Source organism: Tateyamaria omphalii (assembly GCF_014651375.1).
Taxonomy (GTDB): domain Bacteria; phylum Pseudomonadota; class Alphaproteobacteria; order Rhodobacterales; family Rhodobacteraceae; genus Tateyamaria; species Tateyamaria omphalii.
Genome location: NZ_BMWT01000009.1, coordinates 1 through 115343, shown reverse-complemented (window position 1 = coordinate 115343; position 115343 = coordinate 1). Strand labels below are relative to the sequence as shown.

General features: G+C 58.9%; 111 protein-coding genes (1 of these 111 running past the window's edge). 46 read left to right on the top strand and 65 right to left on the bottom strand.

The window, feature by feature from the left end; all coding sequences use genetic code 11:
- The 6 genes from IE087_RS21895 to IE087_RS21870 form a co-directional block, all read right to left on the bottom strand.
- Positions 1–537 carry the 5' portion of an MBL fold metallo-hydrolase gene (locus tag IE087_RS21895; protein ID WP_189371685.1) on the bottom strand. The gene continues 105 nt to the left of window position 1, outside the view, so 537 of the gene's 642 nt are visible here — the first part of the coding sequence; its start codon is at positions 535–537; its stop codon lies beyond the left edge, outside the window.
- Positions 538–1209: 672 nt separating this feature from the next.
- Positions 1210–2169, bottom strand: coding sequence for a hypothetical protein (locus IE087_RS21890; protein WP_189371684.1), 960 nt, complete (start codon positions 2167–2169; stop codon positions 1210–1212).
- Positions 2170–2225: 56 nt separating this feature from the next.
- The gene (locus IE087_RS21885; RefSeq protein WP_189371682.1) at positions 2226–3005 is read right to left on the bottom strand and encodes an inositol oxygenase family protein; all 780 of its coding nucleotides are present in this window, start codon (positions 3003–3005) and stop codon (positions 2226–2228) included.
- On the bottom strand, positions 2989–3909 hold the full coding sequence (locus IE087_RS21880; RefSeq protein WP_189371680.1) for a glycosyltransferase: 921 nt from the start codon (positions 3907–3909) through the stop codon (positions 2989–2991). Before IE087_RS21880 ends, IE087_RS21885 begins: the two co-directional genes overlap by 17 nt.
- Before the next feature lie 339 nt (positions 3910–4248).
- The gene (locus IE087_RS23835) at positions 4249–4587 is read right to left on the bottom strand and encodes an NIPSNAP family protein (protein ID WP_189371678.1); all 339 of its coding nucleotides are present in this window, start codon (positions 4585–4587) and stop codon (positions 4249–4251) included.
- Positions 4588–4666: 79 nt separating this feature from the next.
- Positions 4667–4891, bottom strand: a complete 225-nt coding sequence (locus tag IE087_RS21870; protein WP_189371676.1) for an MbtH family protein — start codon at positions 4889–4891, stop codon at positions 4667–4669.
- Between the two features lie 350 nt (positions 4892–5241).
- On the opposite strand from IE087_RS21870, the gene nuoF reads away from it, so the two are divergent.
- Positions 5242–6525 (top strand): NADH-quinone oxidoreductase subunit NuoF, encoded by a 1284-nt coding sequence (gene nuoF, locus IE087_RS21865; RefSeq protein WP_189371702.1) that lies wholly within the window; start codon positions 5242–5244, stop codon positions 6523–6525.
- A gap of 943 nt (positions 6526–7468) precedes the next feature.
- Here nuoF and IE087_RS21855 read toward each other — a convergent pair.
- From IE087_RS21855 to IE087_RS21840, 4 genes are all read right to left on the bottom strand, one after another.
- Positions 7469–7780 carry a transcriptional regulator gene (locus tag IE087_RS21855; protein WP_189371673.1) on the bottom strand — a complete coding sequence of 104 codons (312 nt, stop codon included), beginning with the start codon at positions 7778–7780 and terminating at the stop codon, positions 7469–7471.
- Entirely contained in the window at positions 7780–8691 is a 912-nt protein-coding gene (locus tag IE087_RS21850) for a hypothetical protein (RefSeq protein ID WP_229801525.1), read from the bottom strand. The genes IE087_RS21855 and IE087_RS21850 overlap by 1 nt, the downstream gene beginning before the upstream one ends.
- A 299-nt stretch (positions 8692–8990) precedes the next feature.
- Positions 8991–9491, bottom strand: a complete 501-nt coding sequence (locus IE087_RS21845; protein WP_229801524.1) for a DinB family protein — start codon at positions 9489–9491, stop codon at positions 8991–8993.
- Positions 9484–10167, bottom strand: a complete 684-nt coding sequence (locus tag IE087_RS21840; RefSeq protein ID WP_189371669.1) for a hypothetical protein — start codon at positions 10165–10167, stop codon at positions 9484–9486. Before IE087_RS21840 ends, IE087_RS21845 begins: the two co-directional genes overlap by 8 nt.
- Before the next feature lie 491 nt (positions 10168–10658).
- Here IE087_RS21840 and IE087_RS21835 point away from each other — a divergent pair, with 491 nt between their 5' ends.
- Together IE087_RS21835 and IE087_RS21830 are read left to right on the top strand one after the other, a co-directional pair.
- Positions 10659–11963, top strand: coding sequence for an AAA family ATPase (locus IE087_RS21835; RefSeq protein WP_189371667.1), 1305 nt, complete (start codon positions 10659–10661; stop codon positions 11961–11963).
- A complete protein-coding gene (locus IE087_RS21830; protein ID WP_189371665.1) occupies positions 11960–13012 on the top strand; it encodes a ParB/RepB/Spo0J family partition protein in 1053 nt (350 codons plus the stop codon). Before IE087_RS21835 ends, IE087_RS21830 begins: the two co-directional genes overlap by 4 nt.
- Before the next feature lie 94 nt (positions 13013–13106).
- Here the strand turns inward: IE087_RS21830 and bchO are convergent, their stop codons facing one another.
- From bchO to crtA, 4 genes are all read right to left on the bottom strand, one after another.
- Entirely contained in the window at positions 13107–13979 is an 873-nt protein-coding gene (gene bchO / locus IE087_RS21825) for an alpha/beta fold hydrolase BchO (protein WP_189371663.1), read from the bottom strand.
- 3 nt (positions 13980–13982) lie between these two features.
- Positions 13983–15626, bottom strand: a complete 1644-nt coding sequence (locus tag IE087_RS21820; protein ID WP_189371661.1) for a magnesium chelatase subunit D — start codon at positions 15624–15626, stop codon at positions 13983–13985.
- Positions 15627–15789: 163 nt separating this feature from the next.
- Positions 15790–16797, bottom strand: a complete 1008-nt coding sequence (gene bchI, locus IE087_RS21815; protein ID WP_189371659.1) for a magnesium chelatase ATPase subunit I — start codon at positions 16795–16797, stop codon at positions 15790–15792.
- Positions 16794–17501, bottom strand: coding sequence for a spheroidene monooxygenase (crtA, locus tag IE087_RS21810; RefSeq protein WP_189371698.1), 708 nt, complete (start codon positions 17499–17501; stop codon positions 16794–16796). The genes bchI and crtA overlap by 4 nt, the downstream gene beginning before the upstream one ends.
- 97 nt (positions 17502–17598) lie before the next feature.
- On the opposite strand from crtA, the gene IE087_RS21805 reads away from it, so the two are divergent.
- From IE087_RS21805 to tspO, 3 genes are read left to right on the top strand one after another with little or no spacing between them, the layout of a single operon-like run.
- Positions 17599–19125, top strand: a complete 1527-nt coding sequence (locus tag IE087_RS21805) for a phytoene desaturase (RefSeq protein WP_189371657.1) — start codon at positions 17599–17601, stop codon at positions 19123–19125.
- A complete protein-coding gene (gene crtB, locus IE087_RS21800; protein ID WP_189371655.1) occupies positions 19122–20156 on the top strand; it encodes a 15-cis-phytoene synthase in 1035 nt (344 codons plus the stop codon). Before IE087_RS21805 ends, crtB begins: the two co-directional genes overlap by 4 nt.
- Positions 20157–20160: 4 nt before the next feature.
- The gene (gene tspO, locus IE087_RS21795) at positions 20161–20643 is read left to right on the top strand and encodes a tryptophan-rich sensory protein TspO (RefSeq protein ID WP_189371653.1); all 483 of its coding nucleotides are present in this window, start codon (positions 20161–20163) and stop codon (positions 20641–20643) included.
- Between the two features lie 359 nt (positions 20644–21002).
- Here tspO and IE087_RS21790 read toward each other — a convergent pair whose 3' ends face one another.
- From IE087_RS21790 to IE087_RS21775, 4 genes are all read right to left on the bottom strand, one after another.
- Positions 21003–21983, bottom strand: a complete 981-nt coding sequence (locus IE087_RS21790; RefSeq protein WP_189371650.1) for a hypothetical protein — start codon at positions 21981–21983, stop codon at positions 21003–21005.
- A 178-nt stretch (positions 21984–22161) separates the two neighbouring features.
- On the bottom strand, positions 22162–22893 hold the full coding sequence (locus IE087_RS21785; protein ID WP_229801523.1) for a hypothetical protein: 732 nt from the start codon (positions 22891–22893) through the stop codon (positions 22162–22164).
- Between the two features lie 229 nt (positions 22894–23122).
- Positions 23123–24214 (bottom strand): MerR family transcriptional regulator, encoded by a 1092-nt coding sequence (locus IE087_RS21780; RefSeq protein ID WP_189371647.1) that lies wholly within the window; start codon positions 24212–24214, stop codon positions 23123–23125.
- Positions 24215–24433: 219 nt separating this feature from the next.
- On the bottom strand, positions 24434–24913 hold the full coding sequence (locus IE087_RS21775; RefSeq protein ID WP_189371645.1) for a DUF1330 domain-containing protein: 480 nt from the start codon (positions 24911–24913) through the stop codon (positions 24434–24436).
- Positions 24914–25032: 119 nt separating this feature from the next.
- Between IE087_RS21775 and IE087_RS21770 the strand changes: the two genes are divergently transcribed.
- On the top strand, positions 25033–25392 hold the full coding sequence (locus tag IE087_RS21770; protein ID WP_229801522.1) for a winged helix-turn-helix transcriptional regulator: 360 nt from the start codon (positions 25033–25035) through the stop codon (positions 25390–25392).
- Positions 25393–25411: 19 nt separating this feature from the next.
- Here IE087_RS21770 and crtC read toward each other — a convergent pair whose 3' ends face one another.
- Positions 25412–26260 carry a carotenoid 1,2-hydratase gene (gene crtC / locus IE087_RS21765; RefSeq protein ID WP_506004847.1) on the bottom strand — a complete coding sequence of 283 codons (849 nt, stop codon included), beginning with the start codon at positions 26258–26260 and terminating at the stop codon, positions 25412–25414.
- Positions 26261–26280: 20 nt separating this feature from the next.
- Positions 26281–27843, bottom strand: a complete 1563-nt coding sequence (gene crtD, locus IE087_RS21760) for a 1-hydroxycarotenoid 3,4-desaturase CrtD (protein WP_189371643.1) — start codon at positions 27841–27843, stop codon at positions 26281–26283.
- Positions 27844–27941: 98 nt separating this feature from the next.
- Here crtD and IE087_RS21755 point away from each other — a divergent pair, with 98 nt between their 5' ends.
- The 13 genes from IE087_RS21755 to dxs all read left to right on the top strand — a co-directional run bounded on the left by IE087_RS21755 (position 27942) and on the right by dxs (position 41341).
- On the top strand, positions 27942–28823 hold the full coding sequence (locus tag IE087_RS21755) for a polyprenyl synthetase family protein (RefSeq protein WP_189371641.1): 882 nt from the start codon (positions 27942–27944) through the stop codon (positions 28821–28823).
- Entirely contained in the window at positions 28820–29935 is a 1116-nt protein-coding gene (locus IE087_RS21750) for a methyltransferase (RefSeq protein WP_229801521.1), read from the top strand. The genes IE087_RS21755 and IE087_RS21750 overlap by 4 nt, the downstream gene beginning before the upstream one ends.
- 132 nt (positions 29936–30067) lie before the next feature.
- Positions 30068–31003: a chlorophyll synthesis pathway protein BchC gene (bchC, locus tag IE087_RS21745; RefSeq protein WP_189371690.1), complete on the top strand. Its 936-nt coding sequence runs from the start codon at positions 30068–30070 to the stop codon at positions 31001–31003.
- A 2-nt stretch (positions 31004–31005) separates the two neighbouring features.
- On the top strand, positions 31006–32007 hold the full coding sequence (locus IE087_RS21740) for a chlorophyllide a reductase iron protein subunit X (RefSeq protein ID WP_189371639.1): 1002 nt from the start codon (positions 31006–31008) through the stop codon (positions 32005–32007).
- Complete coding sequence (gene bchY, locus IE087_RS21735) at positions 32004–33572, top strand: chlorophyllide a reductase subunit Y (protein WP_189371638.1); 1569 nt, start codon at positions 32004–32006, stop codon at positions 33570–33572. Before IE087_RS21740 ends, bchY begins: the two co-directional genes overlap by 4 nt.
- A gap of 208 nt (positions 33573–33780) precedes the next feature.
- Entirely contained in the window at positions 33781–35304 is a 1524-nt protein-coding gene (gene bchZ, locus IE087_RS21730) for a chlorophyllide a reductase subunit Z (RefSeq protein WP_189371636.1), read from the top strand.
- Positions 35301–35531, top strand: coding sequence for a cytochrome PufQ (gene pufQ, locus IE087_RS21725; RefSeq protein ID WP_189371634.1), 231 nt, complete (start codon positions 35301–35303; stop codon positions 35529–35531). Before bchZ ends, pufQ begins: the two co-directional genes overlap by 4 nt.
- 186 nt (positions 35532–35717) lie before the next feature.
- The gene (pufB, locus tag IE087_RS21720; RefSeq protein WP_039688894.1) at positions 35718–35873 is read left to right on the top strand and encodes a light-harvesting antenna LH1, beta subunit; all 156 of its coding nucleotides are present in this window, start codon (positions 35718–35720) and stop codon (positions 35871–35873) included.
- 9 nt (positions 35874–35882) lie between these two features.
- Positions 35883–36041 carry a light-harvesting antenna LH1, alpha subunit gene (pufA, locus tag IE087_RS21715; RefSeq protein ID WP_189371632.1) on the top strand — a complete coding sequence of 53 codons (159 nt, stop codon included), beginning with the start codon at positions 35883–35885 and terminating at the stop codon, positions 36039–36041.
- Positions 36042–36184: 143 nt separating this feature from the next.
- On the top strand, positions 36185–37048 hold the full coding sequence (gene pufL / locus IE087_RS21710) for a photosynthetic reaction center subunit L (protein WP_189371630.1): 864 nt from the start codon (positions 36185–36187) through the stop codon (positions 37046–37048).
- A gap of 4 nt (positions 37049–37052) precedes the next feature.
- Positions 37053–38045 (top strand): photosynthetic reaction center subunit M, encoded by a 993-nt coding sequence (pufM, locus tag IE087_RS21705; protein WP_189371628.1) that lies wholly within the window; start codon positions 37053–37055, stop codon positions 38043–38045.
- A 2-nt stretch (positions 38046–38047) separates the two neighbouring features.
- The gene (gene pufC / locus IE087_RS21700; RefSeq protein ID WP_189371626.1) at positions 38048–39136 is read left to right on the top strand and encodes a photosynthetic reaction center cytochrome PufC; all 1089 of its coding nucleotides are present in this window, start codon (positions 38048–38050) and stop codon (positions 39134–39136) included.
- A gap of 285 nt (positions 39137–39421) precedes the next feature.
- Positions 39422–41341, top strand: coding sequence for a 1-deoxy-D-xylulose-5-phosphate synthase (dxs, locus tag IE087_RS21695; RefSeq protein ID WP_189371624.1), 1920 nt, complete (start codon positions 39422–39424; stop codon positions 41339–41341).
- 79 nt (positions 41342–41420) lie between these two features.
- Here the strand turns inward: dxs and IE087_RS21690 are convergent, their stop codons facing one another.
- From IE087_RS21690 to IE087_RS21675, 4 genes are read right to left on the bottom strand one after another with little or no spacing between them, the layout of a single operon-like run.
- Positions 41421–42773, bottom strand: coding sequence for a tetratricopeptide repeat protein (locus IE087_RS21690; protein ID WP_189371622.1), 1353 nt, complete (start codon positions 42771–42773; stop codon positions 41421–41423).
- A 10-nt stretch (positions 42774–42783) separates the two neighbouring features.
- Complete coding sequence (locus IE087_RS21685; RefSeq protein ID WP_189371620.1) at positions 42784–43575, bottom strand: alpha/beta fold hydrolase; 792 nt, start codon at positions 43573–43575, stop codon at positions 42784–42786.
- Positions 43562–44566, bottom strand: a complete 1005-nt coding sequence (locus IE087_RS21680; protein ID WP_189371618.1) for a P1 family peptidase — start codon at positions 44564–44566, stop codon at positions 43562–43564. Before IE087_RS21680 ends, IE087_RS21685 begins: the two co-directional genes overlap by 14 nt.
- A 59-nt stretch (positions 44567–44625) precedes the next feature.
- Positions 44626–44976, bottom strand: coding sequence for a cupin domain-containing protein (locus tag IE087_RS21675; RefSeq protein WP_189371616.1), 351 nt, complete (start codon positions 44974–44976; stop codon positions 44626–44628).
- A 145-nt stretch (positions 44977–45121) separates the two neighbouring features.
- On the opposite strand from IE087_RS21675, the gene IE087_RS21670 reads away from it, so the two are divergent.
- On the top strand, positions 45122–45538 hold the full coding sequence (locus tag IE087_RS21670; protein WP_189371614.1) for a VOC family protein: 417 nt from the start codon (positions 45122–45124) through the stop codon (positions 45536–45538).
- A gap of 17 nt (positions 45539–45555) precedes the next feature.
- Here IE087_RS21670 and IE087_RS21665 read toward each other — a convergent pair whose 3' ends face one another.
- The 9 genes from IE087_RS21665 to IE087_RS21625 are packed head-to-tail and all read right to left on the bottom strand — an operon-like array spanning position 45556 to position 53759.
- Positions 45556–46296, bottom strand: coding sequence for an SDR family oxidoreductase (locus IE087_RS21665; RefSeq protein ID WP_189371612.1), 741 nt, complete (start codon positions 46294–46296; stop codon positions 45556–45558).
- Positions 46286–47143, bottom strand: a complete 858-nt coding sequence (locus tag IE087_RS21660) for an alpha/beta fold hydrolase (protein ID WP_189371610.1) — start codon at positions 47141–47143, stop codon at positions 46286–46288. Before IE087_RS21660 ends, IE087_RS21665 begins: the two co-directional genes overlap by 11 nt.
- The gene (locus tag IE087_RS21655; protein ID WP_189371608.1) at positions 47143–47859 is read right to left on the bottom strand and encodes an SDR family NAD(P)-dependent oxidoreductase; all 717 of its coding nucleotides are present in this window, start codon (positions 47857–47859) and stop codon (positions 47143–47145) included. Before IE087_RS21655 ends, IE087_RS21660 begins: the two co-directional genes overlap by 1 nt.
- Before the next feature lie 39 nt (positions 47860–47898).
- Positions 47899–49341 carry an aldehyde dehydrogenase family protein gene (locus IE087_RS21650; RefSeq protein WP_189371606.1) on the bottom strand — a complete coding sequence of 481 codons (1443 nt, stop codon included), beginning with the start codon at positions 49339–49341 and terminating at the stop codon, positions 47899–47901.
- Positions 49338–49805, bottom strand: a complete 468-nt coding sequence (locus tag IE087_RS21645) for a GNAT family N-acetyltransferase (RefSeq protein WP_189371604.1) — start codon at positions 49803–49805, stop codon at positions 49338–49340. The genes IE087_RS21650 and IE087_RS21645 overlap by 4 nt, the downstream gene beginning before the upstream one ends.
- Positions 49805–51358 carry an ABC transporter ATP-binding protein gene (locus tag IE087_RS21640; RefSeq protein WP_189371602.1) on the bottom strand — a complete coding sequence of 518 codons (1554 nt, stop codon included), beginning with the start codon at positions 51356–51358 and terminating at the stop codon, positions 49805–49807. Before IE087_RS21640 ends, IE087_RS21645 begins: the two co-directional genes overlap by 1 nt.
- Complete coding sequence (locus IE087_RS21635; RefSeq protein ID WP_189371601.1) at positions 51355–52170, bottom strand: ABC transporter permease; 816 nt, start codon at positions 52168–52170, stop codon at positions 51355–51357. Before IE087_RS21635 ends, IE087_RS21640 begins: the two co-directional genes overlap by 4 nt.
- The gene (locus IE087_RS21630; RefSeq protein ID WP_189371599.1) at positions 52167–53114 is read right to left on the bottom strand and encodes an ABC transporter permease; all 948 of its coding nucleotides are present in this window, start codon (positions 53112–53114) and stop codon (positions 52167–52169) included. Before IE087_RS21630 ends, IE087_RS21635 begins: the two co-directional genes overlap by 4 nt.
- A gap of 12 nt (positions 53115–53126) precedes the next feature.
- Positions 53127–53759 (bottom strand): TetR/AcrR family transcriptional regulator, encoded by a 633-nt coding sequence (locus IE087_RS21625; RefSeq protein ID WP_189371597.1) that lies wholly within the window; start codon positions 53757–53759, stop codon positions 53127–53129.
- Positions 53760–53828: 69 nt separating this feature from the next.
- Between IE087_RS21625 and IE087_RS21620 the strand changes: the two genes are divergently transcribed.
- The gene (locus tag IE087_RS21620; RefSeq protein WP_189371595.1) at positions 53829–54398 is read left to right on the top strand and encodes an NAD(P)H-dependent oxidoreductase; all 570 of its coding nucleotides are present in this window, start codon (positions 53829–53831) and stop codon (positions 54396–54398) included.
- Positions 54399–54437: 39 nt separating this feature from the next.
- Positions 54438–55532 (top strand): acetoin utilization protein AcuC, encoded by a 1095-nt coding sequence (locus tag IE087_RS21615; protein WP_189371593.1) that lies wholly within the window; start codon positions 54438–54440, stop codon positions 55530–55532.
- 62 nt (positions 55533–55594) lie between these two features.
- On the opposite strand, the gene IE087_RS21610 is transcribed toward IE087_RS21615, so the two are convergent.
- Positions 55595–55996: a (R)-mandelonitrile lyase gene (locus tag IE087_RS21610; protein WP_189371591.1), complete on the bottom strand. Its 402-nt coding sequence runs from the start codon at positions 55994–55996 to the stop codon at positions 55595–55597.
- Positions 55993–57447, bottom strand: coding sequence for an ABC transporter substrate-binding protein (locus IE087_RS21605; protein WP_229801528.1), 1455 nt, complete (start codon positions 57445–57447; stop codon positions 55993–55995). Before IE087_RS21605 ends, IE087_RS21610 begins: the two co-directional genes overlap by 4 nt.
- Positions 57448–57656: 209 nt before the next feature.
- On the opposite strand from IE087_RS21605, the gene IE087_RS21600 reads away from it, so the two are divergent.
- The 3 genes from IE087_RS21600 to panC all read left to right on the top strand — a co-directional run bounded on the left by IE087_RS21600 (position 57657) and on the right by panC (position 60181).
- Complete coding sequence (locus tag IE087_RS21600; RefSeq protein ID WP_189371587.1) at positions 57657–58412, top strand: SDR family oxidoreductase; 756 nt, start codon at positions 57657–57659, stop codon at positions 58410–58412.
- Positions 58413–58490: 78 nt separating this feature from the next.
- Positions 58491–59324: a 3-methyl-2-oxobutanoate hydroxymethyltransferase gene (gene panB, locus IE087_RS21595; RefSeq protein WP_189371585.1), complete on the top strand. Its 834-nt coding sequence runs from the start codon at positions 58491–58493 to the stop codon at positions 59322–59324.
- Complete coding sequence (gene panC, locus IE087_RS21590; protein WP_189371583.1) at positions 59321–60181, top strand: pantoate--beta-alanine ligase; 861 nt, start codon at positions 59321–59323, stop codon at positions 60179–60181. The genes panB and panC overlap by 4 nt, the downstream gene beginning before the upstream one ends.
- Here the strand turns inward: panC and IE087_RS23625 are convergent, their stop codons facing one another.
- The 4 genes from IE087_RS23625 to IE087_RS21575 all read right to left on the bottom strand — a co-directional run bounded on the left by IE087_RS23625 (position 60182) and on the right by IE087_RS21575 (position 62137).
- Positions 60182–60550, bottom strand: a complete 369-nt coding sequence (locus IE087_RS23625) for a type II toxin-antitoxin system death-on-curing family toxin (RefSeq protein WP_268244663.1) — start codon at positions 60548–60550, stop codon at positions 60182–60184.
- Positions 60551–60563: 13 nt separating this feature from the next.
- On the bottom strand, positions 60564–60737 hold the full coding sequence (locus IE087_RS23620) for a hypothetical protein (RefSeq protein WP_229801529.1): 174 nt from the start codon (positions 60735–60737) through the stop codon (positions 60564–60566).
- A gap of 129 nt (positions 60738–60866) precedes the next feature.
- Positions 60867–61742, bottom strand: coding sequence for an MBL fold metallo-hydrolase (locus IE087_RS21580; RefSeq protein ID WP_189371579.1), 876 nt, complete (start codon positions 61740–61742; stop codon positions 60867–60869).
- Positions 61739–62137, bottom strand: coding sequence for a rhodanese-like domain-containing protein (locus tag IE087_RS21575; protein ID WP_189371577.1), 399 nt, complete (start codon positions 62135–62137; stop codon positions 61739–61741). Before IE087_RS21575 ends, IE087_RS21580 begins: the two co-directional genes overlap by 4 nt.
- 155 nt (positions 62138–62292) lie before the next feature.
- Here IE087_RS21575 and IE087_RS21570 point away from each other — a divergent pair, with 155 nt between their 5' ends.
- On the top strand, positions 62293–62988 hold the full coding sequence (locus IE087_RS21570; protein ID WP_189371575.1) for a fumarylacetoacetate hydrolase family protein: 696 nt from the start codon (positions 62293–62295) through the stop codon (positions 62986–62988).
- Here the strand turns inward: IE087_RS21570 and IE087_RS21565 are convergent.
- From IE087_RS21565 to IE087_RS21520, 10 genes are all read right to left on the bottom strand, one after another.
- Positions 62985–63596 carry a cysteine hydrolase family protein gene (locus IE087_RS21565; protein WP_189371573.1) on the bottom strand — a complete coding sequence of 204 codons (612 nt, stop codon included), beginning with the start codon at positions 63594–63596 and terminating at the stop codon, positions 62985–62987. The two genes, IE087_RS21570 and IE087_RS21565, sit on opposite strands and share 4 nt — an antisense overlap.
- Positions 63596–65068, bottom strand: coding sequence for a glycerol kinase GlpK (gene glpK, locus IE087_RS21560; RefSeq protein WP_189371571.1), 1473 nt, complete (start codon positions 65066–65068; stop codon positions 63596–63598). The genes IE087_RS21565 and glpK overlap by 1 nt, the downstream gene beginning before the upstream one ends.
- Positions 65065–66600 (bottom strand): glycerol-3-phosphate dehydrogenase, encoded by a 1536-nt coding sequence (gene glpD, locus IE087_RS21555; RefSeq protein WP_229801520.1) that lies wholly within the window; start codon positions 66598–66600, stop codon positions 65065–65067. Before glpD ends, glpK begins: the two co-directional genes overlap by 4 nt.
- A 67-nt stretch (positions 66601–66667) precedes the next feature.
- Positions 66668–67297 (bottom strand): LysE family translocator, encoded by a 630-nt coding sequence (locus IE087_RS21550; RefSeq protein ID WP_189371568.1) that lies wholly within the window; start codon positions 67295–67297, stop codon positions 66668–66670.
- Complete coding sequence (gene idi, locus IE087_RS21545; protein ID WP_189371567.1) at positions 67294–67836, bottom strand: isopentenyl-diphosphate Delta-isomerase; 543 nt, start codon at positions 67834–67836, stop codon at positions 67294–67296. Before idi ends, IE087_RS21550 begins: the two co-directional genes overlap by 4 nt.
- Positions 67833–69011 carry a geranylgeranyl diphosphate reductase gene (locus IE087_RS21540; RefSeq protein ID WP_189371565.1) on the bottom strand — a complete coding sequence of 393 codons (1179 nt, stop codon included), beginning with the start codon at positions 69009–69011 and terminating at the stop codon, positions 67833–67835. The genes idi and IE087_RS21540 overlap by 4 nt, the downstream gene beginning before the upstream one ends.
- A gap of 4 nt (positions 69012–69015) precedes the next feature.
- Positions 69016–70272 carry a PucC family protein gene (locus IE087_RS21535; RefSeq protein ID WP_189371563.1) on the bottom strand — a complete coding sequence of 419 codons (1257 nt, stop codon included), beginning with the start codon at positions 70270–70272 and terminating at the stop codon, positions 69016–69018.
- Positions 70269–71168, bottom strand: a complete 900-nt coding sequence (gene chlG / locus IE087_RS21530; RefSeq protein WP_189371561.1) for a chlorophyll synthase ChlG — start codon at positions 71166–71168, stop codon at positions 70269–70271. The genes IE087_RS21535 and chlG overlap by 4 nt, the downstream gene beginning before the upstream one ends.
- Positions 71169–71216: 48 nt before the next feature.
- Positions 71217–72638 (bottom strand): transcriptional regulator PpsR, encoded by a 1422-nt coding sequence (gene ppsR / locus IE087_RS21525; protein WP_189371559.1) that lies wholly within the window; start codon positions 72636–72638, stop codon positions 71217–71219.
- Positions 72635–73417, bottom strand: coding sequence for a cobalamin B12-binding domain-containing protein (locus IE087_RS21520; protein ID WP_189371557.1), 783 nt, complete (start codon positions 73415–73417; stop codon positions 72635–72637). The genes ppsR and IE087_RS21520 overlap by 4 nt, the downstream gene beginning before the upstream one ends.
- 307 nt (positions 73418–73724) lie before the next feature.
- On the opposite strand from IE087_RS21520, the gene bchF reads away from it, so the two are divergent.
- The 16 genes from bchF (at position 73725) to IE087_RS21440 (ending at position 91956) form a co-directional block, all read left to right on the top strand.
- Positions 73725–74225 carry a 2-vinyl bacteriochlorophyllide hydratase gene (bchF, locus tag IE087_RS21515; protein ID WP_189371555.1) on the top strand — a complete coding sequence of 167 codons (501 nt, stop codon included), beginning with the start codon at positions 73725–73727 and terminating at the stop codon, positions 74223–74225.
- The gene (locus tag IE087_RS21510; RefSeq protein WP_189371553.1) at positions 74222–75508 is read left to right on the top strand and encodes a ferredoxin:protochlorophyllide reductase (ATP-dependent) subunit N; all 1287 of its coding nucleotides are present in this window, start codon (positions 74222–74224) and stop codon (positions 75506–75508) included. The genes bchF and IE087_RS21510 overlap by 4 nt, the downstream gene beginning before the upstream one ends.
- A 61-nt stretch (positions 75509–75569) precedes the next feature.
- Positions 75570–77123, top strand: coding sequence for a ferredoxin:protochlorophyllide reductase (ATP-dependent) subunit B (gene bchB / locus IE087_RS21505; RefSeq protein WP_189371552.1), 1554 nt, complete (start codon positions 75570–75572; stop codon positions 77121–77123).
- On the top strand, positions 77113–80670 hold the full coding sequence (locus IE087_RS21500; RefSeq protein WP_189371550.1) for a magnesium chelatase subunit H: 3558 nt from the start codon (positions 77113–77115) through the stop codon (positions 80668–80670). The genes bchB and IE087_RS21500 overlap by 11 nt, the downstream gene beginning before the upstream one ends.
- A 94-nt stretch (positions 80671–80764) precedes the next feature.
- Complete coding sequence (gene bchL, locus IE087_RS21495) at positions 80765–81664, top strand: ferredoxin:protochlorophyllide reductase (ATP-dependent) iron-sulfur ATP-binding protein (RefSeq protein WP_189371548.1); 900 nt, start codon at positions 80765–80767, stop codon at positions 81662–81664.
- Positions 81664–82344, top strand: coding sequence for a magnesium protoporphyrin IX methyltransferase (bchM, locus tag IE087_RS21490; RefSeq protein WP_189371547.1), 681 nt, complete (start codon positions 81664–81666; stop codon positions 82342–82344). The genes bchL and bchM overlap by 1 nt, the downstream gene beginning before the upstream one ends.
- Positions 82341–83765, top strand: a complete 1425-nt coding sequence (locus IE087_RS21485; protein ID WP_189371545.1) for a PucC family protein — start codon at positions 82341–82343, stop codon at positions 83763–83765. Before bchM ends, IE087_RS21485 begins: the two co-directional genes overlap by 4 nt.
- A gap of 25 nt (positions 83766–83790) precedes the next feature.
- The gene (gene puhA / locus IE087_RS21480; RefSeq protein ID WP_189371543.1) at positions 83791–84561 is read left to right on the top strand and encodes a photosynthetic reaction center subunit H; all 771 of its coding nucleotides are present in this window, start codon (positions 83791–83793) and stop codon (positions 84559–84561) included.
- A 324-nt stretch (positions 84562–84885) separates the two neighbouring features.
- Positions 84886–85518 (top strand): photosynthetic complex putative assembly protein PuhB, encoded by a 633-nt coding sequence (gene puhB / locus IE087_RS21475; RefSeq protein ID WP_189371541.1) that lies wholly within the window; start codon positions 84886–84888, stop codon positions 85516–85518.
- A gap of 5 nt (positions 85519–85523) precedes the next feature.
- The gene (gene puhC, locus IE087_RS21470; RefSeq protein WP_189371540.1) at positions 85524–86027 is read left to right on the top strand and encodes a photosynthetic complex assembly protein PuhC; all 504 of its coding nucleotides are present in this window, start codon (positions 85524–85526) and stop codon (positions 86025–86027) included.
- Entirely contained in the window at positions 86011–86307 is a 297-nt protein-coding gene (locus IE087_RS21465; protein WP_189371538.1) for an O2-dependent cyclase accessory protein, read from the top strand. Before puhC ends, IE087_RS21465 begins: the two co-directional genes overlap by 17 nt.
- The gene (acsF, locus tag IE087_RS21460; RefSeq protein ID WP_189371536.1) at positions 86304–87416 is read left to right on the top strand and encodes a magnesium-protoporphyrin IX monomethyl ester (oxidative) cyclase; all 1113 of its coding nucleotides are present in this window, start codon (positions 86304–86306) and stop codon (positions 87414–87416) included. Before IE087_RS21465 ends, acsF begins: the two co-directional genes overlap by 4 nt.
- Positions 87417–87627: 211 nt before the next feature.
- Positions 87628–88431, top strand: a complete 804-nt coding sequence (gene puhE, locus IE087_RS21455; RefSeq protein ID WP_189371534.1) for a putative photosynthetic complex assembly protein PuhE — start codon at positions 87628–87630, stop codon at positions 88429–88431.
- A complete protein-coding gene (gene hemA / locus IE087_RS21450; protein ID WP_189371532.1) occupies positions 88421–89635 on the top strand; it encodes a 5-aminolevulinate synthase in 1215 nt (404 codons plus the stop codon). Before puhE ends, hemA begins: the two co-directional genes overlap by 11 nt.
- 111 nt (positions 89636–89746) lie before the next feature.
- The gene (locus IE087_RS21445) at positions 89747–90193 is read left to right on the top strand and encodes a c-type cytochrome (RefSeq protein ID WP_189371531.1); all 447 of its coding nucleotides are present in this window, start codon (positions 89747–89749) and stop codon (positions 90191–90193) included.
- A 194-nt stretch (positions 90194–90387) separates the two neighbouring features.
- A complete protein-coding gene (locus tag IE087_RS21440; RefSeq protein WP_229801519.1) occupies positions 90388–91956 on the top strand; it encodes an OpgD/OpgG family glucan biosynthesis protein in 1569 nt (522 codons plus the stop codon).
- 137 nt (positions 91957–92093) lie between these two features.
- Here the strand turns inward: IE087_RS21440 and IE087_RS21435 are convergent, their stop codons facing one another.
- Positions 92094–95183 (bottom strand): non-ribosomal peptide synthetase, encoded by a 3090-nt coding sequence (locus IE087_RS21435; protein ID WP_189371529.1) that lies wholly within the window; start codon positions 95181–95183, stop codon positions 92094–92096.
- A gap of 596 nt (positions 95184–95779) precedes the next feature.
- Here IE087_RS21435 and IE087_RS21430 point away from each other — a divergent pair.
- Positions 95780–96562, top strand: a complete 783-nt coding sequence (locus tag IE087_RS21430; protein WP_189371526.1) for a hypothetical protein — start codon at positions 95780–95782, stop codon at positions 96560–96562.
- Positions 96563–96850: 288 nt separating this feature from the next.
- Positions 96851–97558 (top strand): acetamidase/formamidase family protein, encoded by a 708-nt coding sequence (locus tag IE087_RS21425; RefSeq protein ID WP_189371525.1) that lies wholly within the window; start codon positions 96851–96853, stop codon positions 97556–97558.
- A gap of 54 nt (positions 97559–97612) precedes the next feature.
- Here IE087_RS21425 and asnB read toward each other — a convergent pair whose 3' ends face one another.
- From asnB to IE087_RS21355, 14 genes are all read right to left on the bottom strand, one after another.
- On the bottom strand, positions 97613–99541 hold the full coding sequence (asnB, locus tag IE087_RS21420) for an asparagine synthase (glutamine-hydrolyzing) (RefSeq protein WP_189371523.1): 1929 nt from the start codon (positions 99539–99541) through the stop codon (positions 97613–97615).
- Positions 99542–99554: 13 nt separating this feature from the next.
- The gene (locus IE087_RS21415) at positions 99555–100208 is read right to left on the bottom strand and encodes a pyridoxamine 5'-phosphate oxidase family protein (protein WP_189371521.1); all 654 of its coding nucleotides are present in this window, start codon (positions 100206–100208) and stop codon (positions 99555–99557) included.
- Positions 100177–102036 carry a flavin-containing monooxygenase gene (locus tag IE087_RS21410; protein ID WP_268244661.1) on the bottom strand — a complete coding sequence of 620 codons (1860 nt, stop codon included), beginning with the start codon at positions 102034–102036 and terminating at the stop codon, positions 100177–100179. The genes IE087_RS21415 and IE087_RS21410 overlap by 32 nt, the downstream gene beginning before the upstream one ends.
- 94 nt (positions 102037–102130) lie before the next feature.
- Complete coding sequence (locus IE087_RS21405; protein ID WP_229801518.1) at positions 102131–103978, bottom strand: ABC transporter ATP-binding protein; 1848 nt, start codon at positions 103976–103978, stop codon at positions 102131–102133.
- Positions 103975–104613, bottom strand: a complete 639-nt coding sequence (gene thpR, locus IE087_RS21400) for an RNA 2',3'-cyclic phosphodiesterase (protein WP_189371517.1) — start codon at positions 104611–104613, stop codon at positions 103975–103977. Before thpR ends, IE087_RS21405 begins: the two co-directional genes overlap by 4 nt.
- A 3-nt stretch (positions 104614–104616) precedes the next feature.
- Positions 104617–105372, bottom strand: a complete 756-nt coding sequence (locus IE087_RS21395) for a class I SAM-dependent methyltransferase (protein ID WP_189371515.1) — start codon at positions 105370–105372, stop codon at positions 104617–104619.
- A 4-nt stretch (positions 105373–105376) separates the two neighbouring features.
- A complete protein-coding gene (locus IE087_RS21390; protein WP_189371513.1) occupies positions 105377–105706 on the bottom strand; it encodes a hypothetical protein in 330 nt (109 codons plus the stop codon).
- Between the two features lie 84 nt (positions 105707–105790).
- Positions 105791–106396 carry a class I SAM-dependent DNA methyltransferase gene (locus IE087_RS21385; RefSeq protein ID WP_189371512.1) on the bottom strand — a complete coding sequence of 202 codons (606 nt, stop codon included), beginning with the start codon at positions 106394–106396 and terminating at the stop codon, positions 105791–105793.
- Positions 106397–106461: 65 nt separating this feature from the next.
- Positions 106462–107223, bottom strand: coding sequence for a tyrosine-protein phosphatase (locus IE087_RS21380; RefSeq protein ID WP_189371510.1), 762 nt, complete (start codon positions 107221–107223; stop codon positions 106462–106464).
- A 50-nt stretch (positions 107224–107273) separates the two neighbouring features.
- Positions 107274–108086, bottom strand: a complete 813-nt coding sequence (locus IE087_RS21375; protein WP_189371508.1) for an aminoglycoside 6-adenylyltransferase — start codon at positions 108084–108086, stop codon at positions 107274–107276.
- A 53-nt stretch (positions 108087–108139) separates the two neighbouring features.
- Entirely contained in the window at positions 108140–109984 is a 1845-nt protein-coding gene (locus IE087_RS21370; RefSeq protein WP_189371507.1) for a non-ribosomal peptide synthetase, read from the bottom strand.
- Positions 109985–110077: 93 nt separating this feature from the next.
- Entirely contained in the window at positions 110078–111466 is a 1389-nt protein-coding gene (locus IE087_RS21365; RefSeq protein WP_189371505.1) for an Orn/Lys/Arg family decarboxylase, read from the bottom strand.
- A 322-nt stretch (positions 111467–111788) separates the two neighbouring features.
- A complete protein-coding gene (locus tag IE087_RS21360; protein ID WP_189371503.1) occupies positions 111789–112583 on the bottom strand; it encodes an SDR family NAD(P)-dependent oxidoreductase in 795 nt (264 codons plus the stop codon).
- Entirely contained in the window at positions 112584–113528 is a 945-nt protein-coding gene (locus tag IE087_RS21355; protein WP_189371501.1) for a nitroreductase family protein, read from the bottom strand.
- Positions 113529–113706: 178 nt separating this feature from the next.
- Here IE087_RS21355 and IE087_RS21350 point away from each other — a divergent pair, with 178 nt between their 5' ends.
- Complete coding sequence (locus IE087_RS21350) at positions 113707–113859, top strand: hypothetical protein (protein WP_189371499.1); 153 nt, start codon at positions 113707–113709, stop codon at positions 113857–113859.
- Positions 113860–114005: 146 nt separating this feature from the next.
- On the opposite strand, the gene IE087_RS21345 is transcribed toward IE087_RS21350, so the two are convergent.
- The coding region (locus IE087_RS21345; RefSeq protein WP_189371497.1) for a non-ribosomal peptide synthetase at positions 114006–115343 on the bottom strand (1338 nt) is incomplete at its 5' end.

The window sequence follows — 115343 nt, the reverse complement described above, 5'->3', positions numbered from 1 at the left end:
CGGAACGATGGCATCGAACTCATGTTCCGTGAGCTTTCTCAGGCTTGCAGCCGCATCAAGCGGAGACCCGTTCGCAACATCAACGTCCCAACACCCGTCCTTCATAAAAAGCGTGTCGCCGGTAAACGCGTACTTCGTTTCTCCGTCATCCCATATGAAGCATGAACTTCCCGGGCAGTGCCCAGGTGTGGGGATGGCAAAAAAATCCGAAGTGATCTGGGTGTCTTCGCTGAACGTCACATCTATGCCGAACGTTTCGGGCACCGCCGGAAGCTCATCCTTGTGACAGTAACGAGTTGCTCCAAACTCGTTCCGCACCCAATCGGGATGACGCGTTGTTTCGTGGCGATGGCTGATGGCCTGAATGCTAATGCCACCCTCGTCCTTGATTTGCTCTTTGGTTTTGCGAAAGTTCCCGCCCCCATAGACCAAAATATTTCCGTTCGGACGACACAGGAAAAAGCTGCATATCTTGCCACCACCTTCGAAAAGTTGGAATGGCTCGGATCTGAAAATATTCGGCTCAATTTTTTCCATTACACGCCCTTTCGTATTGCCACTCACCAACTTCTGCAGTCGCCAAACTCCCGCCAGCACTCGGTTCACCGGCGGTCATACTACTCATGGTTAGGTTGCGTTCATTTCCGAAAAAATCAACAGCGAGTGAATAAGTTGGCGAAGAATGGCTTATTCACCTTATTTCACACTCATAGGGAAACGGACTCGCAAAAATAGCCAATAAACCTGAATTGCCCTTCGAGTCTTACACCTAATAACTCGACAGCATGTCTTGTAAACGTTGACAACAATTAAGAAGCGCTTTCTCACAATGGCCTTACGCCCATTGATTCACCGCTTCAGGTCGCCCTACGCTGCGCTAGTGGAAAACACCAAAGCTCAGGCCATAAATAGGAAGATACAGCGTAATTATTTTTTGTCCAGCAGCGCAATACCACCACAGAGCGAATTCCCGCCGATCACGAAATCTGTTTAACAATACCAAACGTATCAATTATTTCAAAAAGCATTGCTGACAGAATTCTCGTTCCGTCCATCATACTTTCGGGAACGGTCAACCGCCCGCTTGGGCGCCAAAGCCCACTCGTCATCAGTTCCATTATCGGCCTGTACGCCGATAGATGAAGCATTTAAATCAGAGCGTTCAGCAGTCCGAACACAGTTAATGAGTAGTCAGATGAGCACTCGTCGTTACGATTGATCGCTCGAACGTCGAAGGACCAAACGCTGACGGCGCAACGGATTGCTACGCACACATGGAACACCTTCCCAGATATAGGAAATTGGCCGCGCGGGGCACTTTTCCAGAAGCACATTCAGGAGTTGAACAAGTGAACCCGAAACCAAACTCCCTCCCGGGCAAATATGCCGACCGAACCCAAACGTCATCCCAGTGTGTCCTGAGCTCTCCGCGTTACACCGACGAATATCCACGCGCAACGTCTTTTCAATTGCTCCTTCTGAATCTTGGATGATCCTATGAATAGACCCAAATGGAGGATAATCTCGCAACAAGACCTCAACTGTCTCTCTAGCGCTAATGTTCTGGTGCATGTCGCACAACCCAACACCCAAGTGATGAACAAGAAGACGAATGCAATGCAGCATGGACGGCCTTGGGTCAGCAAGCAAGTTGATGAGAACATCCTCGTGCAGACCTCTTGAGCGTCCTTCGGCAATAAGGCTGCCGTCTGCAAACGAATAGTCACCAACAAACTGGCGCAACTCCCCAATTGCTGCATTTGGGATCGAAAAATCAAAATCGGCCGAGTAAGTGGAAAAAAAACTCGTCACCTTATCAAGACTGGGAGCGACAGCCTCGTAAACCTCGGGTTCAATGCCCATTACTGTGCATTGCCATATGTTGTTCATAGCAACCAAGTCACTATCATCAATGACTTGCAGCGGATCCAGATAGTCACGAAACAATGCACCCAAACACGGCGTTCCCTCATGTGGCTTTGCCATACACGCCATGATCGCGCGCTTGGTATCTTTGTGCGTTTGCCCCTCGGAATACATCGGCCAACGCCTCAGAAAGGCACCAAATTGGGCCACCTCCGTCGGATCGCCGGTATACTTACGCAAGCTGTAATGGAGTTGATCTGCGGATACGTCACGTCGCTGCAAATACTTCACCGCAGCAGCCACGGACGTTACCTCTTCGCGCTCCAAAGGTTTGCTCGTACTGGAACAACTTCCCATGATCAGAATGCAATTTCTTCCGGAAAGTGTTTGTCGATTAGGTCCTTGTAATTCTCCAGGCGCTTTGATGGCAGCTTGAAGATCGACTTCGTTCCGAGATCATATTTGCGAAAGATCCCGAGGTATTCATCATAGTATCGCTTATCCCGCTCGTCCATCAACTCACGGCTCATGTCAAAACGCAAACTATGGTAGCGCAATAGCCAAGCGACGTGATCAGGCACGTGGTCCTTCATCTTTTCGTATGCGAATTCATCGTGGTTCCAAGTGAAGATGGCATTGTCCAGACCACACCCCGGTTCGTTTTCACCGATCGGTTCGTTCGGCCCGTTGACATATTCCGGCTTCTCCCCGACCAGTTCCGTTATCTTGCCCAGGTCATGTATCAGGGCGGCAATGATCAGATCTTCATCTGTAATCCCATCATCTTCCATTCCGTTTGCAACCTGCAAAGTATGGACCAGCTGATCCACGCAATAGAGCTCCGTGTCGGTTGGGTCGATGCATTCAGCCAGCATACGGAGCGCGTCGTAAACCTTCATCTTGCCAAAGACTGGGACCTTGTATTTCTCTCGCAAAGCCAGCGCCAGCTCCGGCTCCTGCCGGAAATGACCTTTGTGCAACTCCTTGGCGCGGCGCTCATATTCATCGCGCCACATCTGTTGTTCTTCCTGAGTTGGGTACTCACCAGGCTCCTTGCGAAACAAAGGATCAGAAGACCCGAAAGTGTTTTCGGTGAGCGAATTCAGCTGTTGCGTTCGTTGGTCAGTACGCAAATTCATAAGCCTTTACCTTCTCCAGTTCGTGGTTATCGATGAGTCGTCGAGTATCCCTAATCCAGTCATCCATCTGATGATTCACCAGCACTTCAAAATCATCTTGGACTTCGTCATAAAATGATTGCGCCTGCTTCATTATTCTAAAGCACTTGTCGTGAATCCCCTTGCGGGCGTTCAAATCCGTCAGGACAAAGTGCGCATTAAGGCACTCAACCGGATACTCTTCGGACAGTGAGTTGCACGCATCTCGTAGCAGAGGCACGGCTTTCTCGAAGTCGCCCCCTTGAAAGTAAGCGTACCCAAGAAACCACTGGTATCGCCAATTAAGAGGGTCTTGCTGCAAGTACCGCTCAAGCCTCTCAGATCGGCAATCGCGCGACGCCTTTGACCTATCAAGGGAGTGTTGGATCACTACGTTAGGCAGGTGGCCTGTTTTGACCAGCAAGCGGCGCGCCGACCGTTGGGTGTTGCAGTGCACCATACCTTCAAACGCTATCCCCGAGTCCTTTCGGAATGCTACCAACTTGTAATCATCAAAAATGGTTCCGTTTCTTCGATTGCGCCAAGTAAGGAAATGCGCAGCACATTCGCTACTGGCAATTTCCTTCTTGAGCTTCACGATGTCGGTGCGGCTCATTGTTTCATCAGCGTCAAGGATCAGCACCCAATCCGACGTCGCCTTTGAGATGGCAATGTTTCTTGCTTCAGTGATTACGTAAGGGTCACTGCCATTTGGTGGCTTTTCGACGACAGTCGCGTTGAATTTTTCCTTAAGCGTGCTAACCGTTGCATCTGTTGACCCAGTGTCCACGGCGACAAATTCGTCAAAAAGGTCAATTACCCCAGGCATCCATGATTCGAGAAGAGCGCCTTCATTTTTGATCACCATACATAAACTTAGTTTCATGCTACTTCCTGATCCTACTTGGGGCAATTTCGATCAATGGTGTCTGTTCCGGATCCTCGGCAATTTCGTAACCGCGACTTGTATAAATAGATGCTACCATGGCGAGTGGTGTCAACTGTACTGATTTTCGGTAGGAGGATATTCGCCATACGCATACTAAATTACTGTACGGTAATAGAAATATTCCATACGGCAACGAATACGATAATGCAGTTGTAAGATTCTGGACGGCCAAATGCAGCATCTTCGATGGCGTGATCGAGATAGAGCATTCAGCCAAATAAAATTAGGGGATACTCTGTATTGAGCTCCCCAATAGATATTCGGAACGATTGCTTACTATATGTTCAAAGGTTTTCGATTCAGCAATGCGTATTCAGTGTCCAGGGTCTTCAGAATTCGAATATCGATGCGCTCTATGAATGAGTGTGCGGTTACGACATAGTCACACCACTCCTTGCATCCATCCAGAGCCTCCCTGCAGGTGTCGCGGTGGGCATAGCTATTGTAGGCCCACATATGCACAAAGGTCGCGGTCAGACCAATGTCCACAAAAAAGAATCCTATGGGCGCAGGCAGAAAACGAGTCTGTACCGGCAAGCCGACATCTCGATAGTTCTGCCAGAACGCAGCTTTGTTTCGCGGCAATATACTGTATTGCCGTTCCTCTACAATCATACGCGCATCCAGATTTTCGCCGATCAAAGCAAATCAGCGTGCACCATAGACAAATGAAATCCCGACAGTTGGCAGCAGGTCATGCCGATGTAAGGGCTGCCTCATATTCATCTCTAAGGCTCTTCGGGCGCATATCCACCCAGTTCTCTTCAATATACGCCAAGCAATCAGAACGCCCATCCGGTCCAAATACTTTGGACCAACCTCCTGGGATTTCACATTGCATGGGCCATAACGAATACTGTTCTTCCTGGTTGATCAAAACACAGAACTCGCCGGCGTCGTCGTCGAATGGATTGGCCATAAACGTCTCCGCTAGTATTCAAGTACCATGATGCTAAGCACCAATAACTGGCATTCAAGCAGTAATTTTCGAGAAGGCTGGTTTTTGCAAATGCGCTCACCCAATCGGCGAATACTCGCCAAAGTTGCGGCAGCAAACAGTTTCTGAAACGCTGGAATCGCGCACCGCGGAACAGTATAAACTGCGGAAATCATGTCCATATCCGGTTGGGTCGTCGGATTGAGATCGTGACTTGTATTGCACATTCAGAACAAGGCTTGCCGCCTTGATTGGACCAGGGCATTGATCTACTTTCACGGGTATTTTGTATGCCGTTTTGGCCATCTGCTGACCTTGAGAAGGGAACGAAGTTGCTTCAGGATTCCGACAGGATATTCACCAACATTTACGGAATGCATGATCGCTCGCTCAAGGGTGCCGAGCGTCGCGGCCATTGGGATGGCACCGACAAAATTCTCCAGAATGGTCGGGATTGGATTATTGACCAGATGAAGGCGTCCGGCTTGCGTGGCCGTGGCGGCGCCGGCTTTCCAACGGGGATCAAGTGGTCCTTTATGCCCAAAGAAAGCGACGGGCGTCCGGCATTCCTGGTCGTGAACGCGGACGAGTCTGAACCGGGTACGTGTAAAGACCGTGAAATCATGCGTCACGATCCCCACACGCTGATCGAAGGCTGCTTGATTGCATCTTTCGCAATCGGTGCGCACGCCTGTTACATCTATATCCGCGGCGAATACATCCGCGAGAGAGAGGCGCTTCAGAACGCTATTGATGAAGCCTATGAAGCTGGCAAGTTGGGGCCAAATGCCGCTGGAAGTGGCTGGGCCTTCGACCTCTACCTTCACCATGGTGCCGGCGCTTACATCTGCGGCGAAGAAACGGCATTGCTGGAAAGCCTCGAAGGTAGGAAAGGTATGCCCAGAATGCGCCCCCCCTTCCCTGCGGGCACGGGTCTTTATGGCTGTCCGACAACCGTAAACAATGTCGAGTCGATTGCCGTCGTTCCGACCATCTTGCGGCGCGGGCCTGAATGGTTCACCACCTTTGGGCGCCCGAACAATGCAGGGACGAAGATATTCGGAATATCCGGACACGTGAACAATCCATGTGTCGTCGAAGAGTCGATGTCGATTCCCTTTGAAGAGCTGATTGAAAAGCACTGTGGCGGTATCCGCGGGGGGTGGGACAATCTCTTGGCAGTGATCCCCGGCGGGTCGTCAACACCGTGTGTCCGAGGCGAATTCATGCGGGACGCGGTGATGGATTACGATTATCTCAAGACAGAACTCAAATCCGGCTTTGGCACGGCTGCTGTCATCGTGATGGACAAACAGACCGATATCGTGAAAGCAATTTGGCGGCTGTCCAAGTTCTACAAACACGAGAGCTGCGGACAATGCAGCCCATGCCGTGAAGGCACCGGATGGATGATGCGCGTAATGGAACGGCTGGTCACAGGACAGGCTGAGATCGAAGAGATCGACATGCTGCTCGATGTGACAAAGCAGGTCGAAGGCCACACGATTTGCGGCCTGGGCGATGCGGCAGCCTGGCCGATCCAGTCTCTAATCCGCAACTTCCGCGACGAAATCGAGGATCGCATCAAAGGGCGCAAGCGCTACGCGGTATCGTAGGACAAGCCCTTCCTCTTGAACTGAAGCCAGGCACACGACCCAATTGGTTCGGGCTTTGGGGTTGGAAAGCGTCGCCTTCAAGGTTTTGTTCACTACACAAACCGCCCCTATTGACGCTAGGGGCAAACCTTATGGAACTCGGATCGCACTGCGATCCAACCAGGGGGGCGCGTCTGAACTCAGTGCCCATCCGCATCCAGGTGCCGCTACACCTAGCGTGCAATGAAACCGTGCGTACGCGCCACCGAAGTCTCTGCAGCTCACGACACCGACTTCAAAGTTCGGATCAACAAGGTCCAACCACCTGGTCGCAAATGCACAGCGCCCCGACACAAGCGCGCCGTCTGGCCAGCGACCAACCCTTTGGCATCAAATGACAGGCATCGCGGATACCTACTTTTGGCGGGAACCACCTTTTCAGGTTCAAATTTGTCGCGCCGAATTCTGCGCGTGTGTGTTCTCAAGCATCCTTACCTACAGGCCATGCGTCGGACCGGGGATCAATGCATTCGTCGCGGTCAACCCGCCGTGGACCGGAAAGCCACAGTTTCAGGGGTTTCTGCACGTTCAAACGTGACCCACGGCCAGAATTTTGTTAGAGTAAACAAGTCGCCCGAAAGTTTGGGCGAGTCGCCCACCACGCCACAACACTGTCGCGTGACGGCGCTTTCACCCGCAATATAGTGTTCCAAGCGCCCCGCCTTACCGACCCCTTTTATGTCCAATAATGTTGTCTTGTCAGACATGGAACAGTGACTGTTCTGAAGCAAGCGCAGATCAGCAAAAAAGGCCGAGACGTGGGGCTCAAGGCCACGGCAATCTTCAGTCCAATCGCCCTTTTTGCGCAGCTCCAGACATGGAACAAGATTCCGGGCGTCGCCACAATTCCACAGCGCCTAGTCCGGGTCACGGGGACCGCACTGACCACTCATATCCGGTCAAGTCAGGGATCACGAGTCTGAGGCGTCGCAGCCTTGCAGATCGCCGTCATGACATCGATATACTCACGAAACGCTTTCGCTCCGCTGTCCGAGAGGCGATAGACCGTGTGCGGTCGCCCCTCAAGCACCATGCGGCTGTGCAAGTACCCGGCAGCGCCAAGCTTTTTCAGGTGCGCATCCAAGTTCCCATCCGTGATGGAAAGCGACACTTTCAACTGCGAAAAGCTCGGCTCGCCAACGTACAGAAGCAGGCACAGGCGTGTTCTGACAGGTTGATGAAAGATCGCATCGGGGGCGGCTGGAACAGACTGCATCAGAGTGTCCGGCGCGCGAATTGCGCGACGTCCTTGTTCCAGGTCCAAAGGGCATCGGACGATGTGATTTCAACGCCTCCTAGCCAGCCATCTCGCCTCACCAGGTCAAATGCATCTCGCTCTCCGCTCAACACCTGGCGCCCGACATCCGTGAGGCTTACGCGCTGCGCGTCAAATGCAGGTGGCACTTCCGATGTGAACGATGGAAAGCGAAACGGGGATGGTTCGCACATCGCAAGGCCCGCCGCGCACAAGGCATCTATGACCTGGTAAGTTGGCCAATCCCCGATAAAAAGCGCGGTCTCCATGTCCATGTTCTTTAAAAACAGATCCCTCGGGCTGCAAACACGCTCACCAATCAAACTCAACACTTGCATCTCCGTCCGGGTCAATCCGGTTGCAGCGTTCGGGAATTCCTCACAATGCCGCCGGAGTGCGTCCGCCAAGAAAGGCAATTCGCGCAGATCACTGTCCAGAAATGTCAGGAGGTCACGTGGATCGTTCGACCGAAATGCCGCCCAACCCACAGCTGCCAGTGCGAGCATTGTCTCGGTCACCGGTTGCTCCAAGGGGACCAGCGATGCCATCTGATCCGCATCCAGCTGCCCAATTCCCCTGAAGTCCGGCTTTTCCGCATACCGATCGATGCAGATCATGGCCAGCTGCGTGTCCTCCAAAGGCGCCCGCGAACACCAATCGAGGATTTGCAGAATCTGAAGTTGATCAAGCAGGTCATGTTCAAACCACAGCGTCACCTTGTCATAGTTTGCCACGGCTTCCAGATGTCGGTCCCGCAGTTGGAAATCGCGTTTCGCATCCGTTGCATCTGCATCTGGACCGGCAAGGTATTCTGCCCGAAGCGGTCCCAGCTCGCTCAGAGATAGGCCCTTCGGAAACGGTCCATGATGCATGGGATCTCGCCAAGGCAAAACGTCACCGGGCACGGTGCTTTGCTTTATAGTGTTCGCGGCCCCATCGCCATTCGTAATGTTCAAGACTTTCATTGTAACCTCTCACGCTCTACGACTCTGCCATACAGAGTTACTCTGCGATTCAGAGCGATCTGTCAAACAGTTTTGGATAGGTCAGTTCGACAACCACTTGCAGAACCGGCATGACCCAGTTTCTTCTGACCAGAAATACCACGGGGGAGGCGCACCGCGCCGGGGGCAGAGCCCCCCAAACCGTGAGGCGCATCCTGATGCGCCCCCTACCCCAACATCGGTAGATCCGTTGGCTCGGGCTGCGCGCCTGCCGCCGTCAGCATTGCGTGTATCTGTCCCCGGTGATGGGTCTGGTGATTGAACAGATGGGCAAAACACACCGCCGCCGGTTTCTCAACGCGCACGTCCCCTCCCCCGGGATACCACGCAATCACCCCTTCCAAATCGTATGATGCAAGACCGTCGGCCCACGCCGTCACCTCCGCATCCCGCTCGGTTCGCAACCCCTTGAACGCCGCCCAGTCCCTCGGCGCCTCCAAAGAGACGGGCACGCTCAATTCAGGCCGCGTCTCCCCAGCAAAGCGGGCCAGCCACAAGGCATCGTCCCACAGCAAATGATTGAAAGTCGCCGCAATAGAGCCGAAAAACGCGCCACGATCCTGCCACCGCGCCACATCACTCAACATGTCTGCAGCGGCCACAAGCGACCCGTTCTGCCACGCATTGTACCGCGCCATCAGTCGCAAATGCGCAAGAAACTCAGACAACGATCCGCACCTCGCTCACATCGCCATCCACCTCACGACACGCCGCCAGCACCCGTCGTTCCAGATGGGTCTGCACATAGGCCCCGTGAAAGCGCGACGGTGCTCGCAGGGTCAATCGCCCCCCTGCCCGCTCCACCCGCTCCAGCCCGGCGATCCACGACGCGTACACACCGGCATCCTCCGCATGCAACACCGCCTGGGCCAGCGACCACTCCGTCCCCTTCGACACATCCGGGGCCACCACGGCGCCCTTCACCGGCAAAGGCACCACCTTCGGCGCCTCCTCTTCCGAGGCACCCATGCGCAATTCGAAATCCGGCCCCACAGCAGCCCAATACACCTCCGTATCGATTAAGATGCGCTCAAGGTCCAACCCATGCTCAGACACACGGCCCCTTGCCCCCTGCCGCTTCACGACCAACCAGCCTCGCGCCCGCAACAACGCCATCTCGCGCTTCACCGTGCGTTCATCCACAGACCAAAGCCGCGCAATCTCGCGCTGCCCCACCGCCAGCTCATCCCGAGCCCAGTTGTAGCGCGCGGTGATCAGCGTCATCAGCCGCAGAATACGCCGCTGCTCATGCTTGCCCTGCGCCAACGCAAAGGCACCCAAGGCTGTCAGAATATCATATTTGCGCGCAGACGCGCCCCGGCCCACCGGCCTCAGCGTTTGCATCACTGCCCTCATTTTCTTTGAATGGTCCGGGCTGCCCCGAACAACACCTGCCGACGGTGGGTTTCCCCGCGGTTCTGGCCGCTTTTCCGTCTCTGCCTCTGATTTGCGTCCGAAGCCCCGATTCTGTCAAGGGCGGATGTGGATAAGTTGTCAGACCTAAACCTAAATCAAAAGAAAAACAGGTTGATACGGTATTGGGGGACATCCTGTCTGTCCCCTATTTTGAGCCTTCTGTCACCCAATAGGTGGTGGAGCGACAAAAACTGTCCCCCCAAATCTGCCCGGCAAACCGACCGCACGTGCCAGCAACAGAATCACAACGCTTCCCCCTGCCCACATGATCGACAGCGCAATCTGTCCCCGCGGGGACAACACTATTCCCCTTTTGCTTTTTCCGCAAAATCAGCGTAAATCTGGAAATGAGCAGAATTAGCGTCCCCATGGGGCCAAGAAACCACCTGTCCCCGCGGGGACAAACGTACAGGCAGCGCATGTTCACGCACACAGACCTCGCCCAACTTCAGGCGCAATCCCTCAAAATGCAGGGCTTCATTCGCCAGCAGACCTTCTCTCCCGAAAGCGAAAAGACGCTCCGCCGCTTCTCAAGCTGGGAGGTGGCGGAACTCATCTTCAAGGCCAATCAAAGCACCCTTCGTGGTCGCCTTGCTGCCGACCCGTCCCTGCCCCAGGGCATCGTCGAGGAAGACGGCCGCCAACGCTGGTACACGCTCGAAGAAATCAACGAACTCCGCCGCCGCATCAAGGTGAACCGCAAATCGCTGATGCCCTACCGCCCGGCGAACAAGCGCGCCATCCGCGCCGCCATCGCCAACTTCAAGGGCGGCGCGGGCAAGTCCACCACGGCGCTCCATTTCGCACACGCCGCCGCGCTCGACGGCTACCGCGTGCTCTGCGTCGACTTCGACCCGCAGGCCACGCTCAGCCACTCCATGGGCCTTTCGGATGTGGCTGAGGAATACACCGTCTGGGGCATCATGGCCCGCGACTTGGGCCACGAAACGGACCGCATGAACTCGGCGCTGCGCGGCGCGGAATCCGGCACCGCCCTGCCCCAGCGCAAGCTGCCATCCGCGATCACAGACATGGGGCTCGCAGATCTGCGCGCGTCCGACTTCATCAAACCAACGAACTGGCCGACAATCGATATCGTGCCAAGCTGCGCGAATGCGGCCTTTGTGGAATTTGCGTCAGCCCAATACAGGCACATCAACCCCGAATGGTCCTTCTTCTTGGCCGTTTCACGCTTTCTCGACCAGATCGCACCGGACACGTACGATCTCATCCTGTTCGACTGCCCACCGGCCATCGGCTACCAGTCGATGAACGCGGTTTTTGCCGCTGACGTGCTCTATATCCCCTCCGGACCGGGTTATTGGGAATACGATTCCACAACGTCTTTCATTGGTCAGCTCTCGGAAGCGCTCGAAGAATTGTCTGGTTTCAACGGGCTTGTCCCCGCGGGGACAGTGACTTTACCGAAATCCTTTCTGGACCTCCGCTTTCTCCTGACCCGCTACGAGCCGGGAAATGACCTGCACCGCGCTATGCAGGGCGCGTTCCAAAAGGTGTTCGGGGACCGCGTTTGTGAACACCCCATCGAAATGACCCGCGCCGTCGAACAATCCGGCCGGTTCCTTAGCAGTATCTACGAAATAGATTACCGAGAGATGACCCGCGAAACCTGGCGCCGCGCCCGCGCCTCGTTCGACCGGGCCTATGAGGAATTCAAAACGAACCTGGGAACAGCCTGGGACCAATTGGAGGATGAGGCATGAGCAAGCGCCGCGTATTCGACATTGATTTTGAACCCGAAACGGAACCGAAGGACACATCCGAGGCCCCTACCCCGGAAAGCAGGCGCGGCCCTATGGCGGCTGCCATCTCGGAAAACGCGACGGCGCTTAGTGAACGGCAAGCAGCCGAGGCTGAAATCCGGGCCGAGAATGACCGTCTCGCTCATGAATATGTGTCTCTAAAAAGGGATGGAGCCATTGTTGCGCGTGTTCCCCTTGGGGACGTGGCGATGAAGAAGCTGACCCGTGACCGCAGTACAAACCGCGATCCGGACCTTGAAGAGCTCAAGACATCCATCCGCGATCTGGGCCTGTCCAACCCGATCCAGGTTGAAGACACCGGCTCGGGTTACGAACTGATCCAGGGCTTTCGCCGCCTCAGCGCCTATAAATCGCTGTACGAGGAAACGGGCGACGACACATACGCGTCCATCCCCGCCGTCTTGGTGGCCAAGGGTGAAGCGCTCGAAAAACTCTACCGCCGCATGGTCGACGAAAACATGGTGCGGCGCGACATCTCCTTTGCCGAAATGGGTCAGCTTGCCTCCAGCTATGCCCGGCAAATGGACCTTGAATTGAACGATGCCATCGCGGTCCTCTTCGCATCTGCGGGGCGGCAAAAGCGTCACTACATAGGCAGTTTTAGTCTCTTGATGGACAAACTGGGACCCCGCCTGCAGTTCCCAGAGGCGATCCCCCGCGCCCTCGGTCTGAAGCTGATCAAGGCACTGGAAGAACAGCCACGTGCAGTTCAACAACTGAACGTCCTGCTTGAGCACCAAAAGCCCACGGATGCGGTTGCCGAGCTGGCCGTTCTGAACAAGGTTGTGGCCCCCAAGCCCGTCAGCGAACAAACGGCACCTTCGACCTCCTCTAAAACCACAATCAAGCTGAACCGCAAGGCGGGTGCGGTGAAGGTCATCGGGGCCAAGGGCAAGATCGAGTTGCAGATGAACCGCGACTTCGGATCGGTCGATCCGCGCAAGCTTGAAGCCGCAGTACGCGCCCTTCTTGATCAGCTTGATCTGTGATCTGTCCCCGCGGGGACAGGCCCACAAAAGGAACTGCTTTCCCAATGATGCGTACGCCCCGTTAACCCACTTGTCCCCGCGGGGACAGATCGGATCAGCCCAACTCTTTTTCGATGATGACGTTGATCAACCGGGCAAAACCTTCGGGATCTTCTTCGTGGGCCAGATGACCCAATTCGGCAAAGCGATGCAGGGTGGCATTGCGCATCCGCGATGTCACCTTCTTGGACACCTCGGGTGGCACGGTTGCGTCCTTGTCTCCAACGATGAAATGCATAGTGGAAGGGTGGTCTGGCAACCTGGCCAGAAGTGGGTCCAACACCCATTGCGCCATCATCAACAGCGTTCCATCCACGTGGTTCCGGTCGGCAACCAATCGACGATAAAGCTCTAGCCCGTCTGCGTCCAACTGCGACCCCGTTGAACCGATAAGCGCCTTGATCCGGTCCGGTCGATTAGACGCGCCTGAAAACAAGGACGCTGTGAAAGGTACGGCTGCCAGCACCTTTGCCATCATCGGAAAGACAAGCCCCGCAAGCCCGTTGAACTGTGCCAATGCGGCGTTGATCCCGATGACCAAGGGCGCTTGTCCCCGCGGGGACAGATTGCTTTCGGCGAGCCTCAAAGCAACGGCTGCGCCCGCGGAATGGCCAATGATGACATCTGGGATCCAGCCTTCCTGATCGCACAGTTTCGCGATGTCTTCAGCCATCTGGTCAAGACCACTGCGATGCCGTGCACCAAGTTGCGTGAAGCCCTGTCCCGGCAGGTCCAAGGCAGCAATGTGATGGCTCTGTGCGAGTATGGGTATGAGGTCGGCATAGGAGTGGGTCGATCCCCCTGCACCGTGCAGCATCAGCAGTGTTTTGCCCGCACCTGTTTCCTGGATATGCCATCGATGAACCGGACCTTGTCCCCGCCGGGACAGATCAGAATTGGGCCATGTGTGAATTTGTGCCCAGTCCATGTTCTAGCTGTCCAAAGCCGCGTGCACCGCACCGCTCAGCCGCTGCGCGTCAGCGCGTGGGAGGGCAACGTAAGGAGCGTCCAAAGTGCGGCTCAGCTCCTGCAGAGCGGGTTGAGGGCGGTTGGACATGTCGATCACCAGCGCAGCCGTTCCCGAGCTGCGCAAGGCCGTTGCCATCGAGGTCACGTCCTGTGCGGCCTGCGACCGGTTTGCTTGGCCGTCGAGCGCGATGTTTGCCCGCCCATCGGTGATCAGAATGACGGTCGGTGTCAGCCCTTTGGCGCCGCTTTGCTGCGCAAGCAGGAGGGCGTGTTGCAGGCCGGAGGCAAGGGGCGTGCCGCCTCCGCCCGGCAGGGCGGAGAGCTGCCGTTTGGTCTGAACCAGGGAACGGGTTGGAGGCAGGAGAGTTTCGGCCTCGGTGCCCCTGAATGAAATGAGAGCGACATGGTCTCGGCTGGCGTAGGCATCCGCGAGCAGGAGTTCGATGGCGCCCTTGGCCTCGCCCAGTCTGGACACGGCGGCCGAACCGGAGGCGTCGACGGTGAAGATCAGGAGGCGGTCGGATTGTTCGGCGTAGCGCTTGAGACGGATATCGGAGGGTCGGATGAGCAGGCCTGTGCGGTTGGGCTGCTCTTGGCGGCGCAAGGGTTGCCATGGGGCAGCTGCGCGCAGTGTGGCGATCAGGTCGATGCGCGAGGTGCCGTCGAGCCGTCCGGGGCGCGAGGGCAGGGGGCGGCCGCGGCGGTTGCTGGTGCGCTTTTGACCTGCCCCCGCACCGCCGGATTTTCGGGTTGTCCCCGCGGGGACAAGTCCGCTCAACAGGTCAGGGGGGAGCAGGGATTTGACGGCTTCGACCAGCATATCGGTGTTCGGGATTGCATCGTTTTCCTGATTGTCCTCGCGGGGACAATCTTCGTTTGACGGTGGGGGAGGGGGGCTTGCCTGGTCCTCCACGTCCTCTGGAGTCACGGTTGCGCGGTGCGGGTAGACAAGGGTTGTGGCAACCTCGAGGTCATTGTCTATGAGGTGCTGTCGGCCCATGAGGTGCGCATGGGCGCGGGCGGTGCGCAGAGCGAGGGTAGGGGCCCTGAGGGAAGCGATGCCGAAGCGGGTGGCGAGCAGGGTGAGTTGCAGGATTGCGTCTGCTGTTTTTACGGCTGTCCCCGCGGGGACAGATTGGGTTGTCCCCGCGGGGACAGTTGGTTTTCGGCCCTGGGGTAACAGGTAGAAGGCGCAACGATCCGCGAGCGGGTCTGGGGCGCGTTCGTCGGGTTCGATCCCTTCGTCAAGGAGCAAAAACCCCTGTGTTAGAGACTGATCTGCCAGTTGGGAAAGTTTGGCGGCGAGGGCAGGGGGGCAGCGTTCTGCCATTGGGATCTGAGCGACACAACCTTCGCTGAAAAATGATTTATTTTCAATAACTTGCGAAGATGAAAGTGTCGCGCTCAGGTCGATGCCGCCAAAGAGCTGTTCGTCTGAGATGGAGACGGGCAGTTTGCGGATGGGCAGGGTCGGGATGAAGCCTGCCAGAAGTGCATCGCGGTCGGGGCAGGCGCGCATACGGATGACGGCGCCGCCAAGGCCTGCGGGGTCGAGCGCCAGGAGGCGCAGGGCGAGGGCTGCGTTATGCCAGCTTTCGGCTGTCATTGCGTGCTGACTTGGGCGGACGACACGTCCGCCTTACTGAGGCGGCACGATGCACTTGAGCGGTGCGCGCTGTGGGGTGTGTAAGCTGGCGGGGTGAACCCCGCCTTACATGGATAGGTGGCGGGACAGTGTCGTACGGCGGAGGTGTCCTCCGCCCTGCTCGTCATGTCAGCACGGCGTCGACCGTGCGGTTGACGCGCGTTGTGCTGCCTGCCTCGTCCAGCGGGTCGCGGCGCAGGCGGTGAGACAGGGCAATGGGCGCGATGCGTTTTAGGTGATCGCGGGTGAGCACCTTTTTCTTGTCGAAGGCCGCGAGGGCGCGGGCGGCGCGAAGCAGGGTGAGTTCGCCGCGTAACCCGTCGGAGCCGAGCGCGATGCAGAGTTCTGCGCAGTCGTGCAGGATGTCGTCGGGTGTTTCGATCTGCGGCAAGAGCTTGCGCGCGGCGAGGATCTTGCGGCGAATCTTGGCGTCTTCCTTGGTGTAAAGCGCCATGAAGGCGTCGAAGTCTGACTCAAAGGCGTCGCGGCGTTTGATGACTTCGATCCGTTGGGCGACGTCGTTTGGGCTGCGTACTTCGACAGACAGACCGAACCGGTCGAGCAGTTGGGGGCGCAATTCGCCTTCCTCGGGGTTCCCGGAGCCCACAAGCACAAAGCGGGCAGGGTGGCGGATGGAAAGCCCCTCGCGTTCGACCACGTTTTCGCCGGATTGGGCGACGTCGAGCAGGAGGTCAACGATGTGGTCTTCGAGCAGGTTGACCTCGTCAATGTAGAGGTAGCCTCGGTTCGCGCGCGCCAGCAGGCCGGGTTCAAAGGCCTTTTCGCCCCGTGTGAGGGCGCGTTCGATGTCCAAAGCACCGACCACGCGGTCCTCGGTGGCGCCGAGGGGCAGATCGATGACGGGGGTCGGGACCTTGCGGGTCTTTTTCGTCTCTACATTGCCCCAATCGGGGCAGTCTGCGTAGTTTTCGGCGTTGATCGGGCAACCTTGTACGGCCGTGATCGGGGGCAGGAGGGCGGCGAGCGCACGCACAGCGGTGGATTTGCCTGTGCCCCGGTCGCCAAACACCAGAACGCCGCCGATGCCGGGGTCGATCGCTGTCAGGATCATGGCCCGTTTCATATCGTCCTGACCAACAATGGCGGAGAAGGGGAAGGGCGTTTTCGTCATTGCAGCTGCAGTCCTTCCAGCGGGCTGGTGCCGCCCCATGTGCCGCTGTCACCGAGGATGGCGAAGCGGGCATAAAGCTCTTCCCGGAACCATGCGCCGTCGCGGACGGCTTTGATGGCTTGGGCATGGGGGCCATTGGTGCGGGCGAATTGTGCCATTTCATGCTGGCCCGGCCAGATGGAGAAGGTGACCTGGTGCAGCATGGGAACCTCGCCGATCCCGATCTTGAAGACGACGTTTGGATCACTGCCGATCATGGCCGAGATGTCGGGGACGCGGCCCCAGAATTTCGTCAGGATACGGGGTTTGATCGTGGCGCGGGTGAGGGCTGCGAGAGGCCCTGATTTCGGCTCTGACACAGAGGAAAACGGTGTTTTTCCGCTCCAGGCGCCTCGGGCGGAGGTGGGGGCGAGGAAGACGGTCCAATGTTCGGAGGCGCGGGCGCGGTAGCGTTTGAAGATCTTTGTATTTTCCAGTCGCCATCGGGCTGTCGTTTCGTCAGGCCATGTGCACAGGATGGCGTAGACAGCTGTGTTTGGCACCGGTGTGAACCCTTCGCCCGTGCCGGAGCCGCAGAGTTTCCAGAAGCCCAGGTCCGGCACGCGCGCCATGGCCATCCGTGCGCCGCCCATCATAGTCAGCGCCCATGCCCGGTCGCGCCACCGTGGGAAACGGAAGAAGGATATGGAGGTCGTTTGGTTCATCATGTCGCACTGGCAGCGTGCCCTTTGGCACAGGATTCAGCCTATCGGTGGAAAAGAAATTGTCAACTAAACTAGACACTCGTATTGTTTTGGAGAGATGACACGCCTTGATCCCATCGAATCAAAGACCCGAGCGGGCAACCGCGCCATTGTCATTGGTGCCGGTTTGGGGGGGCTTGCTGCCGCTATGCGTCTTGGCGCCAAGGGGTACACCGTCACCGTCATAGACAAGTTGGATGTGCCGGGTGGCCGTGGATCGGCCATTTGGCAGGACGGGCATCGGTTTGATCTGGGGCCGACCATTGTGACCGTGCCGCAGCTTTATCGCGAGCTGTGGGCCGCCTGTGGTCGGCGGTTCGAGGATGATGTGGATCTGCGGTCGCTTGATCCGTTCTATGAAATCCGGTGGCCGGATGGGACCAAGTTTGTGGCCCAGCACGACACCAATGCCATGCGCGAAGAGGTGGCCAAGATCGAGCCGCGCGATGTGGCGGGTTTTGATGCGTTCCTGCGCGACAGTGCCAAGCGGTACTGGTTTGGCTTCGAGGATCTGGGCCGTCGGTCCATGCACCAGCTGTGGGAGTTGGTGAAGGTGCTGCCCACGTTTGGGATGCTGAGGGCTGATCGGTCGGTCTATGCCCATGCGGCGCGCCGGTTCCGCAATGACAAGCTGCGCATGGCGTTTTCGTTCCACCCGCTCTTTATCGGCGGTGACCCGACCCATGTGACCAGCATGTATATCCTGGTGAGCTACCTCGAGAAGGAATTTGGCGTGCATTATGCCATGGGTGGCTTGGCCGGGATGGCCCGGAAGATGGCCGATGTGGTCGAGGATCAGGGCGGTACGCTGCTGATGGACACGCAGGTCGATGAGATTGTCGTCGATGAGGGCCGTGTGCGTGGCGTACGGTTGGAGTCGGGGCTGGAGCTGGGCGCTGATGTGGTCGTGTCCAATGCCGATGCTGGCCACACCTATGATCGGTTGATGCGGGCTGTGCCGAAGAAGCGGTGGACGCCCGCCAAGTTGAAGCGCACGCGTTATTCGATGAGCCTGTTTGTCTGGTATTTCGGGACCAAGGGCACGCGGGGGCAGTGGGGTGATGTGGGGCATCACACCATCCTGAATGGGCCGCGCTACACCGGGTTGCTGAAGGACATCTTCATCAAGGGCAAGCTGGCGGATGACATGAGCCTTTATGTGCATCGTCCGTCCGTTACGGACCCCTCAGTTGCGCCGGAGGGGGATGATACGTTTTACGTTCTCAGCCCTGTGCCGCATCTGGGGCATGGCGGTGTGGACTGGGCGACGGAGGCGGAGGCGTACAAGGCCAAGGTATTGGCCGTGCTCGAAGATCAGCTTTTGCCTGGATTAGGGTCGAAAATCAGCACCGAGCAAGTGTTCACACCCGAGACCTTCCGGGATCGGTACTTGTCGCCGCATGGGGCGGGATTTTCGATTGAGCCGCGAATTCTGCAGTCGGCCTGGTTCCGGCCGCATAACGTGAGTGAAGAGGCTGAGGGGCTGTATCTGGTGGGGGCGGGGACCCATCCCGGCGCGGGCGTGCCGGGGGTGATTTCAACGGCGGAGGTTCTGGCGCAATTGGTGCCGGATGCAGTGACATGATTGATCCGCGTGATCTTGAGGCCTGCACGGAGGCGATCCGCCATGGGTCGCTGTCCTTTCATGCTGCATCCAAGCTGTTACCCAAGCGGGTGCGCGACCCGGCGCTGGCGCTCTATGCGTTTTGCCGCTTGGCCGATGACGAGGTGGACCTGAAAGCCGAGAAGGTGGAGGCCGTGCTGCGCCTGCGGGATCGGTTGGACCTGGTTTATGCAGGGACGCCGAAGGATGCCGCGCCGGATCGGGCCTTTGCTGCTGTTGTGGAACAGTTCGAGATGCCACGTGCTTTGCCGGATGCCCTGCTGGAAGGGCTTGCGTGGGATGCGGAGGCGCGGACCTATGCAACGCTGTCGGGGGTCAAGGATTACTCAGCTCGGGTGGCCTCTGCTGTTGGGGCGATGATGTGTGTTCTGATGGGCGTGCGCGACGGCGATGCGCTGGCGCGGGCCTGTGATCTGGGCGTCGCGATGCAGCTCACGAACATTGCCCGCGATGTGGGTGAGGATGCGTTGGAGCGCCGCCTGTACCTGCCGACGGAGTGGCTGGATGAGGCGGGTATGACGCCGGAAGGTTTCTTTGCGGACCCGCGCCCGACCAAGGCGGTGCGGGCCATGGTCAAGCGGCTCGTGATGGAAGCAAACAGGCTCTATTACCGCTCGGAAGCGGGAATTGCAGCGTTGCCGCGCGGGTGCCGTCCGGGGATTTACGCAGCGCGGTTCATCTATGCGGGCATCGGCGGGCGGTTGACGAGCATGGGGTATGACAGCATCTCGGCCCGGGCGCGGACATCGAAGGCGCAGAAGCTGGGGTGGCTGGCGCAATCGGTGGCGCTGAGCGGGACGAGCATGGTGATGCCGCAATCGGCTGTCCTTTATGCTAAGCCGCTGCCGGAGGTAGAGTTTCTTGTCGATGCCGCGGCCACCGGGGCACGACCCAGCCGCAGCGACAGCCTGTTCGAGGCGTTGGCAGCCCTTGAGGCGAAGCGGCAGGCGGATCGGGCAAGCTTGATTGGGACCCGCGCACGGGTTACGTGATCCCATGTTCTGGCTTTTGTTCTGCATCTTTTTCGCCGCCTGCCTTGGCGCGGGCGTGACCGGTGGGCTGTTCCCGCCGGGCCCATGGTACAGGTCGCTGTCGAAGCCAAGCTGGACCCCGCCCGACTGGGTGTTCCCCGTCACATGGATGGTGCTCTACGTCTGCATGGCAGTGGCTGGCGCGCGGGCGGCGATGGCCGAGGGCAACGGGGTTGCCATGGCGTTCTGGGCCATGCAGATCGCGTTCAACGGCCTGTGGACGCCGGTGTTCTTTGGCCTGCGCAATATCAAGCTGGGCATGGCGATCATTGGCGTTTTGTGGGTGACCGTGTTGAGTGCGATGCTGGCGCTGTGGCAGGTGGATACGCTGGCTGGAGTGCTGTTTGTGCCGTATCTGGTGTGGGTCACGATTGCCGCATCATTGAACTGGGGGGTGTGGCGCTTGAACCCGGAAGAGGCGGCGAAGGGGTCCGTTCAGGCGGGGTGAGGGTTTGTACACGGACAAATCGACCGCCTTTCAGTTTGCTGGGCAGACCGGAACAAGCCGAGGGCGCCGGTCCAACACAAGCCCGTCCCGGCGGGCTGGTGTTTTGGGTGCTGCCTTGAACAGAATTTCTGTGGAATGTGCTTGGCCAGCATAAAGCGCTGCCGAATCTTTGGTGCGACACCAACCCACGGGCTTATGCTGGACCGGCTTGAGGTCGGTTTAACGGGACGGAGCACCATTTCGCTGCAGCTGCGCCAAAGTCGGCTTCGGACGTTTTGACTGTGTCACAAACGGTCGTTTCGATCCAAATTGCGCTTTCAATCCCAAGGCGAGAAGGCCCCGTCTCTCCGGGCCAGCTCTTAACGGCAGGAGATCGAAATATCGTGAGCAAGAAACCTCATCACATTCCCGCTTAAGCTTTTCACTTTGATCCCGTTCGCGGTGACCTCCCATACATGATTGTCGCCAAACCAAAGGTCTTGACGGTTTATGAATGCGTACTCCGTATGACCGAAGTGCTCCTCCTCAGATTGCTCAGGTCCATGCTGCCCTGAGACAACTGAGTGATGCTGACAAACTACTCGATTTGGAAGCTTGGTGCCTTGTGCCGCGCCGTACCCAACGTGAAACTGCCTTGAAGGATCGATTGCGCCGCGCACCCACGTCTGCCAAGTCCGCGCGGGGGCGACGCCAGGTACGTCCGGCGGTACTCTAAAATAGACTTGATTGCTCCTAAGACCACCGCCAGAAGCGACTACACTCAGATCGCGATCGGGAATTCGGGCAATGGATACCACTTCCTCGTCCCCGCGTTTGATTTTGTCGGCAGCCGCACCAACGGTGCCCCCGTCAACAGTCCAGTTCAGCGGAATTTCGCCCACAGAAGACGACGGTGCGCGGTACCCCACAACAATACTAAGCGTCGAAGATGAGGACTGTAGGGGCGCAAGGTAGAGTCCGTTACTCCGAAGCCGGAGGCAGTCCAGAACCGCCGCCCAACTTCCTTCGGATACATAGTTCAGGCTAACCTGCAGTGAGCGATCGATGTTCAAGTCCCACTGGGTCAAGGCGTTCAAGGCGGCGCGCTTCTCCGAAAACTTTTCCCAGTTTCCCTCACCACCAACCATTATTCCCTGAATTGGGAACTGTGCCTTCGTCTTAATACCTTCATCATCTCGTTCGTACTGCTCCGACGAAATCGAATTGATGTATGACATTTGTGCGGACAAGGTGCTGTTAATTGACTTGCTATCATATCGAATAAATTCCTCGCAATTGCCAAGGGCGTGCGAAACGGAAGGGCTCACCATTGTCGCGAGTACGAGCAGAATTTTATACATATCAAAACTCCATTGCATGAAGGTATTCTTAGTTTATCAAGCAAGCGTCGCTTTATCCACTAAAGACAATCATGCTGACCGGCCATCCAGCCTATGCGTGTATCTGACCAAAGCAGCACGGCCACAACGGGTGGTATCGCCGAGGATAAAAACGTACATGTTTTGGCAAAGAATGTGGCTAGCCCGCTGTCAACAGGCAAGGTGACCCGGCGCTCGGTACAGGGACAGAAGGCGGCACTAGAGAGCCTTGAGCGGGTATCTTGGCGGCCAGAACTCTATGACCCACAGGCACGCCTACGTCGTTTGAAAGGGATACTTCGACACGTTCGCGGTACTGGCCCTCATGCTCTTGTGTCAGCGCTCCGCCAAAGGCGATCACTACTATCTTACCCTCATAATCTGCACCCAGCCGGGCATGCAGCTCATTCCCGATCAGTGTTCCTCGCTCCAACGTGAGGTCGCGGTTGATGCCAATGTTCACCTTCGATGTGTGTGATCGAATGATAATTTGCCGAGGTTGAATTTCGATTATGGCGCGAGCGATCTGATCTATTGGTAAGCAATCATGGTCGACCAGGGTAGCTACCCTCCCCTCAAAGTAGATTGGCTGAACGTTGTCATTGAATGCTGCAAGCTCTTCGCCGTTGTCGGTAAGGTTGAACCAAAATCCAGACAAGGTTTGATAGGCGCTTATACCCGCAAGGACAGCGACCATTGAGAAGATCACGATGGCGATTGGCCGGCTGTTCTGCCACCTTTGAACAAGGTGTTCATAGAACGTCTTTTCTTCGGGCATCTCGTCATGCTCCAAACCATTTTGCAGCATTATATCAGCGACCGTACCTCTTGGAAGGCAGTGACAAAAACTCCTTGCCACAACCTGCGCGTCAAAAACGGTCGTTTTCGTCACAGACGTCGCCGTCGCCGGAATCGTTGAGAAATCTTGCGCCACAAACCCTTGGCAAAACCGCCTTTTATTTTGTCACTTTTTTGGTCGCGCCGAGAAAAGCAGACATACATGGTTGGCGCAGCATCGGTCACTCTGGGCTCATTGCGGACTTTACTGCGGTTTATCGAAGCGCTTATGGCGTCGGTTTTGCGATCCATTGGCGTTCTGAGCCACAATTATCCTCTTCACTCTAGGGTGCGGCTTCTCGTGTCGCAGGCCGCATGTAAAGCCCGTCCAGCAGACCGTCTGATGCAGCACTCAGCCCATATTCAATCAAGCCGTTTTCAAACTGTACATCGAACACATCGAAACCTTGATCATCGACACGGCGGAATGTGACCTGTTCTACCGCGCCCAGCCGCTCCAACTCGTCGACAAGCAAAGAGCATTGGTCGCGTACTACCTGCGCCAGCGTTGGCGTCATGGCAGCATAATCGGGCGTTCCAGTCCGATGGTCGGCAATGATGTTATGCAGCTTATTTTGACTATCGGGCGCAGGAGTTGTGCGTGCGGCCCGCGCCTTGAGCGCAGCCTCTGCGTCGGCAAAGCCTGCTTCATCCGTACGCGAGGCTGGCAGCTCCAGCCCGTCTTGATGAATGGTCAGCCCTGCGATCACAGCGTCCTGGCCTCGGTCGAAGACAACCTGAGCGGCAACGGCTTTGAGGAAAAACTTGTCTGGGGCCTCGGCAAACATCTGAACCCGCATCTGGCCTGACATGCGCAGATAAATCTTGCCATCTGTCACTGTGATCTCTGCCACCGCCTCGTCCGCGAGCCTGTAATACCCGACATACTCGGTCAGTTGTTCGGGATCACTTTCAATCTCAACGCGTGGACGCATTTGTTCATAGCGTTTCCATGCGACGTCATTTGTCGGGGTGTCGGTCATCTGCATCTCCTTTGCCAGTGCCACAAGATCGGTGATGGTCAAAATTTCTCCGCGCGCAGTTTTTTCCCGCAACGCCATGACAAGACTGAGACTGCTATCAAGGCGTTTGCGATGATCGGTCAAGCGGGCTTGCTGCAATGCCAACATGCTGTCCGTGGCGCTTTCATGGCCCGACAACAACTCAGTGATCCGCGCAAGGTTGAAGCCCATCGCTTTGAACGTGAGGATTTCGTTCAGGCGACTGATTTCGCGCGCTCCGTAGAGCCGCCAGTTTTTGGCCGAGCGCTGCGGAGACAGCAGCCCATGATCCTCATAGACCCGCAGTGCCCGAACCGTGATCCCGATTTCACGGGCGCATTCGGCGGCGGTCATGAGCGGCGTCGTGTCGTTCATATCTGTTGCTCCGTTCTTCTTGAGTCGAAGCTCTAAGCTATGACGCAGGGTTCGGCTCAAGAGAAAAAATGACCGGTGAGTTCTAGTTTCACCCCAGTGAGTTTCGCCCTCTCCGGCATTCTCTCATCGGGCTCCGCTGGTCGCTTTGGGCTAAACTGGCCTTGGTCCAAAGACAATTGTTACGAACGAGGCCGCCGCACTCGCGACCGGCTTTTGCTCTTATCCCAGACAGAGTGAAACCCTTTGGTCACGGCAGGCAGCCACCCGGTGAATGTACGCTTCACGATACGCATCCATTTCAAAAAGGGAGAGCAACGTGCCTGGGTTTGGGTACGATCCAATTGCAACCAAGTCCCAGTCTTCTGTTGGACCGATGAAGGTGCATGCAAATGGAGCGACCATAAGAAATTTGCCGCCGGCCTGCTCGACGCTGGGTATGCTCACGGCGGCATACCGTTGGAATGCGTCCTGTCCTGAAATTCTATCTTCAACCATTGCCGTTCCTGAGGGGTAAGACGCGCTGTCACGCATCTTGAAGAAGTTCACGAGCGTGACGGGTTGATCCTTTGCGCATTGCGCCAACGCGTCCCAAGTGGCTTCGTCGGGCAACCCGTTGCTGCTCGTTCCCCAATTTGCCAGAATGCTCTCAATGCGGTTTTGAATGCTGCGTGCTGTATTCGTCATAGCCATACTTTCCATGTGTTGGGCCGCCGTGGGTGACGGTTGCGCCCTAGCTATCCGGAAAGTACATTTCTGCAAGTAGGCAACATTTTTTATTGTAGTACACTTTTCTGTACTATTGGAGCAGGAGAAACAGCTTGAGCGAAGATATCCAACCAATACCGTCCACCTCAGTGGGTCTGTGCCAGCTTCCTTGTCCGATGCCGGATATCGTGTCGCTGGTTGGTGGCAAATGGAAACTGATCATCCTGCAGATACTGGTGTTCGATGGGACCCAGAGGTTCGGTGCGTTGAAGCGGCGTTTGGACGGGGTGAGCCAGACTATGCTGACCAACCAGTTGAGGGCGCTTGAAAACGACCGGTTGATCACGCGGAAAGTCTATCCCGAGGTTCCGCCGCGTGTTGAATACAGCGCGACGCCTCTCGCAAAAGACATGGAGGATGTCTTCTATGCCATGCGCGATTGGTGGAAGAGGAACAATGACCCGGTCGAGTGACAGGGCCGTTGCGGATGGATCAGGAGAAGGACCATTTGCTGCGTCTGGGCACCCGGACGGCGAGCATCGGCTTGATCAGGGGTGAGCGGAAGCGGGTGAGATCGAGCGCCTCGTGCACGCCTTTGGTGCGTTCTCCGTTGAGCGTGGTTTCCACGGCTGAGCGGGAGTAGAATGGCGCGTCGAGCATGTTTTGCACTTGCCGTGCCTGCGCCCCTGCGTCGCCACGCGTTTCCCGTTTGACCGCCCAGAGGGAGCGGCGCATGGGCGCTTTGGGAGGCAGGGGGATTTCGGACGCCTTGCCATCCTCACCGAAGTGGAAGGCGGCGGCGAGTTCCGAGCCGTCGAGCCGCGTGGCGTCGTAGAAGCAGGTGGCGCCGTCCCCGGTTGGGTAGCGGCCCCAGGTCCAGTAGCTGAAGTCTTCTTCCAGTGCGCGGGTTCCGAAATTGGCGTCGAAATAGCCTTCGCCCGACCACTGCCAGCCGGGCCGGTCGATGTCGACCTCGATGCGGCTGCGTGGGGCGAAGGGGCGCCAGATGTGGCTGTCGTCGTCCGTGAGGGCGAGTTCAACGTTTGTGAGGGCGGAGGGGATGACCCGGATCTGGCCCTTGATCCGCGAGATGAGGGGCGGGGACGAGATTTCGTCGATGTCGATGATCAGCGTGTCGTCTTCCCACCGCATCATCGACGGGCCAACCTCGAACCGTGACGCTGTTTGCCGGAGTGCGGAGGCGCCCCGGTCTGTCATCGTGAACCGGCCGCCTTTGCCATAAGTGGCGACGTTGATGCAGACGTGGTTTTGCGGGTTCTTGCGGCCGGACCAGCGATACCAGGGCGAGAAGACCGAGCCGATGAAGCCGATCACCGACACCGCGCGGGTGCCGCAATCGCTTAGGCCGTCGACATACCACCACGCGTAGCCGTTGGGGCCGACCTCGATGTTGAAATTTGGTCGCTCAAGATCGCCTCGACCGCGTGCCGGGCGGAGAGGGTGGCCATGGGCACACCGGCCCCCGGGTGCGTCCCCCCGCCCGCGAGATAGAGGTTCGGGATTTGCGTCCCGGCGGTGGGGCGTTGGAGCGCCGCTGTCAGCCCGTGCGGAGTCTGGCCGTAGAGTGCGCCGAGACTTGCCGGGAACATCTGCCCGAACGCTTGGGGCGTCGTTATCGTTGTCGTATCCGGGGTCGGGCTGAAGCTGATCCCGTGCTGCGCCATCTGGTGCGTGATCTGATGAAGCCATGGGGAGAGGTCCTCCGAGGTGTCTTCGGCTGTTGCCGATTCGTTTGTGTCGCCCGTTGCGGGCGCGTTTGTGATGATCTCGAACCGTTCAAGTTGGGGTGGGTCGCCGTCCTGGCCGCGGTCGAGGGCGCAGATGTAGAAAGACGGGTGGGCCGGGACGCGGCCTGCCATGAGGTCGTTGAATTCGGACTGGGCATCTTCGGCGAAGAAGACGTTGTGGTGGGCGAGGTCGGGGCCGTGCGGTTTGGCCGCGAAGCTGAGGACGCGGGCGGAAAAGCTGCGCTTGGCCTTGGCCGTTTGCGGGGCGATATGCGCTGTGTCGGGTCCGAGTGTGCCCGTTGCCAATGCGCGGGGGTCGCCAGCATGCACCAGCACGTCGCAGGGCAGGCGTGTTCCGTTCTGCAGGTTTATGGCTATGGCCCGTCCATCTTGAATGTCGATCCCATCCACATGCGCGTTCAGGACGGTGTCGACGCCGCTTGCGTCCAGCACATGCAAGAGCGCCTGTGTCAGCTTGTGCATCCCGCCCTTGACCACCCAGACGCCATTTGCCTCGGCCTGCCAGATCAGGGACAGGATCGCGGGGGCGTGGGTGGGGCTGCCGCCCACATAGGTCGCGTAACGGCCAAAGAGTTGCCGGAGCCGTGGGTCGCGGAAGCTGCGTTTGAGCAGGCCTTTGAGCGTTGAGAGGGGCGCCATGGCCGGGATGAGGTGCGGTTGTGTCAGCACGTGTTTGGTGAGTGCCGAGAGTTTTGGTTCCGGCGACTGCATCATCGGTGCGTCGAAGGCCGAGAACAGCTGGCGCGTGCGTTTGGTGAATTTGAGGAAGTCCGCCACCGCCTCGTTTCCGCCGAAGGCCCGGAGGGCGCCGATGGTGCGGTCTTCGTCTGCGTATAGGCTGAGTTGGCTGCCGTCCGGCCAGAAGTGGCGGGCCAGTTCATCCTGTTTGATCAGCGTCACGTGGTCTTCGAGCCTTGTGCCCAATTGCTCAAAGAGATCGTCAAAGACATGGCGCATTGTCAGCACGGTGGGCCCTGCATCAATGGGCCCTGCGGGGGAGGGGATGGTGCGGATCTTGCCCCCGACTGTGCTGTGACGTTCCAGCAGTGTTACCGCGAACCCGGCGGCCCGCAGCCGCACAGCGCAGGCAAGGCCGGCGATGCCCGCGCCGATGATCACGGCGCGTTGCGGGGCGGGGGCAGTGACGTGGGTCATGGGGTGGAATGTTGACTCGTGACAGGCAATGTGTCCAGTATGATTTACACTTTGGTGTACGCCTGAAGTGACATTTGTACCGAAAGGGAGCGACGCGCATGGGCCTGAGCACGCGGATCGAGACGGCGATAGCTGAGGCTGTGGCGGTCGGGCAGGGGGCCGGTCGTGCCACGCCGCCCAAACTGGCGAGCGCCTTGCACTATGCCACGGCCCCCGGTGGTGCCCGCATTCGTCCGACGATCCTCATGTCCGTGGCCATGGCCTGCGGCGATGATCGCCCTGCCGTTTCAGACGCGGCGGCGTCAGCGCTGGAGATGATTCACTGCGCGTCTCTCGTTCACGATGATCTGCCGTGCTTTGACGATGCGGATATGCGACGTGGGAAACCTTCGGTGCACAAGGCCTATTCCGAACCGCTTGCCGTGCTGGCGGGCGACAGCCTGATCGTGCTGGCCTTTGAGACATTGGCGCGGCAGTCAGGGCACGCGCCTGAGCGGGTGGCGCAGTTGATCATGACCCTGGCCCAGCGGACCGGGATGCCCGGCGGTATCTGTGCAGGTCAGGGATGGGAGAGCGAGGATCAGGTCGATCTGAAGGCTTACCATCAGGCCAAGACCGGCGCGCTGTTCATCGCTGCCACGCAGATGGGAGCCATTGCGGCGGGGCAAGAGGCCGAGCCGTGGTTTGAGTTGGGTGACCGGATTGGCGAGGCGTTCCAGGTGGCCGACGATTTGCGCGATGCGCTGTATGACGAGGCGACGCTGGGCAAGCCTGCGGGTCAGGACGATCTGCATGGGCGGCCCAATGCGGTGGCGCAGTTGGGCGTGCAGGGGGCGATCAGCCGCCTCAAGGATATTCTGGGTGGGGCCATCGCCTCGATCCCGTCATGCCCCGGTGAGGCGCAGCTGGCCGAGATGGTGCGCATGTATGCGGAGCGGCTGACGCCTGTGGTGTCACCCACCACCGTTCCAGGCGAATGACAAGCGAGGCCCAAGACCTGCCTGCGTGGCGTGGCGGCTGGCTGAACCGGTTGGTTGCGCGCCCCGGGTTTCAAAGCTGGGCCAGTAAGTTTCCCCTCACCCGATCCCGGGCGCGCGCCGATGGCGCGGCGCTGTTCGATGTGGTGCAGGGCTTTGTTCAAAGTCAGGTGCTGATGGCGCTGGTCGAACTGGACCTGTTCCGGAGGTTGCGCGCTGGCGCTCAGAGTGCCGAGGTGCTGGGGCGTGCGTGCGACGTGCCTGCGGAGCGGATGCAAGTGTTGCTCCAAGCCGGGGCGGCGCTTGGGCTCCTCAAGCGGAAGCGTGGACGGTTTGCGCTTGCGCGGAAGGGGGCGGCGTTGATGGGCGTGCCCGGGTTAGAAGCGATGATCCGGCATCACAAGGCGTTCTATGACGATCTGCGTGATCCGGTGGCGTTGTTGCGCGGGCCGGACGAAACCAAGCTGAGCCAGTTCTGGCCTTATGTCTTTGGCGGTGACGTGGCGGCGGGGGACGCGGCGATCTATTCTGACCTGATGGCGCAGTCTCAGCGGCTGGTGGCCGAGGACACGTTGCGCAGCGTGTCGCTGAAGGGTGTGCAGCACGTGTTGGACATCGGGGGCGGCACGGGCGCTTTTCTGGAAGCGGCGGGCCATGCGAACCGTGAAATGAACATGACCCTGTTCGATCTGCCGCCCGTGGTGCCCGATGCGCAGGCACGGTTTGATGCGGCCGGGATGACGGAACGGGTCCGCATAGTGCCGGGGTCGTTCCGTGAGGATGCTTTGCCGGGCGGTGCGGATGCGATTTCACTGATCCGCGTTCTCTATGATCATGCTGACGACACGGTGCGCGCCCTGCTGGCATCGGTGCATGATGTCCTGCCCCCCGGCGGGCGGTTGATCGTGTCCGAACCGATGGGCGGCGGTGCGCGGCCCGAGAGGGCAGGGGATGTGTATTTCGCATTTTACACGATGGCGATGCAGACGGGCCGTGCCCGGTCGGCAGAGGAGATCGGGGCGCTTTTGAGCGAGGCGGGCTTTGATCAAGTGCGCTGTCCGACGCCTGCGCGCCCCTATGTCACCCGCGTTGTGACGGCGGTGCGTCCAGTCTGATTCACAAGAAAGTGTCCAATCTAATTGACACAATGATATGTCCAACTAGAATGACACATAACGACAAAGCGTCGCCCTGAGTCTCTTTCAAAGGAAACCGGGCAATTGCGACGCCCGAACATGGAGATGACCTTGGACACTTCTGCCGTCCTACTGAAAGGTCCCAAAGACCTTGATGTCGACACGCTGGCGCTGACGGCGCCTGGGGCAGGTGATCTGGTTGTCGAAGTCACACACTCTGGCATTTCGACGGGCACGGAAAAGCTGTTCTGGTCGGGCGATATGCCCCCGTTTCCCGGCATGGGCTATCCACTGGTGCCGGGCTACGAGGCTGTTGGTGAAGTGGTAGAGGCCGGTGTGCTGACCGGGTTCAAGGCCGGCGACCGTGTGTTCGTGCCGGGGTCGAATTGTTTCGAAGGTGCCTTTGGCCTGTTTGGTGGGGCGGCGAAAACGCTGGTCACCGACAGCGAGCGTGTGACTCGTATTGATCCCAAGTTGGGGGCGGAGGGCGCATTGCTGGCCTTGGCCGCCACCGCCCGTCACGCAATGGCTGGCATGAACAAGGCCGTGCCGGACCTGATCGTGGGCCATGGTGTGCTTGGCCGGTTGCTGGCCCGGTTGACCATCGCCTCGGGCGCGCCTGCGCCGATGGTGTGGGAGATTGACCCTGCCCGTCGGGACGGTGCGCAGGGGTACGAGGTGCTGCATCCCGATGATGACAAGCGCCGCGACTATCGGTCGATCTATGATGCGTCGGGGCAGGGTGACCTGTTGAACGATCTGGTGGGTCGCATCGCCAAGGGTGGTGAGATCGTGCTGGCCGGGTTCTATTCCGCACCTTTGTCTTTCGCCTTTCCACCCGCTTTCATGAAAGAGGCGCGGTTCCGCGTGGCCGCCGAATGGACCCGCGAAGATTTGGCCGCGACCCGTGCGCTGGTCGAGTGCGGCGCGCTGCGGCTGAATGGGCTGATCACACATACCAAGCCTGCAGCAGATGCGCGCGGCGCTTACGAGCAGGCGTTTACCGACCCGTCCTGCCTGAAGATGATTTTGGATTGGGAGCACTGATCGTGAAAGACGAAGTACCGAACCTCAAGGATTTCGACCAACGTCTGCGCGATGAAGCTCACGAAGACCTGGCCGATATCGTCGCAGAAGAGCCCACATCCAAGACGCAGATCATCGCGATCTACGGAAAGGGCGGGATTGGCAAATCCTTCACCCTCGCCAACCTGAGCCACATGATGGCGGAGCAGGGCAAGCGCGTGTTGCTGATTGGCTGCGATCCGAAGTCGGACACCACCAGCCTGCTGTTTGGCGGCAAGGCGTGCCCGACCATCATCGAAACCTCGACCCGCAAGAAACTGGCGGGTGAAGAGGTGAAGATAGGTGACGTGTGTTTCAAGCGTGGCGGTGTCTTTGCCATGGAGCTGGGCGGCCCTGAAGTCGGGCGCGGCTGTGGTGGGCGGGGCATCATCCATGGGTTTGAGCTGCTCGAGAAGCTGGGATTTCACGATTGGGACTTTGACTATGTCCTGCTCGATTTCCTGGGTGACGTGGTCTGTGGCGGCTTTGGTCTGCCCATCGCGCGGGACATGGCGCAGAAAGTGATCCTGGTCGCGTCGAACGATCTGCAGTCGCTTTATGTGGCCAACAACGTCTGTTCGGCGGTGGAGTATTTCCGCAAGCTGGGCGGCAATGTGGGCGTGGCCGGGCTGGTCATCAACAAGGATGACGGGTCGGGTGAGGCGCAGGCCTTTGCCGAAGCCGTGGACATTCCGGTGTTGGCGTCCATTCCGCAGGATGATGATCTGCGCAAGAAATCCGCGAATTATCAGATTGTCGGCACGGACACGTCCCAATGGGGTGCCCTGTTTGCCGCATTGGGAGAGAACGTGGCCGTCGCACCGCCGGTGCGTCCTGCGCCCTTGTCGCAGGATGGGCTGCTTGATCTCTTTGACGGGTCCGAGACGGGGGCGGGCATTGAATTGATCCCGGCCACGGACATGGACATGCGCGGCAAGAATGCAGCACCGAAAGAGTCCCTTGAAGTGGTGTATGACGACGCATGAGCACCAAGGTCACATATGACACCGCTGACGCAGTGGAGGTGACCAAGGGCCACCCGCGGGAGGCAGAGATGCCTGTGGTGGAGGCGCCTGTGGATGGTCTGGGCTGTCATTCAGGGTCCGAGATGGAAAAGGCCGCGCGGATGACGGGCAACTCCGAGATGTTGGACAAGTTTGCCGCTGACTATCCGCAAGGGCCCCATGACAAACCGCAAAGCATGTGCCCGGCATTCGGGTCGTTGCGTGTGGGTCTGCGGATGCGCCGCGTGGCGACTGTTTTGTCCGGCTCGGCCTGCTGTGTTTATGGCCTGACCTTTGTGTCCCATTTCTACGGGGCGCGGCGGTCTGTTGGTTATGTGCCTTTCAATTCCGAAACGCTGGTGACCGGTAAACTGTTCGAGGACATTCGCGAGTCTGTCCACGATCTGGCCGACCCCGATAAATACGACGCGATTGTCGTGACGAACCTGTGTGTCCCGACTGCATCTGGCGTGCCGTTGCGGCTGTTGCCGGACGAGATCAATGGGGTTCGGATCGTCGGGATCGACGTGCCCGGATTTGGCATTCCGACCCATGCAGAGGCCAAGGATGTTCTGGCTGGGGCGATGTTGAAATACGCCCGCGCCGAAGTGGAGGCCGGGCCGGTGGCTGCGCCCGTGGGTGGGAAATCTGATCGCCCGACCGTGGCGCTGCTGGGAGAGATGTTCCCGGCCGATCCCATGATGATCGGGCAAATGCTGGCGCCTTTGGGGCTGGCTGCAGGGCCGGTGGTGCCGTGCCGTGAGTGGCGGGAGCTTTATGCTGCGCTCGACAGTGCGGTCGTGGCGGCGGTGCATCCGTTTTACACGGCTGCTGTGCGCGAGTTTCAGGCGGCTGGCCGGCCGGTTGTTGGCTCGGCCCCCGTGGGGCGTGATGGCACCGCCGCCTGGTTGAAGAATATCGGTGCTGCCTATGGCTGTAGCTCTGACCAAGTGGCCGAGGCGCAGAACGCTGTCCTTCCGGCGATTTCTGGTGCCTTGGCTGCGACGCCGATCAAGGGAACCATCACGTTGTCGGGCTATGAAGGTTCCGAGTTGCTGGTCGCCCGTCTGCTGATCGAGAGCGGGGCGGAGGTGCCTTATGTGGGCACGGCCTGTCCGCGGACGCCTTGGAATGCTGAAGATCAGACGTGGCTGGAAGCCAAGGGCGTGAAGGTCAAATTCCGCGCGTCGCTGGAAGATGATTGTGCCGCTATGGAAGCGGTGCAGCCGGACCTCGCCATTGGCACGACGCCTGTTGTGCAGAAGGCCAAGGAGCAGGGAATCCCCGGGCTCTACTTCACCAACCTGATTTCGGCGCGGCCCCTGATGGGTGTGGCCGGGGCTGGATCGCTGGCTGAAGTCATCAATGCTGCCATCGCCAACAAGGGGCGCATGGATCACATGAAGGCCTTCTTTGAAGGTGTGGGCAAGGGCGATACGGCTGGTGTCTGGGAAGGTGCGCCGAATACGCGGCCTGATTTCCGGGCGCAGAATCTGAAGAAGCTGGAACGTCAAGCCAAGGCCGCTAAGGCGGCGGAGATGATTTGATGGATATGGGCACTCATATCCACATGAGCGCGAAGGGACGCGCCCGAGCCTGGGTGGGTGCTTGCCACGCTTCAGTGATGCAATACGCCGGATGCGCGCAGGTCACGGGTTCGGAGCGAGACGTCACCAATGCGCCCTCCCGGGGGGAGGGTCGGGCGCGGCCCGGCCTGAAGTCGGGCATGACAGTTCAGCTGTCTGGAGGTGCCCCATGCTGATCATGGATCACGACAGGGCCGGTGGATATTGGGGTGCGGTTTACGCGTTCTGCGCCGTGAAAGGCCTGCAATGTGTGATTGACGGCCCTGTAGGTTGCGAGAACCTGCCGGTGACGTCCGTCCTGCACTACACCGACGCGCTGCCACCGCATGAATTGCCCATCGTGACCACTGGTCTGGGCGAGGAAGAGCTGGGCCGCGACGGCACCGAGGGTGCCATGAAGCGGGCCTGGGGCACGTTGGACCCTGCACTGCCTGCCGTCGTTGTGACCGGTTCCATTGCCGAGATGATCGGCGGGGGTGTCACCCCCCAAGGCACGAATATTCAGAGATTCCTGCCGCGCACCATTGATGAGGATCAGTGGGAAGCGGCGGATCGGGCGATGACCTGGATCTTTACCGAATTCGGTATGACCAAGGGTCGGATGCCGCCCGAGAAGAAACGCGAGGAATGTGCGCGTCCTCGCGTCAACATCCTCGGCCCGATGTATGGCACGTTCAACATGCCATCCGATCTGGCCGAGATCCGCAGGCTGGTCGAAGGGATCGGCTGCGAGGTCAACATGGTGATGCCCCTGGGCGCCCATGTGGCCGACATGCGAAATCTGGTGAATGCGGATGTGAACATTTGCATGTACCGCGAGTTCGGGCGCGGGTTGAGCGAGCTTCTTGCCAAGCCGTATCTACAAGCCCCGATAGGGGTCGAGAGTACCACCAAGTTCCTGCGCGCACTGGGGAACCTGGTGGGCCTCGACCCCGAACCTTTTATCGAGCGCGAAAAGCATTCGACGCTCAAGCCAGTGTGGGACCTGTGGCGGTCTGTCACGCAGGATTTTTTTGCCACCGCATCTTTTGCGGTCGTGGCGAACGAGACCTATGCAAGAGGCCTGCGTCTGTTCCTTGAGGACGACATGGGGCTGCCGTGTGCTTTCGCGACGGCGCGCGTTGCGGGCAAGAAAACCAACAACGAGGAAGTGCGCGCATGGATGGGCCAGAAGCGCCCGCTCGTTGTCTTTGGGTCCATCAATGAAAAGATGTATCTGGCGGAGCTGAAGGGCGGACATGGCCCAAGCCCCGCATTCATTCCGGCCAGTTTCCCCGGTGCCGCGATCCGGCGCGCCACGGGGACACCCTTTATGGGGTATGCCGGGGCCACGTATGTCATTCAGGAGGTCTGTAATGGCCTCTTTGACGCTCTTTTCCATATCCTGCCACTGGGGACAGATATGGATGCGGCGGAAGCGACCCCAACCACGCTGCGCCGCGATTTTCCCTGGGACGAAGATGCCCAGGCCATGCTGGACCGGATCGTGGCCCAGCACCCCATCCTGACCCGGATTTCCGCGGCAAAGACCCTGCGCGATGCGGCTGAGCAAGCAGCCCTCGCCAGCGGAGCGGACCGGGTTGTGATCGAAACTGTGCGCGCTCTCGATCCCGCTTTGGCGGGGTCGTCCGACATGAAAGATCCGGCCTTGGCCGGGTCGTCAGACAACGTTTCCGAGGGAGGAACAGCATGACTGACATGACATCGAACATGGCGACCGAGGCCCCCGCCAGAAAGCGCAACAGCGAGAAGACCGAGTTCATGGTCTATTTCGCGATCATCTTTGTGGCGACATTGCCGCTGGCCTGCCTGACCTGGGCGCTGGCCGCGATCAAGTCGCGCAGCTTTACCGACAAGGGCCCGATGGCCCGGGCCTGGACCCAGGCGCGGATCATCACGCCGATGATCTTTAACGCGTGAGCTGCGTCACAAACATAACTTCGGGTCTGCGTTTGCGTGGACCATTTAATGTCCTCGGCCTGTGTGCGCCTGCCGAGACACGAGACTGGACGCCTGCCTGCAGGTGGACAGAGCCCGGAGGGGGTGACCCCAAAGGACCCGGCCGCGGGGTGCGCGGCGTCAGCATTGATTTCCGGAGGAATGACTATGGCTGAAAACCTGTCTTTTACAGGTCTTACAGACGAGCAGGCGCAAGAATTGCACGCTGTCTACATGAGCGGGCTCTGGCTTTTCACAGCCGTGGCCGTTGTCGCTCACTTGGCAACGTACATCTGGCGTCCCTGGTTCGCGAACGGTTGGTAAGGACAAGACATGGCAAAGTTCTACAAGATCTGGCTCATTTTTGATCCTCGCCGCGTGTTCGTTGCGCAAGGCGTCTTTCTGTTCCTGCTGGCAGCGATGATTCACCTCGTCCTGCTGAGCACGGAGCACTTCAACTGGTTCGAGCTGGCTGCCCAAGGCGCCCAGTAAGAGCTGGTCCGAAGGGATCATCAAGATCGCTGCGGGCGGGGCTTTCAGTGCGCCCCCGCCTGCCCGCAGCAAACCCATTCTGACACTACCAAGACGGCTGACGACCCGACCCGGGCCGCGCCGCCAAACGCGGAGATAGAGAGATGGCCTTGCTGTCCTTCGAACGAAAGTATCGCGTCCGCGGAGGGACGCTGATCGGCGGCGATCTGTTCGACTTCTGGGTCGGTCCATTCTACGTGGGCTTTTTCGGGGTCACGACCGCCTTTTTCGCCCTTCTGGGCACTATCCTGATTTTCTGGGGCGCATCCCAACAGGGTACCTTCAATCCATGGCTGATCAACATCGCGCCGCCGGACCTAAGCTATGGTCTGGGCATGGCGCCCCTGCTGGAAGGCGGGCTGTGGCAGATCATCACGATCTGTGCCACGGGCGCGTTCATCAGCTGGGCCCTGCGCGAGGTTGAGATCTGCCGCAAGCTGGGCATGGGGTATCATGTGCCTATCGGCTTCAGCTTTGCCATCCTGGCCTATGTCACGCTGGTGATCTTCCGCCCCTTCCTGATGGGTGCGTGGGGGCATGGCTTCCCATACGGGATCTTCAGCCACCTCGATTGGGTGAGCAATACCGGCTACGCGTATCTGCACTTCCACTACAACCCGGCACATATGCTGGCCGTCACGTTGTTCTTCACGACCACGCTGGCGCTGGCGCTGCACGGGGCGCTGATCCTGTCCGCCGCCAACCCCGAAGAGGGGGAACTGGCCAAGACGCCGGATCACGAGGATACGTTCTTCCGTGACTTCATCGGTTATTCGATCGGCACGCTTGGCATTCACCGTCTGGGCTGGCTGCTGGCCATCAATGCGGTGTTCTTCTCCGCCGTGTGCATTATCATCTCTGGTCCCGTCTGGACGTCCGGCTGGCCCGAGTGGTGGAACTGGTGGCTGAACCTGCCGATCTGGGGCGCTGATCCGCTGCCAGTCTATCAATCCGGCTTTGGGGGATAGCGCCATGTTCAATATCGAATATCAAAACATATTCACCCAGGTCCAAGTTCAGGGCAAACCCGAATGGGGCATGGACGACAGCGGTGAGATGATGGCCGAGCGGGGCGGCAAGCCTTGGTTCTCGACCCTCGCAGGTTGGATCGGCAATGCGCAGATCGGACCCATTTACCTCGGCTGGACTGGCATGTTGTCGCTGGCGACGGGCCTGATCTGGTTCGTGATGGTTGGCATCAACATGCTGAGCCAGGTTGGGTTCTCGATCCCTGAGTTCATCCGCCAACTGTTCTGGCTGGCGCTTGAGCCGCCATCGCCGGAATACGGGCTGTCCATGCCGCCGCTGGATGAGGGCGGCTGGTACATCATCGCCAGCTTCTTTCTGTTGGTTTCGGTGATGACATGGCTGCTGCGGAGCTACCTGCTGGCGAAAGAGCACAAGATGGGCAAGCACGTGTTCTGGGCCTTTGCGTCCGCCGTGTGGTTGTTCCTGGTGCTGGGTCTGTTTCGTCCCGTCCTGATGGGATCGTGGAGCGAGGCCGTACCTTACGGTATCTTCCCGCACCTCGACTGGACCACGGCGTTTTCGATCCGCTACGGCAACCTCTACTACAACCCGTTCCACTGTCTTTCGATTGTGTTCCTCTATGGCTCTGTCCTGCTGTTCTGCATGCATGGCGGCACCATTCTGGCCGTGACCCGCTATGGCGGCGACCGCGAGTTGGAGCAGATCTATGACCGTGGCACGGCGACCGAGCGGGCGGCCCTGTTCTGGCGCTGGACCATGGGGTTCAACGCCACGATGGAGGGCATTCACCGCTGGGCCTGGTGGTTTGCGGTGCTGACCCCGATCACGGGTGGTATCGGCATCCTGCTGACCGGCACGGTGGTCGACAACTGGTTCATCTGGGCGCAGGAGCACAACTTTGCCCCCGCCTATGACGGTGCATATGGCTACGAGGACTACGGGTCGTACGAAGCCTTCATCGGGAAGGAGAACTGATCATGCTGCCCAAGTGGTTCAATGAATGGAACAAGGCCAATCCGACCAATGTTTTCGGGCCGGCCATCGCCATCGGCATTGTCGGGAGCGCTGTCTTTGTCGCCGCCTTGTTGGTGACATGGGGCAACCCGGTCCAGACCGAGAGCATGCAGACGGGTCCACGTGGCACGGGCATGTCGGTGCCGGAATACAACGTGGCCCGCAAGGCCGAGGATCCGACGGTGGCGGGCTACAGCTCGGCTCCGCCGGTTGTCCCCGGGGCTGGTGCTGCGCGTGCCGGTGATGTGATCGACAATGCCGAGCCGTTGCTGGCGGACCTGACGCCGGAAAACTACGAGCGTGTCGTGAATGCGATGCGCACGTGGACCGGTATCAGTGTGCTGTTCGATGGCGAGGAGAACTACCAGACGGTCGTCGCGCGGCGCATGATCCAAATGACCCAGAACCTGAACGAGAACTGGGCGGGCCATGTCAACGTGAACGGGGATGCGGGCGTGAACTGCTATACCTGTCACCGCGGTGAGGCCGTGCCCAGCGACATCTGGTTCAATGTCACGCCGGTCAATGAAAACGTCGGCGGCTGGGCTGCGGATCAGAACCGTGCCACGTCGATGAGCTCGTCAACCTCGCTGCCGTCTACGGCGCTCGAAGTCTATCTGACCGACTATGATAGTCTCGTGAACGTGCATGATCTGGAAAGTCGTGTGGCAGGTGTGCCGGGCCTCGACGAAGAGGTTCACACGATCCAGAAGACCGAGATGACCTATTCGCTGATGAACTATTTCGCGAACTCTCTGGGGGTCAATTGCGTGTTCTGCCATAACAGCCGGGCGTTCTATGACACGGCGCAGGTGACGCCGCAGTGGTCCACCGCCCAGCAGGGTCGCCAGATGGTGATCGAGCTGAACCAGGAGTACCTGATCCCGCTCAAGGACACCTATCCGGCCGAACGTCTTGGTCCGATCTATGCCGATGCACCGAAGGCGGGCTGCCGGACGTGTCACAAGGGCTATCAGAAGCCTCTGCAAGGCATGAACATGGTGGCCGATTGGCCTGAACTCGCGTCGACCGAGGCACCTGTTTACGAGTGACGGTCCCGGGCGGGCGATACGCCCGCCTTACCGCGCTCTCGTAAGGCGGAGGTGTCCTCCGCCCACGTGGCGCAAAGAGATGTGGCGGGGGTGGCACGCACCTTCCCCGTGACGCCAGGCGCGGGTCTATGGCTTCCTTGACCCACGCACGGGATCGATGATCCCGGTTCCCTTCCTGTTGGCTACAGGAACCTGGCGTCGTGCTTGAACCCTCAGGCACGACGCCTTTTTGCCCCAGGGATCTGCTTGGCAAGGCAGGTGGGGCGAGTTGAAAGGACGTGCGCAATGACTAAGACACCTCTTCTGGATACCGTGGCTGGCCCCGCTGATTTGAAGCGGTTGAGCGATGCTGAACTGTCCCGATTGGCGGATGAGTTGCGCGGCGACGTGATTGACGCCGTCAGCCGGACGGGTGGACATTTGGGGTCGTCCCTAGGTGTTGTCGAATTGACCGTTGGCATTCACGCTGTCTTTGACACTCCGCGCGACAAGCTGATCTGGGATGTGGGTCACCAGTGTTATCCGCACAAAATCCTGACGGGCCGTCGCCACCGTATGCCGGGTCTGCGCCAAAAGGACGGGATCAGCGGGTTTACAAAGCGGGCGGAGAGCGATTTCGATCCTTTTGGGGCGGCGCATTCCTCCACCTCGATCTCTGCTGCCTTGGGCTTCACCGTGGGCCGCGACATGGGCATGCCGACGGGCGACGCGATTGCCGTGATTGGCGATGGGTCCATCAGCGCAGGCATGGCTTACGAGGCGCTCAACAATGCGGGCCATGAGGGGCGGCGGTTGTTCGTGATCCTGAACGACAACGAGATGTCCATCGCCCCGCCCACCGGCGCCATGAGCACCTATCTGTCGAACCTGTCCCGCAATTCCCCCTTCGCGCCGCTCCATGCCATTGCCGAGGGGATGGAGGCCGCCTTGCCCAAACCCATGCGTGATGGAGCCCGCCGGGCGCGAGAGATGGTGACGGGGGTTGAGAGCCGGGGCACCTTCTTTGAGGAACTGGGATTTGACTATATCGGCCCGATTGATGGGCATGACATGGGGCAGGTGCTTTCGGTGCTGCGGGCTGCGCGGACGCGGGCCACGGGGCCGGTGCTGATCCATGCCTGTACGGTTAAGGGCAAGGGCTATGCTCCCGCCGAGGGGTCGGCGGACAAGTATCACGGTGTGTCCAAGTTCGACGTGGAGACGGGCGAACAGTCGAAGGGCAAGAGCAACGCGCCGTCCTACACGTCTGTCTTTGGAGAGACATTGGCCGATCTGGCGGCGAAGGATCCGACGATTGTGGCCGTGACCGCCGCCATGCCCTCGGGCACCGGGGTCAACAAGATGGCCGACCGCTTTCCGGGGCGCGTTTTTGACGTCGGCATTGCGGAGCAGCATGGCGTGACCTTTGCCGCCGGGATGGCGGCGAGCGGGTTGAAGCCGTTTTGCGCGATCTATTCGACCTTCTTGCAGCGCGGCTATGATCAGGTTGTGCATGACGTGGTGTTGCAGGGTCTGCCTGTGCGCTTTGCCATCGACCGTGCGGGTTTGGTGGGGGCTGATGGGGCCACCCATGCGGGGTCTTTTGACATTGGGTACCTGGCGTCCTTGCCGGGGATCGTGGTGATGGCGGCTGCCGATGAGGCGGAGTTGGTGCATATGGTCACCACCGCCGCCGCCCATGACAGCGGACCGATTGCTTTCCGTTATCCGCGCGGCAATGGGCGTGGGGTCGAGATGCCGGAACAGGGCGAGGTGCTGGAGATCGGCAAGGGTCGGGTGATCCAGGAAGGTTCGGACGTGGCGCTGTTGTCGCTGGGCACGCATCTGGATGCCTGCGAGCGGGCCGCCGCGCGGCTGGAGACGGAGGGGCTGTCGGTGTCCATTGCAGATGCGCGCTTTGCCAAGCCCTTGGACATGGGGATGATCCGCGACCTTGCCGCGCGCCATGAGCTGCTGGTGACGGTGGAGCAGGGGGCGATGGGTGGTTTTGGGGCCATGGTGTTGCAGACCATGGCTGCCGAAGGGCTGCTGGATCAGGGCCTCAAGGTGCGCACGATGCATTTGCCCGACCGGTTCATTGATCAGGCCAGCCCGGATGAAATGTACGAGGATGCCGGTCTGACTGCGGCGGATATTGTGAACACCGTGCGCGATGCCGTGGGGCGGACCGAAAGCAATGTGGTCGACCTGATCGCTGGAGAATGACGCGCTGACGCGCGGCATGATTTTATTCAGGAGGGCCTTTTCAGACCCTCCTGAGACTATGCCTCCGGCAGTGGTATTTTCAGTCAGAAGAAACACGCGCCCGTGCTGCGGCCGCCTGATCAGGCAGGCCGGATTTGTCGTAGATCCCTGCCAGCATGGTGTTGAGCGGAATGCCGTCCGGGTCGAAAGTGCGTCTCATTTCAAGGACTTGTTGCGCCTGTGAGGTGCGGCCAGCACGGATCAGCGCGTCTAGGTGGATTTGTTCGAAGAGGTCGCGTTGCGCGTGGCTGCCGCCGCACTCGGCCAGCCGGGGCAGGGCTTTGCCCAGGAAACGAATGCAGTCGTCGTAGTCTTCGGCGGCATGCGCGGCGATGCCGTGGGCGGCCCAGAGGGCGACGTCGCGCCAGACATGCCAGTCGTGTTTCGTCTCATCCTCCGCACGGGCTTCGATGGCTTTGAGGAGTGTTTCGCCTTCCTCGCGGTGGGTGCGTCCAAGCGCGTAGAGGTATTGCAGGGTGAGGAAAGGGCTGACCGTATCTGCGCCGCGTTTGGCGATGTGATCGGCCACGTCCCGCCAGCGGTTGCCGACATTGATCCCGGCAAATTCGATCCGGGCGAGCAGTGAGACGGCACCAACCTGATCCTGCGAGTAGTCTTTGTTCTGACCCCACACATGGGTGTCGTAGGCGGCCAGCACGTCGTCTGTGCGTCCGGCCGATATATAGAACAGGGCCAGGTGCCACCAGTTGTGGGTGTGCATGAAGCTGTTGAGGTGAGCCCAATGGTGGGCGACAGATTCAAGGAACGCGGTGCCCTCGGCCACCTGTCCGCGGGTGAGGTAGATATGCGCTAGTGCGTGGTGCGCCCACGGTTCGCTTTCGTCCAGCGTCAGGGCGTGGCGTGCGGCGGCTTCGGCGTCATCCAGCAGGTGGCATTCTTCGAATCCGAAGGCGCGCATGCCGTGGGCATAGGCGATATCGGCTGCACCGGGTTGGGCTTTTTCCGCGACGCGCAGCATGGCGGGGAAGTCACCGATGTTGAACGTGTGGTATTGCCCCAGTTTCAGCATCACCATGTCGCGGGGATAGGCGCTGACTGTGGCTTCGCACAGTTCGATGAGTTTGGGGATGTCACCGGCCACGAACAGGCAGGCGGCCTCCACTGCAGCCTCTTCACGTGCGGTGAGGCCTTTGGCGGCCAGCGCGTTGTCGAGAAATGGTTGCGCAAGGCCAGGTGCAGCTGGCGCCTCGAGTAGCATGTAGAGGATCGCGGCATAGGCGTTGGAAAGGCCGTTCTCGGAGTCGGCTTTGGCGGCTTTCAACACATTCACCGCCTTGGTTTGAAAGCTGATGAACCCGTGTACGAAATCGTCGATGCCCTGGCGGGTTGTGTCGTTGTTGCAGGTGATGGGCAGGCCATAGAGGTCTTGCATGGTGCCTCCTTCAGATCGGGTGTTTGGCGGCGTAGGCGCGCAGCAGTTCTGCCACCTGATCGGGCGCGTCCCAGTGGATCGAATGCCCGGCCCCTTCGAGGATGTGGTGCGGCAGGTGGCTGAGTACCGCGAGGATGTGGTCGGGTGGTACGATCAGGTCAAGTGCACCGATCAGGACTTGCGTGGGGCATTGGGGGCTGGCGAGTGCCGTCCTGTCGAACCCGCGCAGGGCGGTGAGCTGGTGTTCCATGGCGTCTGCGGATTGGGCGTGCGGGTAGGCCAGACTGTCGGCCACCGCCTGATCCACTGCCGCCGGGTCGTTGTAGACACGAGGATTGAAGAGCCATGGGAACAAGGCGCGCAGCCATGTGTCCTCGGGTGCGTTGCTGCGCCGGATCGCGATGAGGTTGGCGAACAGGGCTGTGTTGCGCGGCAGGCGCACCGGGGCGGACGCAGCGATGTGGGTCGAGGCCATCCGGTCGGGCACTTCCTGTGCCATGTGCAGGGCGATGATCCCACCCATGGAGTGGCCAATCGTGTGATACCGGTCAAAGCTGAGGTGGGTCATCAGCGCCACTGCGTCCTTGCACATCAGGTCGATGCTGACCGGCGCATTCCATGGGGTGGTTTGCCCCGTTGTGCGGTTGTCAGGAGTGATGCAAGTGAAGTGGTTTTGAAGCAGCGGGATCAGGGGCGTCCAACTGGCATGGTCCGACATGAAGCCCGCAAGCATCAACAGCGGTGGTCCGTTGCCCTTCATCTCGTAGTGCAGGGTGATGTCGTCACGCTCAAATGTCGGCATTGAGCTCTCTCCATGTTGGCAGCAGGTCGCCCGGGGCGGGGGTTGCGGCATAGACACCGCGCGCGATGGCACGGCTAAGGCAAACGGCGGCGGCGTGGCCGATCAATGTCAGGTCCAACGGGGTTGTCATGCGTTTGGCGCTGGTCGAGAGGCTGAATACGAGGTCTCCATCGCCCGGGCTGTGGGCAGGGACGCAGGCGCGCGCGATGCCATCATGGGCGGCAATGGCGACGCGCTGGCATTGCGCCTTGTCGAGTGTTGCGTCGGTCGCAACGATGGCGATCGTGGTGTTGGCCCGTTCCAGCATGGCTGTCAGTTTGCGGCTGTCATGGGTGCGTCCGAGCCCCGATTGTACGTCGGGGCCAAGGCCGCCGAACTCGCCTTCGATCTCGAACGGGGCCGCCCAGAAATGTTTGTCCCCTGGTGTTGTCACGCTGCCCATGGGGTTCGCCGCGACAAGCGCGCCCACGGCGATCCCGCTGTCGAGGGTCAGCGACGCAGTGCCGAGGCCGCCTTTCATCATGGCGGTCATGGCGCCGGTGCCTGCGCCGATAGTGCCGATAGGTGTGCTGTCTGTTGCGGCCTCAAACGCGGCCCGTCCGAGCGCGGGGTAGGGCGTTTCGGTCCAAGTCTGATCGCCCCCGGACAACAGGTCGAAGATGATCGCCCCCGGGACAAGCGGGATGATCGCGTTGCCCACCCGGTAGCCGCGTCCCTTGGCCCGCAGTCCTTCGACCACGCCGGAACATGCGTCGAGGCCAAATGCGCTGCCACCTGACAGCACCAAAGCGTCCACTTGGGCCACCGATTTATCTGGGGCCAGAAGGTCCGTTTCCCGGGTGCCCGGCGCGCCGCCCTGGACCGAGACCGACGCGGTGAAAGCTGTGTCCGCGGTCAGCACAGTGACGCCGGATTTGAGCCTGTCATCTTGCGCGTGGCCGACCTTGAGCCCCTCGATATCGGTAATCGCGTTTTGTGGCCCTGGGGTCATTTTGAATTCGTGCCTCCGGCGGGGATTTTTTGAAACAGGGAAGGAGTGACCCGTTCGCCTTAGATACGAGGTTTCGGTGCGGCTGTGGCTGGATCGCCGGTGTTGGGCACACCCTTGGGTTCGATCAGAAGGACCTTGCATTCGTGCTCCGCGCGGGGGCGGTGGGTGACGCCTTTGGGCACGATAAACAACTCGCCCGCGGCGACCGGATGACTTTGGTCCTCGATGTCCATGACCATTTCACCTTCGAGCACGAGGAAGAAATCGTCGGTGTCGTCGTGGAGGTGAAAGGGAAATTCACCCTGGAATTTCACAACCATGACGTCGTTGTTGTTGTAATCCGCAACAACGTGCGGATCCCAATGGGTGTTGAACCGGGTCAGTTTGGCAGCGAGATTGATTGGATGCATGTGTGGCTCCTGTCTTAGGCCCATCATGCCCGAACCGGGGCTGTCCACAAGGGGGGTACTAAGGGTGTTTGTACGGGTCTGTTCGCCGCTCAGAAAGGTGATAAACCTGTGATGGTATCAGACCCTTTGAAAAGGAACGTACAGAATGATCGCCTATGTCACCATCGGAGTTGACGACATCGCTGGCGCGGAACGTTTCTATTCCGCTTTCTTGCCCGCTCTGGGCTACGGGTTGGAATACTATCATGGGGACCTGAGCTATACTCTGCCAAGGGCGCCGGGACAGTCCTTCGCGCCGCCGGATTTCTATGTCAAATCGCCGTTCGATGGCTCTCCGGCCTCGACCGGGAACGGGACCATGATTGCCTTTGAAGCAGAGGGGCAGCAGCAGGTGCGTGATCTTCATGCCGCCGCCCTGGCGGCAGGTGGTCATGACGAGGGCCAACCGGGGTTCCGTGCCGCCTATGGGCCGCGATTTTACGTGGGCTATCTTCGGGATCCGCAGGGCAACAAGATCGCCCTGTTCTCAAGCAATCCGGATGAACCGGGACGCGACGACTAGTTCCGGTGTCGCTGGGGTCAGATGCAGCGGCCCCCGTCGACTTCCATCGCGACGCCGGTGATCATCGCGGCGGCATCAGAGCAGAGGAACGTGGCAGCGGCCCCCATATCCTGCGGGGTTGAAAACCGGCCCAATGGTATCGTGGACAGGAACTTGGCGCGGGTTTCGGGTGTGTCCACGCCCATGAATGATTTGAGCAGGGGTGTTTCGCCCGCCACGGGGTTGATCGCGTTCACGCGCACGCCGTGAGGCGCAAGCTCGACTGCCATTGCCTTGGTTGCCGTGATCATCCAGCCCTTGGAGGCGTTGTACCAGTTCAACCGGGGCCGGGGGCTGACGCCCGCGGTGGAGGCCACGTTGAGGATCGCGCCGGTCTGCCGTTCCTTGAAATGAGGCACGAGGCTACGAGCGGTGAGGTAGACGGACTTGGCGTTGACGGCCAGCACGCGGTCGAAATCCTCTTCGGTCACATCCTCAAGCGCTTGCGGCAGGTGGGTTATACCTGCGTTGTTCACGAGGATATCGAGCTGGTCGAACGTCTTGAGTGCTTGGTCGGCAAGGGCTTGCACGGATGCGCCATTGGATACATCGACTTCGAAAGCGGTCCCGCCAATGTCTCGCGCAATAGTTTTGGCCCCGTCGCCGTCGATATCGGCGACCATGACCTGCGCTCCTGCGGAGGCAAAAGCGCGTGCAATCCCTTCGCCAAAGCCGCTGGCCCCGCCTGTGACGATGGCCGTTTTGCCCTCAAGCTGCATCTGAAACCTCCGCAATGAAATCTCGCATGAGGGTATAGAACGCCTCTGCCGCGTCAAAGTCGACCGTGTGGCCCGCGTTGTCCAGCAAGTGGTAGCGGGCATTCGGCAGGTGCCGGGCGACTTCAGCGCCGAAAGGGTGGGGCATGATGGGGTCCCGGTCGCCGGAGATGACGAGGGCAGGGCAGGTCACATTGGCAAGCTCGGGGCGGAAGTCGAACCGCCCATGCTCGTTTTTTGGTCCGTTGAAGTGCATGGCGACGGGGTTCTTGACGATCATGCGCGCAACCATGTCCTGATCCAGACCCTTGACGGAATAGAGCGGAAAGCAGGTGTCGAAATAGGCTTGTCTGCGCTCTGGTGTGGGGTCTGACCAGTAGGTGCGCGCGACCTCGCCAGCCTTGGGGCCGCCGATGCGTGTGAACGCGTCGAACACCGCTTCGAAATCCACGTGGGCTGCCGTCACCGACAGAACGAGCCCAGACAGCCGGTCAGGGTGCCGCGTCGCGAAGGATTGCGCGACATAGCCGCCAAAGGACGCGCCATAGATGATGGGTTTGTCGATCCCCAGCACATCGCACAGCCCGGCAACATCATCGCCCCATTGCGCGAGGGTCCATGTTTCGGGATCGCCATCGTCCGACCGCCCGTTTCCGCGATGATCGACATAGACGATCTGGCACAGGTCGTCGAGTTGGCCCAGATGCGGTTTGTAAATCGAATGATCCGCCCCCGGCCCGCCATGCAGGGCGATGAGTGTTGGTTTGTCGCGCATCTTTGTCCCTTCGGGGACAAGGCCTGCGCCCTCGATGTCAACATAAAGCTGGACGCCGTTCACCTCGATCCGCATTACGCCGTTGCCCTCCCTCCGGATTGGTCGAAACAGAACCCGGTGGTGAAGCTGGCCTCGTCCGAGGCGAGCCAGCAGGCCATGGATGCAATCTCGTCCACTGTGCCGAAGCGGCCCATTGGAATTTTGGACTGCATGAAGTCGATATGCTCTTGCGTCATCTGGTCGAAGATGGCCGTACGCACCGCTGCCGGGGCGATGGCGTTGCAGGTCACGCCGCTGGTTGCCAGTTCCTTGCCCAGTGATTTGGTCAGGCCGATGACGCCCGCCTTTGAGGCCGAGTAGGCAGGGGCGTTCGGGTTCCCTTCCTTTCCCGCGATCGAGGCGATGTTGATGATCCTGCCCCATCCCTTGGTCCGCATGATCGGGGCAGCAGCGCGGTTGCAGTAGAAGACAGCGTTCAGGTTCAGGTCATGGACCTTCAGCCAGTCGTCGACGGGGTAGTCCCACGTGGTGGTGTTGGGCCCAGTGATCCCAGCAGAGCAGACGAGGATGTCCGGAGCCGCCTCTTGCATAGCAAGTGCGACGGCGTCGGGATCCGTTACGTCAATTTGGCGACTGTCCATGTCCAACGCCGCAAGGGCATCGGCATTGATGTCCCAGATCTCGACCGTGCCGCCTTCGGCTTTAATCCGGCTTGCAATGCCGTGGCCCAGCCCGGCAGCCCCGCCGGTGATGACAGCTTTGCGGCCCTGAAAGCGGTTTTCGAAGATCATGACATGTCCTTTCCGATTGCCTGGCGGTGCGCGCCGGTTTCAGCCGTGGTGTGCTGCCACGGTTTTCAGGGTTGAGAAGCCATAGAGCGCCTCGAACCCCTTTTCCCGCCCGTGGCCGGATTTGCCGATGCCACCGAATGGCAGTTCAACGCCGCCCCCAGCGCCGTAATTGTTGATGAAAATCTGACCGGAGCGCAGCGCCTTGGCCAGCCGCATCTGACGGGCGCCGTCGCGTGTCCAGACACTGGCGACAAGGCCGTAATCTGTGCTGTTGGCGATGCGCAGAGCGTCTTCTTCGGTGTCGAAGGGGATCAGCACTTGGACCGGGCCAAAGATTTCATCGCGGGCAAGCCTGTGATCTGGGGGCACGTTGTCAAAAAGGGTGGGGAGGACATATGCGCCGCTCTCGGGTGCGTTTTGCAGGCGTCCTTGGGCCGCTATGGTGAGGTTGGCACCTTGCGCGAGGAACCCTTCGACAATCTGTTTCTGACGAGCCGAGATTAGAGGGCCGATGCGGAGGTCATCGAGCGCGGGGCCAACGCTGAGGGTGGCGTAGGCAGAAGACATACGGCTGCGTACCTCCTCGTAAACTCCGCGCTGCACAAGGATGCGGGACGAGGCGGAACAGGTCTGTCCTGCGTTCTGGACTCCCGCATTCACGAGGAAGGGTAAAGCGGCATCCAGATCGGCATCGTCGAACACCAGTTGCGGAGATTTGCCGCCCAGTTCCAGCGTGACCGGCACCACGTTTGCCCCTGCAGCCTGCTGGACCAATGCGCCGGTGCGGACCGAGCCGGTGAAGCTGATATGCTGCACGCCCGGATGAGACGCCAGCGCTGCGCCCGCCTCGGCCCCCAAACCCGGCACCACGTTCAGTGCGCCCTCGGGCAGGCCAGCCTCGGCCGCGATATGCGCAAAGGCGAGGGCGGTCAGGCACGCCTCTTCCGCCGGCTTGAGGACACAAGCGTTGCCCATGGCAAGGGCGGCCCCCACGCTGCGCCCGATGATCTGCATCGGGTAGTTCCACGGCACGATATGCCCGGTCACCCCGTGCGGTTCGCGCAGGGTATAGACGGTGTAGCCTTCCAGATAGGGAATGGTGTCGCCCATCACCTTGTCGGCGGCCCCACCGTAGAATTCCATGTAACGGGCCAGAGCGACGGCATCGGCTCGCGCCTGTGTCAGCGGTTTGCCCACATCCAGCGCTTCGAGCGTCGCGAGGTCGTCGACCCGCTCCAGCACTTTGCGCCCGATATCAGTCAGGATACGCCCCCGTTCGGTGGCCGTCATGCGGCCCCAATCGCCGTCGCGCGCGGCGTGAGCGTCCGTGACAGCTGCATCGATATCCGAGGCTTGCCCACGTGCGATCCGAGCCAGATCGCTGCCGTCCGACGGGTTGATCAGGGGCAGGGTGTCACTGGCAGCGCTCCATGTGCCGCCGATCAGCATGAGGGATGGATCGAACCAAAGCGCGTCTGTCATTGTATGTCCCGGTAGGTGAAGGTGTAGCTATGGCATTGATAAGGCGTCAGCGCCGGTCCCTTTTCAAGGCCATTGATCCCGGGTGCGGTTGTCAGCACCCGGTCCCAGAACCTTGCCGTACCCGTCAAGGTAGCGGCCACTCCGATGCGCCACGGACCAGAGTGCAAAGCGAGGCACAAGACTGCCGCCTGCGCCCCAATTCCACGACTACGGGCGTTTGGCAGCACACAGAACTCGGAAATTTCATGATGGTCGTCGTCACATTTGCGGATCAGGGCAAATCCAGCCCTGCTCTGGTCAGCCTCAATTGCATACACGGCCCGATCCGCATCGTTCCACCAGATGTCAAAACGATCATGTTCAAGCGGACCAAAACCCGGCACCAATTCAGCAAAATAGGGTGCTACGACGGCGTGTAACCACGGCGTATCCGCGCGCGACAAACGGGTGAGCACAACACTCATCACGCTGCCCCGGGCAGAGTTGGAGCGGCATCGATCAGTTGTCGTGTGTAGGAATGTTGCGGATTGGCAAAAACAGCCTCGGTCACACCTTGTTCAACGATCTTTCCCTTCTGCATGACCATCACCCGGTCGGTGATCGTCCGCACGACGCTCAGGTCGTGGCTGATGAACAGGTACGTCAGATCGTACTGGCGGCAGAGGTCCGCAATCAGGTCGAGGATCTGGGCGCGGACGGAGACATCGAGGGCGCTGACCGCCTCGTCAAAGATCACCAGTTCGGGTCGGATGATCAGGGCGCGCGCAATGGCAAGGCGTTGCCGCTGTCCGCCCGAGAATTGATGGGGGTACTTCTGCGCATCATCTGGGGACAGGCCGACATCCGTCAGGGCTGAGGCGATGCGGTCATCGTGATCCCTTGGTGGGCTGTCCAACAGGTGAAAGGGCTCGGTGATCAAACGGGCGACGCGATGGCGGGGGTTAAAGCTGCCGTAAGGGTCCTGAAACACCACCTGCATCTTGCGCCTGACGGACGGGTCGGTGACAGGCGTGCCGTCAAGCGTGATCGACCCGCCCTGCACCGGCTCAAGCCCAAGAATGGCGCGCGTGAGGGTGGACTTGCCGCAGCCGCTTTCCCCCACCAGCCCGATCCTTTCGCCACGCTTGATATCAAAGTTCACCTGGTCCACTGCACGATGTGTCCCCGCGGGGACAAACAGTTGCGTGCGGGGCAGGGTGTAGTCGCGCACGACGTCCTGGACACGTAACAGCGGAGCTTGCTCCGCCCCGGCCGGCAGATTGACGCGGTGGTTGGAGGCAGCCAGCAGGGCTTGGGTATAGGGGTGCTGCGGGTCGGCCAGTAAGGCGGGCGTGTCGCCCGCCTCGACCACTTCACCATGGCGCATGACGACGATCCGGTCCGCCATCTCGGCCACGACAGCAAGGTCGTGGGTGATCATCAGCAGACCCATCCCATCCTCTGCCGCAAGGCGTTTGAGCAAGGTCAGGATCTGCGCCTGCGTGGTGACATCAAGCGCCGTGGTGGGTTCGTCTGCAATCAACAGCTTGGGTCCGCAGGCGATGGCAGTCGCGATGACAACGCGCTGGCGCTGCCCGCCGGACAGCTCGTGCGGGTAGCGCGTGAGCGCAATTGTGTCGAGGCCGACGCGGTCCAACACCTCGCGGGCGCGCGTCGTCGGGTTGAGGTCGGGACGGTGGAGGCGCACGGTTTCTGAGACCTGCGCGCCGATGGTCTGCACCGGGTTCAGCGCGGTCATCGGCTCTTGAAACACCATACCCGCGAGGTCGCCACGAAGGGTGCAAAGCGTGGTTTCGTCCAACTCCAGCATCTCGTGACCGTTGAGAGTGATGGCCCCCGTGGCCTCGGATCGCGCGGGCAGCAATTGCATCACGGCCAGGGCCGTCATCGACTTGCCGGACCCGCTTTCTCCTGTGACGGCGACAACCTCTCCGGGTGCCAATGACAGAGACACATCATGCAGGATCGGTGTGCCCGAAATGGACAAGGAGAGGCCATTGATGGACAGAAGGCTCATACCCGTGCCACCCGCAGTTTCGGATCAAGCGCATCTCGCAATCCGTCCCCCAAAAGGTTCAGGCCAAGCACAGTCAGGATGATCGCCATACCCGGCACCAGTGCCATATGGGGCGCGATACTGACCAGCGTTTGCGCATCCGCGAGCATCCGGCCCCAGCTGGGGGTTGGGGGTTGCGCGCCCAGACCGACATAGGACAGTGCGGCCTCGGCCAATATACCAAGGCTGAACTGGATCGTGGCCTGCACGATAAGCAGGTTCGCGATGTTGGGCAGGATGTGTTCGACGCTGATCCGCGCCGCGCCTTTGCCCGCGACGCGGGCCGCGAGAATGAATTCGCGCGCCCATAGGGGCAAGGCGCCGCCACGCGTGACACGGGCGAAGACGGGGATATTGAAGATACCGATGGCGATGATGGCGTTAATGGCACCTGCCCCGAAGACGGCCGTGATCAGAATGGCGATGACCAGCGACGGAAAGGCAAAGATCAGGTCGTTGCCACGCATGATCACCTCGTCCACCCAACCGCCTTGCCGCGCCGCAGCCCACAGGCCCAGCGGCACGCCCAGCCCGATGCCGATGCCCACTGCGACGCAGGCCACGGCAATGGACGTGCGGGCGCCCACCATGATCATCGAAAACAAATCGCGCCCGAAATGATCGGTGCCAAACCAGTGGATCCCGTTTGGCGTCTGCAGTTTTTCGGGAATGTTCATCGCGCCATGATCGAAGGGCGTCCAGACAAAGGACAGCAGGGCCGCGATCACCATGAGCGCCGACAGTACCCCGCCAAGGATCAATGACCGGTTCATGTGCGGGCCCTCAGCCGTGGATCGACAGCGGCGTAGGCCAGATCGACGACGAAGTTCACAACAATCACCGCAAAGACAAGCAGCATTGTCACGCTCTCCACCACGATCAGGTCGCGGGCCGAGATGCTTTGGAAGATAAGCCGCCCGAGGCCCGGCAAGTAAAACACTTGTTCGATAATGATCCCGCCCGCAAGCAGGAACGAGAATTGCAGGCCGAGGATCGTCAGCACCGGGATCATTGCGTTGCGCAAGCCGTGGCGGCGCAGGGCGGCCCCACGGCTCAGCCCCTTGGCGCGGGCCGTGCGCATGAAGTCTTCGTCCAGCACATCCAGCAGGGATGAGCGCATGACGCGGGCGAGGATGGCGGCCTGCGGCAAAGCAAGGGCGATGGCGGGCAAGGTCAGGGATTTCATGGCTGCGAATACGCCCTTGTCCCAACCTGCAAACCCGCCGGCGCTGAACCAGCGCAGGTTGATGGCAAAGATCAGGACCAGCATCATCGCAAACCAGAAATTCGGGATGGCGATGCCCACCTGGGTTGCGCCCATGACACCCACATCACCCGCTTTGCCCCGGCGGGACGCGGCGTAGATGCCTGCCGGGAAGGCGATGATCGTGGACAAGGTCAGGGCATAGAGCGCAAGCGGCAAGGATACCCAAAGCCGGTCAGCAATCATCTCGGACACTGGCGTGCGGTACTGGTAGGACGTCCCGAAATCGCCCTGCACCATGCCCCCGACCCAGGACAGGTATCGCTGCCATTTCGGTTGATCGAGGCCCAGCTCGGCCCGCAGGGCGGCGAGCGTGTCCTCCTGTGCATTGATGCCCAGCATGAAGGATGCCGGATCGCCGGGCGCCACTTCGATCACTGCAAAGATCAGCAGCGACGCAATGGCGAGGCTGATGAATAGGGATAGAAGCCGTTTGAGAGTGTAGCGCAGCATATGGCTGCGACGTTAGGCGGGCGGATCAGTGCAGGCAAGCACGTCGGTGAGCGCACCGAGATCGCGGGCAAGCGTGGCCATGGCCATCCCCCGGATCGTGGCAACGTAGCAGTCCTGTGACCAGCCACATGTTTGGGTTAGGTTCTCCCAATTCCGGACGGACAAGAGCGTCCATAGCAGGTCGGTGGCCTGCTCCATATCCGTGCCCGGAGGCAGGGTGCCATCTTCGGCCAGCGCCTTGATGGCGGCGGAGCACCCTTCACGCATGTCCTGCATACGGGTGTTCCAGGCCGCGGCCGCTTCGGCATCCGTGTCTGTGACGGCCATGATGGCACGGGCCACGCCATAGATCTTGGGGATGTAGTTGCCCCACGCGGTGACAAAGGCATCCAGCCGTTCAGCGCCAGACCGTGCGCCCCGGCTGGGGGCAAGGCCGGTGTCGATGTTGTTCAGCCGGTCCTGATAACGCGTTGCGGCCACCAGCAGGTCAGTCCGGCTGGGAAAGTGCAGATAGACCGCCTGTCGGCTGATCCCCGTTGCCCGTGCAATGTCGGACATCGTTGGCAGTTTTGCATCGGGCGCTTCCAGCAGCTTGAGAGTGGCCTGCAGGATTTTTGTCGGGGTATCGATCGGGTCACTTGACATGCTGTCAAGAAGCACATAGTTGACACGATGTCAATTTACACAGTGTCAAGCAAACTATGGAGAGTTCACATGACCAAAAAGATTTTCATCTGGGTGGCGCATCCCAAACCCGGATCGCTGAACGCCGCTCTGGCGGAACGCTATGCAACAGGCGCGCGGGCCAACGGTGCGGAGGTTCGGATCATGCATCTGTCGGATATGTCGATCGAAGCCGGCTATGACGCAGATGCGCCGCTGTCGCCTGACGTACAGGCATGGCAGGACAATATCCGCTGGGCAGATCATGTGATGATCGTGCACCCTTATTGGTGGGGCGCGATGCCTGCACAGGCCAAGGCGGTGATGGATGCGGGGCTGCAATCAGGATTTGCCTACAAATATCACGGGCGCGGTCTGGGCTGGGACAAGCTGCTTGAGGGGCGGACGGGTGATGCGATCATCACCGCCGACACCCCACCATGGGTCGACACATTGCTTTACCGCAGTCCGGGCCGCCGCGTGATGCGCAATCAAGTCATGAAGTTCGTCGGTGTGAAGCCCCGCAACGTTGTATTGTTGGGGTCAGTGAAGCTGGCCAAACCTGAAAAGATCGCAAACTGGCTGAATCGGGCAGAAGCAATGGGCGCAGCGGCGGCCTGACCCCCTCGTATTGAATGGCGCGGCGCCTATGTAAGAGCGATGTTACCTCGCCCGGTCTTTATCGGATCAGAAATTTATCGCGGATCATCCTATGGTCCGTGGCACCCGCTGAGGGTGCCGCGGGTCTCGACCGTGATCGACCTGAGCCGGGCCATGGGCTGGCTGCCAAGAGATGCCTATGTTCCAAGCCCGCGCGCCAAGCCGGACACTCTGAAAATCTGGCACACGCCCGACTACATTGCAGCACTTCATGCGGCAGAGAGGGCACAGGCCGTCACCCCGGATGTGCGATTGCGCCATCAGCTTGGCACCTCAAACAATCCGGTTTTTCCCGAGATGTACCGCCGTCCAGCTACGGCCGCGGGTGGGTCCTTATTGGCCGGAGAGTTGCTTGCAGGCGGCGGCGTTGTCTATCACCCGGCGGGCGGAACACATCACGCAATGCCGGATCGGGCGGGCGGATTCTGCTACCTTAACGACCCGGTGCTGGCGATCCTGTCCCTGCGCCGCAATGGTGCGCAACGCATTGCGTATGTCGATATCGATGCGCATCACCCCGACGGGGTCGAGGTGGCCTTCGGCGACAACCCTGACGTGTTGATGATATCGGTCCACGAAGATGGGCTATGGCCGCGCACCGGAACACTGGGGGCAACCGATACCGTGGTGAACCTGCCCGTGCCGCGCAATCTCAACGATGACGAAATGGCACTGATCCGGGATCAGATCATCCTGCCGCGTGTGCAGGCCTTCCGACCAGATGCAATCGTCATTCAATGCGGTGCCGATGGGGTTGAGGAAGACCCGCAAGCGCATCTGTCGTTGTCCAACAACGCGCATTGGGCAATTGTACGCAGCCTTATGGGCCTGGCCCCGCGCCTGCTGGTGCTAGGCGGCGGTGGTTACAACCCATGGTCCGTCGGGCGTCTGTGGACCGGCGTTTGGGCCACGTTGAACGGATATGACATACCCGACCGCGTCACATCCGATGCGGAAGACGTGCTGCGCGCATTGCGCTTTGACGGAAACCGGCGCGGCAAGAACCCGCCAGAGCATTGGTTTATGTCGCTGCAAGATGCTCCACGACATGGACCCATCCGTGACGAGATACGCTCGCGCCTCACTGTGCTCTGATCCATCCTTCATTTCGCCAGACAAACCGCGGGGGAGGCCGCAGGCCGGGGGGCTGGCCCCCATCAGCCCTCTCCGTCGTAATCCGCGTCGCTGACCTGCTCCAGCCATGTGGCTGCTGATCCGTCCTGCATCTCCTGCATGGCGATGTGGGTCATGGCAGTATCCGGCGCGGCACCATGCCAATGCTCGGCATCTGCCGGAATCCAGACGGTGTCACCGGCGCGGATCGGTTGCGGCGCTGCGCCCCGCATACAGATCAACCCGGCCCCTTGGGTCACGTGAAGCGTCTGGCCCAGCGGATGCGTGTGCCATGCAGTTCGGGCACCGGGCGCGAAGTGTACGGACAAAGCGTGCAACCGTGCCGGCGCTTCGGCCGAGATGATCGGATCCTGCCACACGTCGCCGGTGAAATAGTTCGGGTTCGCGCGCTGGCTTGGGCGGCTGCCCGCCCTGTGCAGGATCATTCCGCCCAACTCACGCCCGTGAGGTCTGTGGCCTGCGTGGGCAGGTTTGCCCAAAGACCCCGCACCTCGGCCTTGGCAACCGACAGCTGTGCCAGCTGGAACAGGTAGCCATTGACCGCATCATTCGCGATCATCTCTTGCGCCTTGGCCATCAGGTTCGTGCGCTTGTCTGGGTCCGTGGTGCTGTTCAGCGTGCCAATCAGTTCCTGGAATGCCGGGTTGTCGTATTGGAAGTAGTAGTCGGGATTGGCGTAAATCCCGATGTCCATCGGCTCGGTATGGCTGACGATGGTCAGGCCGAAATTCTTGCCCCGAAACACGGTTTCCAGCCATTGCGCCCATTCAACATTGATGATCTCGGCCTTGATGCCAACATCGGCCAGTTGCGCGGCGATGATCTCGCCCCCACGACGGGCGTAAGATGGGGGCGGCAGGTGCAACGTGGTTTCAAACCCGCCTTCCATCCCGGCCTCGGCCAGAAGGGCGCGGGCCTTTTCAGGATCAAAGGCAGACCCACCTGTCAGATCGACGTAAGCGGGGTTGTGCGGCGCAAAGTGCGTCCCGATCGGGGTGCCATAGCCGAACATGGCCCCGTCGATGATGGCTTGACGGTCGATGGCGTGGGCTAAGGCCTGCCGCACACGCAGATCGTCAAAGGGGGGCTGCGCGTTGTTGGTCGAAAGGATCGTCTCGCCTTCGGTTGACCCGACCAGCACCTGAAAGCGTGGATCGGCTTCGAATTGCGGCAGGTTCTCGGGCGCGGGGAAGCCGGTGAATACGTCCACATCCTCTGCCATCACGGCAGCAAAGGCGGCCGTTGGGTCCGAGATGAATTTGAACGTGGCTTCGGTCAGCGCGGGCGCATCACCCCAATACCCGTCATATTGGCTGATGCGGATGCTGTCGCCTTGCGTCCAGCTTTCGAACTTGAACGGGCCAGTGCCCACGGGTTGCTGCTTGATATTCTCGATGCTTTCCGGGGCCACGATCACCGCATCGCCCCACGCAAGGTTGAAAAGCAGGTTGCCATTGGGCTCGCTCAGCGTCATGCGCACGGTTTGTGGGTCGACCACCTCGACCGAGGCAATGGCCGCATAAAGCGCCTTTTGTGCATTGGCGCTGTCTTCTGCAAGGATGCGGTCGAAGGTGAATTTCACATCTTCGGCGTCCATAGCGGTGCCGTCATGGAAGGTAACGTCGTCGCGCAGGGTAAACGTATAGGTCAGCCCGTCATCCGAGATTTCCCAGCTTGCCGCCAGGCCCGGCACAACCGACCCATCGCCCATAAAGCGCGTCAGACCCTCGAACACGTTGGAATACAACACTTGATCAATCGCACCCGCTGCGGCCGAGGTGGGGTCAAGGTGCGGGGGTTCCAATTGCATGGCCACGGTGATGTCTGTTTTTGCCCAGGCCCCCGTCGCGGCAAAGGCGATGGCAGCAGTGGTCATCATCAGTCGGTTGAACATGGCGGTCTCCCCATCGGTGCGGTTTCCCCCAGCTTTCCCGCAAACCGGGCACCGTGCAAGCCTTCTGTGCCTTTGACCCGTTTCTTGCGGGATGTGCCGCCGCGCCGACGCCTGCGCAGGAAACGGGTCGGCGCATCATCACGAGGTGCGTAGAGCGGGCGCATGAACACAGATCTGCGAAAGGCAAAAACATGCGACTGAAGGACAAGACGTTCATTGTAACCGGTGCAAGCAGCGGGATCGGCGCGGCGGCAGCCCGGCTGTTTGCGCAGGAAGGCGCAAACGTGGTTCTGGGTGCCCGACGGGCCGATACGTTGCGGCAGATTGCAGGCGAAATCGAAGCCTCTGGCGGGCGCGCTGCCTATGTTGCCGGAGATGTGGGTGATCCATCTGTTGCCAGTGCACTTGTCGATACGGCCATGGCGCAATTTGGCGGGCTGGATGGTGCGTTCAACAATGCAGGCATGGTGGGGGACATGGGTCCGGTCACGGACATGACGGATCAGACATGGTCCGATGTCATCCAGACCAATCTGACAAGCGCATTCCTGTCGGCCCGCGCCCAAATCCCCGCGCTGGTCAAGCGGGGTGGCGGCGCTTTGGTGTTCACGGGCTCATTTGTCGGGGTCAGCAACGGTGGTATGCCCGGCATGGCGGCCTATGCCGCGTCCAAGGCCGGGTTGATGGGTCTTGTCCAATCGCTGGCCATCGACTGGGCCGGGCAGGGCATCAGGGTGAATGCGGTTTTGCCCGGTGGCACACGCACGGCGATGGCGGGTGACGACCCTAACACCATCGACTTCGTGGCGGGATTGCACCCGATGAAACGGCTGGCGGACCCGGAGGAAATTGCGCGCGCCGCCCTTTTCCTGCTGTCTGATGAGGCGTCCTTTGTCACCGGTGCGCCGTTGATCGCAGATGGTGGCATCTCCGTGCGTATGCTGTGACGTCACGGCCCGGGGTGGTGACATTGCGGCCCCGGGCCTGCTATGGGCGCGCAACGACATTATGCGAAGGACATGGACATGAGCGCCACAGCCCGCAAAACAGCCCCTTTGCCCGACGATATCCGGGCCATGAAAGGGGGCACGCCGATTGTCAGCCTGACGGCTTATACCACCCCCATGGCACAGATGATGGACGCGCATTGCGACTTTGTCCTCGTGGGCGACAGCGTGGGCATGGTGCTGCACGGGCTGCCTTCGACCCTTGGCGTAACGATGGACATGATGGTGATGCACGGCAAGGCAGTCGCGCGCGGTCTGACATCCGCCATGATGGTGATCGATATGCCCTTTGGCAGCTACGAAGAAGGGCCGGAACAGGCATTTCGCAACGCCGCGCGACTTATGGCCGAGACAGCGGCAGGCGCTGTGAAGCTGGAAGGCGGCGTGGCGATGGCCGACACCATCGCGTTTCTTGTTGCGCGCGGTATTCCAGTCATGGCGCATATCGGTCTGACACCGCAGTCGATCAACACGCTGGGTGGCTACAAGGTACAGGGCCGGGGCGACGCGGCTGCTACTCTGATGGCGGATGCCAAGGCGGTGGCGGAGGCTGGTGCCTTTGCCGCCGTGCTTGAGAAGGTGCCGGAAAATCTTGCCAACGACATCACGGGCGCGGTTGATATCCCAACCATCGGGATTGGTGCGTCGGCCGGATGCGATGGGCAAATCCTTGTTGTCGACGACATGCTGGGCCTCTTCACCGCCTTCAAGGCCAAGTTCGTGAAACGTTATGCGGAATTGGGAGTGGATGGCGAAGCCGCCATCGCGGCCTATGCCGAGGATGTGCGCGCGCGACGCTTTCCCGGGCCGGAACACGTGTTTGCCGACGCAGTGCCCGGAGCCAAGACATGACAGCACCAATCGTGTGCACCTTGGCCGAGCTGCGCGAGATGACCCGCGGGTGGCAGAGGGCCGAAGAAACAATTGGCGTTGTCCCCACCATGGGCGCGCTGCATGATGGCCATCTGAGCCTTGTGGCGCGGGCCAAGGAGATGTCGGACCGGGTGATCGTCACGATCTTTGTGAACCCCAAGCAGTTCAACAATCCGGAAGATCTTGAGAACTATCCGCGCACAGAACACGAGGATGCGCGCAAGCTGGAACGCTTTGCTGTCGATGCGATCTATGTCCCTGATGGACCGCAAATGTACCCGGACGGGTTTGCGACAAACATCAGCGTCGATGGCCTGACCAACGTGCTGTGCGGCGCGCATCGACCCGGGCACTTTGACGGGGTGGCAACGGTGGTGACCAAGCTGTTCACCCAGACCTCGGCCGATTTGGCGTTCTTTGGCGAGAAAGACTTTCAGCAATTGCAGGTGGTGCGGCGACTGGCCCGCGATCTGGATCTGGGGGTTGAGGTGGTGGGCTGCCCGACCATCCGCGAGATCGACGGGCTGGCGATGTCATCCCGCAACCTGCTTTTGTCCGATCAGGCCCGCAGCCGGGCTGCTGCGTTGAACGATGTGATGGAGACCATGGTCGAAGCACTGGGGCAGGGCGCAACGATCACCGACCTGCTGCCGGATGCACAGGCGCGGCTTGCGGCAGCCGGATTTGGCGACATCGACTACCTGGAAATGCGGACAAATGACACGCTGACACTGATTGAACAGGCCACTGAACCCGCCCGCCTTTTTGCGGCAGCCTACATGGCCGGGGTGCGATTGATCGACAATATAGATGTGCCGATGATCGCCAAGCGGTGACTAGTCTTCGAGTTTCGACAGCCGCGCGCGAAACCAGGCTTCGAGCGCGGATTGCGACATGACCCCAGTCACCACGTCGACCACCACGTCATCGATCCGATCCCCGGCATGGATGGCTAGATCGTAGCCACTGTTCAGGCACAGCACTTCGGTCGTCAGCCAGGCAGTGCGCTTGTTCGCGTCGTTGAACCCATGAGAGGTCGCCAAACCGTGCAACAAGGCTGCGGCCTTCTTGTGGATGGGCAGGTGATAGCCGTGATAGGGACGGCCAATCGCGCCAAGGACGCTGTCGAGATTGCAGATACCCGGCAGTCCGCCAAACGCCTCAAGCGATTGCTCGTGCGCTTCGAGAACGTCACCAAGCTTGATACGATAGTGCCGCTTACCGATTGGCCAGCCGCTGCAGGGCGTCCCTGTTCTTGCTGATCGAACTGCGCACGACTTTGGGAGTCTTCTTGCCCGAGGCGTGCTCGGACGTGTCCCCGCCTTCCTTACGGATGGTGAACCTTCCGGTGCGTGCACTGCGGGCAACGGTTGCGCTGTTTGTCTTGGCCATATCTACGGTGTCCTTCTGCACCAGAAAATGCACATGCCCTGCCAACATATCAAGGGATCAAAATCCACACAGTTCCCATGTGGTTTGGATGACGTTTGAAAATACCGGGCATTCAAGGGTTGAGAAATGTCAAAGCTTACCCAATGGAACCTTGAGCGCCATGTCCCCTTCGTCATCACGCGGGATTTCACCGGCGCGCATGTTCACCTGCAGCGCAGGGATGATCAGGCTGGGCATGGCAAGCTGTTTGTCACGCTCCGTTCGAAACTTGATAAAGTCCTCGCGCGTCTTGCCGCCGCCCACGTGAATGTTCTTGTCCCGCTCTTCCGCAACCGTCGTTTCCCACGCGATGGAGCGCCCACCGGGGCCGTAATCGTGGCAGATAAACAGGCGCATCGCATCGGGCAGGGCCAGAACCCGCATGATGCTGTCGTAAAGCTGACCAGCGTCCCCGCCCGGGAAATCCGCCCGGGCCGACCCGCCATCCGGCATGAACAACGTGTCACCGACAAAAGCGGCGTCGCCCATCACATGCACCATGCAGGCCGGGGTATGGCCGGGCGTGTGCATGGCAAAGCAGGTCATTGCACCAACATCGTAGCTGTCGCCGTTTTCGAACAAGGCGTCAAATTGTGAGCCATCGCGCTGGAACTCGGTGCCTTCATTGAACACCTTGCCAAAGGTGTCCTGCACATCCGTGATCTTGGCGCCAATGCCGATCTTGCCGCCCAAAGCCTGCTGGATGTAGGGCGCCCCCGACAGGTGATCGGCGTGCACATGGGTTTCGATGATCCAGTCGAGCTGAAGGTCATTAGAGCGGATATGGGCGATGATCTTGTCGGCGCCATCGAAGTTCAAAGCGCCGGCGGCATAGTCAATGTCCATGACTGCATCGATTACCGCGCAAGCCCGCCCGTTTGGTTCCTGCACCACATATGAAATCGTATTCGATCGCTCGTCAAAGAACGGGGTGACTGTCGGGTGACAACTCATATCCGGGGTCATGCCGTGTCCTCCTTTTCGACGGGGCCGCCTTGCGCTTCCCAGGTCGAAAACCCTTCGCGCAGGTGTGCTGCCTCAAATCCCATGTCCTGTAATGTGGCAACGGTCAGTGCCGATCGCCAGCCCGAGGCGCAATGAAACAGGTATGTTTTGTCGGCCTGACCAAACACGTCCTTGAAATAGAGGCTGTCGGGATCGACCCAGAACTCGATCATGCCGCGCGGCGCATGGACCGATCCGGGGATGTATCCGCTGCGCTGACGTTCGCGGATGTCCCGGATATCGACGATAACAACCTCAGGATCATCCACTGACTTGATGGCGTCCACCGTTTCAACTTCTTTGATGCGCGCGCGCGCATCGGCAACCATTTGGGCGGCAGTTGTCTTCAGGGCCATTGGCACCTCCGTTTGAGTGTGAGAAGTGTGCCAGCAGGATTTTGTCACAGCAAGGCCGCAGGTATATCCTGTAATCTTGATTATGTGATTTTTTGACCTTCTAGGATGCTCAATTCCTGTTCTGGTCGCCTGAAGTACAGAGAAAAGGATCCACCATGGGCTTTGTCATACCGCTTCCACAGCAGGCTTCTGTCGCCGTTGCGGGGTCAGACGACCGCTTCCCGATCCGCCGCATCTTTTGCGTGGGTCGGAACTATGCCGCCCATGCGCGCGAGATGGGCAAGGATCCCGACCGTGAGCCACCGTTCTTCTTTACCAAACCAGCGGACGCCGTTGTCGACAGTCCGTGCATCATTCCATATCCGCCACTGACGGTCGATCTGCATCACGAGATCGAACTGGTCATCGCCATCGGTGCCGGAGGTGCAAACATCCCAACCGATGCCGTCATGGATCACATCTGGGGCGCCGGTGTGGGCATCGACATGACCCGCCGTGATCTACAGGCCGAAGCCAAGAAAATGGGCCGCCCATGGGACTGGGCAAAGGCATTCGATTTTTCGGCGCCCATGTCGCCGCTTGTGCCGTTGGCGGATGTACCGAGCGTGAGTGCGGGACGTATCTGGCTCGCCGTGAACGGAGAAGTAAGGCAAGACGCAGACATTTCGGACCTGATCTGGCCTGTCCGGGATCACGTGGCTTACCTGTCGCAAGCGGTGACCTTGGCTCCGGGAGACTTGATCATGACCGGCACACCAGCTGGCGTTGGTGCTGTCAAAACTGGCGAAGTGATGACCGGCGGTGTCGACGGGATCGCGGAGATCGAGGTGACCGTCGGGCCGCAAGGCTAAAGCGCGGCCAACACTTCTTCTAAACTGCGGCGTGCGCCGGTTTGAAGATACTCCATGGCGCGCAAGGACGCTTCATGCGCCTCCAGACTTGATCCGGCAACACAGTCTTCGATCACGCGACAGAAGTAGTCGTGCTGGTGTCCGTCGACGAATGTGTAATGCACACAGACATCCGTCAGCCCACCGACCAACAGCAAAGTGTCGACCTTGAGCCCTTTGAGCAGGATCTCGAAATCCGTTCCGAAAAAGGCTGAATAGCGCCGTTTCCGGATCACGTAGTCATCCGACCGAACATCCATTTCCTTCACCGCAAGGGCTGTGGCCGGGTTGTCTTCGAGGCAATGTACGTCTTCGTCCCCATCCAACTCCCGACCAAAATCAACCATCGAGGGGTGGTGAACTTCCTGGATGAAGATGACCGGCACTCCGGCAGCACGGGCCGCATCAATGGCCGTGCGGGCCGCCAGCATCCGGTCCTTATAGCCAGGCATGTTATCGATCGACCGGACTTCAATGTCGTCAATGAAGGTACTCGTCTGAATGTCGATAACGATCAAAGCCGCACGCCCTTCGATCAAGGCCCGCCGCGTCTTGCTCGTATTTGCCATCAAACAGCCTGTGTCGCGTCGATGGCACGTTTCCAGCGCGCATATCCCGCTTCGCGGTCACCTTCAGACATCGCAGGATCAAAACGGGCTTCGCGTGCCCAAGTCGCAGCGAAACCTTCGGTATCAGGGTAAATCCCGGCCCGCATTCCAGCCAACCACGCAGCGCCTAAAGCGGTTGTTTCAACCCCAGCCGGGCGATCCACGGGCGCCCCCAGCATATCCGACAGGAACTGCATTGCCCAATCATTGGCGCTCAGCCCACCGTCAACGCGCAGGACGGCATCGCCGGCATCCGGCCAGTCCGCACGCATCGCTTCCCAAAGATCGCGGGTCTGGAAGCCGATGCTCTCCAATGCCGCGCGCGCCATGTCGGCAGGCCCCGTATCCCGGGTCAGGCCAAAGGTGGCCCCGCGGCAATCCGGGTTCCAATACGGGGCACCCAGACCGGTGAAGGCCGGCACCAGCGTTACGTTCCCGCTGCCCTTCTCGGCCAGCGCCTGAGTTTCGGCTGCACTGGCAATGATGCCCAACCCGTCACGCAGCCACTGCACCACGGCGCCGGCGATAAAGATCGATCCTTCCAGCGCGTAGGTCGGCTTGCCACCCAGCTGATAGGCCACGGTGGTTAGCAAACGGTTGTTCGATGTCACCGGCGCATCGCCCGTGTTCAGCAGCGCAAAGCAGCCCGTGCCATAGGTCGATTTCAGCATCCCCGGCTCGAAACAGGCCTGTCCGATTGTCGCCGCCTGCTGGTCGCCCGCCACGCCATAAATCGGCGTCTCGCCACCCAGCAAATCCGTCACGCCAAAGTTAGATGCGCAATCGCGCACCTCGGGCAGCATCTCCATCGGAATGTCGAGCATGGCGCACATCTCGGGGCTCCAGGCGCCCTTGTGGATGTCATAGAGCATCGTGCGCGCGGCATTGGTCGCGTCCGTGACATGGGCGGTGCGGCCCGTCATGTGCCAGATCAGGAAGCTGTCGACCGTGCCAAACAGCAGCTTGCCCGCCTTGGCCCGATCCCGTGATCCTTCATGCTGATCAAGGATCCACTTCACCTTGGTGGCCGAGAAATATGGGTCAAGAAGCAGGCCCGTGATCGCAGTCACCTGATCGCCATGCCCGTCGGCCCGCAATCCTTCGCACATCTGTGCCGTGCGGCGGTCCTGCCAGACAATGGCGTTGTGCAAAGGCTCACCTGTTTCGGCATCCCAGATCACGGTTGTTTCGCGCTGGTTGGTGATGCCGATGGCAGCTATGTCCCCTGCCCCAAGACCCGCCTTGTCCATGGCCGCCTTGCACGTCGATTGCACAGTGGCCCACAGATCAGCGGGTTCGTGTTCCACCCACCCACTGTTCGGGAAATGCTGCGTGAACTCTTCCTGCGCCGAGGCAACAGGCTGCATGCCCCCGTCAAACACAATCGCACGCGAGGACGTCGTTCCCTGATCAATGGCAAGAATATGGGTCATGCAGCGTTTTCCTTCATCCAATCGTCTACGGCAGCGCGCTCTTCCGCGCTCAGGCGCAAACCAAGTTTGGTCCGCCGCCACAATGCATCATCACCCGCCACCGCGTATTCGCGGGTCATCATCCATTTGAGTTCGGCACCGGTCAACGTGGCACCGAAAGAGGGCCCAAGATCCTCTGCCGATTTGCCGTCGCCCAGCACGTCCCACGATTCGGTGCCGTATGCCCGGATCAAACGCGCCGCCCATTTCTGGTCGAGGAACGGGTAGTCGGCCATCAGCTTCGATGTCAGTGACCCAACTTCGGCAACCTTGAAATCCCCGCCCGGCAAAGCCACACCAGCGGTCCATGCCTCGCCCAATCCCATCTTGGCCAGCGCCTTCTCTGCCAGCTTGCGATAGGTGGTGATCTTGCCGCCAAACACGCTCAGCACGGGTGGGCCGTTGTCATCCAGTGCCAGCACGTAATCCCGCGTCGCCGCCGTGGCCGAGGATGCGCCATCGTCATAGAGAGGGCGCACACCGGAATAGGTCCAGACAACATCTTCGGGCGTCACCGGCTTTTCGAAATACTCGGTGGCGAAGGCGCACAGGTAGTCGCGTTCTTCATCGGTGATCGTGGGTTTTGTGTCCGCATCCGTATGTTCGGCATCAGTGGTGCCAATCAGGGTGAAGTCCTGCTCATAGGGAATGGCAAAGATGATCCGCCCATCAGTGCCTTGGAAGAAATACGCCTTGTCATGGTCATAGAGCCGTTTGGTCACGATGTGCGAACCGCGCACCAGCCGGATGTTATGCTGCGAGTTTTGCCGCATCACACCGGTCAGAATGTCGGCCACCCAAGGGCCACCCGCATTGACCAGGGCCTTGGCGCGGTAGGTTTCCTTCTCGGTTTCGATCCGCCACGTGTCGCCGTCCCGTGTGGCCTGTTTGACCGCACAGCGGGTCAGGATCGTGGCACCCCGCGCTTCGGCATCGCGGGCATTCAGCATGACCAGTCGTGAATCCTCGACCCAGCAATCACTATATTCATAGGCCATCTTGAACCGTGACTTCAGGTCCTTGCCCTCGGGCGCGGTGGTCAGGTCCAGCGTCTTGGTGCCCGGCAGGATCTCCCGACCGCCCAGATTGTCATAGAGAAACAGGCCCAAGCGGACGAGCCATGCGGGCCGCCGCCCCTTCTCGATCCAAGGCATGGTCATACGCAGCAAACGCGAGGTTGGCGTGTCGCTGTCGAACCGCATGTCGGGGGCGTAGGGCAGGACAAAACGCATGGGCCAGCTGATATGCGGCATCGCCTTGAGCAGCACCTCGCGCTCTTTCAAGGCTGACTTCACCAGCCCGAACTCGAAGAATTCGAGATAACGCAGACCACCATGAAACAGCTTGGTTGACGCGGACGAGGTTGCACCCCCCAGATCGCCAGCCTCGGCCAAGGCAACACTCAGGCCACGGCCCGACGCGTCACGGGCAATCCCGGCGCCATTGATGCCGCCACCAATCACAAACAGATCATAGATTTTGTCGTCCGACACGCCCGCGTCCTCCGGATAGGTACGGAGTCCTCTTAAAACCATAGTAGGCAGTGATCAATCGTTAGCGTTAACGTTGTGGCGTGATGTCCTTGAGACCCAACAGAACGGCCGCCCCGATCATGAGGCCGCCGCACACCCGGTTGATGGCCGTCATGGATCGCTGTGCAAAACGGGCGGCCACCCGGTCCCCGGCCCAGCCCCACAAGAGCAGGGTGGCCCCGTCCACGATCAGATAGGTGGCGCCAAGGATGACCAGCTGCGGCAGGATCGACGCTTCAACGGTAATGAACTGAGGGAACAGGGCGGCAAAGAAAACAACGGCAAACGGGTTTGTCATCGAGGTTATGAACCCAAGACGAAAAAGTCGCATAGGATGGGCAGCGGCATCCGCACGCCCCCGCGCACCCTCGCCACGGGACATCATCATACGCAGCCCGATCCAGACCAGATATGCCACCCCCAACCACTTGACGACGGTAAAGGCCGCGGCTGACGTGGCGATGACAGCAGCAAGACCAAACGCGGCGGCCGTCATCTGGATCACATTGGCGCTCAGATCACCGGCAATCACCCAGATCGAGCGGGGCAGCCCGTGCTTCATCGCATTTGCAATGATAAGAAGCTGGCTTGTGTCCGGCGGAGTTGCAAAGAACACCGCAACAGCCGCGAGGTACAAAAGGTAAATCTCGGCACTCACACTCGAGCGGCCTGTACCAGATCGGCGCCAAAGATCGTATCAGCGTGCTCAGCCAGATAAATCCGCAGCCATGGGGTGAAACGATCTGGATGACGGGCCACCATTGCCATCAGGTCATGATAGTCGACCCATTCATACGCCATGACTTCATCCGGGTTCGGCGCAACGCGTAGATCGCCCCGGGCGTGACCCAGATAGACCTCGACCACTTCATGCTCAATCAACCCATCGCCCACATCGGCACGGTATTCCAGATGGTGGCGATGCTCGAGCGGCACGCCAGTCACGCCCAACTCTTCGTTCAGGCGGCGGGCTGCGCATACAGAAGGCGCTTCGTCCCATTCGGGATGCGTGCAACAGGTGTTCGCCCATAGGCCCGGCGTGTGATACTTGCCCATCGCGCGTTGCTGCAACAGCACCTCAGTGCCCCGGACAACAAAGACCGACACGGCCTTGTGCTTCAGCCCGCGCTGATGCGCCTCCAGTTTTTCCACCGGGGTCAACGCGCCGTCGACCCAGGCAGGGATCATGATCGTCATACGTGGTTCGCCTTCACCAGACCGGTCAAATGAGCAAGGTTTTTGACCCCAATCTTCAGGTGCGCCATCGGGTGTGCCTTGACCAGCTTCTTGTTCATATACGCTTCGAACGTCAGACGCTGCACATCTATGTCGTGACAAAGTGACACAAAGCGTTCGCGCCGATCATCACTGCGATAATAGGCGTTCTGCATCGACGCCAGAACCCGGAACACGGTCTTGTGCTCGCGCATGAACAACTTGCGCGCCAGTTTCAGGTCCTTGGCCCGGCCCGACGCAAGCGTCGCCGCACAAGCCGTCGCAGCAACCCGGCCCCCGACCATCGCATAATAGATGCCCTCGCCCGAGGATGGGGCAACGACACCAGCCGCGTCTCCGGCCAGCACAACATCCTTGCCATTGTCCCACCGATCCATCGGCTTCAGCGGAATGGGCGCGCCTTCCTTGCGCAATGTCTCGCACCCGTCCAGACCGGATGCCACGCGCAGTGCCGCCGTGGCTTCCTTGAGGTTCACGGATGACTGTTCCGACCCCATTCCGACGCTTGTTGTACCGCCATGAGGAAACACCCAGCCATAGAAATCAGGCGATATGGATCCGTCATAGATCACGTCACAGCGCATCGGATCATAGGTATCCGTCGCCTCTGGGGCCTTGATGATCTCGTGATAGGCAAAGACAAGCGGCACCTTGTCTGCGCCCTCAACCTCGGCCTGCCCCACGCGGGACTTGGCCCCATCGGCCCCGATCACCAGTTTGCAGGGCAGTTCGCGATGCTCCTGCGTTTCCTTGTCGCGGTAGATCACCACGGGGCTTCCATCGGGTCGGTCGATACGGACAAAGGTACCGGTAAAATACGCGGCTCCCGCATCAACGGCGCGCTGGCGCAGGAATGGATCGAAATCCTTGCGATCCACCATGCCGACAAAGCCGTTCTCAATCGGAATATCGACGCGGCGACCCGTCGGGGAAATCATGCGGGCTGTCGTGACCTTGGTCAGCAATTGCTCTTCCCCGATATGAAAGTCCTGCATCAGCCGGGGCGGAATCGCCCCGCCACAGGGTTTGATCCGCCCCTCGCGGTCCAGCAGGGCAACGGAATGGCCCGACCGCACCAGATCCTCGGCTGCGGTGGCCCCGGACGGTCCCCCGCCCACAACAACGACGTCATACATTGTATTACTCCCCCGGAACCAAGGTTGCATCAGTGGTCTCTGTCGCCCGCATCACGCGGGACGCGACCAGGGCGGCGCACAGGAACAGGGCCGCCTCGAATGTGAAAACCGTGCCGTAAGCCGCGGCATCGAGCAGGATCAGGCGGGTCAGGTCCAGCATGCCTGTCGCCACCAAACCCGCCAGTCCGGCGGCGATGGCCTGAGCTGCGCCAAAGACCCCCATGCGGGTGCCCGTGTTGCGCGCATGCGCTGCGGCCAACTGCATCATCGATCCAACAGCCCCAACGACAAACAGCCCATTGCCCAGACCCAGAACAACCGTGGACGGGACCAGCGGCAGACCGGTGCCCAGACCCAACAGACCAAACGCCGACAGCACACAGCCGGTCACCGCCCAGAACCGCAAACTGCCAATCCGCAGATGCGACAGGACCCCCGCCGCGATCATCCCCATCAGGGCAGCCCCATCCTTGCCCCCCGACAGCTTGATGCTGTCCTCGGGGCTCAGCCCGTGGACATGCCCGGCAAAGGGCTCAAAAATCAGCTCGGACAGATAGAACGCCAGTATTGATAGGAACACGAATCCCGTGAAACGGCGCGCCACCGGATCGGCCCAGGTGCGTTTCAACGCCACAACAAGGGGCGTGTCATCCGGCGTATGTTCAAACTCGGCATGGCTTTCCACACCGATCGTCGCAAGGACACACAGCAAAAACGCCACGGCGCACACCGCCGCCACCACCCAAACCAACCGATCCGGGCTGTAAGGCTCCAACGCAATGCCGGTCCCGACAGAGGCAAAGATGGCGCCCGCGATCAGCAAGAGCCATGCGAGCGTCGCCCCTGCCCCTTTTCGTGGCCCGGTCACGCAGGCCAGCAAGGCAAGGAAAGATGTGCCTGCCGCTCCGATCCCAAGGCCAATCGCGGCATAGGACAAAAGCCAAACCGCCAGCGCCAAGGGTACCGAGGTCTCGGCAATCAATATGCCCCACGCCGCACCGGTCACGCCCAAGGCAACAACTGCAATTCCGCCAAGGATGAAGGGAGTCCGACCGCCTTTCACATCTGACCGATGACCCCAGACAGGTCGGGTCAGTTGCACACCGTAATGCAGGGCAACCAGCAGACCGGGCAGCAGCGCGGGCAAGGCCAGCTCCACCGTCATCAACCGATTGAACAGGTTCACAGGCAGCGCGGCCAGCCCACCGATGGCGGCATTGACCAGGCACAGACGCACCAACATGCCCCAACCGGCGATCATGCCAGCCCCCGCAATGCAAAGGCGGCAACCATCATACCGGACACATACAACAGCACACCGGTGCCGTTGTACCAGGGCGCCTTCGCCTTGGGGTCGCGGAACATGATGCGCATGGCCCAAAACTGTAGCACCAGCACCAGTGCAACCCCAGCCGCGTGGGCGGGCCGGTCCCAAAGGGCCAACAGCGCAATCACAACAGCCTGGGGTGCGGCCATCACGGCGCAGGCCACCTGTGCCGCGCGCCTCGGACCCAAGGTGACAGGCAGGGAATTGACCCCCATCTGCCGGTCGCCTTCCAGTGCCTTGAAATCATTCAGGGTCATAATGCCATGCGCGCCCACCCCGTAGAGGAGCGCCACCAGCAACACCTCGCCGCGCGGTGCACCCGCACTCAGCACGGCAGCACCGGTGATCCACGGCAATGTTTCATAGCTCAGACCAACAAGGCCCGGACCCCACCAGCCCGACCGCTTCAGGCGGACGGGTTCAGCCGAATAGGCCCACGCAGCCACCACGCCAGCTATGGTCGCGGCAAAGCCCCAGGGTCCCAATTGCCAGCCGACAAACAAGGACAGCGCCGACATGGCCAAGGCGATCCAAAGCCCCCACCGCCCCGGGATACGGCCCGACGGGATCGGGCGACCAGGTTCGTTAATGGCGTCCACGTGACGGTCGCACCAGTCATTCGCGGCTTGGCTCATCCCACATACGATCGGGCCCGCCAGAAGCACGCCCAGCAAAACCAGATACCACTGCCCCACCGGCGATGCGCCGGACGAGATGACCCCACACAGATAGGCCCACATCGGCGGAAACCACGTGATCGGTTTGATCAGACGCAGGGCCGCCGCAGGCTCGGGAAATCGGCGCGCAGGTAAAGAGTGGCTGACATCCATGTGTCAACTATGGCTGACACTTTGAGTCGGTGCAAGGGTTGCAGCAGGCTAGCCGTTCTTGCTCAGCAGCCCATATTTGCGCAGCTTGACGTAGAGCGACTGCCGGGACAGCCCCAACATCTCGGCCGCGGCAACACGGTTGTTACGCGTCAGGTTGACGGCCGTTTCAATGCACATCTTCTCGACCACATCGGTGGTCTCAGCCACGATTTCTTTCAGCGACGCCGAGCCGATCAGGTCCATCACGTTGCGCCCAGGCTCCGGCATGCTCGGCCCGCCGCTGCTTTCGACCTTGCGCACACCTTCCAGACGGCTGACATCACGCATGATCAGCGCCACGGCAGGGTTCTCGGCATCCTCAAGCGCGGTGGCGGACACCTCGACGGGTACACGGGCACCCAGATCATTTACAAGGCGGGTGGCATAGACACGCATCTGCCCTGTGCGGGCCGCATTCTCCAGCAGAACACCCAGATCAATCTGACCGCGGGCCAGATACTCGGCCAGTGACTGCCCCACAACATCCGACAGATGGGTCGCGCCAACCAGATCCAAAAAGGCATCGTTGACCGATAATGTTGTGCCGCGCGGATCCATAAAGACGATGGCGTCGGTTGTACCTCGGAACAGCGAAACCGCATGATTGGAGGCAGAATCCGTGTTTGACGCAACCGCCTCGCTTCCGGCAAGCCGACACATCAAAACGCGCTGCCCGGCGGCGCGGAACAGGGTCGGATACAAATCAATGGTTTGATGTGTCCGCGACGTGCGCACCGAAACTGGGGCGCCATCGTCGGTCAGAGTGGCATTCATCAGGCTTTCGGTCAGCTCAGCTCCGGACCGATCCTTGAACAGGCTGGCAAGGGCAGCCCCCACAAGCGCATCGGACTTCAAACCCAATAGCGCAGCAGCGCGGCCATTCGCATCCTCGATCCGCCCGGTCTGCACCGACACGAAGACAACGGCATCATCAACACTCGACATGACCACGCGATAGCGTGCATCAAACTCGCGGCTGGCCTCGTACCCCTGCTCAAGCGCAATCTGGGCCTGCACCAACTGCTGCTGTGTCTCGGCAATGGGGCGCAGGTCACGACCCAACAACAAGACCGCATTCTCTTGTCCAAAACGGTGGAATGTATAGCGCACAGGATATTGCCACACGGCATTGTCGCTGTGGTTCAGCTCAAGCGGCTTTTTCGGCGGCTGCCCCGACATATACGCGTCATGCGCATGTTGGAACTTTTTAATACTCTCTTCGGTCAGGAATTCGACAACAGGACGACCTTCCCAATGGTTTAGGTTGCCAAAGCTGTCATCCAGGTCATTCAACAGTACTGACAGGATGGTACCTTCGGCGGACACAACCAAAGCGATGTCAGAAGCGGCCGCAATAATACTGCTCAGAAACTCAGGTTCAATGAGCGGGACAGCGCCGCTTGTCCAAAAACTGCTTCCATCCGTTGTCATCTACGGGCCAATGCCTTTTTGCGCTTCGTCGTGAAGCCAACAACATCTTTTGCCGTATTTGTCACAAGATCGACGCCTGTTTGTTCTGCTTTATGTTCAGTGATCCCGGAATAAGCGCCACCTATGGCCAACACGGGACTCATATCACTTGTTTCTCTTATCTTTTTAACCGTTCTACATGCGGTTTCAAGGCCCGCCGCCCGCGCACATGAGAACAGAATCATGTCGAGCCGATCATATTCAACCCTGGCAAGAATTTGGTCGGTTGCCTCGTTGATCGACAGGCTGACATCACAGCCCAACCGGCGTAGCTGGGCCGCAACAACGCTGGCTCCCAGGAAATGCTGCTCGCCTTCTGGAACGATGACCAATGCGTGCAGAACGTTGTTATGGTCCACCGGCTCGCGGGTCAGTCCATGCGCCGCAACGCCCAGCAGTGCCTGCAAGCGCAACGACCCGACCGTGACCGTGGCGAAGTCCAGGTCTGATGTCATCCATTGCGCGCCCAAGTATTCTGCGGCCTTAGGAATATACAGATCAATCAACGCATCATGGGTCAGGCGATAGGTAGTCAACTCCTCCAGCACCAGCGCTGCATCAAAATTGCCCTCAGACAGAACGGAGCGCACCAGGTAGTCGACGGCAATCTGCCGTGCCCCCGAGGGCCCAACGATCTGACGATCTTTGAGGATAGAGATGACCTCACTGGCCAACGACTCGTGGTCGTAGTTGCGCCCGTACGTGAGACGGGGTGTGCCAAATGGGTCGTCATGCGTCATGGATTACCTCGATCCGTGTGAACGCAATGAACGGTTCTGGCGCGTCAGAGCCGTGAAAACAAGAAAAGTGTCTGCCTGAACACACACAATGTCAACTCAATTTGACATCAAGACCATGTCACATCCATGCGCACACCGCGGAGCAGCGGTACTTATGCCGGAAAAATGGGGTTTTTTCACAGCCATACATGTTGCGGCCATCAAATCCTATACGTGAGGATGACAGATTGAGTGTAAGTTATAATTGACACTTTTCCCTCCCACCCGATACGCTGAACCCGTGACGCAAAGGGAGAGGCGCTACACAATGTCCACCCGGACACCCCCAAATGCAGCACCGATCGGGCTCTATACGGCCGAGGAACGCGCGCGCCGGGATGCCACCATCTGGACCCCGGTTCAGGGCATCCTCGCACCGCTGCAATTCGTGGTGTTTCTGGTCTCTCTGGCGCTGGTCATTCGTTACCTGTCCACGGGCGAAGGATACACCGCCGCCACATGGTCCATCGTCATCAAAACGGGCGTGCTCTACCTGATCATGGTCACAGGGGCGATCTGGGAAAAAGTCGTTTTCGGCCAGTACCTTCTGGCGCCCGCCTTTTTCTGGGAAGACGTGTTTTCATTCCTGGTGATCGCGCTGCACACAGCCTATCTCTGGGCGCTGTTCTCAGGCGCTATGGACCCCGTGCCGCTCATGTGGCTGGCCCTCGCCGCCTACGGCGCCTACGTCATCAACGCAGCCCAATTCGTGCTCAAGTTGCGCGCCGCCCGTTTGCAGGCCTCAGCACCGCAGGAGGCCCCGGCATGACCGAGCTTCCGCGCCTCCCAACGGCAGGTGGCTGCCGCGAGACACCGATTCTCAAACAGCGCGGCCAACGCGAGGTGTTTTGCGGCCTCACCGGCATTATCTGGCTGCACCGCAAGATGCAGGACGCGTTCTTTCTGGTGATCGGCAGCCGCACCTGCGCCCATCTGCTGCAATCGGCGGCCGGCGTCATGATCTTCGCCGAACCGCGCTTCGGCACCGCGATCCTCGAAGAGACCGACCTAGCCGGGTTAGCCGACGCACAGGACGAGCTGGACAAGGTGGTGGACGAGCTGCTGGCCCGGCGCCCCGACATCAAACAACTGTTCCTTGTCGGCTCCTGCCCGTCCGAGGTGATCAAGCTGGACCTCGCCAAAGCAGCCGAGCGCATGACACAACGCCATGCCCCTTCGGTCCGGGTGCTGAACTTCTCAGGCTCCGGTATCGAAACGACTTTCACGCAAGGCGAAGACGCCTGCCTCGCCTCCATGGTTCCTGTGCTTCCGAAAACAGACGACCGGCAACTCCTGCTGGTCGGCGCTCTGCCTGACGTGGTTGAAGAACAAGCCATCGGCCTATTGGAAGCCATGGGCATTGGCCCGATCAAGGTCCTGCCAGCCCCGCGTGCCGACAGCGACCTCGCCGTCGGGCCCAACACGGTCTATGCGCTCACCCAGCCCTTCCTGGGCGACACCCACGATGCCCTCACACGCCGCGGCGCCCGGCACCTGCCCGCCCCCTTCCCTTTCGGTGAAGAAGGGACAACACAGTGGCTTGCCGCCATTGCCGCCGAATTCGGTGTCTCTCCCGATCTGTTCGACCAGGTGACAGCGGCCCCTAGTGCCCGCGCCCGCAAGGCCATCGCCCAAGCTGCCGAAGCGCTGAACGGCAAGAGCATCTTCTTCTTCCCCGACAGCCAGCTCGAAATCCCCCTGGCCCGCTTCCTCACCCGCGAATGCGGCATGGACGCGATCGAAGTAGGAGCCCCCTTCATCCACAAGGGCATCGTAGGCCCCGATCTAGACCTTCTGGCCGAAGGGCCCACCATCTCCGAAGGCCAGGACGTCGACCTGCAACTCGACCGCGCCAAAACAGCCAAACCAGATCTCACGGTTTGCGGCCTCGGCCTCGCCAACCCGCTTGAGGCCGAAGGGCTCGCCACCAAATGGGCCATCGAATTGGTCTTCACACCGGTCCACTTCTATGAACAGGCGGGCGACCTCGCAGGCCTGTTCTCTCGCCCGATCCGCCGCGCAGACCTCCTGAAACTGGAGGCTACAGAATGAAGATCCTCTTCATCTTGCCAAGTAAACTCCGGGGTCTGGGGCAGCGCCCCAGCAGTCAGCCATGAAGCTCACCGTCTGGACATATGAGGGCCCACCCCATGTCGGCGCCATGCGCGTCGCCACAGGCATGCGCGACCTGCACTACGTGCTGCACGCGCCGCAGGGCGACACCTATGCTGACCTGCTGTTCACGATGATCGAGCGGCGCGACCACCGCCCACCGGTCACCTACACTACCTTCCAGGCCCGCGATCTTGGCGCCGACACAGCCAACCTGTTCAAGACGGCGGCGCAAGGCGCCTATGACCGGTTCCAGCCCCAAGCGATCATCGTCGGCGCCTCCTGCACTGCCGAACTGATCCAGGACGACCCCGGCGGCATGGCCGAAACCATGGGCCTCCCCATCCCCACAATCCCGCTGGAACTGCCGAGCTACCAGCGCAAGGAAAATTTTGGCGCGGACGAGACTTTCTTCCAGATCGTCAAGACACTGGCCCGTCCGATGGAACGGACCAAACAAATCACAGCCAACCTGATCGGCCCAACCGCCCTTGGATTTCGTCATCGCGACGACATCCAGGAAGTGACCGCGCTGCTCTCCGATATGGGCATCAGCGTCAATGTCGTGGCCCCCATGACCTCGTCTCCCCAAGACATCAGCAAAATGGGGGCCGCGCATTTTAACGTCCTGATGTATCCCGAAACCGCAGAATCCGCCGCGCGCTGGATGGAGCAGGAGCTGGACCAACCCTACACCAAGACCGTTCCAATCGGTGTCGGCGCCACCCGCGACTTTATCAACGAAGTCGCCAAGATCACCGGCAAGGACGCCTATCTCGACACCTCCCGCCTGCGTCTACCCTGGTACTCCAAGTCGGTCGACAGCACCTACCTGACCGGCAAGCGCGTTTTCCTCTTTGGCGATGGCACCCATGTGTTGGCCGCGGCTCGCATCGCGCAGGACGAGATGGGGTTCGAAGTGGTTGGCATGGGCTGCTACAACCGCGAAATGGCCCGGCCTGTCCGCGCCAAGGCCCGCGAAATGGGCATCGAAGCCACGATCACCGACGACTACCTGGAAGTCGAGCGCGTGATCGAAGCGCTACAACCCGAAATGATCCTCGGCACCCAGATGGAACGCCACATCGGCAAGCGGCTTGGCATCCCTTGCGCCGTCATCTCTGCCCCCGTCCACGTGCAGGACTTTCCCGCCCGCTACTCCCCTCAGATGGGGATCGAAGGCGCGAACGTGATCTTCGACACCTGGGTGCATCCGCTGGTCATGGGGCTGGAGGAGCACCTCCTGCACATGTTCCGCGAAGATTTTGAATTTCACGATGCCGCCGGTCCCTCACATCATGGTGGCCATGCGCCCAAACCCGAGGACGGAGGGGGGCCAGCCCCCCAGCCTGCGGCTTCCCCCCGGAGTTTGTCTGGCAAGATGAATGAAGGATCAGTCATCTGGTTGGCCGACGCCGAGAAAGAATTGAAGAAGATTCCCTTCTTTGTTCGGGGCAAGGCACGCCGCAACACCGAAGTCTTTGCCAGCGAACGCGGTGTGGCCGAGATTTCCGTCGACACATTGTATGAGGCCAAGGCCCATTATGCGCGATGACACGCACATAAACGGGCGCTTGCCCGGCTACCGCGTGGTGATCATCACGTTGGACAGCCACGCCGCTGGCCCCGCCCGGCGCGCGATGGACGACCTATCCACAGACTACCCGGGCCTCGATCTGCAAATCCACGCCGCCGCGGAATGGGGCGAGTCTCCGGACGCCTTCGCGGCAGCGGAAGAGGCGGTGATGAATGGCGACATCATCATCTCGAACCTTCTGTTCCTAGAAGAGCATGTGGCGCGCATCCTGCCCGCACTGAAAGCGCGCCGCGATCACTGCGACGCAATGGTCGGGGTCATTGCCGATGCCGAGGTGGTCAAGCTGACCCGCATGGGCACTCTGGATATGCAGGCCCCGCCCTCGACCATGGGCAAGCTGATGAAGCGGTTGCGCGGGTCCTCAAAGCCCAAGACCGAGGACGGCGCCAAGAAGATGCAGATGCTGCGCCGTCTGCCCAAGATCCTGAAATTCATCCCCGGCAAGGCGCAGGACCTGCGCGCCTGGTTCCTGGTCATGCAGTACTGGCTGGGTGGATCCGACGACAACGTGCGGGCGATGATCCAGTTCCTGCTGAACCGCTACGCCACCTCCGCCGACTGGGCGGAACGGCCCGAAGCGGCCTTGCCCATCGGCTACCCCGATACCGGCCTCTACCACCCCGATCTCCCTGCGCGCATCACCACGGATGCCGCTGACATTCCCGGTCCCAAAGATGCCGAGATGACTGTCGGGATCGTCATGCTGCGCTCTTACGTGCTGGCGGGCGATACGGCGCACTACGATGGTGTCATTCGCGCGTTTGAGGCCCGTGGCATGCGTGTTCTGCCTGCCTTTGCTGGCGGGCTGGATGCCCGCCCTGCCATTGACGCCTATTTTAAGGGGCAGGTCGACGCGCTGGTCTCGCTCACCGGGTTCAGCCTTGTCGGCGGCCCGGCCTATAACGACAACGAAGCGGCCATTGATGTGCTGGCTGACCTTGATGCCCCCTACCTCGCCGCGCACGCGCTGGAATTCCAGACGCTGGGTCAATGGGCGGCCAGCACCGGCGGCCTTGGGCCAATAGAGACCACCATGCTCGTGGCCTTGCCCGAGCTTGATGGCGCCACGTGCCCCACTGTCTTTGGCGGGCGGCTTGGGCCCGAAGGATGTAGTGGCTGCGCCCATAACTGTGTGGCGGGTGAACCAAAGGCGATGGTCCCTTGTCCGGAACGCATCGAAAGCCTTAGCGAAAAGACCCTGCGCCTGGGCCGTCTGCGCCGGAAAGAGAATGCCGAGAAGAAGGTCGCCGTCGTCCTTTTCGGTTTCCCACCCAATGCAGGCGCAGTGGGCACTGCGGCCTATCTTTCCGTTTTCGAGAGCCTTTTCAATACGTTGAAAGCGATGAAGGCGCGTGGCTACACCGTTGATCTGCCGGGTAGCGTCGACGCCCTGCGCGCCCAGGTCCTGCAAGGCAATGCCGCCCAATATGGGCAAGAGGCGAACGTCGCCGCACATGTGGATGCCGACACCATCGTACGCACAACGCCCCCACTGCACGCCATCGAAGCCGTCTGGGGGCCCGCGCCGGGCCGCATCCAGTCCGACGGGCGCGGCGTGTTTGTGCTGGGCAAGGAACTCGGCAACGTCTTTGTCGGCGTCCAGCCCGCTTTCGGGTACGAGGGCGACCCGATGCGCCTTCTGTTCGAAAAAGGCTTCGCGCCGACCCACGCCTTCACCACGTTCTATCTTTGGCTGCGCAACACCTATCAGGCCGATGCCGTGATCCATTTCGGCATGCATGGCGCGCTGGAATTCATGCCGGGCAAGCAGGCGGGCCTCGGCGCGCAAGACTGGCCGGATCGCCTGATCGGCGAGATGCCCAACATCTATCTTTATGCCGCAAACAACCCGTCCGAGGCGTCGCTGGCCAAGCGCCGTTCGAACGCTGTGACGATCACGCACCTTACACCACCGCTGGCGACATCCGGTCTCTATAAAGGGCTGGCGGAGTTGAAGGACTCTCTGACCCGTTGGCGCGAGATGAATGCGAGTGATAGCGCACGGGCAGAACTCGAAGACCTGATCGCCGAACAGGCCGAAGCCGTCGACATGGGCGGCACCCCCGCCGATGCGCTCTGGCTCAAGCTGCTGGAAACCGAGGATGCGTTGATCCCTGACGGGCTGCACGTGGTTGGCCAACCGCTCAGCGATGCGGCGCGCGAAGAATACCTGAACCTGATGCCGCACGCCGATGATGACGCGCGAGCACAGGTCGATGCGCTATTGCAAACCGAAACGGAACTGACCGCCCTGATGACTGCGCTGGATGCGCGCTACATCAAACCTGTGCCCGGTGGCGACCTCATCCGCTCGACCGAGATTCTGCCCACGGGCCGCAACATCCACGCTTTCGATCCGTTCCGCATGCCGACGGCCTTTGCCTGCCGTGACGGGATGAAACAGGCGCAACTGCTCCTGGACACGCACCCGACCATGCCCCGCTCGATCGCGCTGGTGCTGTGGGGGTCGGACAATATCAAATCCGATGGCGGGCCGATTGCGCAGGCGTTAGCCCTCATGGGCTGCACCCCGCGCTTCGACAGCTTTGGTCGCCTCGCCGGGGCGGACCTGATCCCCCTTGCCGAACTCGGGCGCCCGCGCATCGACGTGATCATGACGCTCTCGGGCATCTTCCGTGACCTGCTGCCCCTGCAAACCCGCATGCTGGCCGAGGCCGCCCTGAAATGCGCCGAAGCCGACGAGCCGCTCGATCAGAACTATATCCGCGCCCACGCGCTGGCCTATAGCGAGGCGCAAGGCGTCGACCTCGCCACCGCTGCCCTGCGCGTGTTCTCAAATGCCGAAGGGGCCTATGGCTCCAACGTGAACCAACTGGTCGACAGCTCGGCTTTCGGGGACGAGGACGAGTTGGCCGACGCCTATGAGACGCGCAAGAGCTTTGCCTATGGCGTCGATGGCAAATCCGCTGCCAACCCGGCTCTGCTGCAAAAGGCGCTGGCGGATGTCGAAGTGGCCTATCAGAATCTTGAATCCGTCGAACTGGGCGTCACCACCGTGGACCACTATTTCGACACGCTGGGCGGCATTGCACGCGCGGTGAAACGCGCCCGCGGGTCCGAGGCGTCGGTCTATATCGGCGATCAGACGCGCGGCAACTCCAAGGTTCGTACCCTCAAGGATCAGGTGGCGCTGGAAACCCGCAGCCGCGCGCTGAACCCCAAGTTTTTCGAGGGGCTGCTCAAGCACGGCGCCGAAGGGGTCCGCCAGATCGAGGCACACATCACCAACACTGTCGGCTGGTCCGCCACCACGGGCCAGGTCGATGATTGGGTGTACCAACGGATCTCGGAAACCTTCGTCCTGGATGAAGAAATGCGTCAGCGCATGGCCGACCTGAACCCAACCGCCTCAAGCCGCATGGCCAACCGTCTGCTGGAGGCGTCGGATCGTGAGTATTGGGCACCCGACGCCGAAACGCTCGCTGCCCTGCAAGACGCAGCCGATGCGCTTGAGGACAAGCTCGAAGGGATCGCAGCCGAATGATCCGTTTCGAGGGCACATACCGCGGGAGCCTCCGGCGGGAGTTTATTTGGCAAGATGAAGCAGGGGATCTTTCCCCGTTCGAAAGGAGGGGCGCATGAGCCCACTCGACAGAAATCCCCCCGTTCTGCGCGGGCAAGACGGCGAAGGATCGGTGCAGGTCCATCAGGATGCTGATGCCAAGATCGAAGGGGCCAAGGTCTTTTCCGTCTACGGCAAGGGCGGGATCGGCAAGTCCACCACCTCGTCCAACCTGTCAGCCGCCTTTTCCAACCTGGGCAAGCGCGTGCTGCAGATCGGGTGTGACCCGAAACATGACAGCACCTTCACCCTGACCGGGCACCTGCAGCCGACGGTGATCGACATTCTCAAGGAGGTGGATTTCCACCCCGAAGAGCTGCGGCCGGAAGACTTCGTGACCGAGGGCTACAATGGCGTCATGTGCGTCGAGGCCGGTGGCCCGCCGGCGGGCACAGGCTGCGGTGGCTATGTGGTTGGCCAGACCGTGAAACTGCTGAAACAGCACCACTTGCTGGAAGAAACCGATGTGGTGATCTTTGACGTGTTGGGCGACGTGGTTTGCGGTGGCTTTGCGGCCCCTCTGCAACATGCTGATCGCGCCCTGATCGTTACCGCCAACGATTTCGACAGCATCTATGCCATGAACCGCATCATCGCGGCTGTGCAGGCCAAGTCGAACAATTACAAGGTGCGGCTCGCCGGGTGCGTCGCCAACCGCTCACGCGAGACCAACGAGGTCGACCGCTACTGCGACACCGTCGGCTTCAACCGCATCGCCCACATGCCCGACGTGGATGCCATCCGCCGCTCACGCCTGAAGAAAAAGACCCTGTTCGAGATGGACGACGAGGAAGACATCTTGCGCTGCCGCGCCGAGTACATACGCCTTGCCGAAACCCTCTGGAACGGAACCGAGGGGCTGGCCCCCGCCCCAATGGAAGACCGCGATATCTTTGAACTGCTGGGATTCGATTAATGGACTACGGCTCCACCCGCGCCCGCGTCGAAGACTACTTCGACCGCACGGCGACCAAGACATGGGAGCGTCTGACATCGGACGCGCCCGTGTCGCGCATTCGGGAAACCGTGCGCGCGGGGCGGGAGCGGATGCGCGACCTGATGCTGAGCCGCCTGCCGGACGACCTGCGCGGCGCACGGGTACTAGATGCGGGCTGCGGGCCGGGTGTCGCGACCATCGAGCTGGCAAAACGGGGGGCCACAGTGGTCGCCGCCGACATCTCGCCGCAACTGATCGACATTGCGCAACTGCGTCTGCCGCACGACCTGAAAAGCCACGTGACCTTCCATGCGGGCGATATGCTGGACCCAAAGCTCGGCGGGTTCGACGCCGTCATCGCGATGGACAGCCTGATCTACTACACCGCCTCTGATATCGGCGACGCGCTTGCCGCGCTCGAACCCCGCGTCAGCGGCCCCGTTGTGTTCACCGTCGCCCCGCGCACCCCTGCGCTGATGGCGATGTGGTATGCGGGCAAGGCTTTCCCCCGCTCTGACCGTTCCCCGGTCATGATCCCTCACGCGCACCCAAAACTCGCCAAGGCCGCCAAGGCCGCAGGCGTGCGCCGCATGTTGCGTCCAGTCGACCGGATCACCTCCGGTTTCTACATCTCCGAAGCGATGGAGCTGCGGCCATGAGTGCGCTCAAGCATCTCTCGCTCAAGGCACTGCCTTTTGCCGATGCGGCGTCAGATGACCTGCCGATGGGCCAGCTTCTGCGCCTGTCGCTATTCCAGGTGTCTGTCGGCATGGCCTCGGTCATGCTGCTCGGTACGCTCAACCGCGTGATGATCGTGGAATTGTCAGTGCCCGCCATGATCGTGGCAGTGATGATTGCGCTGCCGGTCTTGTCGGCCCCGTTCCGGGCGCTGCTGGGCTTCCGCTCCGACACGTACCGCTCTGCCATCGGATGGAAACGCATCCCCTATATCTGGTTCGGCGCTCTTTGGCAGTTTGGCGGCCTTGCCATCATGCCCTTTGCCCTGCTTGTCCTGTCTGGCGACACCGTGCACGACATCCCCTTTGCCGGAGAAGTGCTGGCAGGCCTCGCCTTCCTGATGACGGGCCTTGGCATTCACATGACGCAGACCGCCGGGCTGGCGCTGGCCAGTGACCGCGCGACGGACGAAACGCGCCCCCGCGTGGTGGCGATGCTCTATGTCATGTTCCTTGTGGGCATGGGCATCTCAGCTCTGATCATCGGTGGTTTACTGAACAATTACAGCAGCTTGACCCTGATCCGCGTGGTGCAAGGCTCTGCCGTCGTTGGCGCTGTTCTCACTTTCATCGCGCTCTGGAAACAGGAAAGCGTGACGCCGATGAGCCGTGAGCAGCGCGAGGCCCCGCGCCCGCTCTTCCGCGACGCGTGGAACGATTACGCCGCCGGGGGCAAGGCCGGGCGCCTGCTCGCCTGCGTCTTCATCGGCACCATGGCCTTCAACATGCAGGACGTGCTTCTGGAACCCTATGGCGGCGAAATCCTCGGGCTTTCGGTGTCGGCCACCACGATCCTGACCGCCCTCTGGGCGGCGGGCGCGCTGACCGGCTTCATCTGGGCCGGACGGCGGCTTGCCAAAGGGTCGAATTCCTACCGGCTGGCGGGCGCTGGTGTGCTGGCCGGCATCTGGGCCTTCTCCCTCGTGATCTTTGCAGCGCCGATGCAGGCCAACCTGCTGTTCTACGCGGGCGCCACGCTGATCGGCTTTGGCGGCGGGCTCTTTGCCGTGTCAACTCTTACGGCAGCCATGGCGATGCCGGCAAAAGGCGTTGCAGGGCGCGGTCTTGCCCTTGGGGCGTGGGGCGCTGCGCAGGCCACGGCCGCAGGCGTCGCCATCGCCCTGGGCGGCACGCTGCGCGACTGGATTGGTGCTGTCGCCATGTCTGGGGCATGGGGCGAAGGCCTTGCCACCCCGACCACCGGATATTCCTTCGTTTACCATACCGAGATTGGCTTGCTCTTCGTCACTCTCGTCATCCTGGGACCGCTTGTGCGCACTTCGGGTCCCCTCACCGAACGGAAGGACGCGGGCCGCCTGGGCCTCGCGGATTTCCCCACATGACCTTCTCCAGGAAAGGACATCTGTCATGACCGCAACATTCTTTGGCGAATTCGACCTCGCGTCACTGGCGCTCTGGTTGTTCTACATCTTCTTTGCCGGGCTCATCATCTGGATCCAGCGCGAAAACATGCGCGAGGGCTATCCGCTGGAAGATGACGAGGGCAACGCCTCGTCCAATTCCGGCCTGTTCCCCCTGCCCGAGGACAAGAGCTTTGAACTCCCCCACGGGCGTGGCACCGTAACCGTTCCGTCAGGCCAAACGCCCGAACGGTCCGATATCCCGATGAAACGCTCAGGTCCGGGCAACGGCTACCCGCTGGAGCCGACGGGCGATCCGATGCTGGACGGCGTTGGCCCGGCCAGCTGGGCGCCCCGCCGCGACGTGCCTGAACTCGATGGCCACGGCCACCCCAAGATTATCCCGATGTCGGGCAATGACGCTTTCCGCTTTGCCAAGGGTCGTGATCCACGCGGCCTGCCGCTGGTTTCCGGCGACGGGGAAGTTGTGGGCAAGGTCGTCGATATGTGGATCGACGAGCCTGAACAGCTCGTGCGCTACCTTGAATACACACTGGACGCCAAATGGGGCACCGGCAACCGTCTGGTGCCGCTGACCCTTGCCCGGATCAAATCCGACCGGGTTGTCGTACGCACGCTTTATGGCAAGCACTTTGCCACCGTGCCGCAGCACGCCAGTGCCACGCAGGTGACAATGCTCGAAGAGGAAAAGATCAGCGGCTACTACGGCGGCGGTGTCCTCTATGCCGACAGCAGCCGGCAAGAGCCCAAGCTCTGATGCAACACGCGCGCGCCATATCCTGGCAAGGCCCCGGGGCACACCGGCGGCTGGCGCGTGCGTCTTCGCCACTTTGCAAAAAGGGCGGCGCCCGACCCTGGGTGGGCGCTCCCAACCTCAATTCGAACCGCCACGCTGTTGGTCTGCAAAACGACCGTGCAGCGCGTGACATCACCAATGCGCCCTCCCGTCACGCCGGGGGCGTGCCGGAAATCAACCATGCGCCTTTGGCGCAATGGGAGGGTCGGGCGCGGCCCGGGGGTGAACCCCGGACATATCAGCACCAATGCAGGTCCCCCGAAACCGTGAAGGGGAACGTGCGCCATGTCCCATGATGATTTCGCAGTCGAACCAATCGAAGGGCTCCCCGAACGCCCGCCCGAGGGCGAACAGATCCTCTGGCAAGGCAGGCCAGACACCCTCGCACTCGCCCGCGAGGCACTGAACCTCAACTGGATCATCGGCTATTTCGGGTTGCTGGCCGCTTGGCGGTTCATTTCGGTGATGGACCTCATGCCGATCGGGCAAGCGATCGGAGCCACGGTGCCCTTCCTCATTCTGGGGGCCATCGTCTGCGCCCTGCTCTACGGCGTCGCACTCATTCAGGCCCGGGCGACGATGTACACCATCACCACGTCCCGCATCGCCATGCGGATCGGGGCGGCCCTCACGCTGACGATCAACCTGCCCTACCGCGAACTGGGCAAAGCAGCGCTTGATCTGCGCAAGAACGGCACGGGCACCATCGCGCTCGACACCACCGGCAAGACGAAGATCAGCTACCTCGTGCTCTGGCCGCACGCGCGGCCCTGGCGGTTCGGCAGCACGCAGCCCGCCCTGCGCTGCATTCCCGACGCCGAAAACGTCGCGCGCATCCTCGCCGACGCGGCCGAGGCGCGGATAAGCACACCCCAGGTCACACGCGTTGCCCCCGGTGGCGCGGTCGCGGCGGAGTAAGCGCCATGTCTGACGCCACCACTCCCCGCATACACGCCAAGGAAGACGAACTTGTCCCGCGCATCCTGATCCGCGCGGTCCTCGCCCTGCTGCTCATTGTCCTTTCACTGGTCACCATTGCCACCCTCACGGACCGCCCCCTTGAAAGCACCCCACCCCAGACGGAAATCATCGCGGAACGCGCGATCTTCCTGTCCGGCGACGCGTCGGGTGCGGCGCGCGTGCTGGACGCACATGGCACGGTTCTGGCGGACTTCGCATCGGACAAGGGCGGCTTTGTGGCCGGCATCGAACGGGTGATCGCCCGCGAACGGGGCAAGATCGGCGCAGACGCCACCGCCCCGGTGCTGCTGCGCCTGCGCGCTGGCAACCGTCTTTCACTCTACGACCCCAAGACCAACTGGAGCGCCGAGCTGATGGGTTTTGGCGCCGACAATCTCCGCACCTTCGCCAGGTTGCTGGAGCCAACCCAGACCCAAGGAGGAAGCCACCATGGGACTACTGACTAAGGACGTCGAACGTGCGCCCTGCACGGTCGAAATAAGCCACAAGTTCGAAAGCCTGCACGCGCATGTTCGGTTCAACAACGGCACGACCGTCTATCCGGGCGACGAGGTGCAGGTGCAAGGGCCGGAAATCATGGCCCCCTTCGGTGAGATCGTGCGCGAGGATCGCGAGGCGATCATCACCCGCGCATCCGGCCTTGAACGGCTCTGGACCCGCCTCACCGGCGATTTCGAAGTCATGGAACTCTGCGAATTCTCCTTCTCTGAAGAGGTGACGCTATGAATATCCAGAACACAGAAAAGCATACGGCAGATGCAACTTCGGTCGAAGAGGGCCTCGCCATTGCCCAGGCACAGGACGAAAAATTCACGTCTGAGTTTGCCACCGAAACGGCCATGCAGAACACGCTGCTGACCCCACGCTTCTACACCACCGATTTTGACGAACTTGACGCCATTGACGTCTCCTCGGTCCGCGAGGACTGGGACCAACTGATCGACCAGATGGAAAGCGACCCAAACAAGGGGCATTTCAAGAAAAACGAAGACTGGGATCACGTCGATTGGGACGGGATGGAGCCGCAACTGAAAAAGGAATTCATCGACTTCCTGATCTCCTCCTGCACAGCCGAGTTTTCGGGCTGCGTACTCTACAAGGAAATGAAGCGGCGCGGGGCCAACAAGGACATCACGCAACTGTTCCAGCTGATGGCGCGGGACGAGGCACGCCACGCGGGCTTCATCAACGACGCCCTGCGCGAAGCGGGCCTGCGTGTGAACCTCGGCTTCCTGACGCAGAAGAAGAAATACACTTATTTCCGGCCCAAGTTCATATACTACGCGACCTACCTGTCGGAAAAGATCGGCTATGCCCGCTACATCACCATTTTCCGGCACCTTCAGGCCAACCCGGAACACCGGTTCCACCCGATCTTCAAATGGTTCGAAGAGTGGTGCAATGACGAATTTTCGCATGGCGAGGCATTTGCACTGCTGATGAAGACCGACCCGAAGCTGACCAGCGGGATGAATGTTTACTGGATCAAGTTCTTCCTAACGGCGGTCTACGCCACCATGTATGTGCGCGACCACCAGCGCCCCGCCTTCCACGAAGCGCTCGGCGTGGACCCGGATTGGTACGCACACGAGGTGTTCACCAAAACCTCGAAACTGTCGGAACAGATCTTCCCCATCACGCTCGACATCGACCACCCGCGTTGGCAGCGCCAGCTTGAGAAGCTGCAAAAGGCCAATGTGGACATGGCCGAGGCGACGGGCCTGAGAAAACTCGGCGCACAGCTGCGGGCAGCAGCGGCCTTCGTGGCGCTCTACACGATCCCGGCCAAGAAACACGTGGTGCCCGAAAGCACCCGGTTGGAGCCTGCGTATTGATCCAAGCCGTTTGGCATAACTGGGCGGCACATCAGCCAACCCTCGCGTCCGGCGGCACCGCCGGGCAGCGCCCGACCTCCCCCCGGAGGGCGCTATTGGCGATGTCGCTCGCAGCACACACGACATCCACGCTTTGGGGCACACGCGCAGATCAAATGGAGCAAAGCGCCCCCCAGGTCGAGCGCTGCCCTCTGCACTTTGGGGGCAGCCTATGACCCCCTGGATCGCCGCCCTCATCGCCCTGTTCATCTGGTGGTTCTCCACAGGCACCATCCTGATGGCGGTCAAATACGCCGACCGTTCAGGCGAAAAGGCGCGGCGCACCACGACAATCGCCGCCCTACCCCTCATGGCCTTGGGCGCTTACGGCACTTACTGGTCCATGACACAGACCGACATCCTCGGCACCTATGTCGCTTTCCTCTCGGCGCTCGCCCTCTGGGGCTGGATCGAACTGGCCTTCCTCACGGGCGTCATCACCGGCCCCAACCGCAGGCCCCTGCCCCCGCACAAGGCGGAATGGGAGCGGTTCATCCGCGCCTGGGGCACCATCGCCTATCACGAGATGCTCCTGACAGCGACGTTGATCGGACTGGCCCTCGCACTCTGGCATGCCCCCAACCCATTTGCCTTCTACACCTTCGCGGTCCTCTTCTTCGCCCGCATCTCGGCCAAGCTGAACCTCTTCTTCGGCGTCCCCCGCATCCACGTGGATTTTCTGCCCGAAGCACTCGCACACCTGCCCAGCCACTTCCGCACGGCGGGCATGAACTGGCTCTTCCCCATTTCGGTCACGGCACTCAACTTCGCCGCAGCCTGCTGGCTCGAACGGCTCTATGCCGCCGAAACCACCGGTGCGGTCACAGGCTTTGCCCTGCTCACCGCCCTTACGGCCCTTGCGGCCCTCGAACACTGGGTGATGGTCCTGCCCATCCCCGACGAACGGCTCTGGCGCTGGATGCTGCCAGAAGCAAAACCAACCAAAAACACCACAGGGGGACATCATGGACTTTGATGCTTTGTTCCAAACCCAACTCGATGCGCTGAAAGAAGAGGGGAACTACCGCATATTCGCAGAGTTGGAGCGCCAGTCCGGCGCCTTCCCCCGCGCAAGGTGCCACAACGAAGATGCCCCGGACCAGGTGACCGTCTGGTGCTCGAACGACTATCTCGGCATGGGGCAGCATCCGTCGGTGACCAAGGCGATGAAGGACGCGATTGACGAATGCGGCGCGGGCGCAGGCGGCACGCGCAACATCTCGGGCACGAACCACGCCCACAAGCTGCTTGAGGAAGAACTGGCCGACCTCCACGGCAAGGAAAGCGCGCTGCTCTTCACGTCCGGCTACGTCTCGAACTGGGCGGCCCTCTCGACGCTCGGGTCACGGCTCCCCGACGCGGTGATCCTCTCGGACGAGCTCAACCACGCCTCCATGATCGAAGGCATCCGCCACTCACGGGCCAACAAGGTGATCTGGAAACACAACGACCCAGAAGACCTCGACCGCAAACTGGCCGCCCTTCCCGCCAACGCCCCGAAAATCGTGGCGTTTGAATCGGTCTACTCTATGGATGGTGACATCGCGCCGATCGCAGAAATCCTCGACGTGTGCGAAAAACATGGCGCAATGAGCTATATCGACGAAGTGCATGCCGTCGGCATGTACGGACCCCGCGGCGGCGGCGTCGCAGAAGAGTTGGGCCTGATGGACCGCATCACCCTGATCGAAGGAACGCTCGGCAAAGCCTATGGCGTGGTGGGGGGCTACGTGACCGGCTCGGAAGCGCTCTGCGACTTCATCCGCAGCTTCGCCTCCGGCTTCATCTTCACCACCGCCCTGCCCCCCGCGGTCGCGTCAGCGGCGCGCACCTCCATCCGCCACCTCAAGCAATCGGACCAGGAACGCATCGAACAACGCAAGCGCGTGGCCTACCTGCGCAAACGGCTGGACCAAGAGGGGATCCCCCACATGGACAACCCCAGCCACATCATCCCGGTGATGATCAAGGACCCGGTCAAATGCCGGATGTTGTCGGATTACCTGATGCAGCAATACGGGATCTACGTGCAGCCCATCAATTACCCGACAGTCCCCAAAGGCACCGAACGGTTGCGGTTCACGCCCTCGCCCCTGCACAGCACCGAGGACATCGAACATCTGGTCATGGCACTGAAAGACCTATGGAAACAGTGCGCTATTGCCCACGCCGTAGCCTGACAGAAAAAGAGCCGCGGCATTTCCGCCGATCACGGGGATCAAGTCAAAGTTACTGTTGACTTGATCACGAAGCCGCTACGTTCTTGCGAAGAACTTTGGAAGGAGATTCACATGTTCCGCACACTTGCCATCGCAGCGACAACTGCCACGCTGGCCGTGCCCGCATTTGCAGACGGCCACGCAGCCTCCGGCGACGCCGCCGCAGGGGAAAAGGCATTCCGCCAATGCATCTCGTGCCACGTCGTCCAGAACGAAGCAGGCGACACGCTGGCAGGCCGCAACGCCAAAACGGGCCCCAACCTTTATGGAATCGCCGGTGGCCAGTTCGGCATGGTCGAAGACTTCCGCTATTCCGACATCAACCAGCTGGCGGCAGAAATGCCCGACCTCACCGTGAACGAAGAGGTGTTCGTTGCCTATGTTCAGGACCCAACAGGCTACCTGCGTGAAGTGACGGGCGACAAAGGCCGCTCCAAGATGACCTTCAAGGTCCGCAAGGAAGAGGACGCCGTGAACCTCTACGCCTATCTTGTGTCGCTGCAGGACGGCGGCAGCTAAGCTGAAGCCTTATGCACTTCACAAAGGCCGTCGGACCCCCGGCGGCCTTTTGCATACGTGGCGCATTTCCGCCAATGCACCGGGAAATGGCGGTGATGTGAATGGCCCCCGGTGAAAAGTGACGACAAGGGACTGGACGCCACCGCACGGGCCTTGCATCTGTCACAGCGTGATCACGTCGCCAAAGGATAGAAATGGCCCTCACAGCGCATATGACCCGCCGCAGCGCCCTTGCCACACTTTTGGCCGGTGTGGCCCTGCCACGGACCGTATTGGGGGACATCACGGGCACAGCCTTTTCCTACGAGTGGCTCAAGGACCAGATGCAAGCGCGGGCACAAACGCCTGACGCACCGCCGCCACCGCTCGACAACTTCCTCCAGAACCTGACCTATGACGACTACCGCAACATCTACTTCCGGCCCGAGGCCGCACGGTGGTCCGACACTCCCCTGCCCTTCCACGTGTCGTCCTTCCACCCGGGCTGGCTGTTCAAGGAACCGGTGAAGATCCACGAAGTCACGGATGGCGCCGCCCGCCCGCTGACCTTCTCAACCGACGATTTCGAATACCGCAACGATGTGGGCACGCGCGTGCCAGACCACGCGGAACTGGCAGGGATTGCAGGGCTGAAGCTGACCCACCCCCTGAACACGCCCGACAAGTTTGACGAGGTGGTCACCTTCCTCGGCGCCAGCTATTTCCGCGCCCTGGGCCGCGGCAACAGCTATGGCCTCTCGGCCCGTGGACTCGCCATCAACACATGGCTGAACGGACCCGAGGAATTCCCCCGCTTCTCCGAATTCTGGCTGGAAAGGCCCAAAGCAACAGACGCGTCACTCACAGTCTACGCCGCCCTCGACAGCGCCTCGGTCACCGGGGCCTACAAATTCACGATCACACCGGGCGACGACACCACTATGGACGTCGAAGCAACGTTGTTCTTCCGCGAAACAGTCCCGCAACTGGGGCTTGGCCCGCTCACATCCATGTTCTATTTCGCCGAACATACTGAACGGGATTTCGACGATTTCCGCAGGCAGGTCCACGACAGCGAAGCGCTCAAGATCATCCGAAAGAACGGCAACGTCATCCTGCGCCCACTCAACAACCCGCCCCGCGTCTCAAGCTCCTATTTCGACGAACCGCAGATGGCCCAGTTCGGCCTGGTCCAGCGCGACCGCACCTATGAAGACTACCAGGACGCAGGCGCGCGCTACCACGACCGCCCCTCCGTGATGATCGAGCCCCTGAACGATTGGGGACCGGGCATCGTGCGTTTGGTGGAAATCCCGGCTGATCTGGAAATCGACGACAACATCGTTGCCTTCTGGGTGCCCAAAAGCGCACCACAGGTGGGCGAAAGCCGCACCTACAGCTACCGCATGCATTGGGGCGACCTGCCCCAATCAGGCGACCTTGCCTGGGTGCAAGGCACGCTCGCAGGCATCGGCGGCCCCTCGGGCGTGCCTCTTGAAAACCCCAACCTGCGCAAGTTCGTCATCGACTTCGAAGGCGGCGCGCTTGGGACCATGCCCGAAGACGCCAAAGTCACGCCAATCGTCACCCACTCCGCCGGGGACATCGAAGGCATGGTCCTGCACAAGGTTTCGGACGCCGCCGTGCCCACATGGCGCTTGTTCATCGACATCGACGGGCAGGATCACGACCTGATCGAACTCACCGCACACGTCGCCGATGACACACAACGGCTCTCGGAAACATGGGTCTTCCAATGGCTGCGGGACGACGTACCCAGCTAACCCTGATACACAAGCGTCAGCCAAAAATCATGTTTGCCACTACAGGTGAAATCTACCGTGCGGGCGCGCCAGAGGCGATCAACGCAATGCTCGACATGATTGTGGAGCGGTATTGGGAAAAACCCAAGTCACACAGTTTACACAACGTTGGACGGTTCACGATTGAACGTTGCTTCTGGATTTTTGAGAGCACGCAGCAATTTTTGTGCGTATTCATCCGAAAGCTGCTTTGCGTCTTCCGCGGTGAACAGTCGCGAGGAAAACTCCCATAACACTCGGGCATGTTTTTCCGGTCGTGTTTTACTTGGAGGGATCACAATGACGTTGATGTCAAACTTCGCAGTCTGGTTTTGCTCTTCATGCAGGCGCCCCTGCGCAGCGCCAAAATTAAAGTCGGGAGTCGCGGAATCGTGAAAACCGAAACAGTACTGAAAGACAGGATTGCGTCCTTGAGTCTTTTCGACTCCCAGCTTTTTGACAATCATCGCCAATGGCACATCCTGATATCGCATGGCATTCATCTGCGCGGCATGAAGACTGGGGACCAGTTGTGCCAGACTATCGCCTGCGGTCAAATCAGCCCTCACAGGGACTGTGTTCACAATCATCCCGATCAGCGGTTCCGTTTCGCGGTCGATTCTTGCGCTTGCTGCTGCCCCAACACAGAAATCGTCTTGTCCGGCATGCTTGCCAAGAAATGCCGCAAAGACCGTAAACAGGACTGCGTAGTCTGAAACACGCATTTCTCGGGCGCGCTTTCGTACCAGTGCCACAGTTTCCTCGGACAGAACCTGCCGGATATTGTGGCCACCAAGTTCTGCGTTTTCGATATGACGCCGCGAAACCTTCACATCAAGCGCGGCACCGTCCAAAGACGCTGCAATATTGTTCAGCGCATCCTGGCCAAAACGTCCTTCGAGACGGTCCCTCTGCCACGCAACAAAATTCTGATACTGTGCCGGGAGATGCGGTAAATCTGGTTCCCGGCCTGCTGCGTCAGCGACGTAGCATTCTTGAATCTCGCTCCACAATCGACCGATGGACCAGCCGTCATGCACAACGTGGTGTTCAATCTGGATCAAGGACCATTCCGTATCGGACCGCTTAACTGCGACCACCTTCAACATCGGAAGAACGTCGACTTCGAAAACAGTGTCGAGCGTTTCTTCTAACATGTTGTTAAAAATGGTGTCTTGTTCCCGTCGCGGCAAATCTGAGACATCGTAACAAGGAATTTCAAGCGGATAAGGTGGATGGATCGTTGAACAATAGCCTTTGTCTGTCAGGTGGATAGTCGTGCGCAGCATTTCATGCCGTTCAATCACTTTCGAAATCGCCCGCTCCAGCCTGGAGATGTCCAGATCACCGGTAAACTCCAACGTTGCCTGAAAGTTGTAAGCACGGCTTGAGCGAAAGTAAGACGTAAGAAAGCAGACCTGTTCCTGATTGTAGGACGCCCGCGCGCTGGGAGCATATTCAGACAGTTTGCGCGTAGGATGCTCCTGCGGCGTTCCGGAAGCCACCAGTCTTCGCACCTGTGCCACGGATGGATTCGCGAACAGTTCACCAAGTCCGACCTCTACACCGAATTCCTCTCTGATCCGGGCAATCATCTGGACGAGCACAAGTGACTGCGCCCCGAAGTCGAAGAAATTGCTGTCTTCTTCGAGAAACTCTTGATGCAGACAGGACATCACCAAAGCCATCAGTGGATCAGATGCGTCATTGTTTGACAGCTGCACACTGCGGAGATGCAGCGCACTGCGATCCACCTTGCCGTTGGCTGTCAAAGGCAAGGTATCTCTCGTCTCGATGCGCGCCGGCATCATGTAAGCGGGCAGGCGTTCTCTCAAAAACTGACGAAGGTGATCCAGTGCAAATCCTTCGGGTTCTGCAACAACGAATGCAGCAAGAAACTTGTCTTCTGAATTCGCATCAGAGACGATGATCTTGGCAACTGCTTTGATCACGCCATCGTATTCGAGTAGTGCCGCTTCGACGTCGCTCAGTTCGATGCGGTGTCCACCAACCTTGACCTGGGTGTCCCTACGGCCAAGGAATTCGACTTCTCCATTTGGCATTGTGCGACCAATGTCGCCGGTCCGGTAAATACGCCCAAGATGATCGGTTTGAACGAAACTTGCCTTTGTTTTGTCCGGATCTCCCCAATACTCGCGCGCGAGCCCCTTACCGCCAAAGCAAATCTCGCCTTCCTCGCCCTGTGCACAGGGCAGCAAGTCTTCGTCCAGAATATGTACGGATTGGTTTTTAAGAGCCCGCCCGTAAGGAACGCTCGTCCAATCAGACGAAACAGCGGTGATTTCGTGGTAGATTGACCAGATCGACACCTCTGTCGCGCCACCCATCGACACGATGACTTCCGGCAAAAAAACCTTAGCGATGCGGTCCGGCAAGTTCACGGGAACCCAATCTCCGCTCAACATCACAAGCCTGATGTCCGTTGATGACGCCTGTTCGACCTTTGTCCCCAGATACTCGACCATCATTCCCATGAGTGCCGGAACGGAGTTCCAAATGGTGACACGGTGTTCAATGACCAGACGCAACCAATCGGCTGGCTCTCTCGCTTTTTTTGGTTCCGGAACGACAAGCGCTCCACCAGCAGCCAACACTCCAAAAATATCGTAGACCGACAAATCAAAGGTCAGAGCGGAGAGCGCCAACGCGCGATCGGTCGACGTAACGGACCATCTCGCGTTGATGTCCTCGATCGTGTTCCACGCAGCGCCATGTGAAATAGCCACCCCTTTCGGCACACCGGTCGTGCCGGATGTGAAAATGATGTAGGCCAGCGCGGCGTCACTCCTGCGCTCAGGATTGAAGGTCTCGCAATCGGGCAGTTGATTTGTCGTAATGCGTGTACTTTCTGGGGCCCAATCTGTTGCAACATCTCGATTTATGATGACAGCGGCAGGGTCGCACTGTGCGGCAATTTTGGATAGCCGAAGCGCGGGTTGGCACGGGTCGATAGGCACATAGACAGCGCCCGTAAGCAAAACACCTATGACAGAGGCGATCTGATCGGGGCTTCGTTCAACACCGACAAGCACGCGATCATCAGGGCGGACATCAGCCGCGACAAGAGCAGCTGCGAACTGTCGTGCTCGCGCAACCAGCTCGCCGTAGCTGACCACTTCATTCTGAAAGAAAATTGCGGGTGCATCCGGGCTTTCGACAGCCCGTTCAAGTAAAGCGCTGTGGATCAAGGCCTTCCTCCGTGAACGGTACAACAGGCCAAAATTCAACCTGTGATATGAATTACTGGTCGAAATTCCACATTAACGATAATATACAGCGTTGGAAGAACCGGACGAATCTTCGGTGGAAAAGCGCCGTTAGAAGAATCTGACACCCCACTTTTTCGCGTATTCTCTGAAGACCGACCGGCTGACGGCGAACCGCTATTGCCAAAATTCAGAACCGGAACATAGGGTGTTTAAGACCCCGGAACGCAATGCGTTCCGCAGCGTTGCGAGGAATACCCATGACACCATTTGGATCTTTTTTGAACGCTTTCGCGTTGAACGATATTGTCGCAAAACACATTGAAATTGCGCCTATTGCGCACGAAGCTTCGGCAAAAGACTGGGTTCTGACGCTGGACTGGTCCGCCGAACCCAAACAGCGGACACGTCAAGCAGATCTCGTTTCATACGTTTTTGATGGTTTCTGGCGGCATGGGCGGACCATCGATGGGACACGCACGTTGATCCAAATCACAGAGGCCGGACAGGCCCTGTCAGAGTCAGCACCGGAAGACATTCTTACATCGGCGAACATACGCCTGTCTGAAGCCATCACCGTGTCTGCCGCAATGCTCAGTTTCTTGCACGATGGCTACGCCAAGGCGTTGCAGCGGACATTTCTGGCTGGCTACGTGATGGGCTCTTTGGGGTATGGCGCATTTTATGGCACTGGGCGGACGTCGGACATCGATCTTTTCCTTGTGGCGAAAGATGATGCACCGATTGAGCTCCTATCGCTCTACGGCGACCAGCCATTGGGAAAAGAGACGGACAACCCAGACCGGCTTGCATATTTTTCAGAGCAAAAGTCTCGATCTGAAGGCGGCGTACTCAATTACAAAATTCGCCTCACCGATATCCCTTTTGAACTGTCCCTCAACATCGTCACTGCGTCCGCTCTGAAGCATATCTGCACGCTGGACGCCGGGAACAGCAGTGTACTTTACTGGCACGACGCTTTTGACGGTGCGCCTTTGCTCGCCCGGGACTTCGCGGGACGCGATCATTTTCTCTCTTACCAAGAGGAATCGTCCAGGTTCGGCAATCGGTTGGCTGTTCCAAACTTTACACAAACACCTGAACCAGATCTCGGCGTGATTTGCCCATTTGCAACCATGCCCATGCCGTGTTTCGACGCACTATTTTCTGACATCAATTTGGACAACGATTTGCGAGCATTCTTGTTGTCCCTTGAAAAGCTAAAAGTCAGCTTTGCTACCCGTGGCCTTACACCCGAGTACGGGAACCTACACATTCGCAAAAAGCGTTTTTCGCCTCTGCTCAGCAAAAAAATGGACGAGATTTTTCCATTTCTTCTGCCCCCTCTGGCTGAATTATAGGCGCAACCTCTCTCATCAAATACTCGCTTGGCGGGAATCTGCGCAAAAACGTAATGCCTTTATCTGGGCCTGAGAACTGTTGCCCCTTCATGGCAAAGTATCGGGATATTCACCTACGTCATGGAGCGCCCAGAAATGAACATCATAGAGAGCTTTCAGGTTTGCACGAGCTATAGCGCGGACAACAAGCCGCTTTTCAAGGCAAAGCTGGGAGAGCAGTTCGGTGTGGAAACCCAAGACAGGATTTCACATCTGGAACGCCCTGTTCCGATGGAAGTCTTGTCGACCATGACCGGCCCGATTGAAATCGAAGGCGTTAAGGCCGGAGACGCCATCAAGGTTGAAATATTGGATATGCAACTGCCTTCTTCCGATGGGTGGTTGGTCGTGACCGGACGCGGACCTTTGCAAGACAGGGTCAGCAAATTCTTGCGACAGCACGTAAAAATCACCGCAGGCGGCGTGAACTTCAATGATGACATCATCCTACCCATAAAACCAATGATCAGCAGGATAGGTGTCGCTCCTCTAACCGGATCGGTCCAAAGCAATCACAATGGCACGTTCGGTGGTGCGATGGGCAACCCAATGGTGACAAAGGGGGCCAGCATTTTCCTTCCCACCTTCCATGACGGGGCGTTGTTAACTTTAGCTGATGGTCATGCGTTGCATGGTTCGGGTGAGGTGGCTTGTTCTGCCATTGAATGCGCCGTCAACGTGGTCCTTCGCGTGACAAAGGAAGAAGATATCAAAGTTCAGCAACCGCTTGTGATGAACGACGAGTTTGTTTGTTGTATGGGCTTTGGTGATACAATGGAAATCGCCGTTGAAATGGCCGTCAAAGGCACAAGTGATCTGCTCATGCAGACTCGTGATGTCACAGCAGATGAGACTGCGATGCTGATCAGCTGCATGGGGTCGGTAAAATTTGGTCTGGCCGGTCACGAACCATATTCAGCAATGGTCGAAGTTCCGAGATCGCTTCTGGAGATGTAAATGGATTTTGTAGTGCTAGCTGGCACTTCTCATCCAAGGGCTTGGAGAGACCCGCTATGGCATCGCTATGTGGGTTTTCCACCGTTGCATCCACTGCGAATAGATAAGCACTGGCCACAATTGCCAGTGCCTGTCCACGGTCCCCGAGATGTGCTGATCCCACAATTTGCGAACCTTCCCCGCGTTAATGTAGGGCAGTTGTTTAAGCCTGCTGTGCGAGAGAAGGTCCTCAGCCCAATCGCGCAGTTCTGCTCTCAGCCAGCTGTCGACGGGAAACCCGAACCCCATTTTGGGGCTGTCTAGAAGTGCTTTGGGTATGTATCTGTAGGCAAGTTGTTTTTCTAAACTGCGCAAACCGGATTTTGAATGTCTGCTTCTCATGGGCAGTGAAAATGCAAAGTCGACCATCCGTTCATTCAAAAAGGGTATCCGCACCTCCAGTCCGACACTCATGCTCGCACGATCAACTTTGGTCAAAATGCCATCACCCATATAGTGACGGATATCGGCGATCTGCATGGAATCAAGCCGCTCAAGCCCGGCGCCTTCTATCCAATAGGGAACGGTTGATGCCAGGGACTCAGTTGCTGTTCCTTCATGCAAACAACTCGGATGATTGCGCATAATCGTCTTGTAGTAGTCATCAAATGTGGCGGGAGCGGCCCCGTTCAGTGCAAATTCCGGCAAGCGCCTAACTGTTTCGCTCACATGGGGTGGCAAGGCTGATCTGACCGACCTCATGAACCGGCTGCTGCACAATGCGTTCAAACCCTTGTAAACGGGTCCTGGCAACGCGCGATGCAACGCCCAAATCCGTTGGCTCCAGTCATATCGGTCATACCCGGCAAACAGCTCATCACCACCGTCGCCCGAAAGGCAAACGGTGACTTCGTTTCTTGCAAGGCGGCTTACTGCAAGTGTTGGCAGCTGCGAAAAATCCGCAAAGGGGACATCGTAGTAGTCCGGGATTGCTTCAACCAGGTCCTGCGCCATCCGGGCTGTCAAAATCAACTCTTCATGCTTGGTTCCGATGTAGCTTGCGATTTTTCGTGCTCGTCCGCTTTCGTCCCAAGACGCCTCTGAGAAGCCAATTGAAAACGTACGCAACGGCGATTGCAGCTTCCTCGAAGCAATCGCCGAAATAAGTGATGAGTCTATTCCGCCCGACAGAAAACAACCCGTTGGGACATCGCAATCAAGGTATTCTTCGATCACCTGATTCAGGAGCGTGTCACATTCATCCAAAAGTTCGGCATCTGATCGCTCGGCAAGCAACCCCGTTCGGTTTTTGCGCTCTGTTTCCAATGACCAGTATGGAGAAACAGTCGGCGGTTCTCCGCGTTTCATAATCAGAAGTTCACCAGGCGCCAGCTGCTGGATGCCTTGGAACACGCTGTCGGGCGACGGCACATAGTCAAAATCCAGCAAATGCGCGATCGCTGCCGGGTTCAGCGGCAGCGGATTTTCGGCACAGGCAAAGAGAGCCTTCATCTCAGACCCAAAGGAAAAAACACCGCTGTCAAAACGCCAGTAACATGGCTTGATTCCAAAACGGTCGCGGCACAGATAAAACACCTTTGCCACATCGTCCCAAACCGCGAAGGCGAACATGCCCTGAATTCTGTCCAGGGTGCGTCTGACACCCCAGTTGGCAAATGCTTCGATCAGTACTTCGGTGTCTGATTGGGTAGACATCGCGTACCCTGCCCCGGACAACTCTTTGCGCAAGGTGCGAAAGTTATAGACCTCGCCATTGAAGCTGATCACATACCGACCCGAGGCGTCTTTCATCGGTTGGCTTGCGCGATCATCAAGATCTACCACCGACAATCGGCGATGGCCCAAACTGACTGTGCCATCGTCGGACGACCACACACCCGCACCGTCCGGCCCCCGGTGGCCCAAAGTTGCAGTCATGCGCCGTACTGTCCCTGCCAAATCATCTTGCGGAGCCGAGGTTACTACACCAGCTATGCCACACATCTAGAAACCCAATTCATGTGTCGCTGCCCGGCGTTGGTTTGGCGGGCTGCAAGGCCTCAAAATGTGGATCACTTTCGGGTAGTGTGGGCGCAACCTCGGCCAGCGTTTTCCACTTGGGCACAGTTCGAACATCGTTGGCCGGATCATAGGTTTCCCGGTCCGATCCATCAAAGCGAGGGCGATATCGGCTGCAGTTGGGGAAACTCACTACTCGAACACGGACAACCGCACAGGCCCCTTGATGCGCATGAAGTCTCTTGCCTCCGTAAAACACCTGCGCCTGACCTCTAAGACGAAGCCGGTTGCCCCCGTTTTCGAGGTCAACAAACAGCAACCCGCAATTCGGGTTCCTTTCGAGATTCCCCAAGGTTCGGTACATGGAGTTACCGTTGTATTCTGGGTACTCAATGATGTTGGGCGCCATCACGCGCACAAACCCATCTTTGCCGCACTTCATGCTGCAATCGACGTGACTGTCCCAGCTTGTTGCAACAAAGAAGGCGCGTGACCCGGCAATGATGGCGATTTGTTCCTCTGTCAGGGTGGTCGTGACAAAGTGCTTGTGAATGGCATCCGCCGTGTCACGCCCGCCAAACCGATCCTGCACAACCCGCATGCCGCTATGATAAAATGGGTCACGCATCGTCATCGCAATGTTCCGCAACATTCAAGCGAGAACCTGGTTGTTGAGTGCTCCGGCGAAATATCAGGCCGTCGAAATCTCCTTCATTTCGCCAACGCTCTGTGTACTGAAAGTACTTTGCCGGGCCATCAGGATAACCGATGTTCCAATCAACGGCTGGATCGCTGAGATCGCCATCATTATTAAAGATGCCGGGTGTGCAATCGGCCAACGCAAGGCGTCTTGTACCTCCTTGCAAATAGGCAAGCCAATGTGCCTGCATGTCACTGCAAACTTCAGTCTCGTCCGCATTTGTTTTCAAGCCGTGGCTGACAACTGCAGCAATCGTATGTGCAGCATCCACGGAGTTATGGGTGATGTTGGACAAAAAGTTTGCGCCTTGCGCCGGCTGCATCACAAAGAAGTTGGGAAAACCGTGCACAAAGACGCCTTGAAAGCTTTGAATGCCGCCAGCCCATGCGTCACGCAACGTGGTGTCCCGTCCATGTATAGTCAGGCTGTCTTGCACGGGCCCACCGACCGTGTTCCAAAAACCGGTCGCAAAAATCACGCAATCCAGCTCAAAATGTTGACCCGCCGCAACAACACCGTTGCTTGTCATGGCTGACACACCTTTGCCTTCCGTATCAATCAGATGCGTATTCGGTTGGTTGAATGCTTCAAGGTAGCCATCATGAAAGCATGGGCGTTTGCAGAATTGCGGATACCATGCCTGCAACGCCTGCGCGGTCTCAGGATCATGCACAACGCGTGCCACACGCGCGCGCAATTCAGCCATGTTTTCAATGTCCGCCAAGTCCTGAACTTCATCAATCACCTCTTGGGTTCTGAGTTCGGGCGGCACTTGATCCAGCCGCTTGCGGATACGGGCGGCAATCTGCGTCCAATTATCGTCTACACTGTCCTGAACGTCATTTAACGGGTTGCGAAACTGGATGTAGTTGGCCATCAACTCCCGTTGCCAACCCGGATTTTGGGCTTGGTCACACCAATGGGACGGTGTCGTTTGATTTCCTCGTGCGTCAACAGATGAAGGCGTGCGTTGGAACACAAATACATCCCGCGCTGCCTTGGAAAGGTGCGGGATACTTTGAATGGCACTGGGCCCACTTCCAACTACGCCGACGCGTTTGTCGACAAGGCGAACCATGCATGCACCATCAGGACCACCGCCTGTGTAGTCATAATCCCATGACGATGTGTGGAAAATGTGCCCTTGATAAGCATCGATTCCTGGAAGGTTCGGGATCTTAGGTGTCTGAAATTGACCCAAACCCAGGGTCACATACCGTGACAGAAATTTATCACCTCGATTGGTTTCAACCTGCCACCTTGAAGCCTTGGGCAGCCAGGTCAGGCAGGTGACTTCTGTTTCCAGCAAAGCTCCCTCATCCAACTTGAAGTGCCTTGCAACACTCTGGCAATACGACCGGATTTCCGCTCCGGAAGCGTATTTGTGTCTGGGAAGGTACCCCAGTTCCTCAAGTAGAGGCATGTATACGATTGCGGCGGTATCACATTCTGCACCCGGGTAAATGTTGCTGTACCAAACACCACCGAAATCCGGAGCTTTCTCGACAATCCTGATTGTACCGCATTCCGCTTCACGCAGTTTTGCGCCGGCCACCAATCCGGAAAGACCACCTCCGATCACCGTCACCGTTACATCGTCTACAAGAGGGGTGCGGGGATCGGGCAATCTCGTTTTTTTTGCAACCCGGCGTGGAAGACTGATGTACTGTTCGCCATCAGCCGGGCGTTGTCGTTTGAGCCGTTCAACACGGTAGCGTTCCCGTATTTCTTCAACTTCTTCTTCTGCGGTCAGAGCGCGTACGCTATTGTTCCGGATCATCGCAGGCTCACCTTCTGGTTTTCTTGCGCATCTTCAAAGTGGCACCGCGCTTTTCGGAGCATCGTTTTCGCGTGAACATGTTGACCATCAAGTCTCATACTGACCGCTCCTGCATCATATTTGCCGGATCCATCTGTTCGCGTTGACGGGCCCAGAACCGCGCGTAAAGGCCGCCCTTGAACAGCAATTGAGAATGGGTCCCCTGCTCTACGATCCGGCCGGCGTCCAGAACGATGATGCGGTCCATTTGCATGACGGTTGAAAGTCGATGCGCAACAACCAGCACTGTGCGGTCCAACAGTTTCCCGTTGATGGCGTTTTGCACCGTCGCGTCGGTTTCAGAGTCCAGCGCACTGGTTGCTTCGTCCAGCAGCACAATCGGGGCATCCGTCAGCAAGGCGCGGGCAATGGAAATGCGCTGCCTTTGCCCCCCTGAAAGCGTCGCACCACGTTCGCCGAGCAAAGCGTCATACCCTTCCCTGCCAAACCCGTCTTCCAGCTGCATGATGAAGTCATGTGCGTCTGCGCCACGGGCTGCATAAATGATGTCCTCGTCTGTTGCATCCAGCTGACCATAAAGGATATTTTCGCGTACTGATCGGCTGAAGATCGCTGTTTCCTGAAGGACACCACAGATGTTTCGGCGCAGGCTTTCTTGCTCCATGTCGCGAACATCCATATCGCCAACAAGAACGCGACCTTTGACTGGATCAATCATACGCAAAATTAAGGCAAGCAAGGTCGACTTGCCCGCACCAGATGGCCCCACGATGCCGACTTTTTCACCCGGTTGTATGGTCAGGTTAATGTCTTGAACGCCCTGATCAGAACTCCCTGAATACGAAAAGCTAACGTTCTCAAAACGAATAACTGGATGCGGGTCGCGAAGTGGAGCAGCGCTTTCTGCGTCTGGCAACGCATGTGGTCGGGTCAGCAAGGCAATGCCGTCTTCGATCTCACCAAGAGACGCGTGCAGACCCATTAACGTATGGCTGATGTATCCGGTCATCTGCGCTACACGGATCGCGATTGCGCCTGCCGCAGCGATATCACCTTCGCTGGCCAGCCCATCCGCCCAAAGAAGCACACTGCTTCCAATCAAAAGGACCGGTAAGCTGCCTGCCAATACTGTCAGTAGAAATCTGAACCACGCCGCAGTGGTCCCCCACACAATCGCACTTGCACGATATGATGTCGCCACCGATCCCGCACGTTCAACTTCGTGTTGTCCCCTTGCAAAAAGGGTGACCGTTTTCATGTTGGAAAGTGTATCGACAATCGAACCCGTCAGGACAGAATACGCATTTGCCCTGTGGGCAGATCGCTCGCGTAGCTTCGGCATGTACCAGGCAATCAGGGCAAGATAGACAACCAACCAACCCGCCAGAAGCAATGCAATGCTCCAGCTTACCGAAACCAGCAGAAACGCCGCTCCTAAGAAGGACACCAATGCGTAAAAGACGAGGTAAATCGTTTCAGACGCAAAACTGGCCAGCGCGCGGGACGTCTGAAGCTGCTTCTGAGCTATGCGACCGGTCAACTCACTATCGAAAAATCCGGATGTTTGCCCCAACGTCCACCGATGCAGGCGCATCAAAACCATCAGCACGATGTTGGGCGCGATCAGGACAAAATTGATCACCGAGGACGCACCCAAAACCAAAGGTCGCAACACCATAAAGAAAGCGAAGACACCAATGGAGAACCACAGATGCGTGTCAAAGAAACGGTCCGGCCCGGTGCTGATGGCCTTATCGATCAGATGACCAAGGATCACGGCATTCGCGACTTCAAGAAAACCGGCCAGCGTCCACACGGCAGCGGACAAACTCAAGGCGGGGAATGCACCTTTAAGCGACCAACCAAAGAAACTGAACAAACTGCGCGGTGGCGGCCTGTCTGGCGCCTTGAGAGGGTCAATGAAGTCGGCGATGCTCTTCAAGATGTGTCCCCGGCCTGTTTTACCGGCTCAACATCTGATTGAAGGGTGCCCTCTTTAGATAGATGAAGTTCAGGCACATCATTCCTTGCTTCAAGCGATAGCGGAAACCACGCAATCCGCTCATATCCGCCCGTTTCAGGCAGCTTCCGAGAAGAAAACAAACCAAACCCGGTCACATTTTCACTCGGCAGATCAAGCGTCTTGTGCTGTTGTTTCCACGTTGTGACACTGGCATGAGGTCGCGCACGAAACCCAACGGAGATATGGGGCTTCCATGGACGGCTCGGTCTTTGCGACCCCATATCCAGAGCAATATTGTCGAGCGCTTCGTGCAAATCACACATGGCACGCACCGGTTTCACTCCAGCCCAAAGAGCGACCGCGCCGTCCAAAAGGTCGAAATGACCAACCCCCGCAACCTTCATCTTGAAGGTCGCCCTTGTTACAGAATTCAGCCTTTCTATCAACTCGTCCTGGCGCTCAATTACCCTCAGGTAACGCATGGTGACATGCAAAGCTGCGCGTGGAACCCAATGCGCATCAGACACACCGGACTGAAGACCAAGCAGATTTCTGGCGGCCGAATTTTCAACTTCGAGGGCGATGAACAGCGCCGATGATGCCGGAACACTCATGTTTCAAACAGCACGCAGCACCGCAAATTGATGTACGCGATCGCGAATGATTTCATCATCCGGGTTTGGAATGTCTCGTAGCTTGGCAAGAGCAGGTTCAATGATGTCGCGTCGTTGATCTTCAGAAGCTTTCACGAGGGTAGACATGCCGTTTCGCTCGATATGCAAGAGAACCTCGGTTACGGATGTCTTGTAGCTGTGAGACAGATTCACAACTGTCTCGAACTCAAATCCCGCCTCGCCGCAAAGTTTTTCCAGCTCTTCTGGCGCATCGCGTGACAGCTGCGGCCCTGAGAGCTGTAGCTGCATTTCAGCGACAATCTGACCAGCCGGATCCTTAGGAGGAGATACACCCGCGTTGGCCGCCGAGCAGTTGATGAAACATCCACCGTCGTCCAAGGTTCGCCTTACCTCTTTCAAGGCCTTGGTAATGTCGTCTGCGAGGTGCAGCGCCCAGACGGAATACACGCAGCCAAAGAAACCGTCTAGAAACGGTAATTTGTTCATGTCCGACCAAACGAGCGCAGTAACGCGATCAACAGCGCGCCTTAGCATCTCACTCGAAACATCGATACCTATGATATCATATCCTTTATTTTGCAGCGCCCCGGCCACAACACCGGTCCCGACACCCATTTCAAGAACACGTCTATTTTTGTCGATAAGTGGTTCAATTGCTTCGGAAAACTGTAGGCCACGCCTTTCACCTCCACGGTTTTCATCATACTGAAAGGCGATTTTATCGAAAATTGCATTCATCTTGTCACTCCGTGTGTTCGATTTCAGGCCGAATAGAAGCCAAGCCAATTGGATAATCATCCAACGGCCTTTGGCTTGGCGAAATTGGCCAATATTCACAGGTGCACTTTGCCAGTTTTACGGGTTTTTCAGATATTTCAACCTGGCCCTCACATTGGGTAGCAAAAATTCGCCCAAATGAGCATTGAATCCGCGGCTTTCCGAAGAAAACCACCAGGCGTAATTTTTCAATTGACACAACAGCATGTTGCCAGGGTGAACATAAATTTTCGTTCAGTGCAGATACGTCATAAACCAATAAAAAAGTTCTAAAATGAAGAAATAGGTTTTTCATTTTAGCACACTAAAGACACCGCCTGAGGCAGTGACACACCTAAATTGTTTACCTCACAATTTGAATTGCGTGATATTCTCCAAGTTACTTTGGTTGTGGCTTGAACCCTAAGAACATAACCCACCTCATGACATCTTCGTCTAGACCTGTTCCAGTCCCAGTGTTTGTGAAAACCAATTCAAATCCAGTAGATTGCAAATGCCGTTCCAATTCTTCGACTTCGTAATAGTTGTAAAATCGACCCAACCCATCGCGGTGTTCACCTGATCCGCATTTCATACTGATGTAGAGGACACCGTTTGGGTTGAGAGCATTGAAGATGTCTTTCAGATATTCGGGGAGTTTCTGCCTTGGCGCATGCAGCAAACTGAAATGGGCCCAAACTCCATCAAGATTCTGAAAACTTCCAAGGTCATCGAAAGTGGCCAATCGCGCAGCTATACCGTGTACTTCCTGGGCGCAATCAACCATACCTTGGGACGCATCGACTGCGTCGACCCGAAGCCCATGTTGAACCATGATTGCAGCTTCGGCGCCAACACCGCAACCAAGGTCAAGAACCAGCCCGTTTTGCGGAATGCGCGAGATGAAAAAGTCCAGCACCGGATGCGCCTTGTGTTGGCTCTTCAAGTCAAGATAGGCAGACCTGTTCGCGGCATCGTCATAAGCAGCGATCGTCGGTTTATCCATCAAGATTGATCCTCTGGCCTTCTGAAGTTGCTCAGGTTTGTCCGCTGTTTGATTTGGATTTCCATTCAGCTCAGCAATCGGGTTTCGATCCTCGATTTCAGCCCGCTGTCGACACCCAGAACCTTTGACAGATATTCGTCAGTGGAACCAAATTCCTCTTCCAACTGGCAAAACATCAGGTCCATGTGTTCGGGATGTACGCTCAGCGCGAATTCCAATGCCTCATCATCCACAACGTGCCCCGACGTTTTTTGCAACCAGGCCCTTAACCGCGGTTTTGCTCTGGCAATGCGCTTGGGGTCATTTGTTTTGACAAACTCGGCGACAATATCATCGCGGTGGACGCCAACTGTATGCAGAACCAGTGCGCACAACATGCCGGTTCTGTCCTTGCCAGCAGAGCAATGTGTTAGGATCGGCGCGTCGGAATGTGCCAGCAGCTGGAAAAATCGGCTGAAAAGATCCACATACCGCTCTATCTTCGCTCCGTTGATGTAAAACTCTCTTGCTTCGCGATCGAACCAAGCAAGGTCCACGTGATCAACGTCCTTTAGTGCGACAGCCCAATCCAGACGCTCTTCGGGAATATCAGAAGTAATGACATCATAGGTGACACCCTCGGGACGGCGCGATTGCGCGCGTTCCCGTTCCAACGGTCGTCTCAAATCGACGATCGTCCCGATGTTCAACTGTTTGAGCCTATCAAGGTCTTGGTCGGTCGCGTGTGAGTGATCACTTGAGCGATACACTACATCTGAACGCACGATTTGCCCTTCTCTTCCCATAGCTCCACCAAGATCACGAAAATTCTCAATGTTTTCAAACATGGGCATCTCCTCGACTGTCAGTGTTGAACTTGGAACATCATGCGGGAGCGTCATGCCATGACAGCCACATCAGGTTCGGAGACACCAAGCGTTGCGCGAAGGTGGGACCAAGTCGCCGCTTCGAGTTCGTGCGGCCAAGTCACGTTGTATTGCTGGGCAAGTCTTTTCGCTCTTGGCAGATATGCCTTGGCGTATTCGAGGTGACCACGGATGATAGCGTCCCGCTCTGGCATAAGAGGCGGAAGATCTTTCAATAATTGGTTCTGATCTGGGGAAATCAGGCGATTCAAGTGCAAAGCACCACCGCGATTTGGGGCATCTGTTTCGAGTATCAGCAGTTCAATTAGCATTCGCCGCAAATGCACCAGGCCAGTTACCGCATTGACCAATTCGTTCCGGCCAATCGCCACGGGTAGCAGGCCCATGATGCGCACGAACTCCTGAAAATCGTGGGACAGGCGTGCCGGGCTGACCTGCGGACCAGGGATCGGATTCGGCAGTTGATCCGCAATCTTGTCCTTGTCAAAAATGACTTTCAGCTGACTGCGCGCATGGCCGTTTGCATGCTCCACGCCAAGCGCAACAACATCGATGCGAAGCCAACTCTGCGTGATTGCATTGATCAACATGCCTTTGACTTGTCGGTCCCACCACAAGACAATTGGACCCGCCTGCTCAACCGCTTCACGCCAAATCGCGCTAAACGCATCAAGGTTGTCTGAATCGACGATCGCCAGAAAATCCAGATCGCTGTATTCATCTTGCAAACCGGAGCCATAGCTGCCGCTCATGAACAGCGCGCGGATCAAGTCAGATTTTTCTGCAACGTCGGAAATTCGGCTGATTGCGTCTTGTGGGGTCATGTTACCTCCTGTTGGTGAGAAGTCTTGGCGGTGATAAAGACAGAAACACCATTCTATGGACTGGCTAGAGGGGCCGTCACCCGGCCACCCAACGCAGGGCGTTTGCTGTCCGCAGCGTGCTCCAGATAGGTGTCGATCGCTGCGATTTTTGGATTTTCGAAAACGGCACGAACGTCAATTTCCTTGTTTGTGGCCGCCCGAATTTTCCCAACAAGCCGCGTCGCCAAAAGGGAGTCGCCACCAAGATCAAAGAAATCTTCATTAAGGCCAACGCTTTCAATGCCCAACACGTCCACAAAAATATTAGTTAGTAGTTCTTGCTGTGGGGACAGCGCCATTGGCGCATCCGGTGCTTCTGGCTGTGCCTCATACGTCGGTGCCGGCAATGCTTTGCGATCAACCTTTCCGTTTGGCGTAAGAGGCATTGCATCAATTGCAACAATGGCAGCAGGCACCATGTAGTCTGGCAAGTTTTCGGCCAGCTGCTTTTTCATTTCCTGCTGGTCGGGTTCTTTGGCGTCCGTTGCAACAACGTAAGCCACCAGATGCTTGACGCCAGGCCTGTCCTCCCTGGATACAACTATGCAATGCTCAATATCTTTGCGTCCAAGCAGCACCGTTTCCACCTCGGCCGGCTCAATCCGAAATCCACGTATTTTCACCTGCTCGTCGGCACGACCAGCAAACTCGATCACGCCATCGGATCGCTTTCGGCCCAGATCGCCTGTGCGATACATGCGAGCCCCTGAACCATGAGGACAGGCGACAAAACGTTCGGCTGTCATAGCTTGCGCACACAGATACCCGCGGGCCAGTCCGGAACCTGCGATGTAAAGCTCTCCGACGTCTCCTGTTGCAACCTCCCTCAGTTTTTCATCCAGTAAGTATACCGATGTATTATCCATCGCGGACCCAATGGGAATTGGGTCAGTTCCCCATTTGGGGATATCGTAAGCCGCTGAAAATGTGGTGCATTCTGTGGGTCCGTACCCGTTGCCCAGCTTGATTTCAGGTGCCGCGGCCTGGACCCGACCGACAGCATGGGGCGATACGGTATCGCCACCAACCATCACATCACCTACCGAGCGAAATGCTTCCGGACAGGTTTCTGCAAAGACACCGAACAGACCCGCCGTGAGCCATAGATGATCTACCCGATACTCCTCTACCACATCCTGCATATCTTCGGGTGTCGATAGACTCTTTTCCGGGATAATGATCGTTCCGCCACCAAGAAGGGTGCTCCAAATCTCATGTGTGGACGCATCGAACGATTGCGGGGCATTTAATAGAACGCGGCGGCCCTTTGGCCATCTGTGGTCGAGGCCAAGCTTTTTGACGTTTCCGTGTGTCACCGCCACAGCTTTCGGAGCCCCGGTCGAGCCAGAGGTAAACATCACATAGGCCAAGGATTGATAATCTGCGCGAACATGTTCTTTACGCTGATCGATATTGCCATGCGTGACGCGCTTTGGATCAAAGACAGTGCACCCAGCTGGCGCAATCGCTGTCGCACGTTCAACCTCTTCAGCAATGACAGCGACCGGATCCACCATCCGCAGCATATCAGCAAGGCGCCGATCTGGGCTGTCGTTGTGTAGAGGAACATAGAACCCGCCCGTTTTGATAACGGCGACGATCGCAACGACCAACTCAGGGGTACGTGGCAACAAAAGTGCGACACCCTTTTCAGGTCCAGCACCCTTGTCACGCAGCAGGCTGGCAAAATCTGTTGACCGTTGGTCCAATTCGTCAAAAGTCATCTCGACCGAGCCAAAGACCAATGCGACAGCGTCAGGAGATTTAGCAACCTGCGCTTCAAACACATCCGCAAGCGATCCTCGCGGAAGACCGACATTCCCGGCATTCTGTTGATCAATCTCTTCAGGTCGATGCATAGTGTTCTCCCTTTGCTGACCCTGACCAACGAGAAAGCATGGGCTTGCACTCACGATGCCTAGGGTGGGGTGTATGGTTTTCGGGGTCGCAACTCATGATGATTCATCCGTCACCGTAAAACCGAACTCGTTCAGTGCTCCCTTCACACCGATCAATCGTGCGCCTTCCGCTTCGATCGCGATCAGGTAGTCGACAATTTCCTTTGAGAACCGCTCCCCTGGATGAATGAGAGGACGCCCTGGTGGGTATGCCGATATCGGGAATGCTGCCACGCATCCTACTGCATGCGTTGGCAGAACCTGCCGGGTTGGCGTCATGATCGCGTCATGCATCCCACGCCAGTCATCGGCAATTGGTGACGGCGCAACGACTTCACGCGGCCCGGTTTCCGGCTCCAGATTGGTCAATGCGTCCTGAAGTGCGCGCACAATGTTGGGCCAGGTACTGATATGCGCGGGGCCAAACAGGAACAGTATCTTTTCGGCGATGACCATTTCGATGTCCATGGCGTGTCGCCGTGCAAGGTAATCCGCAACCTGTCTTCCACTTCGCTTTGTATCGCTGATATCGATCAGCACATGGCTTGGATCATCGGCCACCCCCTTGCCCAGATCACTTGCGGCGACGACCTGCACCCCATCGATTTCGGCAAGGCGCATCCTGAAATTGCGGCTTTCTCTGGCAAGGCGATCTGCGCAGGCATGACCCATCGGAGATATCCAAAAGTCAGTACAATGCTCCAAAACCAGGTAATTGATGAAGTTTGGCGAGGTGGACACAAACCCCAAGTCGCAAAACTTCTCGTATGCTGCGCAAAGCGCTGCGTCATTGAATGTAACGAAACTTGCCCCAGACAGGCCAACGCCTTTCTTGTGAGCTGAAAAAACACTGGCAGATGCAAACGGTGCGGTCGAATTTGGAAACTCTGTGTTCGAGAACAGACCTCCGTAAACGCCCCATGCAGAGTCGACAATCAGACGTGTGTCTGACGCTCGGAACACTTCGGCAATCGCGGCGGGATCATCACTTGAAAACCCCTCGTAAGTCGGCGAGGTGACAAAAACAGCGTGCAAGTCGTTGTGCGCCTCTAGCAGCGCGCGAAAGTGCTTTGCGGTCAGAGGCATCGGAACGTCACAAACGGGCGAAACATCGCGCTCGATCCAGACTATTTCCGCGTTTATCAATGCCAACCCGGCGACAAGGCTCTTGTGACAACTGCGATCAACGGCAAGTTTCAACCTTTTCCGGGTCAGGGAATTCAGTGCCAGCACAAGGGCCACATTGGCCAAACTTGTCCCATGTGGCGCGTACCTGACGCTGGAAGAGCCAAACACGTCTGCCAGCTTCCGCGCCAGATTACCAAGCGGCCCGGTACCACGCCCAAGAGCATCATCCAGCGCTGTGTTAGAAACAGACTGATCCAGACGGTTCAGTAAACCGGACAGCGCTTTCAGGTCTAAGTCAAAGCCACCGTTTTCCATCGATGGCGATTGTTGCAAGCCTGTCAAATGGTGTGGGTCGTTACCTACCTCGGCGAACCTGCTTCTTTGGGGTCCAGCATAAGCCCTTGGTCCCTCGCTAAACTCAGGCGGCATATCAAGCGGTGTACAGCACCCTGTTCGTGACAACCCATCGCGTAAAACCTGCTCAACTGTCTTTTGAACGGTCTGTTCGACACGATTGCATTCGACGTCGCTGCCGCCATCGGAATCGACATCTATAGCTGGATTTTCATAAATTCGAGCCATTGCAATCCTTGCTCTACGCAGCCAAATTTCCAAGATGGTCGACAAGCGACCAGGGTTAGTTCACGGCACGACCTCCATCTACGTTGAGTATTGCACCGGTGATCCAGCTGGCCTTGGATGAGGCTAGAAATTCGACTGCCGCCGCAACATCGGACGGTGTACCCAACCGGCCCAACGGGTGCAGTGGCAGCATGCTGTCCAACCATGTTTCGAAAGAGTCATCGTTCGCAGTGACACCAGCCGATTTCTGCAGGTTTGTGGGAACCACACTGGGGTTGACGCTGTTTACTCGTATCCCAAAAACCGCCAGATCCTTCGCCATCGATCTGGTTGCCATGTCCAACGCGGCCTTGGACACAGAATATGAAAACGATGTGCAGGGATGTTGTGAGCAGATCGACGAGATATTGATGATAGAGGAACGACCGGATTTCTTCAGCAACTCCAGAAAATCCCGGCTCGAATTCACGGCGGCCGACAGATTGTGTTCCATGACTCTCTGCCACTCGGCTTCGGATTCCTGCGCAAACCCATCACCGGAAATCGTGCCGCAGCTATTGACCAGCAGGTCGATGGCATCTGTTCTCTTCGAGACGGCTTGAACCAGCGCTTCGCGGTCCTCTCGCACTGTCAGATCACACTGGATGAAATGCGCGTTTTCAAAGCCCGCCAAGGTCTCACGGGCGCGTATCAAGCCCGTATCAGTGCGACCAACACAGTGAACGTCATGGCCCGCAGCCAGAAAAACGCGCGCGCACTCCAGCCCCAGACCCGACGTGCCACCGCAGACAACAATGTGCCCGGATCCGATGCCGCATGCGTCGCTTTCTGTAAAACCGTCGCTCTGCATCTAGTCAAAATCTTTCGCTGTGCCGGAGGTCTCACCGTGAGCAAACGCAATCTTGCCCCTGTCCGTTCGGAATTTCTGTGAACTGTCGACGCCCAGTGCGGCGAGGTACAAAACCGGTTCGTCGCCAGACAAACCCATCATGTCGCGGAGGCGGTCTTCGGAGTACCCACCGACGGCGCAAATCCCCAATTTCTCCTTGGCTGCCAGCAGATATGCCTGCTGCGCAACATATCCGGCATTCAGAATTGCACGCCTGAACTCGTCTGGGGCTTCGAAGAAATCCGTCTTGCGTCCGGGCACAAACATGGCAAGTGCGGCACTTGCGTTACCCAGAAACCTCTGCCCCATGCAGGTTCGAACAATGTCCCATTCCCGGTTTTTACCGATCGGCAAAAGAACCGGATCCTTTGTCTGAACTTCAAACAGGTCGGCTGTATAATCCGGATTACGCAGCGCGATCCTGAACGCAAAACCCTTAAAGCCGTTGAGTGTAGAGAGACCGCGCACAAGTGATACAACTTGCGCTTGGTCAATGGTCTGTTCCGAAAAAAGCTCTGCAGATCTGCGTTGGAAAATGTCTTCAAAATCAACAGACAACCGGGATGTAGGATAGGCATCAATGGCGTTGCCCGAAAAGATGTTCTGCGACACCCATGCTGGTGAGCCAAACTCATCTTTCTTCGCGATCCTGCTTACCGCGCTCGCTGGTGCTTCGGGCTGCGTCGGTAAGTTCGTCCAAGGAAACAGCTCGTCGGTGGCCAAGCCCACAATAGGCAGATGCCCCATCGGCATGTCTGGTATCAGGTTTTTGACAACATGGCTTGAGATGTCTTCAAGCACCAAAGATGTGTCAGTCTCCGCGTTCAGGAGCAGGTACAAATTGCAAAATGCATGTGCGGTATCCAGCGACGAATACAGGATGCCTCGCTGCCCATATTTGCGCATTGATCGTTCAATATCTGCGGCAAAAAGAAAAACAGACCGGATTTCCTCGGTCAGACCTAGTTGTTTAAGAAAAACGTGACGAGGAATGTCAACTGACGTCCGTGTGATCTGTCCCGTGGCAGCCACATATTTGTACAGGGAAAACTGGTCTGCACTGCCCCTTAGCTCGAAGAAATAGATGACGGTTGGATACAAGGCGCCCGCCGAAGGAGAGGCCCTGCCGACTTCGGCCTTCGCTCCGAATTTTGAAACGATCCCGCAGGACGTGTTCAGGCACATTTCCACCGTTTTCTCAGAGTTTTCAGAGAATGCCTGCTCTGCGATCCTTTGATGGGACCCCACAAGTTGGAGGGTTGACCAGAACTGTCGCAGCTTTGCATCAACTTTGCTTTGCCCATCCGCAGAAACGGTTTGGTCCGGGTCCGTAGGGCATCGCCCCCGATTTTGTCGCTTCGCTTCAATCGTCATGGCGCCACCTCAATTTTTAACCAACTGCGGCCGCGAGACCGGCTTTGCGGATTTCAATTCGCCGGCAAGTGCAGACACGGTAGGAGACATAAAGAACTGCCGGACAGTAATGTTTCGCCCCATCTTCTGTTTGATCCTGTTGATCGCTTTGATTGCCAAAAGCGAATGGCCGCCCAGCTGGAAAAAACTCTCATCCAACCCGACGTGATCGACTCCCAGAATGTCGCAGAAAACACCTGCAAGTTTGCGCTCTTCGTCGCTGATCGGTCCACTCTTCCTCTGTTGTGTCACATCGGGAACCGGGAGCTTTTCCAAAAGGAGCTTGCCATTTGGTGACAACGGCACAGCATCGATTTCGACGAACTGACTGGGCAACATGAAGGTCGGTAGACGCTTGCGCGCGAATGTTCGCAGCACTTCCTGATCGATCCCGGCGTCTTCGTCCGGCACATAATAGGCAACCAAGACTTTGTTTGCGTTCTTGCCTTCCCGCATGGCCACAACGATGCGTCGGACACTTGGGTGATCCTGCAGGGCGGCTTCAATCTCACCCAGTTCCACCCTTGCGCCGTTGATCTTGATCTGACGGTCAGCACGGCCAAGAACCACGAGTTGCCCCTTTCTGTCGAAGTATCCCGTGTCTCCTGTTCGGTAGAGCCGACCGCCCGTCGTATCTGCAGGATTGGCTATGAACCTTTCGGCGGTCTGTACCGGTCGGCCAAGGTATCCACGCGCCGTTCCGGCACCGGCTGCGTAGATTTCTCCGATCGTGCCCGGCGGTACCGGGTTCAGAGTGCCATCCAGGACGTAAATCTGAACATTCTGGATCGGGCGTCCTGCCGGAACCAGCGGACCATCGGAAAGATCAGCGACCTTTGCAGTAAATGAGGTCGAGTTGTGCGTTTCACACGCACCATAATGATTATGGATACGCTCGACCTTGCCTATTTCCAGCATGTCGCGCACTGATTTTGTTAGTTTCAAGGGTTCTCCGCCTTGAAAAATATCAGTGATCGCAATGTCATCGGCATCTACATCCTGGATGCTTTCTGACAGCAAATTCATCAGCGACGTCGGCATGAATATGTTACCGACAGCTTTCTCTGACAGCCATTTCGAAGTCTGGATCGTTCCGATTTGAGTGTCTTCTGGCGGTATCGCAAGAGGGGCACGACACGTCAGTGCAAACAGTATCTCCTGAATGGAAACATCAAAGCTGATGTTTGTCATCTGCCCGACGCGGCTTGCGTGCTTTGAATATTCGTTTGCCTGCCAGTCCGCCAGGTTCACGAGGCATGAGTTTGTGCCGAGGACGCCCTTTGGAGTTCCGGTGGATCCGGATGTGTA

Coding starts and splice junctions, on each gene's coding strand:
- IE087_RS21885 (WP_189371682.1), bottom strand. CDS start 3,005: ATGAATTTGCGTACTGACCAACGAACGCAACAGCTGAATTCGCTCACC.
- IE087_RS21880 (WP_189371680.1), bottom strand. CDS start 3,909: ATGAAACTAAGTTTATGTATGGTGATCAAAAATGAAGGCGCTCTTCTC.
- IE087_RS23835 (WP_189371678.1), bottom strand. CDS start 4,587: ATGATTGTAGAGGAACGGCAATACAGTATATTGCCGCGAAACAAAGCT.
- IE087_RS21870 (WP_189371676.1), bottom strand. CDS start 4,891: ATGGCCAATCCATTCGACGACGACGCCGGCGAGTTCTGTGTTTTGATC.
- IE087_RS21855 (WP_189371673.1), bottom strand. CDS start 7,780: ATGCAGTCTGTTCCAGCCGCCCCCGATGCGATCTTTCATCAACCTGTC.
- IE087_RS21850 (WP_229801525.1), bottom strand. CDS start 8,691: ATGCATCATGGACCGTTTCCGAAGGGCCTATCTCTGAGCGAGCTGGGA.
- IE087_RS21840 (WP_189371669.1), bottom strand. CDS start 10,167: ATGCAAACGCTGAGGCCGGTGGGCCGGGGCGCGTCTGCGCGCAAATAT.
- IE087_RS21835 (WP_189371667.1), top strand. CDS start 10,659: ATGTTCACGCACACAGACCTCGCCCAACTTCAGGCGCAATCCCTCAAA.
- IE087_RS21830 (WP_189371665.1), top strand. CDS start 11,960: ATGAGCAAGCGCCGCGTATTCGACATTGATTTTGAACCCGAAACGGAA.
- bchO (WP_189371663.1), bottom strand. CDS start 13,979: ATGGACTGGGCACAAATTCACACATGGCCCAATTCTGATCTGTCCCGG.
- IE087_RS21820 (WP_189371661.1), bottom strand. CDS start 15,626: ATGACAGCCGAAAGCTGGCATAACGCAGCCCTCGCCCTGCGCCTCCTG.
- bchI (WP_189371659.1), bottom strand. CDS start 16,797: ATGACGAAAACGCCCTTCCCCTTCTCCGCCATTGTTGGTCAGGACGAT.
- crtA (WP_189371698.1), bottom strand. CDS start 17,501: ATGAACCAAACGACCTCCATATCCTTCTTCCGTTTCCCACGGTGGCGC.
- IE087_RS21805 (WP_189371657.1), top strand. CDS start 17,599: ATGACACGCCTTGATCCCATCGAATCAAAGACCCGAGCGGGCAACCGC.
- crtB (WP_189371655.1), top strand. CDS start 19,122: ATGATTGATCCGCGTGATCTTGAGGCCTGCACGGAGGCGATCCGCCAT.
- tspO (WP_189371653.1), top strand. CDS start 20,161: ATGTTCTGGCTTTTGTTCTGCATCTTTTTCGCCGCCTGCCTTGGCGCG.
- IE087_RS21790 (WP_189371650.1), bottom strand. CDS start 21,983: ATGTATAAAATTCTGCTCGTACTCGCGACAATGGTGAGCCCTTCCGTT.
- IE087_RS21780 (WP_189371647.1), bottom strand. CDS start 24,214: ATGAACGACACGACGCCGCTCATGACCGCCGCCGAATGCGCCCGTGAA.
- IE087_RS21775 (WP_189371645.1), bottom strand. CDS start 24,913: ATGGAAAGTATGGCTATGACGAATACAGCACGCAGCATTCAAAACCGC.
- crtD (WP_189371643.1), bottom strand. CDS start 27,843: ATGACCCACGTCACTGCCCCCGCCCCGCAACGCGCCGTGATCATCGGC.
- IE087_RS21755 (WP_189371641.1), top strand. CDS start 27,942: ATGGGCCTGAGCACGCGGATCGAGACGGCGATAGCTGAGGCTGTGGCG.
- IE087_RS21750 (WP_229801521.1), top strand. CDS start 28,820: ATGACAAGCGAGGCCCAAGACCTGCCTGCGTGGCGTGGCGGCTGGCTG.
- bchY (WP_189371638.1), top strand. CDS start 32,004: ATGAGCACCAAGGTCACATATGACACCGCTGACGCAGTGGAGGTGACC.
- bchZ (WP_189371636.1), top strand. CDS start 33,781: ATGCTGATCATGGATCACGACAGGGCCGGTGGATATTGGGGTGCGGTT.
- pufQ (WP_189371634.1), top strand. CDS start 35,301: ATGACTGACATGACATCGAACATGGCGACCGAGGCCCCCGCCAGAAAG.
- pufB (WP_039688894.1), top strand. CDS start 35,718: ATGGCTGAAAACCTGTCTTTTACAGGTCTTACAGACGAGCAGGCGCAA.
- pufA (WP_189371632.1), top strand. CDS start 35,883: ATGGCAAAGTTCTACAAGATCTGGCTCATTTTTGATCCTCGCCGCGTG.
- pufL (WP_189371630.1), top strand. CDS start 36,185: ATGGCCTTGCTGTCCTTCGAACGAAAGTATCGCGTCCGCGGAGGGACG.
- pufM (WP_189371628.1), top strand. CDS start 37,053: ATGTTCAATATCGAATATCAAAACATATTCACCCAGGTCCAAGTTCAG.
- pufC (WP_189371626.1), top strand. CDS start 38,048: ATGCTGCCCAAGTGGTTCAATGAATGGAACAAGGCCAATCCGACCAAT.
- dxs (WP_189371624.1), top strand. CDS start 39,422: ATGACTAAGACACCTCTTCTGGATACCGTGGCTGGCCCCGCTGATTTG.
- IE087_RS21690 (WP_189371622.1), bottom strand. CDS start 42,773: ATGCAAGACCTCTATGGCCTGCCCATCACCTGCAACAACGACACAACC.
- IE087_RS21685 (WP_189371620.1), bottom strand. CDS start 43,575: ATGCCGACATTTGAGCGTGACGACATCACCCTGCACTACGAGATGAAG.
- IE087_RS21680 (WP_189371618.1), bottom strand. CDS start 44,566: ATGACCCCAGGGCCACAAAACGCGATTACCGATATCGAGGGGCTCAAG.
- IE087_RS21675 (WP_189371616.1), bottom strand. CDS start 44,976: ATGCATCCAATCAATCTCGCTGCCAAACTGACCCGGTTCAACACCCAT.
- IE087_RS21670 (WP_189371614.1), top strand. CDS start 45,122: ATGATCGCCTATGTCACCATCGGAGTTGACGACATCGCTGGCGCGGAA.
- IE087_RS21665 (WP_189371612.1), bottom strand. CDS start 46,296: ATGCAGCTTGAGGGCAAAACGGCCATCGTCACAGGCGGGGCCAGCGGC.
- IE087_RS21660 (WP_189371610.1), bottom strand. CDS start 47,143: ATGCGGATCGAGGTGAACGGCGTCCAGCTTTATGTTGACATCGAGGGC.
- IE087_RS21655 (WP_189371608.1), bottom strand. CDS start 47,859: ATGATCTTCGAAAACCGCTTTCAGGGCCGCAAAGCTGTCATCACCGGC.
- IE087_RS21650 (WP_189371606.1), bottom strand. CDS start 49,341: ATGACAGACGCGCTTTGGTTCGATCCATCCCTCATGCTGATCGGCGGC.
- IE087_RS21645 (WP_189371604.1), bottom strand. CDS start 49,805: ATGAGTGTTGTGCTCACCCGTTTGTCGCGCGCGGATACGCCGTGGTTA.
- IE087_RS21640 (WP_189371602.1), bottom strand. CDS start 51,358: ATGAGCCTTCTGTCCATCAATGGCCTCTCCTTGTCCATTTCGGGCACA.
- IE087_RS21635 (WP_189371601.1), bottom strand. CDS start 52,170: ATGAACCGGTCATTGATCCTTGGCGGGGTACTGTCGGCGCTCATGGTG.
- IE087_RS21630 (WP_189371599.1), bottom strand. CDS start 53,114: ATGCTGCGCTACACTCTCAAACGGCTTCTATCCCTATTCATCAGCCTC.
- IE087_RS21625 (WP_189371597.1), bottom strand. CDS start 53,759: ATGTCAAGTGACCCGATCGATACCCCGACAAAAATCCTGCAGGCCACT.
- IE087_RS21620 (WP_189371595.1), top strand. CDS start 53,829: ATGACCAAAAAGATTTTCATCTGGGTGGCGCATCCCAAACCCGGATCG.
- IE087_RS21615 (WP_189371593.1), top strand. CDS start 54,438: ATGTTACCTCGCCCGGTCTTTATCGGATCAGAAATTTATCGCGGATCA.
- IE087_RS21610 (WP_189371591.1), bottom strand. CDS start 55,996: ATGATCCTGCACAGGGCGGGCAGCCGCCCAAGCCAGCGCGCGAACCCG.
- IE087_RS21605 (WP_229801528.1), bottom strand. CDS start 57,447: ATGACCACTGCTGCCATCGCCTTTGCCGCGACGGGGGCCTGGGCAAAA.
- IE087_RS21600 (WP_189371587.1), top strand. CDS start 57,657: ATGCGACTGAAGGACAAGACGTTCATTGTAACCGGTGCAAGCAGCGGG.
- panB (WP_189371585.1), top strand. CDS start 58,491: ATGAGCGCCACAGCCCGCAAAACAGCCCCTTTGCCCGACGATATCCGG.
- panC (WP_189371583.1), top strand. CDS start 59,321: ATGACAGCACCAATCGTGTGCACCTTGGCCGAGCTGCGCGAGATGACC.
- IE087_RS23620 (WP_229801529.1), bottom strand. CDS start 60,737: ATGGCCAAGACAAACAGCGCAACCGTTGCCCGCAGTGCACGCACCGGA.
- IE087_RS21580 (WP_189371579.1), bottom strand. CDS start 61,742: ATGACCCCGGATATGAGTTGTCACCCGACAGTCACCCCGTTCTTTGAC.
- IE087_RS21575 (WP_189371577.1), bottom strand. CDS start 62,137: ATGGCCCTGAAGACAACTGCCGCCCAAATGGTTGCCGATGCGCGCGCG.
- IE087_RS21570 (WP_189371575.1), top strand. CDS start 62,293: ATGGGCTTTGTCATACCGCTTCCACAGCAGGCTTCTGTCGCCGTTGCG.
- IE087_RS21565 (WP_189371573.1), bottom strand. CDS start 63,596: ATGGCAAATACGAGCAAGACGCGGCGGGCCTTGATCGAAGGGCGTGCG.
- glpK (WP_189371571.1), bottom strand. CDS start 65,068: ATGACCCATATTCTTGCCATTGATCAGGGAACGACGTCCTCGCGTGCG.
- idi (WP_189371567.1), bottom strand. CDS start 67,836: ATGACGATCATGATCCCTGCCTGGGTCGACGGCGCGTTGACCCCGGTG.
- IE087_RS21540 (WP_189371565.1), bottom strand. CDS start 69,011: ATGTATGACGTCGTTGTTGTGGGCGGGGGACCGTCCGGGGCCACCGCA.
- IE087_RS21535 (WP_189371563.1), bottom strand. CDS start 70,272: ATGATCGCCGGTTGGGGCATGTTGGTGCGTCTGTGCCTGGTCAATGCC.
- chlG (WP_189371561.1), bottom strand. CDS start 71,168: ATGGATGTCAGCCACTCTTTACCTGCGCGCCGATTTCCCGAGCCTGCG.
- ppsR (WP_189371559.1), bottom strand. CDS start 72,638: ATGACAACGGATGGAAGCAGTTTTTGGACAAGCGGCGCTGTCCCGCTC.
- IE087_RS21520 (WP_189371557.1), bottom strand. CDS start 73,417: ATGACGCATGACGACCCATTTGGCACACCCCGTCTCACGTACGGGCGC.
- bchF (WP_189371555.1), top strand. CDS start 73,725: ATGTCCACCCGGACACCCCCAAATGCAGCACCGATCGGGCTCTATACG.
- IE087_RS21510 (WP_189371553.1), top strand. CDS start 74,222: ATGACCGAGCTTCCGCGCCTCCCAACGGCAGGTGGCTGCCGCGAGACA.
- bchB (WP_189371552.1), top strand. CDS start 75,570: ATGAAGCTCACCGTCTGGACATATGAGGGCCCACCCCATGTCGGCGCC.
- IE087_RS21500 (WP_189371550.1), top strand. CDS start 77,113: ATGCGCGATGACACGCACATAAACGGGCGCTTGCCCGGCTACCGCGTG.
- bchL (WP_189371548.1), top strand. CDS start 80,765: ATGAGCCCACTCGACAGAAATCCCCCCGTTCTGCGCGGGCAAGACGGC.
- bchM (WP_189371547.1), top strand. CDS start 81,664: ATGGACTACGGCTCCACCCGCGCCCGCGTCGAAGACTACTTCGACCGC.
- IE087_RS21485 (WP_189371545.1), top strand. CDS start 82,341: ATGAGTGCGCTCAAGCATCTCTCGCTCAAGGCACTGCCTTTTGCCGAT.
- puhA (WP_189371543.1), top strand. CDS start 83,791: ATGACCGCAACATTCTTTGGCGAATTCGACCTCGCGTCACTGGCGCTC.
- puhB (WP_189371541.1), top strand. CDS start 84,886: ATGTCCCATGATGATTTCGCAGTCGAACCAATCGAAGGGCTCCCCGAA.
- puhC (WP_189371540.1), top strand. CDS start 85,524: ATGTCTGACGCCACCACTCCCCGCATACACGCCAAGGAAGACGAACTT.
- IE087_RS21465 (WP_189371538.1), top strand. CDS start 86,011: ATGGGACTACTGACTAAGGACGTCGAACGTGCGCCCTGCACGGTCGAA.
- acsF (WP_189371536.1), top strand. CDS start 86,304: ATGAATATCCAGAACACAGAAAAGCATACGGCAGATGCAACTTCGGTC.
- puhE (WP_189371534.1), top strand. CDS start 87,628: ATGACCCCCTGGATCGCCGCCCTCATCGCCCTGTTCATCTGGTGGTTC.
- hemA (WP_189371532.1), top strand. CDS start 88,421: ATGGACTTTGATGCTTTGTTCCAAACCCAACTCGATGCGCTGAAAGAA.
- IE087_RS21445 (WP_189371531.1), top strand. CDS start 89,747: ATGTTCCGCACACTTGCCATCGCAGCGACAACTGCCACGCTGGCCGTG.
- IE087_RS21440 (WP_229801519.1), top strand. CDS start 90,388: ATGGCCCTCACAGCGCATATGACCCGCCGCAGCGCCCTTGCCACACTT.
- IE087_RS21425 (WP_189371525.1), top strand. CDS start 96,851: ATGACCGGCCCGATTGAAATCGAAGGCGTTAAGGCCGGAGACGCCATC.
- asnB (WP_189371523.1), bottom strand. CDS start 99,541: ATGTGTGGCATAGCTGGTGTAGTAACCTCGGCTCCGCAAGATGATTTG.
- IE087_RS21415 (WP_189371521.1), bottom strand. CDS start 100,208: ATGTTGCGGAACATTGCGATGACGATGCGTGACCCATTTTATCATAGC.
- IE087_RS21410 (WP_268244661.1), bottom strand. CDS start 102,036: ATGATCCGGAACAATAGCGTACGCGCTCTGACCGCAGAAGAAGAAGTT.
- thpR (WP_189371517.1), bottom strand. CDS start 104,613: ATGAGTGTTCCGGCATCATCGGCGCTGTTCATCGCCCTCGAAGTTGAA.
- IE087_RS21395 (WP_189371515.1), bottom strand. CDS start 105,372: ATGAATGCAATTTTCGATAAAATCGCCTTTCAGTATGATGAAAACCGT.
- IE087_RS21390 (WP_189371513.1), bottom strand. CDS start 105,706: ATGAAAAACCTATTTCTTCATTTTAGAACTTTTTTATTGGTTTATGAC.
- IE087_RS21385 (WP_189371512.1), bottom strand. CDS start 106,396: ATGGATAAACCGACGATCGCTGCTTATGACGATGCCGCGAACAGGTCT.
- IE087_RS21380 (WP_189371510.1), bottom strand. CDS start 107,223: ATGTTTGAAAACATTGAGAATTTTCGTGATCTTGGTGGAGCTATGGGA.
- IE087_RS21375 (WP_189371508.1), bottom strand. CDS start 108,086: ATGACCCCACAAGACGCAATCAGCCGAATTTCCGACGTTGCAGAAAAA.
- IE087_RS21370 (WP_189371507.1), bottom strand. CDS start 109,984: ATGCATCGACCTGAAGAGATTGATCAACAGAATGCCGGGAATGTCGGT.
- IE087_RS21365 (WP_189371505.1), bottom strand. CDS start 111,466: ATGGAAAACGGTGGCTTTGACTTAGACCTGAAAGCGCTGTCCGGTTTA.
- IE087_RS21360 (WP_189371503.1), bottom strand. CDS start 112,583: ATGCAGAGCGACGGTTTTACAGAAAGCGACGCATGCGGCATCGGATCC.
- IE087_RS21355 (WP_189371501.1), bottom strand. CDS start 113,528: ATGCGCAAATATGGGCAGCGAGGCATCCTGTATTCGTCGCTGGATACC.
- IE087_RS21350 (WP_189371499.1), top strand. CDS start 113,707: ATGACGGTTGGATACAAGGCGCCCGCCGAAGGAGAGGCCCTGCCGACT.